The organism is Mycobacterium sp. E740 (assembly GCF_001672895.1).
In the GTDB taxonomy this organism is placed as follows: Bacteria; Actinomycetota; Actinomycetes; order Mycobacteriales; family Mycobacteriaceae; genus Mycobacterium.
In genome coordinates this window covers 1-86,104 of sequence record NZ_LZKP01000065.1, presented here as the reverse complement: position 1 = coordinate 86,104, position 86,104 = coordinate 1, and the positions used below count along the sequence as shown (strand labels likewise).

Genomic DNA, 86,104 nt, shown 5'->3' with positions numbered 1-86,104 from the left:
GCGCGTGCAGATACGGCGCCTGCTGCGCGTCGTCGATCCCCGCCGCGCGGCAGGCGGACCGGACGTCGGGGTGGTCAGCCAGCGAGTTGACCACCTCGACGATCGTCCGATTCTTCAGAAACGACAGCTTTCGCGTGCCGAAGTGGTAGAGCAGCGCACCGAACGGCTCCGGCCGCACGGCCACCTGATGGTGCAGCCGCCAGCTCAGATCCGGATCGAACGCCGCGTCCTTCGCGGGCGCCGTCGACGGCGTCACGATCAGTAGACCCCGCACATCCCGTCGATCGACACCTCTTCGACGAGGGTCTCGGTGACCAGCTCGTCGTTATCCACCTGCTGATTCGGTTCCATTTGGTTCTCCATTCGGCTACGCCTTCCAGTTCACCGGTTCTCGACAACTGTGATCGAGATCGCAATAATATGGCATCGAGTGCCTAAATGGAAAGGGGGCTCGTGATGGTGCCAGACCAGCACCGCGTGGGCCGCCGGCGCTCGACGACGTGGGACCACATCAGCAACGTGGCCATCGACCTGTTCGCCGCGCAGGGTTTCGAGGACGTCAGCGTGGAAGACATCGCCGAGGCCGCGGGCATCGCCCGTCGCACACTGTTCCGCTACTACCCCTCCAAGAACGCCTTGCCGTGGGGTGATTTCGACGCGCATCTGGCGCGCATGCGCGACCTGCTGGCCGACCTCGACCCCAGCGTGCCGATCGGTGAGGCGCTCCGCACGGCGTTGTTGGCGTTCAACACGTTCGACGCGGCGGAGACTGCGCGACATCGCCGACGCATGCGGGTGATCCTGCAGACCGCGGCACTGCAGGCGTATTCGATGACGATGTACGCCGGATGGCGAGGCGTCATCGCGGAATTCGTCGCCAAGCGCCTCGACGTCGCCGCCACCGACCTCGTGCCGCAGACCGTGGCCTGGACGATGCTGGGCGTCGCGCTCTCGGCTTACGAACACTGGCTCGCCGACGAGTCGGTCCCCTTGGCTGCCGAACTCGGCGCGGCGTTCGACACGGTCGCCGGCGGGCTGCGGGCGCTGGGCTGAGATTGGGGCGTCGGAGTTTGGGCCTCGGCGGCGACGATAAGGGTGTGAGCGCCGAACCGAACGGCACCGACGCGCCACGGGCACTGCTGGCGCTGTACGACGAGGCGCTGCCGGTCGTGTACGGATATTTCGTCCGGCGCTGCGCTGACCGTGCAACCGCCGAAGACCTGACGTCGGAGACCTTCCTGTCGGCGATGGACGCCGCGCGGAAGACCGCTCCGCCGCCGATGAGCGTGCCGTGGCTGATCGGGGTGGCGCGCCACAAGCTGGCCGACCACTACCGCCGCCGCCACGACCGGTTCAGCACTCCGGTCGCCGAACTGCCCGAGCCCGTCGACCCGGTCGACGACTGGGAGGGCGAACTCGACCGCATCGTCGCCGAGAGCGTGCTGGCCCGACTGCCCGAGCAGCATCGCACGGTCTTGGCGCTGCGCTACCTGGACGACTGCTCGGTGCCCGAGTGCGCCGAGCTGATCGGCCGAACGGTGCACGCCACCGAGGCGCTTCTGGTGCGGGCGCGCAAGGCGTTTCGCGCCCACTACCCGCAACCGGAAGGGAGGCAGTCGTGAACAACAGCCACGATCCGCTGGCCGTGTTGCACGGTGACGACCTTCCGATCGCACCCGACCCGGCGTTCGCCGCCCGACTCCGGGCACGCCTGGAGTCGGCCCTGTCACTGCCCGATCGCACCCGAGGAGTGGAAATGAGTGGCACCGATACCGCCATCGCAGAACTGATCGAACCGTCGGTCGAACCGGCGCCCGCCGTACCCCGCAGCGCCGCGCTGCCGTACCTGGCGGTCTCCGACGCACGTGCCGCGATCGCCTGGTACGTCCAGGCGTTCGGCGCGTCCGTGGTCGCAACCCCTTATGAGATGGCCGACGGCCGTATCGGTCACGCGGAGCTGGCCATCGGCGACGGGGTGCTCTACCTCGCCGACGAATATCCCGAAATCGGGTTGAAGGCGCCTGCGCCCCAGTCGGTTTCGGTGAGCCTGATGCTCGCTGTGCCCGACACCGATGCGATCCTGGATCGGGCGCGCCGACGGGGCGCCGACGTGCAGCGCGAGCCGTACGAGAACTACGGCAACCGCACCGCGACGATCATCGACCCGTTCGGGCACCGGTGGATGCTGACCGGACCCGTCACCGGCGTCGCGGTGCCGATCCAGCACGGCGACGTCGGCTATGTCTCGGTATGGACGCCCGACGCCGAGCGGGCCGCCGCGTTCTACGGCCACGTTCTCGGCTGGACCTACGACCCGGCCACCCACCAGGTCACCAACACCGACCAACGGATCGGCATCCACAGCGTCGCCGGCGTGCCGACGCTGTTCTGCGCGTACGCCGTGACCGACCTCCAGGGGGCGCGAGAGTCGATCGTCGCCGCCGGAGGCACCGTCGACACGCTCGAGGAGTTCGACTTCGGCACGCTGTGCGGGGCCACGGACCGCACGGGCGCATCGTTCGCCGTTTTCCAGCCTTCGCGGGCCATCCCCCGACCGGCCCTCAATGGGACTGGGCCAGGCGAACTTTCGTACATCACCTATGAGGTACCGGACTCTGCGGCGTTCAAGGAGTTCTACGCCAGGTTCTTGTTCTGGACGTTCGAGCCGGGCCGCATCGACGACGGGTGGGCCGTCCAGGGCGCACACCCGATGGCGGGCGTCGCCGGCGGTGCGACGAGATCAGTGACCGTGCCGATGTGGACCGTCGCCGACATCGACGCCGCGGTGGCGCGAGTCCGCGAAGCGGGCGGCACCGTCATCGACGAGCCGTCACAGCAGCCGTACGGGAAGTCGGCGCTGTGCGCCGACGACCAGGGCACCCGCTTCTACCTCGGCGAGCACTAGCCGAGGAGGTCAGCGATCGGTGCGCCCGCCGCGATCTTGGCGCGCACCTTCATCACCTTGCCCGGCATACCGCCACCGACCACACCGGCCACCACGCCGTCGCGCTCGTAGTAAGCCAGGAACTTGCGGCCGTCGTCCTCGACGACATGCACGATGTCGTCGGCCTCCGGCTCGCCGAGGCACTGGATCTTGACGTCGTACTGGTCGCTCCAGAAGTAGGGCACCGACACCGCGGTCGGCGGCTCCTGCCCGAGCAGCGCAGGTACCAGGACGCGTGCCTGGTCGGCGACGTTGCTCCAATGCTCAACGCGTACTTGATGACCCAGATCGTGACGCCATGAGGCGACGTCCCCGATCGCCCAGACGTGCGGGGCGCTGGTGCGGCCGTGAGCGTCGCACACGACCCCGTTGTCGACCTCGATACCACTGCCCTCCAGCCAGTCGGTGGCCGGGCGCGACCCGATCCCGACGACGACCAGGTCCGCGTCCAGTTCGGAGCCGTCGCTCAGCGCGACGTTCTCGACCCGGTCCGTGCCCGCCACCTCGGTGACTCCCACGCCGCAGCGCACGTCCACCCCCTCGGCGCGGTGCACCCGCGCGACGAGCCCGCCGATCTGCTCACCGAGCACCGACGCCAGCGGCGCGGGCTGAGGTTCGACGAGGCACACCTCGACGCCGAGCTTGCGCAGGCTTGCGGCCACCTCACAACCGATGAACCCGGCGCCGATGACGACCGCGCGCCGAGCCGACGCGGCTTCTTTGCGCAGGGCGACGCTCTCGTCGTAGTTGCGCAGCACGTGGATGCCGGCGAGGTCGGGAAACGACGGAATTCGCTTGGGCACCAAGCCAGTTGCGATGATGAGCTCGTCGTAACCGAGCTCGCCGCCGTCGGCCAGGGTCAGCGTCTGCGCCGCCGTGTCGACCGAGCGTGCGCCGCTGCCGAGACGCACGGTGATGTCGTTCTCGTCGTAGAACTCCGCGGGCTTGAGCGTGACGTCGTCGGTCTCGGACCGCAACACTTCCTTCGACAGCGGTGGGCGGTCGTAGGGCAGATGGTCCTCGTCGCTGACGATCGTGACCGGTCCGGTGTACTCCGACCGGCGTAGTTGTTCGGCCGTGCGGGCGGCGGCCAACCCGCCGCCGACGATCACGATGCCCCCTGAAGTGGTCATGGGCAGTTTCTTACACGATGGCCGTGGCGATTTGTCCGCCACCCCGGCGAATCAGTGCTTCATCGCGCCGCGGTCGACGGCGATCTGGCTGCCCGAGAGCGTCTTCGAGCCGTCGCCTGCCAACCATGCGACGACGTCGGCAACTTCCTCCGGCTCCATGAAACCTTGCAGGCCCTTGTTCTCCTCGTCGACCGGGTGGTACGGCATCGGCGCGAAGCTGTGCAGGTAGCTGGGATGCTTGGCGAAGATCGCCATCATCGCGTCCTTCTCGACCATCGGCGTCTCGATGGAGTACGGGTGGATGGAGTTGACCCGGATCCCGAATTCGCCCGCCTCGATCGCCAGCGCGTTGGTCAACGCGGTCAGACCGTGCTTGGACGCTGCGTAATGCGCGTTGCCCGGGGTGGCCTTCAACCCGGCCGAGGAGCTCACGATGATGATCGACCCGCCGTTGCCTGCGGCGATCATCGCGGGCACGGCCGCCCGCAGGGTGCGCCACGTCCCGTTGAGGTTGACGTCGACGACCGTTTCCCACTGTTCTTCGGGCATCTCCCAGATGCGGCCCCAACTGAGCACGCCGGCATTGGCGACGACGATGTCGAGCCTGCCGAACTGCTCCACCCCGTCGGAGACCACCTGCTGCAGCGCGGGCAGGTCGCGGATGTCGACCTCGCGGGCGAGCACCTTGCGACCCGCCGCCTCCACCGCCCGGACGGTCTCGGCCAGTTCTTCCGAGGTGCCCATCGGATAGGTGATGGTCTCCGAGACCGGCGCGCAGATGTCGATCGCGATGATGTCGGCGCCCTCTTCGGCCAGTCGGACGGCATGCGCCCGCCCCTGGCCGCGCGCGGCTCCGGTGATGAATGCCACTCGGCCGTCGAGGGGTCGGTTGGTCGCCGTCACCGCTGCTCCTTTCGGGATGCTGCGCCTCTCTTTCCGGGGCACGAGCGACCGTGTCTGTCCGGTGACACGCCGCGGCACGCGTACAGAAAGCGGTCGCTCGCGGGGAGGCGAGAAACTGCGGACAGGCTAACAGCCGAACTGGAACGTGTTCTAGTACCGTCCCGTCGGCTGGGACGGCTCAGAGCTCGGCGATGATCTGCTGGCGCTTCGCGGTGTACTCGTCTTGCGAGATCGCGCCCGTGGCACGCAGAGTCTCGAGTTCCTGCAGTCGCTGCGCGGTGGAGGGCTCCGGGGCCGCGATCACGGGAGCGGCCGGAGGCGTCGTGGTTGGCGGTGCTGCGCTCGACGGCGTCTGCTGCGCGGCGGCTCTGCGCACTACGTCTTGAATTTGCTGTCGCACAACCGGATTCGACCGGAGGTCGACCATGTTGTTGAGGCTGATGTGATTCGCCTTGAGTATCTGCAGGATTTCCATCAGCGGGATCGTCTGACCGGTGAGGTCGTAGGTGCGGTTGTCCTCCTCGATCGTGAAGGTGGCAGGCATCAGTCCACTGACCAAAGCGCTACGCTCCCAGTCGATCTGGTACTCGTTGGTCATCGGGTCCACGAGCGCCACGAGTTTGCGGTTGGTGATCATCGGAAACCTGGCGATGGAGGCGATCACGCGGTCCTGGCTGGCGAACGGTGTGATTCCCGGTCCGGAGATCTGCAGGTCGAGCTTGACCAGGGGCTGTTCGTTGATCCGGGTGCCTGTTTCGTGGATGCCGGTGACCTGAGCCAGCGCCAGCACCCCGGTCTGCTCGAGTGCGGCGGTCTTGGCGGCCGATCGAGCGCCCCCGGCAGTGATGCCCAGCGCGATCAGCACGTCGGCGGCGGTGATCAGGAGACCTGTCCAGAACATCCACTTGATCAGCGGATCAGCGCCCGCCGCGAAGTAGATCACCAGGAAGATGGGGCCGACGATCCCGCACAGCAGTACGAAGGCTTGCACCTTGATGTAACGCCACAACATCTGCCTGCCCCGCTTCTGTCGTCGACAACGTGGGTGTCAGATTATCGCCAAACGGACGCCGGTGAGCCGTATCGTCGGGCGATGGCCACGGGGGCAACTGCTCGGTCACGGTGGACGCTGGCGGCCGTCGCGATGGCGCTGTTCTGCGTGCAGATCGACTATTTCGCGATGAATCTCGCGCTTCCGCGCATCGCGGCTGACTTCGGCAGCAGCGCAACGGACTTGCAATGGGTCATCAGCATCTACATGCTCGCGCTGGGGGCGTTCATGACCCCCGCCGGCCGGATCGGTGACATCTTCGGCAGGCGCCGGGCGCTGCTGGTCGGCGTGATGGTGTTCGGGTTGGCCTCCGTGGCGTGCGCGGTGGCGCCCTCGGTGGCCCTGCTGGTCGCCTTCCGGGCGGTCCAGGGCCTCGGCGCTGCCTTGATCTTCCCGGTGTCCGTCAGCGTGCTGAGCAACGCGTATGACGGCGCGAAGGCCGCCCGAGCGATCGGATTGGCTTACGGCATAGCGGCATTGGGCAACGCCGCCGGCCCGCTGGTCGGCGGTCTGCTCACTGACACCGTCGGCTGGCGGTGGATCTTCTGGCTCAACGTGCCACTGACCCTGCTGTCGTTGGCCATCGGGGCGTTGTCGATCACCGAGTCGGTCGACACGTCGGCGCCGCGCCGCATCGACACCGCGGGGCTGGCGCTGATCTGTATCGGAATCGGATTGTTCACGTTGAGCTTCGACCGCGCCCCCAGTTGGGGCTGGCTCTCGGCGCCGACGGTGGTCGCGTTCGCCGGCGCGCTGCTCGCGCTGGCCGCCTTCGTCTTCGTGGAGAAGAAGGTTCGTTGGCCGCTGGTCGATCTGTCCCTGGTGCGCAACGCGAGATTCACGACGCTGGTGGTGGCGGGCACCGTCGCGAACATCGCCTATGCGGTCACCATTTTCTTGGCCACGGTCTACCTACAGGTGGTGCGTGGGCTTGACCCGATGAGCGCCGGCTTGGTCTTTCTCGGGCCGTCGGCGGGCGCGGCGATCGGCGGCGTGTTGTCCGGACGGCTTGCGTCGCGCCGTCCGCCGGTTCAGGTGATGGCTGCGATGACGATCGTCGCCGCGCTCAGCCTCGGCGCACTCGCCGCCTCCCGCGGGTGGACGCTATATCTGCTCACCCTGACCGCGTGCGGCCTGACGCTGGGACTGGTCTACGCGTTCACCACCGTTGCGACCCAGTCGGTGGTGCGCCCCGAGCGCGCCGGCGTGGCAGCCGGCGTCACCTTGACGACGTTGGTGTCGATGGCCGGTGTCGGTGTGGCGGTGTCGTCGACCGTGCTGGAGATGTTGCAGCGCAACGGAAGTTCGGCCGCCGGTGCGATCGACGCGATACTCGCCGTGCTGGCGGTGCCGCTTTTCGGCGCCGGAGTAGTCGTGCTGTGGATCGCGCGAAAGCCTACGGCGTCGCCGCGTTCAGAGGTGTCGTCGCACCCAGCGGCGTGATCGGAAGTGCCTCGGGGCCTTGGGTTTTCACAGGTGCCGGGCCGAGCAGCCGATAGAGCGGCTGGGTCCACCGGTAGCCACTCGCGGCGGTCGTATAGCTGGTGTGGATGACCGTCGAAACGGGGGACACCTTTTCGGCGTCGGAATTGTAATCGCAGACCGCGTCGCCGAGTTCGCAGACGCTGATCGTCCGGGCGCCGATAGCGGGCGGCAGCGGTTTCGGAGCATGCGCGAGGATCGGCCAGTCCTGCGCGACGCCCTTGCCCGCACCCGGGACACTGCTGACCGAGCCGATGTTCTGCGTAGGATCCGCGGGCAGCCGGTCGCCGTCGGCGAGCAACAATGCGGCCACCATGTTCGGGTTCATCCCCGCCGCGTGCAGATTGCGGTGCACCACCATCGCGCCCTGCGAGTAGCCGGCCAGCACCACTTTCGACTCCGGGCAGCGTTGCGTGAACGCCGAGTACTGCGAGGCGAGCGCCGCCGCTCCGGCGTCGACGCTGCCCATGAACCCCAGCCACTCCCCGACCCCGCCGTCTTCGCTCGGCACCGCGACAGCCGGGTACTCGACGGCCTCGGCGGTGATCGTGCGCCCGTCGCGCTCCACCAGCCGCTGCAGGTCGCGGTAGGACTGGTAGATGTCGTCGCCCATACCCGCATTCGCGGTCAGGTCGCCGGTGCGCTGTCCTGAACCCGCCGCGCCGAACCAGTGCACGTCGGGGCAGGCGGGAGCGGCCTGTGCCACTCCGGAGAGGCCGACGAGAGCCGAACCCGCAATCGCGGCGGCGCCGGCAACTGTAGTGAGACGACGGAACATAAGCCCCAACCCTTCTAGCCCGATCAGGGCATACGCGAAGTACATCGCCTCGATGGTCGCGGGCGTTACGGGTGCGGGTCAGTCTCACGTTCGCGAAGCCAACGAAAACGGCGCCCACCCGAAGGTGAGCGCCGCTTCGCGGTAGAACTAGATCACTTGAGGATCTTGGTGACCCGGCCGGCGCCGACGGTACGGCCGCCCTCGCGAATCGCGAAGCGCAGACCCTCGTCCATGGCGACGGGCTGGATCAGCTTCACCGAGATGTCGGTGTTGTCACCGGGCATCACCATCTCGGTGCCCTCCGGCAGCGTCACCACACCGGTCACGTCGGTGGTGCGGAAGTAGAACTGCGGACGGTAGTTGTTGAAGAACGGCGTGTGCCGGCCACCCTCGTCCTTGGACAGGATGTAGACCTGGCCCTCGAAGTCGGTGTGCGGCGTGGTGGTGCCGGGCTTCACGACGACCTGGCCGCGCTCGACGTCCTCGCGCTTGATGCCGCGCAGCAGCAGACCGACGTTGTCACCGGCCTGACCCTGGTCGAGCAGCTTGCGGAACATCTCGACACCGGTGACCGTGGTCTTGGTGGTGTCGGGGCGGATACCGACGATCTCGACTTCCTCGTTCACGTTGATCACGCCGCGCTCGACACGACCGGTGACCACGGTGCCGCGGCCGGTGATCGTGAAGACGTCCTCGACGGGCATCAGGAACGGCTTGTCGGTCTCGCGGACCGGATCCGGGATCGACTCGTCGACGGCCTCCATGAGCTCCTCGACGGACTTGACCCACTTCTCGTCGCCCTCGAGCGCCTTGAGCGCCGAAACGCGGATGACCGGGGCGTCCTCGTCGAACTCCTGGGCGGCCAGCAGTTCGCGGACCTCCATCTCGACGAGCTCGATGAGCTCCTCGTCGTCGACCGCGTCAGCCTTGTTCAGCGCGACCAGGATGTAGGGCACGCCGACCTGGCGGGCCAGCAGCACGTGCTCACGCGTCTGCGGCATCGGGCCGTCGGTCGCCGCGACCACCAGGATCGCGCCGTCCATCTGGGCGGCGCCGGTGATCATGTTCTTGATGTAGTCGGCGTGACCGGGGGCGTCGACGTGCGCGTAGTGACGCTTGTCGGTCTGGTACTCCACGTGGGAGATGTTGATCGTGATACCGCGCTGACGCTCCTCAGGCGCATTGTCGATCTGGTCGAATGCGCGCGACTCGTTCAAATCGGGGTACTTGTCGTGCAGCACCTTGGTGATTGCTGCGGTCAGCGTGGTCTTGCCGTGGTCAACGTGACCGATGGTCCCGATGTTGACGTGCGGCTTCGTCCGCTCGAACTTCGCCTTCGCCACTGTGTGGTCCTCCTGGACTGTGTTGGTGCTTGTCTAAAGCAGTGTTGATCTTTGCAGTTGTTTCTCGCCGCGAAGCAACCGGGGCTACTGACCCGTCGCCTTCGCGCCAGTCATGGCTCGACTCCGGATCAGCTCCGATCCTCGGACCTGCCGGCCCTCGACTCTCACTGACCCGTCGCCTTCGCGATGATCTCCTTCGACACGGTCGCCGGAACCTCGGCGTACGAGTCGAACACCATGGAGTAGTTTGCCCGGCCCTGGGTCTTCGACCGAAGGTCGCCGACGTAACCGAACATCTCCGACAGCGGCACCTGCGCCTTGACGACGCGGGCACCCGATCGCTCCTCCATGGCCTGGATCTGACCACGGCGGGAGTTCAGGTCGCCGATCACGTCACCCATGTAGTCCTCGGGTGTGGTCACTTCGACCGCCATGATCGGCTCGAGGATCACCGGCTGAGCAGCCTGAGCGGCCTTCTTCAGCACCTGTGAGCCTGCAACTTTGAACGCCATTTCCGACGAGTCCACCTCGTGGTAGGCACCGTCGAGCAGCGTCACCTTCAAGTTCACCAGCGGGTAGCCGGCCAGCACGCCGTACTGCATCGCGTCCTGCGCGCCGGCGTCCACCGACGGGATGTACTCGCGCGGGATGCGGCCGCCGGTGACCTTGTTCTCGAACTCGTAGGTCGCCCCGTCCTCGCCGGTGAACGGCTCGAGGTCGATGAGCACCTTCGCGAACTGCCCGGAGCCACCCGTCTGCTTCTTGTGGGTGTACTCGACCTTCTCGACCTTGCGCTTGATGGTCTCGCGGTAGGCCACCTGCGGCTTGCCGACGTTGGCCTCGACCTTGAACTCACGCTTCATCCGATCGACCAGGATGTCGAGGTGGAGCTCGCCCATGCCGCCGATGACGGTCTGGCCGGTCTCCTGGTCCAGGTGCACCTTGAACGTCGGGTCCTCTTCGGCCAGCTTCTGGATCGCCGTGCCGAGCTTCTCCTGGTCGCTCTTGGTCTTGGGCTCGATCGCCACCTCGATGACCGGATCGGGGAACGTCATCGACTCGAGCACGATCTGCTCGTTCGCGTCGCTCAACGTGTCACCGGTGGTGGTGTCCTTGAGTCCGATCACGGCGTAGATGTGCCCCGCGGACGCCCGCTCAACCGGGTTCTCCTTGTTGGCGTGCATCTGGAACAGCTTGCCCAGCCGTTCCTTCTTGCCCTTGGTGGAGTTGATGACCTGTGAACCCGACTCGACGGTGCCCGAGTACACCCGGACGTAGGTCAGCTTGCCGAAGAACGGGTGCACCGCGATCTTGAACGCCAACGCCGAGAACGGCTCGTCGGTAGAGGGCTTGCGGCTGATCGCCTCGTCCTCTTTGCCGGGCGCATGACCCTGCACCGACTCCACGTCCAGCGGCGACGGCAGGTAGTCGATGACTGCGTCGAGCATCGGCTGCACACCCTTGTTCTTGAACGCGCTGCCGCACAGCACCGGGTACAGCTCGGAGTTGACGGTCAGCTTGCGGATCGCCGCCTTGATCTCGGCGACCGTCAGCTCCTCGCCACCGAGGTACTTCTCCAGCAGCTCCTCGTCGGTCTCGGCGACCGTCTCGAGCAGCTTGGTGCGGTACTCCTCGGCCTTCTCGGCCAGCTCAGCCGGGATGTCCTCGATCTCGTACTTCTCGCCGAGCGCGGTCTCGCCCCGCCACACCTTGGCCTTCATCTCGACCAGGTCGACGATGCCGATGAAGTCGTTCTCCGCGCCGATCGGCAGCTGGATGACCAGCGGCGTCGCGCCGAGGCGCTCCTCGATGGTGCGCACGGTGAAGTAGAAGTCCGCACCCAGCTTGTCCATCTTGTTGACGAAGCAGATGCGCGGGACGTCGTACTTGTCGGCCTGCCGCCAGACCTGCTCGGACTGCGGCTCCACGCCTTCCTTGCCGTCGAAGACGGCGACCGCACCGTCGAGAACCCGAAGCGAGCGCTCCACCTCGACGGTGAAGTCGACGTGGCCCGGGGTGTCGATGATGTTGATCTGGTTGTCGTTCCAGAAGCACGTCACGGCCGCGGAGGTGATGGTGATCCCCCGCTCCTGCTCCTGCTCCATCCAGTCGGTGGTCGAAGCGCCGTCGTGCGTCTCACCGATCTTGTAGTTGACGCCCGTGTAGTACAGGATGCGCTCGGTCGTCGTGGTCTTACCGGCATCGATGTGCGCCATGATGCCGATGTTGCGGACCTTGTTCAGGTCGGTAAGCACGTCCTTCTGTGCCACAGAAGTCTTCTCTCTCGCTTGGTAGTTGCTGTGGTCATTCCGCCGGCCGCCACACTGCGCGCCGGCGGCTCATCACCAGCGGTAGTGCGCGAACGCGCGGTTAGCCTCGGCCATCTTGTGGGTGTCCTCACGCCGCTTCACGGCGGCGCCCAGGCCGTTGCTGGCGTCCAGGATCTCGTTCGCCAGGCGCTCGATCATCGTCTTCTCGCGACGCTGTTTGGAGAAGCTCACCAGCCAGCGCAGCGCCAGCGTCACCGAGCGGTCCGGCCGGACCTCGACCGGAACCTGATAGGTGGCGCCGCCGACGCGGCGGCTGCGAACCTCGAGAGCCGGCTTGACGTTGTCCATGGCGCGCTTGAGGGTGACCACCGGATCGGTGCCGGTCTTCTCGCGAGCCTGTTCGAGCGCACCATAAACAATGCGCTCGGCCAGCGATTTCTTCCCGTCCAGCAGCACCTTGTTGACCAGCTGGGTGACCAGCTGCGACCCGTACACCGGATCGTTGACCAACGGACGCTTGGGCGCGGGTCCCTTGCGCGGCATCAGCTCTTCTCCTTCTTCGCGCCGTAGCGGCTACGAGCCTGCTTGCGGTTCTTCACGCCCTGGGTGTCCAGCGAGCCACGGATGATCTTGTAGCGCACACCCGGCAGGTCCTTCACACGACCGCCACGCACCAGCACCATCGAGTGCTCCTGCAGGTTGTGCCCCTCGCCCGGGATGTAGGCGGTGACCTCGACCGCGCTGGTCAGCTTGACGCGCGCGACCTTGCGAAGCGCCGAGTTCGGCTTCTTCGGGGTGGTCGTGTACACGCGGGTGCACACTCCGCGGCGCTGCGGGCTGCCCTTGAGGGCCGCAGTCTTCACCTTGGCGATCTTGTCGCGGCGACCCTTGCGGACCAGCTGCTGGATGGTTGGCATCTACCGGCTTTCTGTGTTGCTGCTCTTAAGTTCTGGTCAAGTCTCTGTACTGCAGTTTTGCCTCGATCACGGCCCCCGCGATCGGGCGTGTCGCACGCGCGCACCCGAGATAATCCGAAGGCGTTGCCTCAATTGTCCACGGCATGGCGACATGCGAATTGGCCCGGCGTGCAGGCACGCTTCGCGAGTCCTTTGGTGACCGGACCCGCAATGCGCCTTATCTGCCAGGCACGATCGTCCACAATACCAGCACAGGGGCAGCGCTCCAAACCCGTCGGCCGCACCCTAACCGCAGGTCAGCTTGCCTTCTGCCGGAGGTTACCGGCGCTCCATGCCGGACGCCAAGCGCACCACCATGTCGCTGTACACCGCGTCGGTGTCGATTCCGTCCATCGCGCCGGTCATCTCCAGCAGCACGAAGCCGTGCATGGCCGACCAGAACTCCAGCGCCGCATAGAACGCGTTCTCACCCTCGAGTCCGTAGGACGCAAGCACCTCGATGACCGGGCCAGCCGCCGCCCGGGTCGCCTCGGTGAACTCCGGGTCGTCACCGCCCAGCGGCATGCGGGTGAACGCCGAATAGCGGCCCGGGTGGTGATGGGCGTAGCTGCGGTAGGCACTTGCCATCGCGGTCACGGCGTCGTCGCGGGTGCGGCCCTCCGCCACGTTGGTGAGCATGCCGATGATGTCGCCGACGACCCGCATCCGCACGGTCCTGCGCAGGTCTTCGAGGCTGTCGACGTGGTTGTAGAGCGACGGCCCCTTGGTGCCGAGCTGGGTGGCGAGCGCGTTGATGGTCAGCGCGTCCCAGCCTTCGCGGTCCAGGAAGGTGAGCGCGGCGTTGACGATCGAGTCACGGGAGAGACGGGGCGATCGCCGGGCCGGCGTGCCCGAGGGCTGTGCCATGCGCATCGCCCCCTGCTGTCTCGTCGGTTCCGAGTTTGATCCCCGGGAGAAAACTAACACCTCTAGTTTTCCCGAACTCAGTTGACGCGCTCCTGGCTGAGCTTGGCGAGTTGCCCGGTGATCGAGCACAGGTCGGGCAGCGTCGCGGGGTTCATCGTCTGGATCGACCAGGTGATGACGTCGCCGCCCTTGGCCACGTAGAAGCTGCACGCGTTGCCGTCGAACGCCTTGAAGCCCTTGTTCCCGTCGACCGACAGTTCGGTCAACATGCGGCCGGCCTGTTGTTCCAGCGACCGCTCGGTGTCCATGTCGCTGCCGCGGTACCACCAGGTCGAGATGCCCATGCCGGCGCCGACGGTGCCGAAGACGCTGTTCTCCTGCCAGAAGCAGCCGGCATCGCTGACGACGGCCTTGGTGTACTGCGCCGAGCCGACGGCCGCGGTGATGTCGCCGTCGGCGATTCCGTTGCAGTCGACGCTGCGGAAACCACCGCCGGCGGTCGTCGTCGGCGGCGCAAGCGGCGGCGCTTCGCCCGATGAACCGCATCCGGTCAGCACCGCTGCGAGAGCGGCCAGCACCACGATTCTGCGGTCCGTGGCGGCCAGCACGCTCACATCTCCGACTTCAGTGTGGCGGAGAGCAGCTTTTCGGCGTCGGCGCACGGGTTGGCGGTCTTCCGATCGCGCCACTGCACCCACCAGCTCAAGACCCCTTCGCCTGCCGCTGCCGTGGCCGAGCAGGCCGCGCCGGTGATGTCACGCCGGGCCAGAATGGTCTGATGACGTTCGACGACGGTCTCGGTGACCCTTGCGCCGCGCTCGGTTTCCAGTGCACGTTCGCGGTCGAGGGTGCCCGACTCGAACCAGGAGAACGTCGCGTCGATCGTCGCGTCACCACTGAACATCACGTACTGACAGACCGCACCGCTGTAGGGCCGCATGACGCTCTCGGCGCCCAGGCTCTCCCGAACGGTGTCGTCGTCGAGCAGGGCGCAGCGGTCGTCGGCGTATCCGTAGTCGCGTTCGGCGTCCGGGGCGCCGCGCTCAGCGCGCAGCGCGGTTCCGCTGACGGTCTCAGCACACCCTGCCGCCGCCATAACCGTTACGACCGCCGCGACGGCAATCGGACCGACCCGCCAACGCATCGCCGCTCACGCTACCCAGCACTACCTCGGATAGCGACTCGGGTGAACCGCTGTGGACCTCGGGTGTCGCCGCGTACGCTGCCCACATGATGTGGACTGTTGTCGCCCGGTCACTCGCGGCATCCGCGATGGTGCTACCGGTCACCCTCGCCGCTCCCGGTGCATCTGCACAACCGGTGGTCTGCAACCCCTTGGCGCGCAACTGCGCCGACAACGGAGTCGTCGGTGCCCATCGCGGGAACGACACCCACATCACGGGTATCGGCGTCGTCGAGACGATCGACTGCAACAACTCGACGCTGCTCGTGAACGGTGCCAGTAATCAGATCACCGCGCTCGGGACGTGCTGGGGAGTGACGATGCAAGGCAACGGAAACATCGTCGTCGCGGACAACGTCATCAACGACGTGACGGTCTACGGCTGGGATCAAACGGTGCTGTACAAGAACGGGGCGCCGTTGGTCACCGACCGCGGGCGCGAGCTCGGCATGACGAACCGCATCAACCGGGTGCCCGCATGAGCAGGCGCACGCAGTCCATCGTTGGCGCCGTTGCCGGTTCGTTCGCCGTCATCGCGTTTCTTGCCGGCTGCGGCTCGGAGAGCAAGGACACCAACACGCCGACCGCGACGGCGGGCTCGTCGGGCGCTCAGCTCGAGATCGGCAACACGATCAACTACGGCTCGTTCGGCACCACCGCGGAGATCGACTGCGCCGACGGCAAGTCACTCAACATCGGCGGCTCGAACAACACGCTGACCGTCAAGGGCACCTGCGCCAACGTGAACATCGGCGGCGCGGACAACAAGGTCACCTTCGACAAGGTCGACAAGGAGATCAGCGTCGTCGGCCTGAACAACACGGTGACCTATCGCGACGGCGACCCGAAGGTCAACGACACCGGCAACAACAACAAGATCACCAAGGGCTAGCACCCTGCGGCGCGCAGACCGCTAAGCGTCGGCGCCGTGCCTGCCCGCGCCGGCCGCGAAACGGGCTGCCCCGGCCAGAGATTCGGCGGCCACGCGCGACACGCTGCCGAACTCGAAGTCCATCGCCTCGGCCTCCGAACGGCCCCACTGGTTGAGCATCGAGAGCCGATCGGCGCGCATACACTGCTGCGGCAGGCGGGCCAGGTCGGCGGCGAGCTCCTCGGCCCGCTGCCGCGCTTCGCCTTTCGGCACCACGCGGTTGGCCAGGCCGATGGACAGCGCCTCGGCGGCGTCGACGGCGCGGCCCGTGAGAATCAGGTCCATCGCCCGGCTGTGCCCGATCAATCGCGGCAACCGGACTGTGCCGCCGTCGATCAGCGGCACTCCCCAGCGGCGGCAGAACACGCCCATGACCGCGTCCTCCTCGACGACGCGCATGTCGCACCACAGCGCCAGTTCCAGACCACCCGCGACCGCGTAACCACTCACCGCGGCGATCACCGGCTTGGACAACACCATCCGGCTCGGGCCCATCGGCCCGGGACCGGTGCGATGCACGGGGTTGGCGTCCGGCGTGCCGAACGCCTTGAGATCGGCTCCAGCGCAGAAGGTTCCGTTGTCTCCCCACAGCACGGCGACGGCGGCGGACTCGTCCTTGTCGAACTCGTCGAAGGCCGCGAACAGGCCCGCGGCGGCCGGACCGTTGACGGCGTTGCGCGCCTCGGGACGGTCCATGATCACGGTCGTGACGGCACCGCTCTTCTCGACGCGCACTCCGCCGGTCATGTCGCCTCCATCAGTTCGTCAGGTCGCGTGAGCGACAATCCAGTACTGTCGCGCCGCGCGGACAACTCCGCGGCGAAGTCGTTGTACGCCTGACGAAGCGCGGTTCCCGGCCAGTTGTCGGGCAGCAGTTCGTCGGGCAGCACGGGATCGCTGAGCAGGTGCCGCACGATCGCGGCCGCCGCGGCGAATCGCCCCGGAACGTCGGGGGCCGAGCCGATCTCGTCGAGCAGTGCGCGACCGGCCCGTACCCAGCCCGGCAGATCCCACAACCGGTCCGCCAACTCCGCCGGCTCGCCGTCACGGGCGTACAGCACCCGGACCCGGCTGAGCACTTCCTGCGGCAACCATGTGTCGAGATTGTCGGGGCGCAGCCACACCCCTTCGCGCAACTCGGCGAAGCGACTGTCGTGCAGGGCGTTCCGCAGTCCAGCCCTGGTACGTGCATCCGTGCCGACGCTGGTGATCACCAGCGTCATCCAGTCACCGGTCCACTCGCGCAGACGCGGGTTGATCGCGTCGTCCTGACGTCGCTGCCGCGCCAGCAGACGGTCCGAGAGCCGGTACCCGTCCTCGGAACGAACCAGGTCGCCGGCGCTGACCATTCGTGTCAACGCCACCCGGACGGTCGGTTCCCTGATATCGAAATCCGCTGTCAACCGCAATAATTCGCTGGCGGTTGCCCAAGCCGGGTGAGCGCCCAGCAGCACGCTCAACACGACCGAGCGTGCGGTCAAGCGCGACAGCGACTTCGCCATCACACCCCGGACGTCTTGCGGCCGTGGTCGCCGAAGGGCTCGTCGCGCTGGCGCACCGCCTCGCGGAAACCGTGTTCCCGCGATTGCGTGACGAACGCATGCCCCTCGGGCGTGTGCCGGGCTATGCCGTCGAACACCGTCGAGACCATCGCGCTGTTCGCGGTGCCCTGGTTGTACAGTGCCGAGTTCATCGCCAGCTTGACCATGATCAGCTGGTTGATCGGCACGCGGGCGATCCGCTCGACCAGTCGCTCGGTGCGCTCGTCGAGTTCCTCGGGCGGCGGCGCCTCCACCGCCAGCCCCCACTGCGCCGCCTGGGCACCGGTGATCGAATCACCGGTCAGCAGAAGGCGTTTAGCGCGCTGGTCACCGAGCCGATGTGCCCACATCCCCGCCGCCGGCACACCCCATACGCGGGTCGGCGGATAACCGATCTTGGCGTCGGCCGCAGCGATCACCTGATCGGCGTGCAGCGCGATGTCGGTGCCCCCGGCCACGCAGTACCCGTGGATCTTCACGACGGTCGGCTTGTCGCAGTGCATCAGGCTGGAGAAGCCGCGGACGAACCGGCTCATCATCTGGTAGTCGATCATCGGGTCCCACGGCTGATCCGGCAGATGGTTGACCGCCTGCGTCCTGCCCGAGAGCACGGTGTCCCGGTACGGGCTGCCGCCACCTGCCGACGACGAGCCCTCAGCGTAGGCAGAGAGGTCGAATCCCGCGCAAAACCCTTCTCCGCGACCGGAAACCAGGATCACGTGCACGTTCGGGTCGAGGTCGGCCCGCTCGACGAGAGCGGACAGTTCCAGCGGCGTGTCCGCGACGATCGCGTTGCCCTTGTCGGGCCGGTTGAACGTGATGCGCGCAACGCGGTCGGTGACCTCATACGTCATCGTCTTCAGGTTGTCGAAGTCGACGGGCCTGATCGCGTGCGTCATCCCTTCACCAGCGCGCGTTCGATGATCGGCGCCAGGTCGAGTCCCGTCGGCAGCGTCCCGAACGCGCCGCCCCACGTGCCGCCCATGCGGGTGGCCAGGAACGCCTCTGCGACAGCGGGATGCCCGTGCCGCACCAGCAGCGACCCCTGCAGCGCCAGCGAGATGTCCTCGGCGACCTTGCGGGCGCGGTACTGGATGGTCTCGACGTCGCCGAGTGCGGGGCGCAATGCCTCGACATGGGCATCGAGTCGCGGGTCGGCGCCTGCGGTACCAGCAAGCTCGTCGAACAGCACCTCGACGCATTCCGGTCGAGTTGCCATGGCGCGCAACGTATCCAGGGCGCTGACGTTGCCGGATCCCTCCCAGATGCCCATCAGCGGTGCTTCGCGATACAGCCGGGCCATACCGAAGTCCTCGACGTAACCGTTGCCGCCCAGGCATTCCATCGCCTCGGCCGCGTGCGGGGTGGCGCGCTTGCACACCCAGTACTTGCTGGCGGCCAGTCCGATGCGGCGAAGCAGCGTTTCGCGGGTGTCGCCGCGCACGGCGGCGTCGGTCGCCCCGGCCATGCGCATCGCGACGATCGTCGCCGCCTCCGCCTCGACCGCGAGGTCGGCCAGCACGTTGCGCATCAGCGGTTGGTCGATCAGATACTCGCCGAACGCTTTTCGGTGTTGCGCGTGATGGATCGCACGAGCCAGCCCGCTACGCATGCTCGTCGCGCTGCCCAGCGTGCAGTCCAACCGGGTCAGGTTGACCATCTCGATGATGGTCGGCACGCCCCGGCCCTCCTCGCCGACCAGCCAGGCGACGGCGCCGTCGTACTCGACCTCGGACGAGGCGTTGGCGTGGTTGCCGAGTTTGTCCTTCAGCCGCTGCAGGAACATCCGATTCCGGCTGCCGTCGGGCAGGATTCGCGGCAGCATGAAGCACGACAGGCCGCCCGGCGCCTGCGCGAGCACGAGGAAGATGTCGCACATCGGCGCGGAGGTGAACCACTTGTGCCCGCGCAGTGAGTAACTGCCGTCGCCGTTCGGGGTCGCCTGCGTGGTGCCCGCGCGCACATCGGAGCCGCCCTGCTTCTCGGTCATCGACATGCCGGCGGTGATGCCGGCCTTGGTGGTCGGCAGCTTCAGCTCGGGGTCGTATTCACGGCTGACCAACAGCGGTTCGTACACCGCCGCCAATTCCGGGTTGTGACGCAGTGCCGGGACGACGGCGTAGGTCATCGAGATCGGGCACATGTGGCCGGGCTCGGGCGTCCACACCGAGGTCTTGGCGGCGCGCACGACGTGTGCGCCGGGCCGGTCGTCGGCCCACGGGGCGGCGTGCAGGCCATGGCCGACGGCCACGGTCATCAGCGAGTGGTACGCAGGGTCGTACTCGACCTCGTCGACCCGATGCCCGTAGCGGTCGTGGATGCGCAGGATGGGCTGGTTGCGGTCGGCCAACTCGCCCCAGTGCTGCGCCTGCGCCGAACCCGAGAGCGCGCCCAGCTCCGTGACCTCGTCCAGGCCCCACTCTCCGCCCTCGCGGATCAGCGCCTCGGTGAGCACCGGCGACGTCGCCGGGTTGTAGTCCTCCAGCGGGGGGACCTGATTGGTGACGACATGCGTATCTGGCATGCCGTCACTATTACATTTCTAGCGACAATCGCACAAGAGTCGTAACACCCCGTGCGCCCTCACACCCCGCGAGCGACCGTGTTTGTACCGGACACGCCGCTTTCTGGTGACATTCCGCGGTCACTCGCGCCGCCGGCCCGAAGCGCGTCGTATCGATTGATCATGGCGATGACGACCGCGGCCAGCGCCCAGCCCAGCAGGATGTCGATGACGTAGTGCTCCGCGGTGTACACCAACGTGAAGGCCATGGTGAGCACATAGGCGACGAGCAGCGGTCGCCAGCGTGGGCGTACCCGATGCCATAGGAAAGCGGCGATCGCCGCTGTCATTCCCGCGTGCAGGGACGGGATCGCTGCCACCAAGTTCACGCTGGCTTGGCCCGCGTCGAGCAGAGCGCTGGCGGTGTGCAGGTTGAGATTGCCCCACCCCCGGCCGACGATCCGCTCGATCCAGGGGTTGGCTCCGTCCTGGCCCGATTGCATTGCGCCGAGCAGGCCCCCGTCAGGCACTCCGCGCGCCGAGCGGAACATGCAGCGCGGGTTGGCCGGGCCGCCGTCGACGTCGGCCGCGGTACACCGGGCCGCTGCCCAGGGCGGTGCGGCGGGCACCAGCGCGTAGATGACCAGGCCCGTGAAGTTCAAGACGACGAACAGACGCACGAACGCTTTCCACTCTTCGCGGTCACGCAGCCAGAGAACGCCGGCGACCACGTACGGAAGAATGAAGAACGACATGTACACGCAGCTGATGAGGACTTCCCACCACGGCGGCTGCGCTTGTTTGAGCTGCTCTTGCAGCCACACCGTCGGCACGGCCCCGAAGAACAGCCAACGATCCGCCTCGGCGGGCCACTGCCAGAGCGTCGGACGACCGATCATGTCCGCCGCGCCCCTGCTCAGGTCGTAGGCGATCAGTATCAGCGCGAACGGCAGCCAGTCGCGAATGACGTAGAGCATGCGCCGGCCCTGGCCGATGCTGGCCGCCAGCAGTCCGGTCGCTATGTAGAGCAGTACCAGTTCGCGGTTGAAGGCGAATCCCGTCGTGATCGTTCGATAGACGATGACGATCGCCCAGCTGGCGACGGCGGCACGACGCAAGAAGGTGAGTCGACGGGCACGGATCTCGGTCCTGTCGACCGTACGCGGAGTCGCAATTGACGACTCGTCGACCGCAGCCACCCGCCCGAATGTAGTTCAGGCCGATGTCACCGACAGTTCGAAGGGCGTTCAGTTAGCGGATCGTGACCCCAGACCGCTAGTCGAGGTGCTCGCGCAGAAAAGCGATGTCGTCCTTGCGGCCCTCGTCGGCGGTCTCGCAGATCACCGGGGCATCAGCGGCCTTGACCACCGCGACCAGCAGCTGCGGATCGATCTGCCCGGTGCCGAAGTTCGCGTGCCGGTCGGCACCCGAGCCGGCGGCGTCACGCGAGTCGTTGCAGTGCACCAGGTCGATGCGCCCGGTGATCCCCTTGATCCGGTCGACGGCGTCGATCAGCGCCTCGCCCGCCGCCCAGGCGTGACACGTGTCCAGGCAGAAGCCGATGCCCTTGTCCCCGATGTGGTCCCACAACCGCGCGATGACGTCGAAGTGCCGGGCCATCGCATGGTCGCCACCCGCGGTGTTCTCCAGATAGACCGGTACGTCGGTCTCGAGGTAGTCGAGCGCCTTGACCCAACGCTCGAAGCCGGCCTCCCAGTCCTTGTCGTCAGCGTGACCGCCGTGCACGATCACCGCTGTCGCGCCGACCTCGGCGGCCGCGTCGCACGTGTCCTGCAGGATCTTGCGCGACGGGATGCGCACCCGGTTGTTCGCCGACGCGACGTTGATCAGGTATGGCGCGTGCACGTACAGCGGGATGCTCGACGCCTTGAGCGTCTCGGCGTCCTCGCGCGGCTTCGGCTTCTTCCAACTCTGCGGGTTGCCGAGGAAGAACTGCACGACGTCCGCGCCGTCCGCCGCGGCGTCGGCGAGGGGGTCGTCTCCGTGAACATGCGAACCGATGAGCACGCGGCCAGTCTAGTGAGGTCACCCGACAGCTACCCGCGCGAGTATCTGCTACTGGACAGTCAACGTTCCCGCCATGTTGGCGTGGTATTTGCAGTGAAATGCGTAGGACCCGGGCTGGTCAGGAGCAACCAGCGTCGATACGCCGCCGCCCCCGGAGACCCTGACATCGAACAGATTGTCTTGATCGGCCGTCACGGAGTGGGCCTCCTCATCCTTGTTGACAAGGGTGATCCGCTCTCCCGGCCTCACCGAGGGAGGCACCGCGAAGGCGTGGTCGCTGATCACGATCTCCGGGCCCACCGGCTTTGGGGTGCTCGGGCTCTGCGTGTCGGGCGCCTTGGCTGCCGTCGACTGCCCACCCGCCGCCGACGAGTCGTCGCCACAGGCGGTCATACCCGCGGCGAGTACGGCCGAGAGAAGCAGTATCGCGATGTGTCGCATCATGTTGTCCCCGAATACGAGCATTGCACCGGCACATCACGATCACAATGTCGTCCTGACAGCGTTGCCACGCGTATATATCCGCGGCGGCGCTCTCAGGCCGACATTGCGTCGACGTACCAACGGAAAAGCCCCGGACGCGAGCGCCCGGGGCTTTTTCCGTGACTAGCGGTAGTCGCTGTAGCCGTAGTCGTCCAACGGCACCGCGGCACCCGTGGCCTGGCCGAAGTCCGGGCTGTAGTACTGATCCTCGTACGACGGGATCGTGTACGCGGCGGCCCGCGCCTCTTCGGTCGGCTGCACCTGGATGTTGCGATAGCGGTTGATACCGGTACCGGCCGGGATCAGCTTGCCGATGATCACGTTCTCCTTCAGACCCTGCAGCTTGTCGCTGCGGCAGTTGATCGCCGCATCGGTCAGCACGCGAGTGGTCTCCTGGAACGACGCCGCCGACAGCCACGAATCGGTGGCCAGCGACGCCTTCGTGATACCCATCAGCACCGGACGACCGGCCGCCGGCTCGCCGCCCTCGGCGACGACCCGACGGTTCTCGGTCTCGAACTCGCCACGCTCGGTCAGCGAACCGGGCAGGAACTCCGTCGAACCCGAGTCGATGATCGTCACGCGACGCAGCATCTGCCGGACGATGACCTCGATGTGCTTGTCGTGGATCGACACGCCCTGGGCCCGGTAGACCTCCTGGACCTCCTTGACGAGGTGGATCTGCACCTCGCGGGGGCCCTGGACACGCAACACCTCGTGCGGGTCGGCCGCACCTTCCATCAGCTGCTGGCCCACCTCGACGTGGTCACCGTCGGCGAGCAGGCGCTCGGTGCCGTCGTCGTGCTTGAAGACCTTCAGGCGCTGACGACGAGAGAGCTTGTCGTACACCACTTCTTCGCCACCGTCGTCGGGGATGATGGTGATCTTGTAGAAGCGCTCGCCCTCTTCGAGCTGCACCCGGCCGGTGACGTCGGCGATCGGCGCCTTGTTCCGCGGGATGCGGGCCTCGAACAGCTCCTGCACGCGCGGCAGACCACCGGTGATGTCCTCACCCACGCCGCCCTGGTGGAACGTGCGCATGGTCAGCTGCGTGCCGGGCTCCCCGATGGACTGCGCGGCCACGATGCCGACGGCCTCGCCGATGTCGACGAGCTTGCCCGTCGCCATCGAGCGGCCGTAACACATCGCACACACGCCGGTGCCTGTGGCGCAGGTCAGCACGGAGCGGACCTTCACCTCGGTGATGCCGGCGGCCAGCAGCGCCTCGATCGCCGGGTCGCCCAGGTCGTGGCCGCGTTCGACGATCACGTTGCCCTTGGCGTCGACGGCGTCGGTGGCCAGCGTGCGCGCGTAGGCCGACGTCTCGATGTGCTGATCGCGCACCAACGCGTCACCCTGCGGCTCGGCGAGCGTGACGGTGATGCCGCGCTCGGTCTCGCAGTCGGTCTCGCGGACGATCACGTCCTGCGACACGTCGACCAGACGACGGGTCAGGTAGCCCGAGTCGGCGGTACGAAGTGCGGTGTCCGCCAGACCCTTTCGCGCGCCGTGGGTGTTGATGAAGTACTCCAGCACCGTCAGGCCCTCGCGGAACGAGGACTTGATCGGACGCGGGATGAACTCACCCTTCGGGTTGGTCACCAGACCCTTCATGCCGGCCAGCGTTCTGGTCTGCGTGAAGTTACCGGTCGCACCCGAGTCGACGATCGTGATGATCGGGTTGTCCTTCGGGTAGTGCGCCCGCAGGGCCTCACCGACCTCTTCAGTGGCGTCCTGCCAGATCTTGACCAGGGCGTCATTGCGCTCGTCGTGGTTGAGCGCGCCGCGCTGGTACTTCTTCTCGATCTGGTCCGCTTCCTTTTCGTAGCGGTCCAGGATCTCCTGCTTCTGCGGTGGCACCAACACGTCGGCCATCGACACGGTGACACCCGAACGCGTAGCCCAGTAGAAGCCGGCGTCCTTGAGCTTGTCGACGGTCTGCGCGACCACGATCATCGGGAAGCGCTCGGCCAGGTCGTTGACGATCCGCGCCTGGACCTTCTTGTGCATCTGCTCGTTGACGAACGGATACCCGTGCGGCAGTAGCTCGTTGAAGAGCACCCGGCCCAGCGTGGTCTCCGCGGTCCAGGCGTCGCCCTGCTGCCAGCCGTGCGGGAACAGTTCGGCCTCGACGTCGGCCGGCGGACGCAGCTGCGTCAGCCGCACGCGGATCTTCGCCCGCACCGACAGCGCGCCACGGTCCAGCGCCATGATCGCCTCGGCAGGCGAGCTGTACACACCGGTCTCCGGCTGATCCTTTGCGGCAGGTGTGTATTCGCCGGTGTCGCCGTCGATCATCGTCGTCAGGTAGTACAGGCCGGTCACCATGTCCAGACGCGGCATGGCCAGCGGACGGCCCGACGCCGGCGACAGGATGTTGTTCGACGACAGCATCAGGATGCGGGCCTCGGCCTGCGCCTCCGCCGACAGCGGCAGGTGCACGGCCATCTGGTCACCGTCGAAGTCGGCGTTGAACGCCTCACAGACCAACGGGTGCAGCTGAATCGCCTTGCCCTCCACCAGCTGCGGCTCGAAGGCCTGAATACCCAGGCGGTGCAGCGTCGGTGCGCGGTTCAGCAGCACCGGGTGCTCGGCGATGACCTCTTCGAGGACATCCCACACCTGCGGACGCTGCCTCTCGACCATGCGCTTGGCGCTCTTGATGTTCTGCGCGTGGTTGAGATCCACCAGGCGCTTCATAACGAACGGCTTGAACAGCTCCAGCGCCATCAGCTTCGGCAGACCGCACTGGTGCAGCTTGAGCTGCGGGCCGACCACGATCACCGAACGGCCGGAGTAGTCGACACGCTTGCCGAGCAGGTTCTGCCGGAAGCGGCCCTGCTTGCCCTTCAGCAAGTCGCTCAACGACTTCAGCGGACGGTTGCCCGGCCCGGTGACCGGACGGCCACGGCGGCCGTTGTCGAACAGCGCGTCCACCGACTCCTGCAGCATCCGCTTCTCGTTGTTGACGATGATCTCGGGCGCGCCGAGATCGATCAGCCTCTTGAGCCGGTTGTTGCGGTTGATCACGCGGCGGTACAGGTCGTTGAGGTCCGACGTGGCGAATCGGCCACCGTCGAGCTGCACCATCGGGCGCAGCTCCGGCGGGATCACCGGGACAGCGTCGAGCACCATGCCCATCGGCGAGTTCGACGACTGCTGGAACGCCGCGACCACCTTGAGCCGCTTCAGGGCGCGAAGCTTCTTCTGCCCCTTGCCGTTCCGGATGACCTCACGCAGTTCTTCGGCCTCGGCCTCGATGTCGAAGTTCTCGATGAGCTTCTTGATCGCCTCGGCGCCCATGGCACCGGTGAAGTACTCGCCGTAGCGGTCCTGCAGTTCGCGGTAGAGCACCTCGTCGACGATGAGCTGCTTGGGCGCCAGCTTGGTGAACGTCGTCCAGATCTCCTCGAGCCGGTCCAGCTCGCGCTGGGCCCGGTCGCGGAGCTGGCGCATCTCGCGCTCGCCACCGTCACGCACCTTGCGGCGCACGTCGCTCTTGGCGCCTTCGGCCTCGAGCTCGGCCAGGTCGGCCTCGAGCTTCTGGCTGCGCTCGGCCAGATCGAGATCGCGCTGATCCTCGACGGCCTTGCGCTCGACGGCCATCTCGGCCTCCAGCGTCGAAAGCTCGTTGTGGCGCATCTCGTCGTCGACGGCGGTGATGACGTAGGCGGCGAAGTAGATGATCTTCTCGAGATCCTTCGGCGCCAGGTCGAGCAGATAGCCGAGCCGCGAAGGCACACCCTTGAAGTACCAGATGTGCGTGACGGGCGCGGCGAGCTCGATGTGGCCCATCCGCTCGCGACGCACCTTGGCGCGGGTCACCTCGACGCCGCAGCGCTCACAGATGATGCCCTTGAAGCGGACGCGCTTGTACTTGCCGCAGTAGCACTCCCAGTCGCGAGTCGGTCCGAAGATCTTCTCGCAGAACAGGCCGTCCTTCTCCGGCTTCAGCGTGCGGTAGTTGATGGTCTCCGGCTTCTTGACCTCGCCGTAGGACCACTGACGGATGTCGTCGGCGGTGGCGAGACCGATGCGGAGCTCATCGAAGAAGTTGACGTCTAACACGTAACTCCCTTTCCCCTTTCGGGATTAGAAATCAATAACTACTTAAGCCAGATCCTCGACAGAGGCGGATTCGTTGCGCGACAAGTTGATTCCCAGATTCGCCGCGGCGCGTTCCAGGTCCTCGTCGTCGCCGTCGCGCATCTCGATCGCAGCGCCGTCGCTGGACAGCACCTCGACGTTGAGGCACAGCGACTGCAGTTCCTTGAGCAACACCTTGAACGACTCGGGGATGCCCGGCTCGGGGATGTTCTCGCCCTTGACGATCGCCTCGTAGACCTTGACCCGGCCGACGGTGTCGTCGGACTTGATGGTCAGCAGCTCCTGCAGCGTGTATGCCGCGCCGTAGGCCTGCATGGCCCAACATTCCATCTCGCCGAACCGCTGGCCACCGAACTGCGCCTTACCGCCCAGCGGCTGCTGGGTGATCATCGAGTACGGGCCGGTGGAGCGCGCGTGGATCTTGTCGTCCACCAGGTGGTGCAGCTTGAGGATGTACATGTAGCCGACCGTCACCGGGTACGGGAACGGTTCGCCACTGCGACCGTCGAACAGCATCGCCTTGCCGTCCTCGTCGACGAGCGTCTCGCCGTCGCGGTTCGGCAACGTCGACCCGAGCAGACCCTGCAGCTCGGCCTCGCGCGCACCGTCGAACACCGGCGTGGAGACGATGCTGCCCGGCTCGGCCTCCAGCAGCTCCTGGGGCAACGCACCCGCCCAGTCCGGCGAGCCGTTGATCTTCCAGCCGCTCTTGGCCACCCACCCGAGGTGGGTCTCCAGGATCTGGCCGATGTTCATCCGTCGCGGCACACCGTGGGTGTTCAGGATGATGTCCACCGGGGTGCCGTCGGGCAGGAACGGCATGTCTTCGACGGGCAGGATCTTGCCGATGACGCCCTTGTTGCCGTGGCGTCCGGCCAGCTTGTCGCCGTCGGAGATCTTGCGCTTCTGCGCGACGTAGACGCGGACCAACTCGTTGACGCCGGCGGGCAACTCGTCGTCGTCCTCACGGGAGAACACGCGGATGCCGATCACCTTGCCGGACTCACCGTGCGGCACCTTCAGCGACGTGTCGCGGACCTCGCGCGCCTTCTCACCGAAGATCGCGCGGAGCAGCCGCTCCTCCGGGGTCAGCTCGGTCTCGCCCTTCGGGGTGACCTTGCCGACCAGGATGTCGCCGTCGCGGACCTCGGCGCCGATGCGGACGATGCCGCGCTCGTCGAGGTCGGCCAGCACCTCATCGGAGACGTTCGGGATGTCCCGGGTGATCTCCTCGGCGCCCAACTTGGTGTCGCGGGCGTCGATCTCGTGCTCCTCGATGTGGATCGAGGTGAGCACATCCTCTTCGACGAGGCGGTTGGACAGGATGATCGCGTCCTCGTAGTTGTGCCCCTCCCACGGCATGACCGCCACGAGCAGGTTCTTGCCCAGCGCCATCTCGCCGTTCTCGGTGCACGGGCCGTCGGCGATGACCTGGCCCGCCTCGACACGCTGGCCGGCGTCCACGATCGGACGCTGGTTGGCGCAGGTGCCGTGGTTGGAGCGGGCGAACTTGCGCATCCGGTAGGTCTGCCGGGTGCCGTCGTCGGCCATCACGGTGACGTAGTCGGCCGAGACCTCCTCGATCACGCCGGACTTGTCGGCGACGACGACGTCGCCGGCATCGATCGCGGCGCGCAGCTCCATGCCGGTGCCGACCAGCGGGGCCTCGCTGCGCACCAGCGGAACCGCCTGGCGCTGCATGTTGGCACCCATCAGGGCGCGGTTCGCGTCGTCGTGCTCGAGGAACGGGATCATGGCCGTCGCGACCGACACCATCTGGCGCGGTGAGACGTCCATGTAGTCGACCTCTTTGGACGACACGTACTCGACCTCGCCGCCCTTGCGGCGAACCAGCACGCGGTCCTCGGCGAAGTGACCCTCGGCGTCGAGCGGCGAGTTGGCCTGCGCCACGACGTGGCGGTCCTCCTCGTCGGCGGTCAGGTACTCGATGTCATCCGTGACGACACCGTCGACCACCTTCCGGTACGGCGTCTCGATGAAGCCGAACGGGTTCACCCGCGCGTACACCGACAGCGAGCCGATCAAACCGATGTTCGGGCCTTCTGGCGTCTCGATCGGGCACATGCGGCCGTAGTGGCTGGAGTGCACGTCGCGGACCTCGAGGCCGGCGCGTTCACGGGACAGACCGCCGGGGCCCAGAGCCGACAGGCGGCGCTTGTGCGTCAGGCCCGACAGCGGGTTGTTCTGGTCCATGAACTGCGACAGCTGGCTGGTGCCGAAGAACTCCTTGATCGCCGCCACGACGGGGCGGATGTTGATCAGGGTCTGCGGCGTGATCGCCTCGACGTCCTGGGTCGTCATGCGCTCGCGCACGACGCGCTCCATCCGCGAGAGGCCGACCCGGATCTGGTTCTGGATCAGCTCACCGACGGTGCGCAGACGACGGTTGCCGAAGTGGTCGATGTCGTCCACCTCGACCGGGACTTCCACTCCGCCAGGAACAGTCATGGTCTTCTGGCCGTCGTGCAGGCGCACCAGGTACTCGATGGTGGCGACGACATCCTCTTCGGTCAGCGTGGTCGTGGCAGACCCAGCGGACGGCTTCGCTCCGTCCTTGAGGTTGAGGCCGAGCTTCTTGTTGACCTTGTAGCGGCCGACGCGGGCCAGGTCGTAACGCTTCTCCTTGAAGAACAGGTTCTCCAGCAGGGTCTGCGCGGACTCCTTGGTCGGCGGCTCGCCCGGACGCAGCTTGCGGTAGATGTCGAGCAGCGCCTCGTCGGTGCCCGCGGTGTTGTCCTTCTCGAGCGTCGACATCATGATCTCGGAGAAGCCGAAGCGCTCGGTGATCTGCTCGTTGCTCCACCCCAGCGCCTTGAGCAGCACGGTGACCGGCTGACGGCGCTTGCGGTCGATGCGCACGCCGACGGTGTCGCGCTTGTCGACGTCGAACTCCAGCCACGCACCGCGGCCGGGGATCACCTTGACGCTGTGCAGCGTCTTCTCGGTGGATTTGTCGATGCTCTCGTCGAAGTAGACGCCCGGCGACCGGACCAGCTGGCTCACCACGACCCGCTCGGTGCCGTTGATGATGAACGTGCCCTTCTCGGTCATCATCGGGAAGTCGCCCATGAACACCGTCTGGCTCTTGATCTCGCCGGTGTTGTTGTTGATGAACTCGGCCGTGACGAACAGCGGGGCCGCGTACGTCATGTCCTTGTCTTTGCACTCGTCGACCGGGGCCTTGACCTCGTCGAAGCGCGGATCGGAGAAGGACAGCGACATCGAGCCCGAGAAGTCCTCGATCGGGCTCAGCTCGGCGAGCACCTCTTCGAGGCCGCCGACCGGCGTCTCCTCGCCGCGCTCACGGGCCTTCTCACGCCATCCCTCGGAGCCGATCAGCCATTCGAAGGACTCGGTTTGAACATCGAGAAGCCCGGGAACCTCGAGGGGCTCACGGAGCTTTGCAAAAGAGATTCGGTTTGGTGCTCCGGGGACGGAGTTCTGCTTCTCTGCTACTGCTTCTGCTGTCTTGCTTGGGCGGGACCCTGCCAAGATGCATCCTTCCAGCACCTCATGCGACCAGCCGGCCGGTGAACCACCGGTCCGTTCGCCGCGATATCTGCGTCGGTTCGGCTGGCCACTCAGGACCACAAACTTCCCGGACGCACGGCACGCGACTAGATCACTGAGCGGGGCTCAGGCTAGGACATCGGTGTCAGGTGCGGGTTTAGGTGGGCAGGATGCAGCCAGCGCAACGTCCAACAGTACCGCAGGACGGCGTATTCCTCAACATCCGCAAAACATCCACAACCCAGTCGCATGTATGGCACGCACCGGGGCGCTGGCTGGCGTCTCGATCCTTCTCATCCGTCCATACATTGCTGATCAACAGATTGGCCTCTTGGCGCCCTTCCGTCAAGAGATAACACGGTGTTGTTGTGGAGTTTTGCGGTCAATCCCAGCCGCGAGCCGGTCGGGCGGCTCGCTCAGGCGGCGATGCTGTCGCTACAGGCGCCGACGTGCGAGGTGCCGACGGATTCGGCGACACACACCGGGTCGAGCGTGAAGAAGCCGTCTGCCAGCGACATGAACGGGCGCAGGAAGTTCAGCCAGAACGGTTTGGTCAGCGTGTTCGGCAGCGCCACCACCGACGCCTCCCCGGCCGGGGTGCCGAAACTGAACTCCTCGCCGGGCTGCAGGTAGATTCCGGTTGCCCGGTCGCCGGCGAACATGTCGTTGACCCAGCCGACCATCAGCAGCTGCGCTGCAGCAGCGTTCTCCGGCCTCGAGAACCCCGCGACGAGCTCCTGCGCGAACTGGATGAGCGGATTGCCGCCCCGCATGGAGTCGACGTGCGAGCCGTTGACCAGCGTCACGCCGACGAACTGGTCCGGCCGCGCCGCGACCATCGCCTGCTGGCCGGCACCGAAGTTGTTCCACATGTAGACCGGCGCGGCGAGCTGGTAGATCGGGATGTCGAGGGGGACCTTCTTCAGCGACGCGGTCATTCGGGCCGGATCCCCCAGGGCGACGCCGTCGAGCAGCACGACCCCGGCGAGCCTGTCGATCCTCTCGTCGTCAGCCATGTAGCCCGCCATGCCCGAGACCGCGCCACCGCCGAGGGAATGGCCCATCAGCACGACGCGATACGGGATCGGACCGGCGTAGCCGGCTGCTCGCGCGCTGTCGGCCAACGCCGTGTTGTCATCGTCGAACAGCCCTGCCATCGCCTCGTGCATCGGCGCCCCGCCCAGCCAGCAGGCGTCGGCGGCCAGGAAGTTCGAGGTGATCGACGGCGCCACCACGATGCTGTTGGTGCGCTCGGCGAGCGCTGCCGCGGTATGGCTGTACCACGGGCCGCTGGCCAGAAAGCCGTGCTGCAGATAGATCAGCCGGTCCGGCGGAGGCTTGCCCTCCTCGGTCTTCGGGACGTACCAGTCCACGGGCACGTCGACCCCTTCCCCGTCGCCGCACGCGCAGTCGATTCGCAGGCTCGAGGAGCGCACGGTCACCGTGCTGTTCGCGGGAAGGATCGGCGGGCCGCCCAGCAGTCGGGTCGCGACGGCGTAGAGGTCGAAGATGATCGTGCCGATCACCCGGATGATGCCGGGGATCTGCGGCGCGGTCGCGGTGGCCGTCGCCGCCAGCGGTGTCGAGACGAAGGCCACCGCCTGGACTTCGGGTTCTTCGGTGTCGACGACTTTGTTCAGGGTGATCGTCGCGTGCTCTTGTGCGACGGGGTCGACGACGGCGGTCGGCGGATCGACCTCGAGAGAGGAACTCCTCTCGGACTCGGCCCGGGTTGCCGTGTCGACGTCCGCTGCGGTGGTGAGGTGCTGGGTTGCCACAGCGCTCGTCTGCCTGGCCGAGCGCTCGCGGTACGAGCGGGTGTGCTTGACGACGTCCTCGCCCGCGGAAGTGCCCTCGGTGACGTCACCCTTGGCGGCTTCCTCGTCGGCGGAGTCTACGATCTCGGTGACCTCCGGGTCGATCTCAGTCACCTCCGGGTCGGTCTCGGTGACGGCCGGGTCGATCTCGGTGAGCTCGTCCTTCGTCGTCCCGGTGGGCTCGTCCTTCGTTGCCCCGGTCCGCCTGCCGTCCCCGGCGCCTTCCTCGGCGTCTTTCTTCCCTCGTTTCTTGGCATCGGTGTCGTCGGGGTCGGACTTTTCGCGACTCGTGTCGGTGCGACCCGTTCCGGTCACACCGCTACCCGTCACGCCGCTCACGCGCGTGCCGGGCGAATCCTTCGTCGTGTCAGTGGAATTCGACGACTCGGACGTCTTTGAACCACCGGAGTCCGTCGACGCGCCGTCGTCGGCGATCGACACGCCCGCACCCGCCAGCAGTGCCGTGCACATACCGGCGGTGACCACGCCGGCGCTCAACCACACCAGAAACCGGTCGACCATCACCCCTCCGTTCGACGATCGCGTCAAAACGTAACGTGCGCGGTCGTCGGGAGAAGGTGTTTCGGTCCGCGAGACCGAAGTTATGCCCGGACTTCGCGCACGACTTCGGTTTCGGCGGCCGCAACGCGCTGCACGCGCACCGGTACGCCGGTCAACCGGGCCATCCCGGCCAGTGTCTCGATGTCGGACGGATCGCTGGACATCAGCCGGTTCACGTTGGCGCCCCCGGCCTCGTTGGCCACCCGCCAGCCGGCGGCCCCGCCGTGCCCCCAGCCGTGCGGCACCGCAACGACGCCGGCGACGATGTCTTTGGTGACGACCACCGGCAGCTCGATCTCGCCGGAAGGCGACGCGATCCGCACGGTGTCGCCGTCGACGATGTTCGCGGCCGCCGCATCGTCGACGTGCATCCGCGCCTTCTGGGTGCGCTCGCCACGCATCAGCAGCGGCGAGTTGTGCAGCCACGAGTTCTCCGACCTCGCCTCGCGCATGCCGATCAGCCGCATCGGATAACCGTCGGGAGCGCTGCGCCGCGACAGCTTGTCCACCTCGTCGGCTATCTCCGGGTGGCGCAACCGCACCCGGCCGCCGCGGTACACCACGACGTCGCGCAACACACCGCCCCGCAGATTGTCCGCCAGCACGGCGCCGTGCGGATGCCCCGCGGTCAGCTTGGCGAAGCTCAGGCCGCGGCGCAGGCCGAACCGGTCGCCACCATCCGCCAGCCGGATCACCACATCGGCCAGGTGTCGCGGACGCAGTCGAACACCGAACGCCGCCAACACTTTTCGCACCAGAGCCAATACGGTCAGTCCGGGCGTCGACCGCCACATCCGTGCGGTGAGGTCGTCGATGATCTCCCATTCCGCGCGAGCCTGGCCCACCGGCGCGATCACGGCCTCGGTCGCCTGCCGGAACGGCGTCGGCTGCAAGGTCTGGAACGGCAGCGGGAAGTCGTCGCGCTCGTACATCGACGTCGCGGGCAGCACGTAGTCGCAGTGCGCCAGCGTCTCGTTGACGTAGAGGTCGATGCCGACCATCAAGTCCAGCGACTCCAACGCTGCCTCGAGTTCATTGCCGTTGGGCACCGACAGCACCGGATTCCCCGCGCCGACGAACAGCGCCCTGACCTGACCGCGGCCCGGCGTGGTGATCTCCTTGGCCATCACGCCCGCGGGTTCGGAACCGAGCACGGAGGGGAACCCGCCGATGCGCGATCGCCTGCGGGAGTAGACGGTGCGCAGCAGTGCTCCGCCCGCCTTGTTCAGCCACCGCTCCCCGGGCACGCCGAGCCGGCCGAACATACTGCCGCCCGGCACGTCGAGGTTTCCGGCCGCCAGGTTGACCGCGTCGAGCAGATACGTTGTCAGCGTTCCGTTCTCGCCGATGCTGGTACCGACGCGGCCGTACACCGCGGCCCGTTCGGTGCGGACGAGATCGCGAGCCAGCGAGCGCACGGTTGCGGGGTCGATCCCGGTGCGCGACTCCGTCGCCTCCGGGCTGAACCGCTCGGCCAGCCGCTCGAGCCAGGCGCCGCCGGACGCCTGGGACGCGAGCCGGTCCTGATCGACGAGGTTCTCGCCGAACATCACGTGCAGCAGCGACAGCAGCAGGTAGGCGTCGCCGTCGGGAACGATGCCGAGCCACTCGAACTGCGCGGCCGTCTCGGTTCGACGGGGGTCGATCACCAGCACGCGACCGCCGCGCTTGACCACGTCGTGCATCCAGTCCCTGATCCGGGGCACCGTCAGCACGCTGCCGTGCGAGATCACCGGGTTGGCACCGATCACGACGAGCAGATCGGCGCGCGGCACGTCGGGTATCGGCAGCGCGAGCGGCGAACCGTAGAGCAACTGGCTCGCCACGAAGCGGTTGTTCACGTCCTGCGAGCCCGCGGTGAACACGTGCAGACCGAGCCCGAAGCCGGCCATCAGCGTCGTGAGGCTCAGCGTGTAGGAGTAGCTGAACGCGCCCGGATTGCCGAAGTACCAGCCGATCGCGCTCGACCCGTGTGCGCGGTGGACGGCGGTCAGGCGGGCGGCGATGTCTGCCATCGCCTCGTCCCAGCCGACGGGTTCGAACCCGCCGCCTTCGCTGCGCCGCAGCGGCGTGGTGACGCGGTCGGGGTCGTTGACCACCTCGCTGAACGCGACGCCCTTCTGGCATGCGAACCCGGCGGAGACCGGATGGTCCTTGTCAGGGCGCAGTGCGGTGAGGCGGCCGTCCTCCACGGTCGCGATCATGCCGCACAACGGCTCGCAGATCCGGCAGAAGGTCGGCTTGTGCTCGCGCGTCATCGTCCTCCTGCCCGTCAGGCGGGAGCGGACCCCACTTCGCGCGAGCGCAGCGGCTTACTGCTGGGCGCGCGGAATGGCGCCGGTCGGCGCCTCGTCGTCGGCCGAGCGGTGCCGCGAAGTCGGCTCGTCGGCGAACTCGTGCGGCTTGTACTGACCCGTGCCTTCGAGGTCGTCGCGGATGGCTTCCTGCGCCTTGGGCGGCAGGGTGTGCATGATCTCGCGCACCCGGGCCTGGCGACGGTGGACAGCCTGGCGCTCCGGCATGCCGGGGGTCGCCTGGATCTGGGGCGGCACACCTTCGATCTCCTCGACACCACCGTCGTGGTGGCCGGCGTCGATCATGGCCTGCTCTTCGGCCATCGTCGACTCGTCCTTCTCCTCGGACATGCCGATCGGGCCGATACGCCGGCCGTTGAGGAACTGACGCACGACGGGCTCGTCGCTGGTCAGCAGCACCTCACGCGGACCGAACATCACCAGGTGCTTGCGGAACAGCATGCCCATGTTGTCGGGCACCGTGCGGGCGATGTTGATGTTGTGGGTCACGATCAGGATCGTGCAGTCGATCTGCGCGTTGATGTCGATCAGCAGCTGGCTCAGGTACGCGGTACGAACCGGGTCCAGACCCGAGTCGGGCTCGTCGCAGAGGATGATCTGCGGGTCGAGCACCAGCGAACGGGCCAGGCCGGCGCGCTTGCGCATACCGCCGGAGATCTCGCCGGGGAACTTGTTCTCGTCGCCGGCCAGACCGACCAGCTCGAGCTTCTCCATGACGATCTGGCGGATCTCGCTTTCCTTCTTCTTGGTGTGCTCGCGCAACGGGAAAGCGGTGTTGTCGTACAGGCTCATCGAGCCGAACAGTGCGCCGTCCTGGAACATGACGCCGAACAGCGTGCGGATCTCGTAGAGCTCCTTGGCGGTGCACTGAATGACGTCGGTGCCGTCGACGATGATCTTGCCGCGCTCCGGGCGCAGCAGCCCGATCAACGACTTCAAGAACACGGACTTACCCGTACCGGACGGTCCGAGCAGCACGCTCACCTCACCCGGCGGCAGGTCGAACGTGACGTCCTCCCAGATTCGCTGGGATCCGAAGGACTTGGTCAGTCCCTCAACTTGGATTCCAATGCCCACGCGAGATCCTTCCGCCCAATCATCGTCACGCCACACGCTGCGCGCTTGTGGCTTGAGTCACTGTAGCCTACGCACGCTGGCCACGGGACTCGTCTGCGGTCAGATTGTGACCCATCGGCGAAACGACTGTGGGGCCGACCCATTTGCTGGATCGACCCCACAGTTGTGGTACGTGCCGGCGCCGCCGGCGTACGCCGGTGCTACTTGACGGTGACCGACGCGCCCGCGGCCTCGAGCTTGGCCTTGGCGTCGTCGGCGGCCGCCTTGTCGACCTTCTCGAGCAGCGGCTTGGGAGCGCTGTCGACCAGGTCCTTGGCCTCCTTGAGGCCCAGCCCGGAGACGATCTCGCGGACGACCTTGATGACGCCGATCTTCTTGTCGCCGGCACCCTCGAGGATGACGTCGAACTCCGACTGCTCCTCGGCGGCCTCGGCGGGGGCGCCACCGGCGGCGGGGCCGGCAGCCGCGACGGCGACCGGAGCGGCGGCGGTGACCTCGAAGGTCTCCTCGAACTTCTTGACGAACTCGGAGAGCTCCAGCAGCGTCAGTTCCTTGAACGCGTCGAGCAGCTCTTCGGTGGACAGCTTGGCCATGGTTGGTCCTTTCTGGTTCTTACTTCTGCTTTGCTTTGCGATTTGTGGAGTCTTGGCGGCGGTCAGCGCCGGTGCGGCTCCACAAATCGCTGGGGTGGTGGGTGGTTACGCAGCCTCTTCCTCAGCGGCCTTCTTCTCTTGTAGCGCGGCGGCCAGCCGGGCGACCTGCGACGCCGGAGCGTTGAACAAGCCGGCAGCCTTGGACAGGTTCGCCTTCATCGCGCCGGCCATCTTGGCCAGCAGCACCTCGCGCGACTCCAGGTCGGCGATGCGCTCGACCTCGGACACGCTCAGCGGGCGGCCGTCCATGTAGCCGCCCTTGATGACGAGGGCCTTGTTGTCCTTGGCGAACTTCTTGATCGCCTTGGCGGCGTCGACGGCCTCGCCCTTGACGAACGCGATCGCGGTGGGACCGACGAACAACTCGTCGAGCCCCTCGATGCCCGCCTCGGCCGCGGCACGCTTGACCAGCGTGTTCTTGGCGACCGTGTAGGTGGCGGAGTCACCGAGCGAGCGGCGCAGGTCTTTGAGGTTGGCCACCGTCAGCCCGCGGTACTCGGTGACGAGCGTCGCCGAAGCCTCCTTGAACTGCTCGGCGATGTCGGCGACCGCGGTGGCCTTGTCAGCCTTGGCCATGCATGCCTCCTCGTGGATGGGGACCATCGGTCGGGTGCAGGCGGAAGGCCGGAAAACGACGAACGCCCCGACGCAGACAGGTCGGGGCGCAGACAGCTGTAGAAAGCTCTAGCCTCGTCCTCCTGCGTGGGCCGCCGGGGTTATCCCGGACCTTCAACCGATTGCTCGGTGACCGACGGTCTTCGGTGGAACGCCGTCAAGAGTAGCCTGCCGCCCACTCATCAGCCAAAACGCCGCGTTTTACTGCCGCGAGCGACCGTGTTTGTGCGCCGACACGCCGTCAACGGCGTGCATTTTGCGGTCACTCGCAGCTTGCGAGTGCCCACTCACTGCATCAGTGCCGCGGCGCCGACGAGGCCGGCTTCCCCGCCCAACTGCGCGGGCGTCACCTGCAGGTCGTGCAGAAAACTGAGCCCGGCGAAGGAGGCGAGCGCCTCGCGGAGGGGGTCGAACAGCAACGCCCCCGACTTGGCGACGCCGCCGCCGATGACGACGCGGTCCAGATCGCAGACCGCTCCGACGGACGCGATCATCGCGGCCACGGCCGCCGCACCCCGGCGGAAGGCCTGCAGCGCGATCGCGTCACCGGCGACCGCGGCGTCAGCCAGCTCCTTGGCGTCGGCGTCCGCGGGAGCGTCCCAGCCGTGCTCGCGCGCCCATCGCGCCATATGCGGGCCTGCGGCGACGGTCTCGACGCAACCACGGCCGCCGCAGCTGCACGGTTCGCCGGCCGGGTCGACGACGACGTGGCCGACGTGCCCGGCGTTGCCGGTCCGACCGTCGTAGGGCGCTCCGTCGAGCACCAGACCACCGCCGATACCTGTCGACACCACCATGCCGAGCAGGAACTCGGCACCCTGGCCCGCACCGCGCCACCGCTCACCCAGCGCCATGCACAATCCGTCGCCCGCCAACCTGACGGGGACACCGACGGCCTCGGCCACCCGCTCGACGATCGGAAAGCGTTGCCAGGCTTCGATGTTGATCGGGCTGACGGTTCCCGCCGCCAGATCGATCGGTCCAGCCGAGGAGATTCCGCCACCCCGAACGCGGCCGCCCGCAGCGGCCACCGCCTCGGTGATCAGCGAATCCGTCACTGCCCAAATCGATTCGGCGTCACGATGCGGCGTCGGCAGCTTGGCGTGGTACAGGAGCGTCCCGGCTTCGTCGACGAGTCCTGCCGCGATCTTCGTTCCGCCGATGTCGAGCGCGAGCGTGGGATCGGACATCAGTGCCGGTGGGTGTTGTCGGGCTGACGGGGATCGCCGGGATGCTCGTATCCCGGGGCGAGGTGAACGGCTGTCGCACACTCGGCGTCGAGCCAGAGACGGAACCCGCGACGGCGGGCCGCGGCGACGAGATGCACCCGTACATCCGCTGTGTCCCTGAACCGCAACGGGTTTCGTGACTGGTACGACGCAACGTCCTGCTCTGTCACGCCGATCCCCGCGGTGACGGCCGCGAACACCGCACGGGCCAACGGGTCGGCCAGCACCGATGCCGCCACGCTGCCGAGCTCCGTCCGCACGGTCGTGTCGGGCAGCAGATCGGCCTCGGTCGGTGCACCGTCGGCGGTCAATCCGCGCTCGGCAGCCTCGCCCGTTACGACCCGCTCGGCCACCAGAAGTTGTGTGAGCCAACGCCGCAGCTGTCGCCCCTCGCTGGTGCCCGGCCGCGGAAGTGCGGCGGCAATCCGGGACCCGCGCAGCGACGCCTCCCGCGCGTCGACCTCGTCGACGGTCACCGCCACTCCATTCACCTTCGCTGCGACACCGGCGTCGCTCATCGCACCGTCACCTTCACCGCGGGCGAATACACGAGATGACCGGCCGCGGCCAGTCGTACCAACGCCCAAAACTCCCCGGGCCGTGCCCATTCCGGCGGCGTGACGTCGAAAACGAGCTCTGCTGTGGTACGCGCGGGCAGCTCGACACCGGATGCCGCCGGCCCCATCCACTCCCATGTCCCCCAGGGGCTGATCAGGTGGGCCTCGACGGCGATATCGGCGTACGCGTCGGTCCCGACGGTGACGGCGAGCCGTGCCGATTCGCCGGCGACGACCTCCACCGGCTCCGGACCCGCGACCAGTCGCAGCAAGGTGTCGTCGGGTGAGGCGTCGACCGCGATGACGCACACGTCCTCGACCACCTGGCGCCACGACGGCGGGATTGCGATGTGAGCGCCTGTCAAGGCGAGTTCCGCACGCACCGGGTACAAGCCGGGCGACACGCCGCCCGGCGCGGTCACGGTGACGTTGGTGTCCAGGTACTCACCCGGGGGAAGCATGAAGGGCAGCACCGCCGGTTCGGCCGTCCAGCCGTCGGGACACAGCATCCGCACGCGCCCGTGCAGCACCTCGTCGCTGCAGTCGCTGGCGGCGGTGAGGCGAAGCTGCACCGACGATTCCGTGGCGACGACATGCGCAGGATGCAGATGGGCGACCGCGGGCAGACCTCCGAGCGCTGCCGGGCCTCGGTTGTGCAGCCAGTACCGCGCGTAGAGCGGCTGCGCCTCCTCCGCGTCGGGTGCCAGCAGCGCGTGGTCGGCGTGCAGCACCTGCGGCATGTCGAATCGTGCCAGCACCGTGGCGATCTCGAACCCGTGCAGAGACAGGCCGTCCGGCGTCACCTCCTGGACGCGCGGGCGCTCGAGGAGGTCTACCCGAACCGGCGCCGTCACTCGATGCAGCCCGGAGGTGATCGTGACATCGGCTCCGGCGCCGGTGGTTTCGACCAGGCGCATCGCGACGCCGTCGGACGGCTGGACCGGCCGCGCACTGCCGCCGGCCAACGGGTTGCCCGCGGCCTTCAAGGCGGCGAGTTGCACCGAACCGGCCGGCTCGATCTCCAGCAGCGAGCCCATCGACGGCAAGCCGCCTGCGGCTCCGGACTTCTCCGTCACCGCGAGAAGCGGATGCGAGAACTCTGCGCTGCGAACGGGAACGCCTGCCTGCCGCCAGTCGCCCGCACCGGAGACCACCGCGTAGTCGAACGTGTGCGTCCAGTGCTGCAACTGGAAGTTCGACCCGTCCGGCGCGGTTCGTCGCGGCGGGTCGATCCAGGTGCCCGACGGCCATCCTGTACATGCCCGGAGCAACGAAAGATGAAGTGTCCCATCGGAGTCCACCGCAAATCCCGGCAGCCCGCGGTTGAGCACCGCCACCGTGCGGTCCTCGAAGCTCGCCAAGCCCGCGGGCGGATCCTGCTCGACGACGATCTCCCAGTCGGCCAGCCCGTCGACCACGCCCGTCACCGCGTCCGGCAGCGCCGAGCCGGCCACGATGAGCACCGGCAGCGCCCGCACGTCACGTAGATCCGCGCTCGGCACCCAGGCCTCGGCCAGTGGCACGGTCGCCGGCACCCACACTCGGGCCACCCCGTTCGTGCGCAGCTGCCGGTTCAGCTCGTCACTGTACGACGCTTCCGCCGAGGCCAAAACCGCTGCGGTGAAGCTGTTCTCGTCGGGGCCGCCGAGCGCGATCCGGGTGTCCGGCAGGTTCGAGTCCACTGCGAGGTCGCCATAGCGCGGCTTGCCGGCACTGGTGCACGTCGCGGTCACCCCCGCGCGCACAAGCGCCACCATCAAGGGCCGCGCCACCGCCGTCGCGGCCTCGTCAGGCGTCACCACCTCGGCGACGGAAACCGCTCGCACACCGTCGCCGATGCGCACCCGCGCCGCCGACGACAGCCCGAACCATCCGTATGCCGGGTTGTCCAGCGTCCAGGGATGTTTCGCGGCGTCCACCGCCGCGTCTTGTCCGCGTTGGTGCAGCAGCCCGAACCCCCGACCGACGACCGCGTCGCCGACCTCGCTGACCGGCATGGCGCCTGGGACCGGACAGGCCCAGCGCAGCCGCAGTAACCGGTCGGCGCCGGTGAACCCGTCGATCACGGTCTGGCAGTCGACGCGCGCGACCCCGCGCCACAGCGTGATGATCTGCTCGTAACGAAACAGATCGCCGATGCGGCCGTGAATTTCCAGCCGCTCGCCCAGCGGTCCGCGACAGGCCCGCACCGTCGCCGCGGATGCCGACGAACAGACGACCGGCCCCTTGGGCAGCAGGTGCCAGGGTCCCTCCCCCGCCTCCGGGTGAGCCGGATACTCCTCGTACAGGGCCAACTCGTTGCCGAGCTTGCCCTCGGCGATCAGCGATCGGCCCGAACCGGTCTCGATCAACGACTCGACCGCCCCGCCGCGTGCAGGGTCGACCCGAAGCCGGTAATGTTCGTTACCGATCTCGTTGCCGCTCAGCGCTTCCCAGGCCGGTATCGCATCGTGGTCCTCGAACCGGTAGGACCGCCAGCCCAGCGAGGGCACGTCACGCGCCAGCCAGCTGACCGACCGCCCGTCCTGCACAGCGGGCACCTCCTCGCCGGAGCAGTCGAGCACCCGCACCGGCGACGTGCCCTCCGGCAACCGCGCGGTCACGACATCGGTTCGCTTGTGCGTCAACGTATTCCACACCACAACCGACCCATCGACCGCGCCCGACAGCAGGGTCAGCGCGTTGTCGCGCGCTGTCCTTCCCAGTTCCCAGGCGTCGCGCCAGCCGGTCAGCAGATCGAGGTACACCTGATCGGATTCCGAGCCGGTGATCGCGTCGTGGTGCGCGCCGTAGGCCAGCTGGACCCACGCCTTGGCCAGCGCCGCCTGAGGATACGTCGCGCCGCCGAGAAGCCCGGCGAACACCGCGAACTTCTCACCGTCGAGCACCGCATCCTCGGCTGCCCGGTTGGCCTGCTTGGTGTCGATGTAGGAGACGTCCTTACCGGTGTAGATCGGGTTCATGTCGCGCGTCTGCGGCGACGCCTCGACACCACGCTCGGCCAGCTCGGCACGCACCGCGGCGAAGAACTCCTTGGGCAGCGCGCACACGAACCGCGGCCACGTGTAGCGCGAGTTCCACGACCGGTGGATCGCGGTGACCCACTTGTTCGGTGGCGTGTAGTCGGTGCCGACCGGCAACAGCACGTTGCGGGTCAGCGCCACCTTCTTCAGCGCGCTGAACTGTTGGTACGTCTCGGCTTCGGCCTGCTCGAGCGTCGGGGCGGAATCCATCCACCAGCCCGCCGAGTAGTGCGCGGGCATGTAGTGCGTCAACAGGCCCCGGCCGGACGGGGAGATCCAGTCGAACTCGCTGCGGAACTGCATCCGCTCCGGATCGCCGCCGCCGGCCATCGGCCCCCACTGATGGTGCGGCCCGCGCGCCCAGGAGGTCGACGTCAGTCCCGCGTCGGCGGCCATGCCGGGAAACTGGGGATCGTGCCCGAACGCGTCGAGCTGCCAGGCCGTCGCCGGGTCGGCGCCGAGCACAGAGCGTTGAAAACCGATGCCGTGCACGAAGTTCCGGATCGTCGTCTCAGTACTGGTCAGGTTGGTGTTCGGCTCGTTGTAGGTGCCGCCCATGATCTCGATACGACCGTCGGCGATGAAGCGGCGCAGGTCGTCACGCTCTTCGGGGTGGGTGTCCCAGAACGGCTTGAGGTAGTCGACCTCGGCCAGCACGAACTTGTATTCGGGCTCGCGACGGGCCATTTCGAGGTGCGCGCTCACCAGGTCGAAGCCGTTGGTCTGCCTGCATCGTCCCGGCGGATCCTCACTCCACACGCTGGTGTAGGCGGCCTGCGTGTTCCACCACACCGGGTCGTAGTGGAAGTGGCTGATCATGTACATGGTCCAGCCCGGTTCCGCGACGGTGAAGACGAACGGCCTGATGCCGTCACCGGTGACGACGCGGGCCGGACGCTGCTGCCCGACCACGGCATCGCTCACCGTGACCGCCACCTCGACGCTGCCATCCCCGGCGGCTGCCCGCGCGTGACCGGTCAGGCCGTCACCGTCGACGCGCACCTCGCCGGCACCGTCGGCGTAGCCGACGCGGACGATCTGCAGCGGCGCATTCGCCGGCCCGACGAACAGATCCGTCGACTCCGCCGAAATGACCCGCACACCCAAACCCTACGAGGGGGCCACGCCTCAGTCCCGCGAAACGTCCACGACCAGGGCTCGGTGGTCGGAGATCGGTAGCTTCGGCGCACAGCATCGCCGCACTCTCAGCCCGGGGTCGTCGGTGACGATGTGGTCGAGCTGACGGTCGGGCTCCTCGGCGGGGAAGGTGAGCGCCGAGGCCAGCGGCCGCAGCCGGGTCCACCGCCGGACCGTGGCCGGCGCCGTGTTGAGGTCGCCCATCAGCACCCGCGGCGAGGGAAAGCCACTCATGTCGCGCAGGACCCGTCGCAGTTGCGCGCGATTCCACCCGGGCACGAACGACAGATGCGTGTTTGCGACGGTCAACGAACCCAGCGGGGTGTCGAACTGCCCGACCATCGCCGCGCGCGGCTCCTCGTTGACGATCTGGATGCGGCGGGCGCCGGGCAGGTACATCGGGAACGGCATCGGAATTCGCGGCAGCCGCAACACCTGCCATGACTCCGCCGGAAACCGGGACAGCAGCGCGATGCCGTAGGCGGCGGTGCCGGGTTGCTCGTCTCCGGTGGCGGCCATCCACGTCGCACCGGGCGTACCGGAGATCGCGGCGACGAACCGGTGGCTCACCGCGCCCATCGCTTCGGCAGCGACCGCGGTCAGGTCGGCCATGCCCGAACGCGGCTGGTCCAGGTCGACTTCTTGCAGCGCGAGGATGTCGGCGTCGAGTTCGCGAACGGATTGCACCAGTCCGTCGCGGTGGACCAGGCCGTCGTGCACGCTGCGTCCGTGCAAGATGTTGAAGGTGGCCATCCGCATCCGCATGGGTACTAGCTACCCACAATGGCTGCCAGCCCATCAGTCGCCCCTGGAGAGTAGTGCCACAGCGAAACGATGATCTGCGCGACGCGCTCAAGCGCGCGGCGTCGGCGCTGCGCGCACAGGGCCCGGATTTCGCGTTGGCCGGCAGCTACGCGCTGTGGGTGTTCGGTGGCCCGGAACCGGTGCACGACGTGGATTTCGTGGTCGCCGAGCCCGACACCGAGAAGGCCGCGGCGACGTTGGAGGAAGCCGGTTTCCGGGTCGAGCGCACGCCCGAGGACTGGCTGTTCAAAGCGTGCGTCGAGCAGGACTTCGTCATCGACGTGCTGCACCGGCTCAACGGGGTGCCCGTCGACAAGGAGCGAATCCTTTCGGCCGAGGAGTACGACGTGCTCGCGGTGCGGATGCGGGTGCTGCCGCCCACCGAGGTGCTGCGCGAGAAGCTGAACTCGCTGAACGAGCACTACTGCGACTTCGCCGACCTGCTGCCCGCCGTGCGGGCGGTGCGCGAACAACTGGACTGGCAACAGCTGCGCTCGGACACCGCGGACAACCCCTTCGCAGCGGCGTTCCTGGTGCTGGCCGAACGCCTGGAGCTCACCGGTTGAGAATCGCCCGCTGCAGTCTCGCGCTCACCGCCTCCACCGCGCGCACCACTTCCGGCGGCTCGAGGACCTCGAAGTCGTAGCCGACGGTCGCGAAGTACAACACCATCCGCTCGGGATCGTCGGCGCCGGCGGTCACGACGCACGCGTTTGGGCCGTCGTGCTCGATCGTCACCGATGTCGGTGAGAAATGCTGAGCCAGAACATCTTCCGGAGCCTGAAAGCGAACCCGGGCAACGTAGCGGTACGGCGATGCGCTGATCGAGCGCCGCACATACGTCGCGGCGTCCGGTGCTTGCCGGGGGGCGAACGTGCTGCCCTGCGCGAGGACGTCGGCCATCCGGTCCAGCCGCAGACTGCGCCAGTCTTGCCTGTCGCGGTCGTAGGCCAGCAGATACCAGCGCCGCCCGGTGGTGACCAGCTGATACGGCTCGAGCCGCCGCTGGGTCGCATTGCCGCGGATGTCGACGTAGCCCGCGGTCACGTGCTCGTGGTCCCGGCAGGCGCGGGCCAACGTCATCAACACGTCGGGCTCGACCGGGGCATCGGAGGTCGGCGTCAGTGTGACCGTGGCATCGTGCACCGCAGCGACCTGTGATCTCAGCCGGGCGGGCATCACCTGGTCGAGCTTGCTGAGCGCGCGCAGCGCCGACTCGCCGACGCCGGCCACCGTTCCGCCTGCCGCCAGCCGCAAGCACACCGCCATCGCGACCGCTTCCTCGGGATCGAGCAGCAGCGGCGGCAGCGCCGCCCCGGCGCCGAGTTGGTAGCCGCCGCCGTGGCCCTTGCTGGCATGGACGGGATAGCCCAGGTCGCGCAGGCGTTCGACGTCGCGGCGCACGCTGCGGGTGGTCACCTCGAGCCGCTCAGCCAGCTCCTCCCCGGTCCACACCCGCCGCGACTGCAGCAGCCCGAGCAGCTGCAACACCCGGCCCGTCGTCTCGGCCATGCCCCTGAATCTCCCACAGTTATAGGACCGAAACTGTCCTATAGCGCTGTCAGGCTAACGGCATGGCCATCATCGACCACTTGGCGGAGCAACTCGAGTTCCACTGGAACCACAGCCTGCGTCCGCGTCTCGAGGGGCTCAGCGACGACGAGTACTTCTGGCAACCGGTGCCGAACTGCTGGACCGTGCACCGCGACGGCTCGATCGACTTCACCTACCCGGAGCCCGAACCGGCGCCGTTCACGACCATCGCCTGGCGCCTCGCCCACGTCATCGTCGGCGTGTTGGCGATGCGCAACCACAGCCACTTCGGCGCCCCTGCAGCCGATTACCAAACGTGGCCCTACGCGGTGGACGCCGCCACTGCGCTGAGGCAACTCGACGAGCAGTACGCCGCGTGGATCGGCGGGGTCCGCGGACTGTCGGAAGCTGACCTCGCGCGGCCGTGCGGAGCCGCCGAAGGACCCTACGCCGACCATCCGATGATCGCGCTGGTCCTGCACATCAACCGCGAACTGATCCACCACGGCGCCGAAATCGCCTGCATCCGAGACCTTTACGTGCACACCCCCGATGAGAAGAGGAATTAGCAATGCCCGGAATGCCGCCTCCAGCCGCCGACGAACGCCAGAGCCTGCTGGAGTTCCTTGCGTTTCAGCAGAACGCGTTCTTCGCGGTGGCGTACGGGTTGACCGACGAACAGGCGCGGTCCACGCCGTCGGTCAGCGCGCTGTCGGTCGGCGGGCTGATCAAACATGCCACCGGCGTGCAGGCCGGTTGGGTGCAGCGGGCGGCCTGCGCGCCCGACTTTCCACCGAAAGACGACCGCCCGATGGAAGAGCTCATCGCCGAGTACGGCGACCAGTACGTGATGCGCGAGGACGAGACACTCGACGCACTACTCGACGCGCTCAAGCGGCAGAATGCCGAGACTCTTCGAGTGCTGGGCGAATCTGACCTCGACACACCGGTTCCCGTGCCGCACGATGTGCCGTGGTTTCCGCACGACATCGACCACTGGAATGTGCGCTGGGTGGTTCTGCACCTCATCGAGGAGCTGAGCCGCCATGCCGGTCACGCCGACATCATCCGCGAATCCATCGATAACGCAACGATGTACGAGCTGATGGCCGCCAATGAGGAGTGGCCGGAGACCGACTGGATCAAGCGCTGGCGGCCCTGAGTCCCCCGTCCGCCGAGTGCACGGCTGGTGTACACGAAATCGGAAAATGCGTACACCGACCGTGCACTCGGCGCGCCGCCGAGTGCCCTACCGCAACCACTGCCGCACGGCGTGGTCGACGACCGCATCGAGATCCGTGCCGAGCCGGCCGCCCAGCCACTGCTGGGCCAATTCGGCCATCGCGCCGGTGTACATCGCCGCGCCCACCTGAGCGGCGACCGGGTCGGTGTCGGGATGCAGCCGCCACCCTTCGGTCAGCACGCCCTCGCGCAGCAGGTCCTGCGTCGCCGCGCGCCGTGCCGCCAGCACGGGATTGGATCGGGCGTCGGTGAACAACACCCGCCCACGGCGCGGATCCTCGGAACTGAACCCCAGCACCGCCGCGATGCCCGCCCGCGTCCGCGCCCGCAGCGAATCACCGGCTGCACCCATCGCACCGGAGACCGCTTCCGCCAGCCCGGAGCTGACCCGGTCGTAGACCGCGCCCAGCAGCTCGTCGGTCCCGGCGAAGCTCTCGTAGAAGTAGCGGGTGTTCAGGCCGCACTCCCGGCACACCGAGCGCACCGACACCGCGGCCTCACCGCCGTCGCCGAACAGCCGGTACGCCGCATCGATCAGCTGCAGACGGCGCTCGGCGCGGCGGTCCGTCAGCGGCACGCCCGCCCATCGGGTGGGACTCGACATCACCACAGCGTATGCCCGCTCGGCGCGGATCTGGTCACATCCGTGTCCAAGCGGGTATTCTGGCGACAACCGTGACCAGAGTTCGCGAAAAGGAGCCGGGCGTGATCCTGCTGCCGCATCAGTTCATCGGCGAGTTCGTCAACCAGCGCTTCGACCGCGACGTGCGGCGCAACTACTTCCGCGGCATGGAGTTCGCGGCGCCCGTCGGTGACCCGGGCTGGTTCGGCCCCGGTAGCGCGGTCTGGCACGTGCACTCGCACATGCAGGCGCTGATCTTCGGTCTGCAGTGTGCGGCGTTCATGGAGCGGCTCGACCCGTCGATCTACTGGATGGGCATGCACCACTCGCGGCTGGTCAAGCGCGACGAACACGGCGTCGGTCGACCCGAGATCGATCCCCGCGGCGCGGTGGTCCGCCTCGGCCACTCGATCGCGTTCTTCATCGGTACGGCCTACGGGTCCACCGACACCGCCGAGCGGCTGGCGCAGACGGTGCGGTCGATGCATCACACGATCAAGGGCACCCGTCCCGACGGCGCCCGTTACGACGCCGACGACCCGGACTGGCTGCGCTGGAACTACGCAACCGTGGTCTGGGGCCTGGCCACCGCGCACGAGCTGTATCACCCGAACCCGTTGCGCGGCAAGAAGATCGACCGGTACTACCGCGAGTTCGTACGCGTCGGCCAGGCGTTGGGCGGCACCGACCTGCCGCAGACCAAGGCCGAGGTCGCCGAGTGCCTCGAGTCCTACCTGCCGCGACTGGCCGTCACGCACGGCACGGCGGTGGCGACGGGACCCGGCCTGCCGTTGGCGCAGAGCGCGATCAACTGGGCGATCCGCGACACCATGCCGCGCTGGGCCAAGCAGCTGATCCAGCACAAGGACCCCAACATCGTCGAGCGCACCACGCGGCGCGCGACGGTGTGGACGGTCATCAACGGGTTGCACCTGGCGCAGGGGCCGATCCCGGAGTTCCAGCAGGCGCAGGCCAGGGTTGCGTCGGGCACCGATGTGCCGCACACGCTGCCGGCGTACCGGCCGGGCGACGACCCGGTGCGCACCCGCGAAGAGGTGGAGCGCACCTTCGCCGAAGCCTGAGCGACCGCAAACTGCACAGGGCACGCGGCGTGTCGGCATACAAACACGGTCACTCGCGCAAAAACCCGCCGCGCTGTGAGCCCGTCCACAGGTTTTCGCGGCCTGCGGCCTATTTTGAGACACTGCAGCTATGAGTCCCACGCCGAAAACCAAGCACCGCGAGGTGGCCAAGCTGGACCGGGTGCCACTCCCGATCGAGGCTGCTCGCGTCGGGGCGACGGGTTGGCAGATCACCCGCACCGGCGCCCGGGTCGCATCCAACATCGCCGGTCGCGGCTCGCTGCAGCAGAAGATCATCAGGCAGATCCCGCAGACCTTCGCCGACCTGGGCCCCACCTACGTCAAGTTCGGGCAGATCATCGCGTCCAGCCCGGGCGCGTTCGGCGAGCCACTGTCCAAGGAGTTCCGCAGCCTGCTCGACCGCGTGCCGCCCGCTGACCCCAGAGAAGTCCACAAGCTGTTCGTCGAGGACCTCGGCGACGAGCCGCAGAACCTGTTCAAGAGCTTCGACGAGAAGCCGTTCGCGTCCGCGTCGATCGCGCAGGTGCATTACGCGACCCTGCACAGCGGCGAAGAGGTCGTCGTCAAGATCCAGCGGCCCGGCATCCGCAGGCGCGTGGCTGCCGACCTGCAGATTCTCAAGCGCGGCGCGCGCCTGGTCGAGTTCGCCAAGCTGGGCCAGCGGCTGAGCGCTCAGGACGTCGTCGCCGACTTCGCCGACAACCTGGCCGAGGAGCTGGACTTCCGGCTCGAGGCCCAGTCGATGGACGCCTGGGTGTCGCACATGCACGCCTCGCCGCTGGGCAAGAACATCCGGGTGCCGCAGGTCTACTGGGACCTCACCAGCGAACGGGTGCTGACCATGGAGCGCATCCAGGGCACCCGCATCGACGACGTGAAGGCCATCCGGCAGCAGGGCTTCGACGGCACCGAGCTCGTCAAGGCGCTGCTGTTCAGCGTGTTCGAGGGCGGCCTGCGCCACGGCCTGTTCCACGGCGACCTGCATGCCGGCAACCTCTACGTCGACGACGACGGCAAGATTGTGTTCTTCGACTTCGGGATCATGGGGCGCATCGACCCCCGCACCCGGTGGTTGCTGCGCGAACTCGTGTACGCGCTGCTGGTCAAGAAGGACCACGCCGCGGCGGGCAAGATCGTCGTGCTGATGGGCGCCGTCGGCACCATGAAACCCGAGGCGCAGGCGGCCAAGGACCTCGAGAAGTTCGCGACGCCGTTGACCATGTCGACGCTGGGCGACTTGAGCTACGCCGAGATCGGCAAGCAGCTGTCGACGCTGGCCGAGGCGTACGACGTCAAGCTGCCGCGCGAACTGGTGCTGATCGGCAAGCAGTTCCTCTACGTGGAGCGCTACATGAAGCTGCTCGCACCGAAGTGGCAGATGATGTCCGACCCACAGCTGACCGGCTACTTCGCCAACTTCATGGTCGAGGTCAGCAGGGAGCACGACGACGAGCTCGACAGCGAGGTGCAGACTTAAGTGCAGACCAGGACCGGCACCGCCGCATCCGGGGAACTCGAGATCCACTACGAGGACATGGGTGACCCGAACGACCCGGCGGTGTTGCTCATCATGGGTCTCGGCGCCCAACTTCTGTTGTGGCGCAAGGACTTCTGCGAGAAGCTCGTGAACCAGGGCTTGCGCGTCATCCGGTTCGACAACCGCGACGTCGGCCTGTCGTCGAAGCTCAGCGGGGTACACGCCGGCGCGCCGCTGCTGCCGCGCATGCTTCGCTCACTGGTCGGGCTGCGCAGCCCGGCGGGGTACACGCTCGAAGACATGGCCGACGACGCCGCCGCGCTGCTCGACCACCTGAACATCGAGCGGGCCCACATCGTCGGCGCGTCGATGGGCGGCATGATCGCGCAGGTGTTCGCCGCCCGGCACCAGCCACGCACCCAGACGCTGGCGATCATCTTCTCGAGCAACAACCAAGCGCTGCTGCCGCCGCCGGGCCCGCAGCAGCTGCTCGCGATCCTCCAGCGGCCCAAGGACTCCAGCCGCGAAGCCGCGATCGAGAACGCCGTCAGGGTCAGCAAGATCATCGGCAGTCCCGGCTATCCCGCTTCCGAGGAGCGGCTGCGGGCCGACGCGATCGAGGGTTACGACCGCTCCTACTATCCCGCCGGCATCGGGCGTCAGTTCGCCGCGATCCTGGGCAGCGGCAGCCTGCGCCCCTACGACCGCCAGATCAGCGCGCCGACCGTGGTGCTGCACGGCAAGGCAGACAAACTCATGCGGCCGTCCGGCGGGCGGGCGATCGCCAAGGCGATTCCCAACGCCAGGCTGGTCCTGTTCGACGGAATGGGCCATGAGCTGCCCGAACCGCTTTGGGACGACATCATCGGCGAGCTCAAGACGAACTTCGCCGCGACCGTCTAGTACGGCGGCCCGGGCCTGCGCGGACGCGCTCACGATTGGTTTGCTGGGCCGTCGGGGCGTAGATTCGCCTCCGAGTGCTTCAGGGCTTGATAGCTGTCACAGGCGACTGCGAGCTTCTGATCGCCCAGAAAGGCACCGACATGGCTAAAACGCGCAACCTGACGCCGCATTTCGCGGACGTCCAGGCGCACTACGACCTCTCCGACGACTTCTTCGCACTGTGGCTCGACCCGTCACGTACCTACAGCTGCGCGTATTTCGAGCGCGACGACATGACGCTCGAGCAGGCTCAGCAGGCCAAGGTCGACCTGGCGCTGGGCAAATTGGGGCTCGAGCCGGGGATGACGCTGCTCGACGTCGGTTGCGGCTGGGGCTCGACGATGCTTCGGGCGATCGAGAAGTACGACGTCAACGTCATCGGCTTGACCCTGAGCAACAACCAGCATGCCCGCGTCCAGCAGCTCTTCGACGCCTCGGACAGCCCGCGGTCCAAGCAGGTGCTGCTGCAGGGGTGGGAGCAGTTCGACCAGCCCGTCGACCGGATCGTGTCGATCGGCGCGTTCGAGCACTTCGGCAGGGACCGCTGGGACGATTTCTTCTCGATGGCCCACCGAGTCCTTCCCGAAGACGGGGTGATGCTGCTGCACACGATCACCGCGCTCACCCTGCCTCAGATGGCCGAACGCGGTATGCCGCTTACCTTTTCGGTGGCGCGATTCGTCAAGTTCATTCTCACCGAGATCTTCCCGGGCGGTTATCTGCCGACCATCGAGATGGTCGGTGAACACGCTGAGCAGGCCGGCTTCGAGCTGACCCGGCGGCAGAGCCTGCAGCCGCACTACGCGCGCACCCTCGACTGCTGGGCCGCGGCCCTCGAAGCCCACCGGGACGAGGCGATCGCCGTGCAGTCCGAAGAGGTCTACGACCGCTACATGCACTATCTGACGGGCTGCGCCCATGGCTTCCGGGTCGGCTACATCGACGTCAACCAGTTCACCCTGGCCAAATAGGCGCATTAAGCGGCCTGCCGAATTAGGGTTCGACTCCCGCTGACCGCTAGTCTGTACCACCAGATCATCACGTGACGATGCGTCAGTTGAGCACGTCATTGGGAGTAATCGGGAAAGGCCAAGCAGAGCAACTATGTCTGACAACTCAACCGGCAGCAGGTCCAAAGTCGCCGACCTTTCGGCTCCGAAGGACATGCGGCCTCACTTCGAGGACATCCAGGCGCACTACGACCTGTCGGATGACTTCTTCGGCGTGTTCCAGGACCCGACGCGCAAGTACAGCTGCGCGTACTTCACCGGGCCCAACGCGACGCTGTCGGAAGCGCAGATCGCCAACGTCGACCAGCACCTCGACAAGCTGGACCTCAAGCCGGGTATGACGCTGCTCGAGGTCGGCTGCGGCTGGGGCCTGACCTTGCAGCGGGCGATGGAGAAGTACGACGTCAACGTGATCGGTTTGACGCTGTCGAAGAACCAGCAGGCGTACTGCAACCAGCTTTTGGGCAAGCTCGACAGCGAGCGCACCTTCGACGTCCGCCTGGAGGGCTGGGAGCAGTTCCACTCCCCCGTCGACCGCATCGTCTCGATCGAGGCGTTCGAGCACTTCGGCTTCGAGCGTTACGACGACTTCTTCAAGACGTGCTTCGACATCCTGCCCGAAGACGGCCGGATGACGATTCAGAGCAGCGTCGGCTACCACCCGTACGACCTCGCCGAGCGCGGCAAGAAGCTGACCTTCGAGATGGCCCGCTTCATCAAGTTCATGATCACCGAGATCTTCCCGGGTGGCCGGCTCCCGACGACGCAGATGATGATCGAGCACGGCGAGAAGGCCGGGTTCGTTGTGCCGGAGGCCATCTCGCTGCGCAACCACTACATCAAGACGCTCGGCATCTGGGCCGATCGCCTCGAGCGCAACAAGGATGCCGCGATCGCCGCCGCCGGCGAGGAGAACTACGACCGTTACATGAAGTACCTCAAGGGCTGCCAGTGGTACTTCATCGACGAGGGCATCGACGTCAGCCTGGTCACTTACCTGAAGTCGGGCGCGGCGGCATAACCGCCAAGATCATAGGGAAACACCCGATTCCTTTAGCCTGACGAACCGCTACCGTCTTGCGCATGAGCGGAAGCGGCGGAGCCGCGTGCTATCTGGCGGAGTGGTACCTGCCCGAGCTCAGCGAGCAGTGCGTCGACGAGCTGGTCGCGCGCCTGGACGCGGCCGCCGCCGTCGCCACTGGCGAAGGCACGCCCGTCCAATTGCTGATCACGGTTTCGGTGCCCAGCGACGAGGTGGTCTACGGCGTCTTCGACGCCGGCTCACAGGAGATCGTGTCGCGCACCTGCCTGGCCGCCGGCGTACCGCACCAGCGTCTCTCCGCGAAGGTCGGCACCCGGATCCGTTCGGGCCATCTCTGACGTTGCCACGAGATCACGACCGAGGCTGATTTCACGCCGCTGAGCACATCTCTCAGCAGCACAATCATGTGGGGGTAACCCCTGCGCGGTGTCGACGCAGCAAGGTACTCTCGATTTGCTGTTTCTTAGGGGTGGGGTCATTGGTTTCCGGCGTAGTCGAGCGTCCGGCCGAGTTCCGGAGCGTGACGGAGTTTCTGCGGTCCGCCGTCGACGCACCCGCCGGTCTGGTCATCGAGGGCGAAGCCGGGGTCGGCAAGACGACCTTGTGGCTCGCCGGCATCTCGGCCGCCCGCGAGCGCGGGTTCGAGGTGTTGACCGCACGCGCGGGGCAGGCGGAGACGACGCTGGCGTATGCGGCCGTCGCCGACATCCTGGGTGGCGTCGCCTCCGAGGCTTTCGCCGACCTGCCGCAGGTGCAGCGCCTCGCCGTCGACCGGGTGCTGCTGCGCGCCGACGACGACGGCCCACCGACCGATCAGGGTGCCGTCGCAGCGGCGTTCACCGCGCTGATCGAGCGGCTCTGCGCGGACCGGCCGCTGCTCGTGGCCATCGACGACGTGCAGTGGCTCGACCCCTCCAGCCACGCGGTGGTCGCCTTCGCCGCCCGGCGGCTCAGCGGGCGGGTCGGCATGCTGCTCACCGAACGCACCGAACACGAAGGCGCCGGCGCCGCGACCTGGCTGCAGCTCGGCGGCGCTTCGGAGGTGGGCCGCGTGCACGTCGGCCCCCTGAGCCTCGGCGGCCTGCACGCGCTGATCTCGACGCGTCTGGGCCGGTCCTTTCCCCGTCCGACGATGGTTCGCATCGCCGAGATCTCGGGTGGCAACCCGTTCTACGCCCTCGAACTGGCTCGCGCGATCGATGCGGGCGGCTCCCAGTCGGCGCTGCCTGCGACGCTGGCGGAGTTGATGCGCCGGCGGATCGGCCGGCTGGAACGCGAGACCCGGCTGCTGTTGTTGGCCGCCGCGTGCGAGGCCGCGCCGACCGTCGACCTGCTGGCGCGCGTCGCGAACAGCGCCGTGGACCGCACCGTCGAACTGCTCGCCCAAGCTCAAGCCAAGGGCATCCTGACGATCGACGGCGACAACGTGTCCTTCGCCCACCCGCTGTTGGCGCGCAGCGTCTACACCGATGCGAGGCCGGCCGAGCGCAGGGCCATGCACCGGTCGCTGGCCGAGGCGGTGGTTCTCCCGGAGTCGCGAGCCAGGCACATGGCGCTGGCGGCCTCCAGCGCCGACCCGACGACGCTGACCGCGCTCGACCTCGCCGCCGATGCGGCCCGTGACCGCGGTGCGCCCGCCGCTGCCGCAGAACTGCTCGAGCTGGCGATCGGCCTGGGCGGCGATTCGCCGCAACGGCGGATCCGCGCCGCCGACCACTGTCTGCATGCGGGCGACCTGCAGCGCGCGCGCACTCTGCTGGACGGTCTGATCGAGCGGGTCCCACGCGGGACCCACCGGGCGAAGGCGCTGAACCTGTTGGGCAGCATGCGGATTCACGACAACAGCTTCACCGACGCCATCGGTCTGCTCGAGCAGGCGCTCGACAACGACGAGGGTGACCGGGAGATCCGGGTCCGCACCCTTCTGCTGCTGTCATACGCGCGGCTGAACGCCGGTGAGTTCGGGGCGGCCCTGCAGAGCGCCGAGCGGGCCGCGGCCTACGCCGACGATGTCGGGATCCCCGACCTGACGAGCCAGGTGCTGGCCGTCCGGGCGACCATCGCGTGTATGTGCGGTCGCGGCGTCGACCTGGCCAGCATGCGAAGGGCGATGGCTCTGCACGATCCGAACAGCGAGGCGCCGATCGCTTTTCGCGCCACTGCGAACAACGCGTTGCTGTTGGCGTGGGTCGGGCAGTTGGACGAGGCCAGTGAGCAACTGGCCGCCGAGCGGCGGCGCTGTGTAGAACGCGGTGCGGAGACCGACCTGATCTTCGTCGCGGTGTTCTGCGCGCTGATCGAGATCTGGCGCGGCGGCTACGACGACGCGACCCGCGTCGCCGAGGAGACCGTCGAGCGGGCCCAGCAGCTCGGCGGCGACCACATGCGCATCGTCGCGATGACCATCCAGTCCGCGGTGGCGGCCTACGCCGGCCGGGAGGACGAAACGCGCAGTGCGGCCGGGGAAGCGATCGATCTCGCGCAACGGTGCGGGTCGCCGCGCCTGGCGGATTGGGCGTCGATCAGCCTGGGGTTCCTCGAGGTGTCGCTCGCCAGGTATGACGCGGCCCTGGAGGTCTTGCGTCCTCTGGTCGACCGGTTCCCGTTCATCCCGGGCACCGAGATCATCACCGTGGGTTACGTTCCGGACGCGGTAGAGGCGATGATCGCGCTCGGCCACGCGGCCGAAACCGAGTCGATGATCGAGGCACTGGAGACCAACGGCCGCATGGTCGATCGGCCGTGGATGCTGGCGACAGGCGCGCGGTGCCGCAGCCTCTGGCTGGCCGCGCGTGGCGATATCGATGCCGCCGCAGCGACGGCCGAGCAGGCGTTGAGTCATCACGAGCGGCTGCCGATGCCCTTCGAGCGCGCGCGGACCCTGCTGCTGCTCGGGCAACTTCAGCGCCGACAGCGGCAGAAGGAGACGTCGCGCACCACGCTGAGCGAGGCCCTGCACGCATTCGAGGCGCTGGGCACGCCGCTGTGGGCGCAGCGCGCGCGCTCGGAACTCGGCCGTGCGAGCGCAGCGGGCAACGGGCACTTGGGCTTGACGCCGTCGGAGCACCGGGTGGCCGAACTCGCCGCGTCGGGCATGACCACCAAGGACGTGGCGGCTGCGCTTTTCATCAGCCCGAAGACCGTGGAGACCAACTTGTCGCGGGTCTACCGAAAGCTCGGGATCAAGTCGCGGGCCGAACTCGGGCGCGCGTTCGGCGACGATCGCTGACGAAAGCTACTGCACCACAGCCTGTTCACGACGGATGTAGCGCCCGAGCGACTCGACCGCGTCGACGGGCTGGAAGCCGGCCGACTGGATCTTCGTCAGGTCGAGAACGCTGCGCAGCGGCCGGGGCGCAACGGGTTCGGCGGCCTCGGCGAAGTACTGCGCGGTGCTCACCTCGGTGATCCGATCGGGATCGTGGCCGGCCAGTTCGAAGGCCCGTCGCGCCACTTCGGCCCACGACATCGCCGGGCCGGCGCCGGTCACGTTGTACGTACCGTATGGCGCGCGGGTCTCGAGCAGGTGGCGGATCGCGCCGGCGAGGTCGGCGGTGAAGGTGAGCCGGCCCCGCTGGTCGTTCACGACAGCGGGGTTCACGCCGCGCTCCGCGAGAGAAATCATGGTGCGCACGAAGTTTCGGCCCTCTCCGATCACCCACGACGTGCGGACGATGTAGTGCCGGTCGACGACGCTGACGATCTCGTCGCCGGCGGCTTTCGTCTGCCCGTACACCCCGAGCGGTGACACCGGGTCGTCTTCGCGGTAGGGCGTCGTCGCGGTGCCGTCGAACACGTAGTCACTGGAGATGTGCACCAGCGTGATGCCGTGGGCCGCAGCGACTTTCGCGAGCAAAGCGACGCCGGCGACGTTGGTGTCCCACGCCGCGGCGCGCCCGTCAGGGGTTTCGGCAAGATCGACGGCCGTGTATGCGGCGGTGTTGATGATCGTGTCGTAGTCGGGCCAGTGCCGTGCGGTCGTGATGCCGGCGCTCAGGTCGATGTCGGATCGTTCGGCGAAGTCGACGCCGAGCGTGCCGGCGTACTCGCGGCGCAGTGCGCGGCCGAGTTGTCCGCCGGCGCCGAGCACCAGGATCTTGCGTGGCGCAACGGGTGTGAGCTCGGCGAGCCGCGGATGGTTGCGGTCTTTGTCCGACACCGCGGCGCGCTCCAGCGGGATCGGCCAGTCGATGGCGACGGTTTCGTCGGCGAGGTTCAGCGACGTGTACTGGGCGTCGGACGAGTAATGGTCGTTCACCAGGTAGATGTAGGCGGTGTTCGGCTCGAGGGTCTGAAATGCGTTACCGACTCCGCGCGGGACGAAAACCGCCTTCGACGGGTCGATCTCGGCTGTGAAGGTGGCGCCGAAGGTGGGGCCGTCGCGCAGGTCGACCCAGGCTCCGAAGATCCGCCCGGTCGCCACGGAGACGAACTTGTCCCATGGTTCGGCGTGTATCCCGCGCGTGGTTCCTACGGCCTCGTTCAGCGACACGTTGTTCTGCACGGGCTTGAAATCGGGCAGCCCGAGCGTGATCATCTTCTCGCGTTGCCAGTTCTCCTTGAACCATCCGCGGTTGTCCCCGTGCACCGGGAGGTCCCACACCAGTAGCCCGGTAATGGGAGTCGTGTTGACGCCCAGCGGTTTTCCGAACTCGGTCACTTCACTGCCCCATGCGCGCGTAGAAACTCTCGGTGGCCTCCTTGGCGGGCGCCCACCAGTCCTCGTGCTCGCGGTACCACTGGATCGTCGCGGCCAGCCCCTGCTCGAAGTCCTGGTAGTGCGGCTGCCAGCCGAGTTCGTCGCGCAGCTTGGTGGAGTCGATGGCGTACCTCAAGTCGTGACCCGCTCGATCGGTGACGTGGTCGTAGGCGTCCGCCGGCCGGCCCATCAGCGTCAGGATCAGTTCGACGACGGTCTTGTTGTCCTTCTCGCCGTCGGCGCCGATCAGGTACGTCTCGCCGATGCGACCGGCCTCGAGCACCCGCAGCACCGCCGATGAGTGGTCGTCGGCGTGGATCCAGTCGCGCACGTTGCGGCCTTCGCCGTAGAGCTTGGGCCGGTTTCCCCTCAGCACGTTGGTGATCTGACGCGGAATGAACTTCTCGACGTGCTGATACGGGCCGTAGTTGTTCGAGCAGTTCGAGATCGTCACCGCGACGCCGAACGACCGAAACCACGCCCGCACCAACAGATCACTGCCGGCTTTGGTCGACGAGTACGGGGACGACGGGTTGTAGGGCGTCTGCTCGGTGAACCTGCGCGGATCGTCGAGGGCCAGGTCGCCGTAGACCTCGTCGGTGGAGATGTGGTGAAAGCGCGTGCCGTGTCGGCGCGCCGCCTCGAGCAAGGTGAAGGTGCCTGTCAGGTTGGTGTGCAGGAACGGCTCGGGGTCGTCGAGCGAGTTGTCATTGTGCGTTTCAGCCGCGTAGTGAACCACCGCGTCGACCGACGCGAACAGCTCGTCGACCAGCGCGGCGTCGGCGATGTCGCCGTGCACGAACGTCATTCGATCCTCGGGCAGTCCGGCAAGTGACGCCAGGTTTCCGGCGTAGGTCAGCTTGTCCAGCACGGTGACGTGGTGGTCGGTGTGGTCGACCACGTACCGCACGAAATTGGAGCCGATGAACCCGGCTCCCCCGGTGACGAGCAGCCGCGACATCAGCGCCCCCTGTGCAACAGCTCGAGGAGATACGTCCCGTATCCCGACTTCACCAAAGGCTCGGCGCGTGCCCGAAGTTCGTCGTCGTCGAGATAGCCCTGCCGCCAGGCGATCTCCTCGGGTACGCCGATCTTCAGGCCGGTCCGCCGCTCCATCGTGCGCACGTATTCGGCGGCGTCGGTCATCTGGTCGAACGTACCGGTGTCCAACCATGCGGTGCCTCGCGGCAACACCTGCACCTGTAGCCGGCCCTGCTCGAGGTAGTGACGGTTGACATCGGTGATCTCGTATTCGCCGCGCGCACTCTTCTTCAGGCCCTTGGCGATTCCGATCACCTCGTTGTCGTAGAAGTACAGGCCCGGAACGACGTAGTTGCTCTTCGGCCGCTGAGGCTTCTCCTCCAGCGAGATCGCCACGCCGTTGTCGTCGAACTCGATCACCCCGTAGGCCGAGGGTTCGGCGACCCAGTAGGCGAAGATCGCGCCACCGTCGATCGTGGCGAAGCGCTTGAGTTGACTGCCCAGCCCAGGGCCGTACAGCAGGTTGTCGCCGAGTACCAATGCCACGCTGTCGTTTCCGATGAACGTCTCGCCGATCGTGAACGCCTGGGCGAGCCCGTCGGGCGACGGTTGACTGGCATAGCTGATCGACACGCCGAAGCGCGACCCGTCGCCGAGCAGCCGCTCGAAGCCCTCCGCGTCGTGCGGCGTCGTGACCACGAGGATGTCGCGCACTCCGGCCAGCATCAGCGTCGACAGCGGGTAGTAGACCATCGGCTTGTCGTAGACGGGGACCAGTTGCTTGGACACACCCAGCGTTATCGGGTGCAGCCGCGACCCGGTACCGCCGGCCAGGATGATTCCCCTCACCGGCCAATCGTGACACACCGCAGGCCTGCGTCCGGACCGCCGTGGTCCGGCCAGCTGCCTGTCAGGCCGCTGGCTTCTCCGCGCCCGCTGTGCTCTGCGAGCCGCTTTCGGGGGTGCCCGCGGCTTCCGGGGCCGCCGCGGGAGTCGATTGACCGGCGTGCTCGCCACCACTGGTCGTCGCACCCTCGCCGGTCTTGTTCGGCGAGAAGTTCAGCGACACGCTGCCGCCGTTGGCGTTGATCGTGTTGGGTTGCGTTTCCTTGTTGGTCTCGGTGTTGTTGCCGAGCACTGGGCTGACGCCCGCGTGACCTTCGCCTTCCTTGACCTCCTTGGTGCCCTCGCCCGCGTTGGCTTGGGTTCCGGTGGCCTGAGTGCCGGTGGCTTGCGTGCCGGTGACCTGCGTGCCGGTGGCTTGGGTGCCGGTGGTTTGCGTGCCGGTGGTTTGGGTGCCGACGACCTCAGTGCCCGTGGCTTGGGTGCCGGCGGCTTCGGTGTCGGTGGCTTCGGTGCCGCTGGCTTGCGTGCCGTTGACCGTCTCCACATTGCCCGTCGTGGTTCCCTGCTGCTGCCCGGCTTCGACCGCGCCCTTGGCGCCGAGCGCCTCGTTGCCGACGGTCAGCGTCACCTGACCGTCCTTCTCCGTGGTCGAAGCGAGCGTCTTCCCGTCGTTCTCACCGGCCTGCTGCTGCTCGCCTTCCCCGTTGCCCTGCACCAGCTGCAGCCGAGCCCCCGACGACTCGTCGGCCTTCTCGACCGCCTTCGCCAGCAGGTTGAGGCCGTTCTGCTCGCCCGTCAGCGGCGAGACCGTTGTCCTCGGCGTGGTCGGGGACAACGGGATCTCGGTCGCCAGGCCGAAGTTGGCGAGGAAGTTGTTGATGCCCTGGAAGATCGCCGGGATCAGCTTCAGAGCAAGCGTGAACGGGTTGAAGAGCGGCAACAACCCGATCTCGGTCGGCTGGCCGAACGGAATGTTGCGGTTGTAGCCGGTCTCTTCGATGAGCACGCGAAGGGCCGGCTCGATGAGGTCCGCGATCGGCTTGCCGATGATCGGGATGCTGTGCAGCGGCCGAACGAGCGGCAACACCTTCGGCGTGATCGTGTAGTAGGTGGTGTCGCCGTACTTCTGGATGTCCACGATGTCGGGGTAGTTCTCGGGATGCTGGACGATGTCGCGCCACGTGTCGACGTCGTATCCGGCGGGAAGTTCGCCCGGATCGCTGTTCTCGTTGATGGCCAGGTAGGTGCCGTGGTCGTAGTAGAAACCCATCAGCGAGTTGACCACCGCGAGCGGGTTGAGCAGGTACTGCGGGAAGTCGGCGATGCCCTCCCACCGAATCGCCCAGTCCTCGGTGGGGACGCCGACGTCGCCGACGCTGGTCGGCGTGGGCTGGCCGGTCGTCACGTCCAGGATCGGGATATGGCCCAGCGCGCCGAACCGCGACAGGATTCCGCCGTTCGGGCGGTTCGGGTTGCCGATGTAGACGAACGACACCTGGTCCAGCAAATCCGCCCACTCGCCACTCGCGAACTTCATCTTCTCGATGGTGACGACGCGCGCGCCTTGCGAATACCCGGCGATCACGATGTCGCCGTCGTAGCCGAGGTCCTGCAGGGCCTGCAGTGCGGCGTCGAGGTTCTGCACGCCGTCGTCGACCGATTTGTCGAACTTCTCGCAACGGCCGGGGTCGCACCAGCCGGGCAACGGGATCGGCCAGAACGATGCGAAGTAGTCGATGCCGTGCAGCCCTCCGCCCAGCGGGTTCTGCGGATCGTAGGTCCCGCAGTTCTGGTCGTTGGTGCAGGGAGTGTCCTGCATGTAGTAGTCGCGGAAGTTCTGCATGTAGTCGCCGACGATGTTCGCGTTCGGCGTTCCCGTGCCGGGCACGATCAATGCCGTGGCGGCCAGGCTGACCGCGGCCATCACCGCGGTTACAGCGCCGAGGACGGCGGTGCTCAGCAGCCCCAGCAAAGAAAGAACGAGGACCCGAACCCATTTACGCATGGGTCAACTTTCACACAGATGGGACCGCTCACACGGCGGAAACAGCGAACTTTGCCGACAAAAATATCGTCGGTGGACCGCTACTCCGACACCCGCTCAGCAGGCTGCGCGCAGGCGCCTCCCGCAAACCCGCGCGAAGCCGGTTGCGGTCAGTCCTGGGTGAAGTTGCGCGTCACCGACGGGTCGACCGGGATACCCGGGCCCGTGGTCGTCGAGACGACGATCTTCTTGAGGTAGCGGCCCTTCGACGACGACGGCTTGGCCCGCAGGATCTCGTCGATCGCGGCGCCGTAGTTCTCCGCCAGTGCCTTCTCGTCGAACGACGCCTTGCCGATCACGAAGTGCACATTGGCCTGCTTGTCGACGCGGAAGTTGATCTTGCCGCCCTTGATGTCGGACACGGCCTTGGCGACGTCCGGCGTCACGGTGCCGGTCTTCGGGTTCGGCATCAGGCCGCGGGGGCCCAGGATGCGCGCGATCCGGCCGACCTTGGCCATCTGGTCGGGCGTCGCGATCGCGGCGTCGAAGTCCAGCCAGCCGCCCTGGATCCGCTCGATCAGGTCGTCGCTGCCGACAGCGTCGGCACCCGCGGCCTCGGCGGCTTCGGCTTTGTCACCGACCGCGAACACCACGACGCGGGCGGTCTTGCCGGTGCCGTTCGGCAGGTTCACGGTGCCGCGCACCATCTGATCGGCCTTGCGGGGGTCGACGCCCAGGCGGATCGCCACCTCGACGGTCGCGTCCTGCTTCTTGGAGCCGGTCTCCTTGGCCAGCTTCGCCGCCTCCAGCGGCGTGTACAGCCGGGTGCGGTCCACCTTCTCGGCGGCTTCGCGGTATGCCTTGCTGGTCTTGCTCATTGGTGTCTCCTGATTGCTGAGTTGTGGTCATGCGGGCCGATGCCAGCCCTGCCACGGGTTTCCTTGTTGCGCCGAAATAGCATTCCGGGTTGCAAATCGTCGCGGTTGACGACCTGGAATGCTATTTCGCCGAAATCATTACTCGACGGTGATCCCCATCGACCGGGCGGTGCCGGCGATGATCTTGGCGGCCTGATCGATGTCGTTGGCGTTCAGGTCCTCTTTCTTGGTCTCGGCGATCTCACGCACCTGATCCCAGGACACCTTCGCGACCTTGGTCTTGTGCGGCTCGCCGGAGCCCTTCTGCACACCGGCGGCCTTCAGCAGCAGCTTGGCCGCGGGCGGTGTCTTGAGGTTGAAGGTGAAGCTGCGGTCCTCGTAGACGGTGATCTCCACGGGGATGACGTTGCCGCGCTGGTTCTCGGTCGCGGCGTTGTACGCCTTGCAGAACTCCATGATGTTGACGCCGTGCTGGCCGAGCGCCGGACCCACCGGCGGGGCGGGGTTGGCCTGCCCGGCCTGGATCTGCAGCTTGATCAGCCCGACGACCTTCTTCTTCGGGGGCATGGCTGTGCTTTCTCTTTCTCTCGTTACAAGGCCTTGCGGCCGAGTTAAATCTTGGCGACCTGGTTGAAGGTCAGTTCGACAGGTGTCTCGCGGCCGAAGATGGACACCAGCACCTTGAGCTTCTGCTGTTCGGCGTTGACCTCGCTGATCGACGCCGGCAACGTCGCGAACGGGCCGTCCATGACGGTGACCGACTCGCCGACCTCGAAGTCGACCTCGATCGGCGCCCGTTCGATCCCACCGGTCTCGGCCGACCCCGCGGCGGCCGCGGCGGTGCTCTTGCCGGGCTTCTTGGCCGCGGCGGGCGGCAGCAGGAACTTCACCACGTCGTCGAGGCTCAGCGGGGACGGCCGCGACGTCGCGCCCACGAAGCCCGTCACGCCGGGCGTGTTGCGCACCGCGCCCCACGACTCGTCGTTGAGTTCCATGCGCACCAGGATGTAGCCCGGCAGCACCTTGCGGTTGACCTGCTTGCGCTGGCCGTTCTTGATCTCGGTGACCTCTTCGGTCGGCACCTCGACCTGGAAGATGTAATCGCCGACGTCGAGGTTCTGCACGCGGGTCTCGAGGTTGGCCTTCACCTTGTTCTCGTAACCGGCGTAGGAGTGGATGACATACCAGTCGCCGGGCTTGAGCCGCAGCTCCTTCTTCAGCGCGACCGCCGGATCCTCGTCCTCTGGCTCGACGGCTTCGACCGCCGCGTCCTCGGTGGCGGGTTCGGTGGCCTCGTCGGTCGTGCCAGCGTCGATCAGATCGACGCTCTCCGCCGAAGGCGTTTCGCCCTCGAAGCTAGTCACTAGTCAGTCCTTCCGAATTCTCGTTCGTCGCGCATGTGCTCGTCAGCCGAAGATCAGCGCCACGAGCTTGGCCAGGCCCAGGTCGACGAAACCGATCAACGCCGCCATGAAGACCAAGAACACCAGCACCACCGCGGTGTAGCTGATCATCTGCTTGCGGTTCGGCCAGATGACCTTGCGCAGTTCGGCGACGACCTGCTGCAGGTAGTTCCAGACGAACAGGAACGGGTTGCGGGCGCCTTTTCCGGGTCCGTCGCCGCGCTTCTTGGCGGTCTTCTTCGCGGCGCCCGACCCGTTCTTGGTGGGCGAGGCCTTGGTGCCCGTCGACAGGTCGACCGCTTCGCCGGCGTCCTCGCCGACCGCTGCTCGCCGCGACCGCTTGCCCGTGGGCCGGGTCGGCCGGGTCACGACCGCGCCGCGGCCGTTGTCGGTATCGGTCTCGCCTGCGGAGCCGGCACCGTCGCGCTCGTCGCTCACCGCATGCTCCCCTTGTCTGGTCATCTTGTCTTCTGTGGGATCACTTCCAGTGTCCACACTTGTCGAGTATTCAGTTGAGCAGGGGCGACAGGACTTGAACCTGCAACCTGCGGTTTTGGAGACCGCTGCTCTGCCAGTTGAGCTACGCCCCTTCAGGGTGGCACTGTCTGTTCCCGAAGGCACCGCCACCCGTTCCGGGGCTCACACAATTCGCGCGCTCCCCGATCGGTCGATCGAAACCCGACGGAAGCGCGCTGGACTGGGAAAACCCCGAGGTCCGAGTGTAGCGCGCCACCCGTTCAGTTACTAATCCGCCGGCCCGTCGTCCTCGGTGCCGTTTTCGGTGCCGTTCTCGGTGCCGTCGTGTACGACGGGCTTGCGCGTCACCTGCCCGGTCTTCGGGTCCCAGCCGGCCGAGATCGAGTTGTCGCCCTCGTGTCCCATCAGAGTGGTGAAGGCCTCCATCACCACTTCACCGGTCGGGTCGGTGAGCACGTTGCGCGTGGTCACGATGTCGGCGCCGAAACGCTCGTCGACCGTCTCGATGTGCATCACGCCGGTCAGCACGTCGCCCTCCACGATCGGGCGGTGGAACTTGAACTTCTGGTCGACCTGCACGATCTGCATGGTCTCGAAGCCGATGTCATTGTGCTGGAAGAAGTGCCGCTGGATCATCACCGCGAAGATCGACATGAAGGTCGGCGGCGCGACGAGCCCGACGTGCCCGGCGGCCTCGGCGGCATCGACGTTGAGACTCTGCGGGTCCTTGGCCTGCACGGAGTTCGCGTACTGGCGGATCTGCTCGCGGCCCACGACGAAGGGCTCGGGATACTTCCAGACCACACCGCGGATGTCGATTTTGAGGGCCATGACTACGCCAGCTTCGCGATCGCCACGGCGCGGCCGAAGATCTTCTTCCCCCCGGTGGTGGCCGACAGCGCGATGGTCACCGTCTTCGACTCGGGCTCAACGGATTTCACGCGCCCGCTGAAGACGAGCTCAGCGCCGACGCCGTCGTTGGGCACCGGCACCACAGCAGTGAACCGCACGTTGTACTCGGTGACCGCCGCCGGGTCGCCGACCCACTCGGTGACGTAGCCGCCGCCCAGGCCCATGGTGAGCATGCCGTGCGCGATCGCGGTGTCCAGGCCGACCTGCTTGGCGATCTCGTCGTCCCAGTGGATCGGGTTCAAGTCGCCGGACACACCGGCGTAGTTGACCAGATCCCCGCGAGTCAGCGGGATCACCTTCTCGGGAAGCACATCGCCCTTCTTCACCGAAGCGAACTCACGCAGTGGCATCTGAAAAACCCTCTTCTCCGTCACCCGTCCGACCCGCCAGGGTCGTGTACGTCTCCTGTAGGACGTCACCGGCTTCGTCGGTGACGATGTTCTTGAGCACGACGATGTCGGTGCCGTGGGCCTGGCGCACGGAGTCCACATACACGTCGCAGTACAGCTTGTCGCCGGCGAAGATCGGCCGGACGTACTTGAGCACCTGGTCGACCTGCACGATCTTCATGTCCTTGAGGCCGATGCCGGCGTGCGCGAAGAACGACGTCTGCGCCGTGTAGCCGAAGACGCTGGTGAAGGTCAACGGCGCGGGCAGCGCCTTGTGGCCGAGTTCGGCGGCCGCGTCCTCGTCGAAGAACGCGCGGTCGTCGTTCTTGACCGCGACCGCGAACTCGCGGATCTTCTCGCGGCCCACGACGTAATGGTCGGGGTAGCGATAGTGCATCCCGACGATTCGCTCGGACAACGACACAGTTGGTGAACCTACCTAGTCAACCGCGGGTGGCCGCCCAAGGACTGGCGCCTAGCGCGATTCCTTGTGGGGCTGGTGCTTGCCGCAGTTCGGGCAGAACTTCTTGATCTCGAGCCGGTCGGGGTCGTTGCGGCGGTTCTTCTTGGTGATGTAGTTGCGGTGCTTGCACACCTCACACGCCAAAGTGATCTTCGGCCGTACGTCGGTACTGGAGGCCACGTCTGTCGTCCTTCTTCTGCTTCTGCGCTTCGTTGTTGCCTGTAGCGGTGGGGGGACTCGATCCCCCGACCTCACGATTATGAGTCGTGCGCTCTAACCAGCTGAGCTACACCGCCCCGATGGGCACGGGCCGGCATGCCGTTTGAAAACCGCCCGTCCACCGAGCCCCCTAACGGAATCGAACCGTTGACCTTTTCCTTACCATGGAAACGCTCTGCCGACTGAGCTAAGGGGGCCTGCCTTCGACGCTCGCGCACCGCGGCGCAAGCCTTAAAGAGGGTACAGTCTCGCCGATTGCCGCGCCAAACCGCTGATCACCAGAACGGCCAGCCCGACTACAGCCGCCGAGTGATAGGACCGAAAAACAGTGACCGAACCCGGCGCGACCCGCGTGGCGGTGTACCTCGACTTCGACAACATCGTGATCTCGCGTTACGACCAGATCCACGGGCGCAACTCGTTCCAGCGCGACAAGGCGGCCGGCTTCCACAAACAGCCGGGGCGGCTGACCCAGGCGACCGTCGACGTCGGCGCGATCATCGACTTCGCGTCGTCGTTCGGCACGCTGGTGCTGACGAAGGCCTACGCCGACTGGTCTGCAGACGTCAACGCCGACTATCGCGACCAGCTCGTCGGCCGCGCCGTCGACCTGGTGCAGCTGTTCCCCGCCGCCGCGTACAACAAGAACGGCGCCGACATTCGGCTCGCGGTCGACGCGGTGGAGGACATGTTCCGGCTGCCTGACCTCACCCACGTCGTGATCGTCGCCGGCGACTCCGACTACATCCCGCTCGCGCAGCGGTGCAAGCGTCTCGGCCGCTACGTCGTCGGCATCGGCATCACCGGCTCGATCAGCCGGTCGCTCACCGCGGCATGCGACGACTACGTCTCCTACGACGCGTTGCCCGGCGTCCCGGCGGTGACGACGCAGGCACCCAAGCGGCGCCGCACCAAGGCAGAGGCTGACGCCGAGCAAGAGGAGGAGACGCCCGACCCGCAGGCCGCCGGGACCGCGCTGCTGGAGCGGGCCCTGCGCATCGCCCACGGCAAGGACGATTCGGACTGGCTGCACAACTCCGCGGTCAAGGCTCAGATGAAGCGGATGGACCCGTCGTTCTCGGAGAAGTCACTGGGGTTCCGCTCGTTCAGCGACTTTCTGCGCTCGCACACTGACCTGGTCGAGCTCGACGAGAGCAGCACCATCCGGATGGTGCGGTTGCGAGGCCAGGACTGAGCCGCCGATACGCTGAGGGCCATGGCTTCGGATCGGCTTTACTTCCGCCAGTTGCTGTCGGGTCGCGACTTCGCCGCCGGCGACATGATCGCGGCGCAGATGCGCAACTTCGCCTACCTCATCGGTGACCGGGAGACCGGTGACACCGTCGTCGTCGACCCCGCCTACGCAGCAAGCGATCTCGTCGACACGCTCGAGGCGGACGGCATGCGCCTGTCCGGGGTGCTGGTCACCCATCACCATCCCGACCACGTCGGCGGCACGATGATGGGCTTCACGCTCAAGGGCCTCGCCGAACTGCTCGAGCGCACCAGCGTGCCGGTGCACGTCAACAAGCTCGAGGCAGACTGGGTTTCGAAGGTCACCGGTATCGCGCGCAGCGAACTCACCGAGCACCAGCACGGCGACGTGGTCAAGGTCGGCGACATCGACATCGAACTGCTGCACACGCCGGGCCACACGCCGGGCAGCCAGTGTTTCCTGCTCGACGGGCGACTCGTCGCCGGCGACACCCTGTTCCTGGAGGGCTGTGGGCGTACCGACTTCCCGGGCGGCGACGTCGACGACATGTTCCGCAGCCTGCAGGCGCTCGCACGGTTGTCCGGCGACCCGACGGTATTTCCCGGCCACTGGTATTCGGCCGAGCCCAGCGCGTCGCTGTCGGAGGTGCGCCAGACCAACTACGTCTACCGGGCGAGCAACCTCGACCAGTGGCGCATGCTGATGGGCGGTTAGGGCTTTCGCGTGCCGGACACGCTCTACGCCGACGTCTCGCAGTGGCAGCCCGGCGTCGACGACCGCTATCCCCACTCGGTGCTGGCCATCCGCTCCAACGACGGGACGTATCGAGATCGCCACTGGCACAACAACTATGGCTGGTGTCGCCGCAGCGCCGACGACGGGCGGCTGACGTTCTTCATCGTGTACTTCGTGTGGCGGCCCGACTGGCGGCGCGCGGTGCAGACGTTCCGCGAGCAGGTCGGCACACCGCACCCGAAGATGGCGGTCATGCTCGACGTCGAGTCGTGGGGCGGCCAGATCCGCGGCGATCAGTCGGCGGGCATCAACGCCGCCTACGCCGAGGTGGGTGAGTTCGTCGGCGGCACGGCCAAGGTCATCGGTTACGGCAACGTCGGTGACCTGGACACGCTGTGGCCGGACAAGCCGCCCGGCGTCCGCCTCGTGGTCGCCGCGTACGCGCACAACCCGCCGTACCCGGGCAAAGTGGCCCATCAGTACACCGACGGAAGCGGCCACGGCGCGGGCCTGCCGGAGGGTGCGCCGCCGTTCGGTCGGTGCGACATGAACTCCGCCGACGGGTTGACACCGGCCGCCTTCGCCGGAGCGTGCGGCATCGCGGACCTCTGTGCGTGCTCGCGGACGGACTTCGTAGCATCGACACGATCAGCGCCGAGCCAAAGGAGAAGCGATGACCAGCCTCGTCGGCTATGAACTACAGGACTCCGTCGCGACCATCCGATTGGACGACGGCAAGGTCAACGTGCTCGGCCCGGCCATGCAGACCGCGATCAACGAGGCGCTCGACCGGGCCGAGAAGGACTCCGTCAAAGCGGTCGTGCTCGCGGGCAACGAGCGGGTGTTCAGCGGTGGGTTCGACCTGTCGGTGTTCCAGTCCGGCGATGCGCGGGCCGCGCACGGGATGCTCGCCGGCGGGTTCGAACTGTCGGTGCGCTGCCTGACGTTCCCGGCGCCGGTGGTCATCGCGGCGACGGGTCCGGCGATCGCGATGGGCTCGTTCCTGCTGCTGTCCGGTGACCACCGCGTGGGCCAGCCGAAGAGCCGCTGCCAGGCCATCGAGGTGGCGATCGGCATGACGATCCCGATCGCCGCGCTGGAGATCATGCGCTTCCGGTTGACCCCGGCGGCTTTCCAGCGGGGCGCCGCGCTGGCGTCGACGTTCTCCGGCGACGACGCTGTCACCGGCGGGTGGCTCGACGAGATCGTCGAGGCCGATCGGGTGCTCGCGCGGGCGCAGGAGGTGGCGACCGAGGCCGCGACGACGTTGCACACCGGCGCACACGTGGGGACCAAGATGAAGGCTCGCGAGTCCGCGCTGCAGGCGATTCGCGCCGGCATCGACGGACTCGCAGAGGAGTTCGGCCTCGGCTGAGGATTTGGGGCAGTTGCCCCATGTGGGTGGCGCGGCCGTCGACAGACGATGACGGCCATGACCACCACACCACAGGCCTGCGCGGCCGCCACCAAGACCATGCCCCTTCCCGACGGCGATGACGAGCGCGTCGTCGGCTTCGGCGTCATGGGCCTGCCCTTCGCCAACGGCCACTACCTCGCCTACCGCGACTTCCCCGAGACGTCGTTCTCACCGGCGTATCGGTCGGTGTGGCATCGCACGCCCGAGGGCGTGTGGACGTTCTACGCCACCACGCCGGGACCGCAGAGCTGCTCGCGGTACTTCAGCTCGGCGACGGCGGTCGACCCCGTCGTCTGCGCTGTCGACGCACACTGGCCGACACCGTGGTCGCTGGCGATTTCCATTGCGGGAGTGCTGGATTGGCGCGTCGACATCGAAGCCACCGTGACCACCCGGCTGATGAGCGCCATCGCGTCGCGGGTACCTGTCGCCGTGACACGCAACCGCGAAACGCTGCGCGCGATGAGCCGCCTCGTCGGCCCGGCGCTGGGCATCGGCAAGGTGCGCCTGACCGGCCATCTGCCCAACGGCCAGGAGTTCCGTATCGCGCCGCGGCGGGTCTGGGCGGTCGCCGACTCGTCTGCCGTCGTGGACGGCATCGACCTCGGCCCGGTGGGACCGCACCCGGTGCAAGGCAAGCTGGCCGACTTCCAACTGCCTCAGCGTGGCATCTGTGTGGTCGCCCAGGGCCGGTTCGAGGCGTTCGACACCGCGCGACACCTCGACGCGGATCGCCTGGACCTTTCCCGCACAACCCACTGATCCCGCTGGGCCTGAACGTGCAGAATCAGGCTGTGGCCGGACGTCAGACCACGCACGAGTTCCCGACCCGGGCAGAGGTGCTCGCGGCGCTGTCGGTGGCCGTCGACCTCGGTCTCGGCCAGCCCGTCGAGCACATGCTGCGGGCCGCGCTGATCGCGATGCGGCTGGCCGACCGGCTCGATCTTTCTGAGCGACAGCGTGATTGCATCTACTACGCGACGCTGATCATGTGGATCGGCTGCCATGCCGACTCGCACGAGTACGCCCGGTGGTTCGGCGACGACATCGCGGTCCGGCGGAGCTCCTACCTCATCGACTGGTCCGGGTTGCCGTACCAACGGTTCCTGCTGACGAACCTCGGCCGCGGCGAGTCGTTGCTGACCCGATTGAAGACCGCTGCGACGCTGTATGCCAATGCGCGAGGGCACATCTCGCAGCTGATCCACTCCCATTGCACGTCGGCGGGTCTGCTGGCCCAGCGGATCGGCCTCGACGAGGACGTGCAGCACGCGCTGCGCTTCACGTTCGAGCGGTTCGACGGCGGCGGGTTGCCGACCGGCGCCTCGGGCGAGGCGATCCCGGTCGAGATGCGGGTGGCTCAAGTCGCCGACATGGTCGAGGTGCACCAACGCGAGTACGGCGTCGAGGGCGCGGTGGCGATGGCGCGCAGCAGGCGTGGCGGCCAGTTCGACCCCGCGATCGTCGACGCGTTCGTCGCCGACCCGGCGGGGGTGCTGGCGGTGCCGTCGACCGGTGACGTGTGGGCGACCGCGCTACAGCATGCGCCGGACCGTGCCGCTCGGCTCGACGGTCAGTCGCTCGATGCGCTGTTGGTCGCGCTGGGTGAGTTCGTCGACCTCAAATGCCCGTTCACACTGGGGCATTCGCGAGCGGTAGCGGAATTGGCCGGGACGGCCGCCGAAGCGCTCGGGCTCGACGAGGTGGCGGTCGCGACGACCCGGCGGTCCGGTTATGTGCACGATCTCGGCCGCATCGGGGTGTCGAACCAGATCTGGTCGAAATCCGCCGCGTTGAGCATGGCCGAATACGAACGGATGCGCCTGCACCCCTACCTGACCGAACGCATCCTGTCGCAGGTGCCCGCGCTGCGCGACATCGCCGCGGTCGCGGCGAACCATCACGAATCCCTCGACGGCTCAGGCTATCCCCGCGGACTCGCGGCACGACAGCTCGCCATGCCCGACCGGGTGCTGGCCTGCGCGGTGAGTTACCAGAGCGCACTGGAGCCGCGGCCGTACCGGGAAGCACTCGGTCCCGCGGGTGCGGCCCGCCGGCTGCGAGAACGAGTGTCCAAGGGACAGTTGGACGCCGCCGCCGCCGACGCGGTGCTGCAGGCGTCGGGTCAACCGTCGGGCAGGCGGCACGCGAGACCGGGCGGGCTCACGGCCCGCGAGGTCCAGGTGCTGCGTCTGGTCGCGCAGGGCACCAGCAACAAGGACATCGCCGCCAGGCTCGTGCTCAGCGAGAAGACAGTGCGCAATCACGTCGAGCACGTGTACACCAAGATCGGCGTCTCGAACCGGATCGGCGCGAGCATGTACGCGTTGGAGCATGGGCTCGGCTGACCCGCCGAGCGTCCGTCGCTGACATGATGTCGGGGTGACCGATGTGCGTGGCCGGGTGTGGCGCGGCGGCAAGGCGCAGGACGACTTCGTGTTCTCGTCGATCTCGGACTATCTCGCCGAGGACGACACGCTGGTCTGGTGTGACATCTGCAGCCCCGACCACGCGACCCTCAGTGAACTGGCGCAGGAACTCGGGCTCAACACCTGGGCGGTCGAGGACGCGATCGCCGAGTCCGAACGCACCAAGGCGGTCGTCTACCGCACGCATACGTTCTTCACCGTGTACGCGGTCTGTGAGGGATCGGACGGCGGCGCCGCGCCGTTGTCGAGCCACCGCATCTCGGGGTTCGTCCTTCCGCAAGGGCTGATCACCGTGCGGTTGTCCCCCGACTTCGACATCGACACCGTCTCACAGCGCTTCGACGAGCTCGGCGGCCAGGAGCACGGCGTCGGCGCGCTGGTGCACGGCCTGCTGGACGTGGTCGTCGACGGCCACTTCGAGGCGGTGCAGAAACTCGACGACGAGATCGAGACGCTCGAGGACGAGCTGTTCGAGGACCGGCCGCAGCGCGGCAACTTGCAGCGCAAGACCTACCGGCTGCGCAAGGATCTGGTGCAGCTGCGACGGGTCGTGCTGCCGATGCGCGAAGTGGTCAACTCGATCCAGCACCGCAGGCTCGACGCCAAGACCGCCCCCGAACTGGACCCGCTCTACGCCGACCTCTACGACCACGTGCTGCGGGTGTCGGAGTGGACGGAGTCGTTGCGCGACATGATCACAACGGTGTTCGAGACCAACCTGTCGCTGCAGGACGCCCGGCTCAACACGGTGATGAAGAAGCTCACCGGCTGGGCGGCGATCATCGCGGTGCCGACGGCGATCACCGGCTTCTACGGCCAGAACGTCTTGTACCCCGGCATCGAGACCGTGACCGGGTTCATCATCAGCACCGCGCTGATCGCGGTGCTGGTGGTCGTGCTGTATCTGACGTTCAAGCGCCGAGACTGGTTGTGAGTCAAGCGATTCGCAACAGTTTGTCGGCGCGGCGGTGGTCGTCGTCGGCGTTCAGTGTCAGCACTCCGACGACGTCACCGCCGGACTCATACCAGACCGTGAACCCGGTGCGGTGGTCGACGAAGCGAGCGTCGTCGTAGCCGACGCCCCAACCGCGGTACTTGAGCACCGACGTGCCGATGGTGCAGGAGAACCCGGGCACGGTGTCCCAGGCGGCGTCGAGGCCCGCGGCGCTCATCCCGGCGACGTAGCCCTGGTGCGCGGCGTCGCGCCAGTGCTCGGCGGGGATGGGCCGGTCCGCGGTGACGTTGTGCGCCAACGCGACGTCGCCTGCGGCGTAGATGTTGCGGGCCGAAGTCCGCATGTGTTCGTCGACGACGATGCGCCCGTCGCGGGTCCGCAGACCCGCCGCCGCGGCGAGGTGGATGTCGGGTCGCACACCCGTCGCACAGATCACGAGATCGGCGTCGACGGACTCACCGCTGCCGAGCACCACCCGGGAGTCCTCGATCGCCGCCACCTCAGTCTCACCCGCGAACCGGACACCGTTGTCCGACAACAGCTTTGCCACGCGCTCACCGGCTTCCAGCCCGAACCGGCGCTGCAGCGGAACGTGTTCGGCCGCGACCACCATGGTGGCAACCCCGCGCGCGGCCAGGCAACTCGCGGCCTCACAGCCGATCAGCCCGGCGCCGATGACCACGGCGCAGTCGGCGTAGCGGGCAGCCATCTTCAACGCCACCGCGTCGGCGAAAGACCGCAGCGTCAGCGCGGACTCGATGCCGGGAATCGCGGGCCGCACCGCGGCCGAGCCGGCGGCCACCACCAGATGCCAGTACGGGTAGCGCTGACCGCCCGCCGTCACGACCTGCTGACGGTCGGGGTCGATGGACTCGACGGTGATGCCGCGGATCAGGTCGACGTCGTTGCGCTCGAACCAGCGCTCACTGTGCAGCGCGAGTTTGGTGTCGCGGCCGCAGAGGAAGTCCTTGCTCAGCGGCGGCTTGGCGTACGGCAACGCGGGGTCGGTGGTCAGTATGCGCACCGGGATGTCGCGATGCTTGCTGCGAAACGTCTCGGCGGCGCTCACCCCGGCAGGACCGCTGCCGACGACGATGAAACCTGCGGGCACCACTCTTCCTGAGTACCAACATCGAGCAGCAAATAACCACAGATGTCAGCGATCGGTCACACTCGCCGATCCGCGGGCGGGTCAAACGACTGTGTGGCACCATTCGCGCATGAACCCCGAGGATGACCCGGAGGCCAGGATCAGGCAGCTGGAGCAACCACTGGCCGACTACGGGGCGGTCGAACTGGGCGCCAACGACCCCGCCGGTGGCACGCAGCAGACGGCGGCCCTGCCTCCGCCCGTCTACGGTCCGCCGTACCAGCAGCAGTCGCCGTACAGCGCGCCGCCGTTCGGCGTCAGCTTCCCGCCGGGGCCGACCAAGAAGGGCGCACCGTTCGGGCTGATCTTCGGACTGATCGGAGCGGTCGCGGCCCTCGTCGTCGCCGGTGTCGGCGTGATCGTGTGGTCGTCGATGTCGTCGACGCCGGACCGGATCACCACCCGACCGGGGTTTCCCGACGTCAACGGCGACAGCCCTCGCCAGGGCGGCGTCACGATCGGGCCGTCGCGCAACGCGCCCACCGCGCTGCCGACGCAGGACCGACCGCCGAAGGTCGCCGAGGCCCCCGCGGGCGGTCAGTACAGCGTGTCCGGGGTGGAGAAGACCGAGACCGTCGAGTGCAACGGCAGCAACATCAGCGTCAGCGGCGTCAACAACACGGTGACCCTGCTCGGCCACTGCCTGAGTGTGACGGTCTCCGGCGTCGACAACCGGGTGACCATCGACAGCACCGACACGATCGGCGCGTCAGGCTTCGACAACGAGGTGGTCTACCACTCCGGTGATCCGCGGATCGACGCCACGTCGCGCAACACCGTGACCCAGGGCTAACTGCTCCACTGCAGGATGCGTGCGGCCAGCTCGGGCCCACAGTCCTCCTGCACGAAGTGGCTGCCGTTGATTCGGGCGTGCGGCTGACCGGCCGCGCCCGGCACATGCTCGATCAGCGGGCGGTCGGCGCGGCCGAGTATCGGGTCCTTGGCGCCGAAGACGCACAGGAACGGTTTCTTCCAGCGGCCCAACGTTTCCCAGGCGGCGCGGTTGGCGGGTAGTGCCGGATCGTCCTCCGCGGTCGGCACCAGAGCAGGAAACGCGCGCGCGCCCGCCTGAAAACGCTTGTGCGGGAACGGCGCATCGTATCCACTGCGGATTCGCGCGGGCACGTCGGTGACGGTGCCGAACGCGACGATGCGGCCGGCCGGGAACACCGGCGTGTAGCGGGCGAAGGCACGCCAGACGCGGAACGGCACGTTCGCCGACGTCTGCCCGGCAGGCAGGAAACCGTTGGCGACCACGATGCGCCCGACGCGATCGCCCTGTTCGGCGGCGATGCGCAACCCGATCAGCGAGCCCCAGTCCTGCACGAAGATCGTCGTGTCACGCAGGTCGAGCGCCTCGAACCACGACGTCACCCACTCGACGTGCCGTAGGTAGGTGTAGTCCTCGATGCGCCCCGGTTTGTCGGAGCGTCCGAAACCGATCAGGTCCGGCGCGAGCACCCGGCAGCCGCCGGCCGCCAGCGGCCCGATCATGGTGCGGTACAAGTAACTCCACGTCGGCTCGCCGTGCAGCAGCACGACGGGCGGGCCGTCGCTCGGACCCTCGTCGATGTAGTGCATCCGCAGCGACGGGGTGTCACTTGCGGTGACTTCCGCGTAGTGCGGTTCGAACGGGTAGCCCGCGAGGTTCGCGAAGCGCTCGTCGGGAGTACGCAGAACGTCCATGGTGTGCTCCTGTCCGCCGGATGAAGCGTAGAACGACGCGGCCGGTCGCTTCCCCCGATCGGCGGACACGGGATTCATCCGGTCCGCCCGCCGGTCGGCCGACATACACCGTCGCCGCGGTGCAGCACTGTTGAGCCATCACCGGAACACCCCGGTATTCGAACTTCACGAGGAGAAACACGATGAGCACCAACACGAACCGCCGCTTCACCCGCTTGCTGGCCCTGCCGTTCGTCGCGGCCGGAATCATGGCCGGGGCCCTCGGTCTCGCAGGCACCGCGGAGGCCGGCACGTACACGCCGGACAACACGCCGCGGCCGGGGATCGTCGCGACGCCGCACACGGTCGCACACCCGCCCCAGATCATCTATCGCCACGGCATCCTGCACCTGCAGCAGGTCGAGTCGGACTGGCACCCCTGACCACGAACGATTTCCTCCACAGAGGCCCTCCCGGGCGGCGTATCCCGGGAGGGCCTCGCCTCGTCTGCAGGGGCTATTCAGGTCCTCTGGCCACCGGCCGCGAAGGATCCGAACTCCACTCCGACCACGAACCCGGAAACAACGCGGCGTCCACCCCCGCCGCGGCGAGCGCCGCGACCGTCACCGCCGCGGTGACACCCGACCCGCAGTAGACCGCGACGTCGCCGTCCCCGAGAGCGCCGACCCGCTCGGCCAGATCGGCGTGCAGAGTGCCGTCCTCGGCCAGCAGGCCGGTGCTCGGCACGTTGACCGCGCCGGGGATGTGCCCGGCGACGGGGTCGACCGGTTCGACGTCACCGCGGAAGCGTTCGGCCGCCCGGGCGTCGAGCAGCAGCAACTCCGAGCCGAGCAGCGCGTCAGCGGTGACCGTCAGGCGAGCACCGGCGTACAGGTCATCGTGGGCCACCGTGACATCCCCGCGTTCGGGTGCGATGGCGCCGGACTCCAGTTCGCCTCCTGCGGCCGTCCACGCCTCGAGCCCGCCGTCGAGGATGCGAACGTCGTCGATGCCCGCCGCGGTCAGCACCCACCACGCGCGCGCAGAGCCGGCGCGGTTCCAGTCGTCGTAGACGACGACGGGCACGCCGGCCCGCACACCCCACCGGCGCGCAGCCTCTTGCACCGTCGCTCCGGACGGCAGCGGATGACGCCCTCGACCCTCGACGCTGTGGTCGCTCAGCTCGTCCTCGAGCGACACATACACCGCCCCGGGCAGGTGCCCGCGTTCGTACGACGCGCGGCCGTCCGGCTCGCCGAGCTGCCAGCGCACATCCAACAGCGTCACCGGCTCACCGGCGCCCAGCCGGCGGCCCAACTCCTCAGCGGTGATCACCACCGCGTCACGTGCAGCCATGGCTCAGACGGTAGCGGCGACGGGCGGGCCGACCTCCTCTGCCAAGGTCTCGACGACGCGGGACAACTCGTCGACCAGCCAGCTGTCGCTGCGGCGCCGGTAGATCTCCAGCAGCGAACGGTAGTACCACAAATGCTGGTGTGGATCGTCGGTGTTGAAGCGCTGCCAGACCTTCGGCCCGTACCGGCGCAGGTCACGCAGGATCGCCCTGGCGTTGTCCAGCTTGTCGGCCATCGACACGAGAAGCGTGCTGTCCGAAGCTTTCTCCAAATGCGTCAGGTAGGCCTGTTTGCGTTCGCGCCACGGCGGTTTCGGCGTCACCACGGTGTCGCTGCACTCCTCGACGATGGTGGCGACGTCCGGGCCGAAGCGCTCCTCGATCTGCGCCAGCGTCGCGTCGCCGCCCTGATCTTCGGCGGCGTCGTGCAGCAGTGCCGCGATCACCTCGGTCTCGGTGCCGTCGGACTCGATCACCAACCCGGCCACCGACAGCAGGTGGCCGACATACGGCACCTGGCTGGCCTTGCGGGTCTGCGTGCGGTGCAGTTCGGCGGCGAATCCGAGCGCCTCCTGAAACTTCGATCCGAGCCGGGGCGACATCGTCGTTTCGCTCATGTGCCCCAGAGTCCCACGCCGTACCCGCACGCAAACCTCTGACGGTGTCGGACCCACCTCCTATGGTGGGCTGCGATGGCGCTCCACATCCATCGGGCTGAACGCACCGACCTGCTCGCCGACGGTCTCGGCGCTCTGCTCAGCGACCCGCTGCCCGACCCGTTCGCCGAGGAACTGGTCATCGTGCCCGCCAAAGGCGTCGAGCGCTGGCTGAGCCAGCGGCTGAGCCACGTCCTCGGTCGCGGCTCCGGCGGCGACGGGGTCTGCGCCGGCATCGCGTTCCGCAACCCGCGCTCGCTGATCGCGGAAATCACCGCCGGCTCAGGCCGGATTGTCGGCACCGCCGACGGTGACGATCCGTGGGCACCCGACGCGATGGTCTGGCCGCTGATCGAGGCGATCGACGCTCACTGCTCCGAGAACTGGTGCCGACCGTTGGCCGCCCACCTCGGCCACTTCGAAGCCGGCGAAGAGAAGGAGCTGCGGCAGGGCCGCCGGTACGCCGTCGCCCGCAGGCTGGCCGGATTGTTCGCCTCCTACGCCCGCCAGCGTCCGCAACTGCTGATCGACTGGGAGAACGGCGTCGCCGGAGACATCGGATCCGATCTGGCTTGGCAGCCCCCGCTGTGGCGGGCGCTCGTCGAGCGTATCGACGCCGATTCACCGCACGTCCGGCACGCGAAAACAGTTGTGCGGCTTCAGGAGTCGCCCACTGACCTGCCGCAGCGGCTCTCGCTGTTCGGCCACACCCGGCTGCCTGCCACCGAGATCGAACTGCTCGACGCGTTGGCCACCCATCACGACCTGCACCTGTGGCTGCCCCATCCCAGCGACGTGCTGTGGACCGCACTGGCCGGCGACCGCGGGCCCATCTCCCGCGGCTCCGATGACTCCCACCGGCAGGTCCATCACCCGCTGCTGGCGACGCTCGGCCGTGACCTGCGGGAGCTGCAACGGGGCCTGCCCGCCGACCACGAGACCGACGAATATCTCGGTGGCAGAACGTATCCGGAGACCCTGCTCGGGTGGGTGCAGTCCGACATCGCGGCCAACGCGGTGCGGCCCGCGGGCCGAACCTTCGCCGCCGGGGACCGCTCGGTGCAGGTGCACAGCTGCCACGGCCCCGCCCGGCAGGTCGACGTGCTGCGCGAAGTCCTGCTCGGCCTGCTCGCCGACGACGAGACACTCGAACCGCGCGACATCCTCGTCATGTGCCCCGACATCGAGACCTACGCACCGCTGATCGTCGCCGGGTTCGGGCTCGGCGAGGTGGTGCACGGCGCCCATCCGGCGCACCGGCTCCGCGTCAAACTCGCCGACCGGGCCTTGACGCAGACCAACCCGCTGCTCGGGGTGACCGCACAGCTACTCGCGCTCGCCGGCGGTCGCGCCACCGCCAGCGAGGTGCTCAACCTTGCCGAGGCTGCGCCGGTGCGGGCCCGGTTCGGGTTCACCGACGACGATCTCGACGCGATCGCCGTCTGGATCCGCGAAGCCAACATCCGCTGGGGCTTCGACCGGGCGCACCGCCATCCGTACGGCGTCGACTTCCTGCAGAACACCTGGCGATTCGGCATCGACCGGGTGTTGGCGGGCGTGGCGATGTCGGACGACTCGCGCGCCTGGCTGGGCACCACGCTGCCGCTGGACGACGTCGGCAGCAACCGCATCGAACTGGCGGGGCGTCTCGCCGAGTACGTCGAGCGGCTGCGCACCACGGTCGAATCACTCTCGGGCGCAAAGCCGCTCGGCGACTGGCTGACCGCTCTCTCCCGTGGAGTCGAGCAGCTGACCGCCGTCGACGACGCCGACCTGTGGCAGTCGAGCCAGGTCGAACGCGAGTTCAACGACATCCTCACCAGAGCCGGCCGGCACGCCGGGACGATCATGCGTCTGCCCGACATCCGAGCGCTGCTGGACCGGCATCTGGCCGGCCGGCCGACCCGCGCGAACTTCCGCACCGGCACGCTGACGGTCTGCACGATGGTGCCGATGCGGTCGGTGCCGCACCGCGTCGTGTGCCTGGTCGGCCTCGACGACGGTGTGTTCCCCCGGCTCGGAGTCGTCGACGGCGACGACGTGCTGGCCCGGGACCCGATGACCGGCGAACGCGACATCCGCTCCGAGGACCGGCAGTTGCTGCTGGACGCCATCGGTGCGGCCACCGAGAAGCTGGTGATCACCTACACCGGCGCCAACGAGTACTCCGGTCAGCGCAAGCCGCCCGCGGTGCCGCTGGTCGAGCTGCTGGACACCCTCGACGTGACCACCCCGGACAAGGTCCGCGACCGCGTGCTGGTCGAACATCCGTTGCAGCCGTTCGACGTTCGCAACGTTCGGCCCGGCGATCTCGGCATGCCAGCCGGCGAACCGTTCACGTTCGATCCCACCGCGCTGACCGCCGCCCAGGTGGCGACGGGCCTGCGCGCCGAGCGCCCGCCGCTGTTCGGCGATCCGCTGCCGACGGTGCCGGCCGCCGATGTCGCGCTCGACGATCTGATCGCGTTCTTCAAAGACCCCGTCAAGGGCTTCTTCCGTGCGCTCGACTACACGCTGCCGTGGGACGTCGACGCCGTCGAGGATGCGATGCCGGTCGAGATCGACGCCCTGCAGGAGTGGAAGGTCGGCGACCGGATGCTCGACGACATGCTGCGCGGCATGGAACCGGAGGCCGCGCAGCACGCGGAGTGGCGCCGTGGCTCGCTGCCGCCGGGAAAGCTCGGTTGGCGCAAGGCGAAAGAGATCTGCGCGCAGGCTGACGCGCTGGCCACCGCGGCCAAGCGCCACCGTGGTCGAGAGCCGGCCGCCTACGACGTCGACATCGATGTGGGGGCCGGCCGCCGCGTCACCGGCACCGTGCCGCGAGTCTACGGTGACCGGTTGGTGTCGGTGAGGTACTCGAAGCTCGATGGACGCCATCTGCTCGAATCTTGGATTCGGTTGGTGGCGTTGAGCTCTCAGCGTCCCGGCGGGGACTGGGCCGCGGTGTGCATCGGACGGCCGAGGCGCCCCGGGCGCCCGAAGGAACGCCTGCTGGGCGCCCCCGAGGGGGCCGCCGATGTGCTGCGCGACCTCGTGGCGATCTACGACGCCGGTCGCCGCGAGCCGATCCCGTTGCCGCTCAGGACTTCCTACGCATGGGCCGAGACGGAGTACACCCGCGGGGACCCCAGGCGCGAGGCGGGCTGGAAGTGGAACACCGGAAAATTCGCCGGCGAGAACGAAGAGCGAGCCCACGTCAGGGTGTGGGGGCTGAACTTCCCGCTTGACGGCCTGATCGCGGCCGGCCTTCCGGACTATGCGACACGGCTGTGGCTGCCGCTGCTGCAAGCCGAGAGGGATCCCGACTGATGGACATGGCGCCGTTCGACCTCCTCGGTCCGCTGCCGGCGGAGCGGAGCACCACCGTGCTGGAGGCCAGCGCGGGCACGGGAAAGACGTTCGCGCTGGCGGGGCTGGTGACCCGCTATGTCGCCGAAGGCGTTGCGACGCTTGACCAGATGCTGCTGATCACGTTCGGCCGGATGGCCAGCCAGGAGCTGCGGGAACGGGTGCGCTGTCAGATCCTCGAGGCGCTGCTGGCGTTCGACGACCCGTCCGCCGCGGCGGCCAACGACCTGATCGAGCACCTCCTGAAAGGGTCGGCCGAGGAGTTGGCCGAGCGACGGCTGCGGCTGCGTGATGCGCTGGCCGGCTTCGACGCGGCGACGATCGCCACCACTCACCAGTTCTGTCAGCTGGTGTTGCGGTCGCTGGGCGTCGCCGGTGACACCGAATCCGGCGTGCAGCTGGTCGAGAGCCTCGACGACGTCGTCGGCGAGATCGTCGACGACCTCTACCTCGCGCACTTCGGGCAGCAGTCCGACGATCCGCTGCTGACCCGGGAGCAGGCACTTGATCTCGCGCGCAGCGTGGTCGTCAACGCGCACACCCAGCTGCGCCCGCTGGACCCCGCCCCCGGTCTCGAACCTGCCGTGCGGGTCGGGTTCACCCTAGCCGTGAGCGAGGAGCTGGAGAAGCGGAAGCGCACGTCGGGCATCCTGCACTACGACGATCTGCTGTCCCGGCTCGCGAATGCCTTGGAAGACAACGAATCACCGGCACGCGCACGGATGCGGCAACGGTGGTCGATCGTGATGGTCGACGAGTTCCAGGACACCGACCCGGTCCAGTGGCAGGTGATCGACCGCGCCTTCAGCGGGCACTGCACGGTCATCCTGATCGGCGACCCGAAGCAGGCGATCTACGCGTTCCGCGGCGGCGACATCGTCGCCTACCTGCATGCCGCAGAGACCGCCGGTGACCGGAAGACGTTGGGCACCAACTGGCGAAGCGACGGCCCGCTCGTCGACAGCTTGCAGGCGGTGCTGAAGGACGCCCAACTCGGCGACCCCCGAATCGTCGCGCGCGAGGTCGCTGCTCGGCACACCGAGCACCGCCTCAAGGGGGCACCGCACAACGCACCGTTCCGGCTGCGCGTGGTGTCGCGGGATGCGTTCGGCACCCGCCCCGACCGGGTCATCAAGATGGACAAGCTGCGCCGGCACATCGGCGAGGACCTCGCCGCCGACATCGCGGCACTGCTGGCGAGTGGGGCGACGTTCTGCGACGAGCCGCTCCGGCACGGCGACGTCGCGGTGATCGTGGAGAACCACACCGACGGCCGGGCCTGCTTCGACGCGTTGGCGGCCGCGGGCATCCCCGCCGTGTACACCGGCGACTCGGATGTGTTCCGCTCCCCGGCGGGCGACGACTGGTTGTGCCTGCTGGAGGCGTTCGACCAGCCGCACCGCTCGGGCCTGGTGCGCGCAGCGGCGACCACGATGTTCTTCGGTAAGACGGCGGAGGACCTCGCGACCGGGGGCGACGCGCTCACCGACGCCGTCGCGAACACGTTGCGGGAGTGGGCCGACCATGCCCGCGAGCGCGGTGTCGCGGCGGTGTTCGAGGCGGCGCAGCTGGCGGGGATGGGCCGCCGCGTGTTGTCGTGGACCGACGGCGACCGGCACATGACCGACCTGGCGCACCTGACCCAGGTGCTGCACGAGACCGCGCACCGCGAACACTTCAACCTGCCCGCGCTGCGCGACTGGCTGCGCACTCAGCGGGACACGCCCCGCGGTGCCGTCGAGCGCAACCGGCGGCTCGACAGCGATGCCGCTGCGGTGCAGATCATGACGGTGTGGGTCAGCAAGGGCCTGCAGTTCCCGGTGGTCTACCTGCCGTTCGCGTTCAATCGGCATATCTTCACCGAGGACGCCGTGCTGTACCACGAGGGCGAGACCCGGTGCCTGCACATCGGCGGCGAGCTCAGCCCCGACTGGACCGACGTGCAGGCGCGCGGCCGCCGCGAGGCCGCGGGCGACGACGTCCGGCTGACCTACGTCGCGCTGACCCGGGCACAGTCGCAGGTCGTGGCGTGGTGGGCGCCGTCGCACGACGAGCCGAACGGCGGCCTGTCGCGTCTGTTGCGCGGCCGCTCACCGGGTGACCCGGTGGTGCCGGACCAATGCGATCCGCCGAAGATCGACGACGCCGACGCGATGACGGCCCTGCGCGCCTGGGAGCAGGCCGGGGGGCCGGTGCTCGAGGAGTCCGTCATCGTCGCGCCCAGCCACGTCGAATTGCCCGGTGCGCCAGCCGGTCTCAAGGTCCGCCACTTCCACCGCCGCATCGACACGACCTGGCGGCGGACGTCCTATTCCGGGCTGCTGCGCGCCGCCGAGTCGGCGGGAGTGTCGAGCGAACCGGAGGTCATCGAACTCGACGACGAAGTCGGTGAGATCGCTGTGCAGGCGGCGACGGCTGTCGGCGCGGACGTGGTGTCGCCGATGGCGGAGCTGCCGACGGGCGCCAAGTTCGGCTCGCTCGTGCACGCGGTGTTGGAGACCGCCGATCCGTTCGCCACCGATCTGGCCGCTGAACTGGCGGCACAGATCCGCGAACACTCGGTGTGGTGGCCGGTCGAGGTGGCACCGGAAGATCTCGCCGCGGCGCTGGTGCCGTTGCACGACACCCCGTTGGGCCCGCTGGCGCCCGGCATGACCCTACGGCAGATCGGCTTGCGAGATCGGCTGCGGGAGTTGGACTTCGAGTTCCCGCTGGCCGGTGGCGATGTGCGCGGCCAGGCGCCGGCGATCACGTTGGCCGACGTCGGCCGCCTGCTGGCTCAGCATCTGCCGGCCGACGATCCGCTCGCTGCGTACGCGGCGCGGCTCACCGACGACGCGCTCGGCCCGCAGTCGCTGAAGGGTTATCTGACCGGCTCGCTGGACGCGGTGCTCCGGGTCGACGATCGCTACCTCGTCGTCGACTACAAGACGAACTGGCTCGGCGGTGCGCCGGGCGAACTGACGGCTGCGGACTACGGCCGGGCCCAGCTGGTCGAGGCGATGCTGCACTCCGACTATCCGCTGCAGGCGCTACTGTACTGCGTTGTGCTGCATCGCTTCCTGCGGTGGCGGCTGCCGCAGTACTCGCCGGAGCAGCACCTCGGTGGCGTGCTGTACCTGTTCGTGCGCGGGATGTGCGGTGCGCAGACCCCGGTCGTCGACGGCCATCCGGCAGGGGTGTTCAGCTGGCATCCGCCCGCCGCGCTGATCGTCGCGATGTCGGATCTGCTCGATGCGGGAGCGGTGGCGGCATGAGCGTGGTGGCGGCGGCCGCGTCCGGGTTGCTCGGGGCCTTCAACGACGCCGGCATGTTCGAGGCGTCCGACATCCAGGTCGCTCGCCGCCTGACGGCGTTGGCCGAAGAGTCCGACGAGTCGGTCGCGCTGGCGCTCGCGCTCGCGGTGCGCGCACTGCGTGGCGGTTCGGTGTGCGTCGACTTGGCGTCGGTGGCCGGGCAACTGGAGATGCCAAACTTGCCGTGGCCGCCACCGGAGCAGTGGCTGGCAGCGGTGCGCAACAGCCAGCTGGTGACTGACACGCCAGTGCTGCGGTTGCTGGGCGACCTGCTGTATCTCGACCGGTACTGGCTCGAGGAGCAGCAGGTGCGCGACGACGTGCTGGCGTTGCTCTCGAAGCCGCTGCCGAGCGAGGTGCCGAGCCTTGACCGGCTGTTTCCCGCGGGCTGGGAGGAGCAGCGCGCATCTGCGGAAGTGGCGCTGTCGCAATCGCTTACGGTCTTGACCGGCGGTCCCGGGACGGGCAAGACCACGACGGTGGCGCGACTGTTGGCGCTGCTGGCGGAGCAGGCCGCGCTGACCGGACGGCCGCGACTGCGCATCGCGCTGGCCGCGCCGACGGGCAAGGCCGCGGCCCGGCTGCTGGAGGCGGTGCAGCTGGAAGTCGACAAGCTCGACGCGGCCGACCGCGAAAGGCTGCCGGAGCTGTCGGCATCCACCCTGCACCGGCTGTTGCGGCCTCGGCCGGACAACTCGTCACGGTTCCGGCATCACCGGGAGAACCGGTTGCCGCACGACGTGATCGTCGTCGACGAGACGTCGATGGTGTCGCTCACGTTGATGGCGCGGCTGCTCGAAGCGGTGCGCCCCGACAGCAGGCTGCTGTTGGTGGGCGACCCGGACCAGTTGGCGTCGGTGGAGGCCGGGGCGGTGTTGGCCGACCTGGTCGACGGGCTGGGACAGCGGTCGGATGTGCGGATCGCGGCGCTGAAGACATCGCATCGGTTCGGCGAGTCGATCGGTGCGTTGGCGACGGCGATCCGTGACGGCGATGCCGACCGGGTCATCGCGCTGCTGGCGGGGGGTGGCGAGCACATCGAATGGGTCAGCGCGGCGGACCCGACCGAGCAGCTCAGGAAAGTGCTTCTGCCCCATGCGTTGCGGTTGCGCGAGGCCGCGGTCCTCGGCGATGCGAAGGCGGCACTGGCGACGTTGGACGAACATCGGCTGTTGTGCGCGCACCGGCGCGGACCGTACGGCGTGCGGTTCTGGAACCGTCAGGTCGAACGGTGGTTGACCGACGCGACCGGTGAGCCGCCGTGGACCGAGTGGTACGCGGGCAGGCCGGTGCTCGTGACGGCGAACGACTACGGACTGGGTCTCTACAACGGCGATGCCGGGGTGACGGTCGCGCGCCCGGACGGATTGCGCGTGGCGGTCGCGGCGCTCGAGTTCGGCGTCGGCCGGTTGACCGACGTGGAGACGATGCATGCGATGACGATCCACAAGTCCCAAGGCAGCCAGGCCGACGAGGTCACGGTGCTGATGCCGTCGTCGGACTCGCGGTTGTTGACGCGGGAGCTGTTCTACACCGCGGTGACTCGCGCGAAGCAACGCGTGCGTGTGGTGGGCTCGGAGGAGTCGCTGCGGGGTGCGATCGACCGGCGGGCCGTGCGGGCGTCCGGCCTTGCGCAACGCCTGCTGACCGACTGACCGCGTCGAGCTCCCCCCTTCCGACCCGCCCGTGTTCCACAACCGGTACCGAAATTGCCCACGTACCGAGCGACAACAGCACCCGAACCTCCGCCACGCCTCACGTTGTCGCTCGGTACGCGGGCAAACGGAGATACGTTCCTTTCCGCCCGATCGCGCCCGCGCTTCTCCTGACCTGAAC

77 protein-coding genes and 3 tRNA genes are annotated in these 86,104 nt (G+C 67.7%); 28 read left to right on the top strand and 52 right to left on the bottom strand.

What is annotated here, in order from left to right; genetic code table 11:
• Both mftB and mftA read right to left on the bottom strand, forming a co-directional pair.
• The coding region (gene mftB / locus A5663_RS06230) for a mycofactocin biosynthesis chaperone MftB (RefSeq protein WP_197503306.1) at window positions 1-274 on the bottom strand (274 nt) is incomplete at its 3' end.
• A complete protein-coding gene (mftA, locus tag A5663_RS06225) occupies window positions 259-351 on the bottom strand; it encodes a mycofactocin precursor MftA (RefSeq protein ID WP_068145385.1) in 93 nt (30 codons plus the stop codon). The genes mftA and mftB, both read right to left, overlap by 16 nt.
• 105 nt (window positions 352-456) lie before the next feature.
• Here mftA and mftR point away from each other — a divergent pair, with 105 nt between their 5' ends.
• The 3 genes from mftR to A5663_RS06210 are packed head-to-tail and all read left to right on the top strand — an operon-like array spanning window position 457 to window position 2,905.
• Entirely contained in the window at window positions 457-1,053 is a 597-nt protein-coding gene (gene mftR, locus A5663_RS06220) for a mycofactocin system transcriptional regulator (RefSeq protein ID WP_068145328.1), read from the top strand.
• Between the two features lie 44 nt (window positions 1,054-1,097).
• Entirely contained in the window at window positions 1,098-1,622 is a 525-nt protein-coding gene (locus tag A5663_RS06215) for an RNA polymerase sigma factor (protein WP_068145383.1), read from the top strand.
• Complete coding sequence (locus A5663_RS06210) at window positions 1,619-2,905, top strand: VOC family protein (RefSeq protein WP_068145326.1); 1,287 nt, start codon at window positions 1,619-1,621, stop codon at window positions 2,903-2,905. The genes A5663_RS06215 and A5663_RS06210 overlap by 4 nt, the downstream gene beginning before the upstream one ends.
• On the opposite strand, the gene A5663_RS06205 is transcribed toward A5663_RS06210, so the two are convergent.
• From A5663_RS06205 to A5663_RS06195, 3 genes are all read right to left on the bottom strand, one after another.
• Window positions 2,902-4,077 carry an NAD(P)/FAD-dependent oxidoreductase gene (locus A5663_RS06205; RefSeq protein ID WP_068145322.1) on the bottom strand — a complete coding sequence of 392 codons (1,176 nt, stop codon included), beginning with the start codon at window positions 4,075-4,077 and terminating at the stop codon, window positions 2,902-2,904. The two genes, A5663_RS06210 and A5663_RS06205, sit on opposite strands and share 4 nt — an antisense overlap.
• Before the next feature lie 51 nt (window positions 4,078-4,128).
• Complete coding sequence (locus A5663_RS06200; RefSeq protein WP_068145318.1) at window positions 4,129-4,980, bottom strand: mycofactocin-coupled SDR family oxidoreductase; 852 nt, start codon at window positions 4,978-4,980, stop codon at window positions 4,129-4,131.
• 178 nt (window positions 4,981-5,158) lie between these two features.
• Window positions 5,159-5,992, bottom strand: coding sequence for an SHOCT domain-containing protein (locus A5663_RS06195; protein ID WP_068145315.1), 834 nt, complete (start codon window positions 5,990-5,992; stop codon window positions 5,159-5,161).
• An 81-nt stretch (window positions 5,993-6,073) separates the two neighbouring features.
• Between A5663_RS06195 and A5663_RS06190 the strand changes: the two genes are divergently transcribed.
• Entirely contained in the window at window positions 6,074-7,474 is a 1,401-nt protein-coding gene (locus A5663_RS06190) for an MFS transporter (RefSeq protein ID WP_068145312.1), read from the top strand.
• Here A5663_RS06190 and A5663_RS06185 read toward each other — a convergent pair.
• The 8 genes from A5663_RS06185 to A5663_RS06150 form a co-directional block, all read right to left on the bottom strand.
• Window positions 7,428-8,291, bottom strand: coding sequence for a cutinase family protein (locus A5663_RS06185; protein WP_068145380.1), 864 nt, complete (start codon window positions 8,289-8,291; stop codon window positions 7,428-7,430). The genes A5663_RS06190 and A5663_RS06185 overlap by 47 nt on opposite strands.
• 152 nt (window positions 8,292-8,443) lie before the next feature.
• Complete coding sequence (gene tuf / locus A5663_RS06180; protein ID WP_068145308.1) at window positions 8,444-9,634, bottom strand: elongation factor Tu; 1,191 nt, start codon at window positions 9,632-9,634, stop codon at window positions 8,444-8,446.
• A 164-nt stretch (window positions 9,635-9,798) separates the two neighbouring features.
• Window positions 9,799-11,904 carry an elongation factor G gene (gene fusA, locus A5663_RS06175; RefSeq protein WP_082973944.1) on the bottom strand — a complete coding sequence of 702 codons (2,106 nt, stop codon included), beginning with the start codon at window positions 11,902-11,904 and terminating at the stop codon, window positions 9,799-9,801.
• Window positions 11,905-11,976: 72 nt separating this feature from the next.
• On the bottom strand, window positions 11,977-12,447 hold the full coding sequence (rpsG, locus tag A5663_RS06170; protein WP_068145307.1) for a 30S ribosomal protein S7: 471 nt from the start codon (window positions 12,445-12,447) through the stop codon (window positions 11,977-11,979).
• Window positions 12,447-12,821: a 30S ribosomal protein S12 gene (gene rpsL / locus A5663_RS06165; RefSeq protein WP_014209181.1), complete on the bottom strand. Its 375-nt coding sequence runs from the start codon at window positions 12,819-12,821 to the stop codon at window positions 12,447-12,449. Before rpsL ends, rpsG begins: the two co-directional genes overlap by 1 nt.
• Before the next feature lie 318 nt (window positions 12,822-13,139).
• Window positions 13,140-13,727, bottom strand: a complete 588-nt coding sequence (locus A5663_RS06160) for a TetR/AcrR family transcriptional regulator (RefSeq protein WP_068145373.1) — start codon at window positions 13,725-13,727, stop codon at window positions 13,140-13,142.
• A 77-nt stretch (window positions 13,728-13,804) separates the two neighbouring features.
• A complete protein-coding gene (locus A5663_RS06155) occupies window positions 13,805-14,335 on the bottom strand; it encodes a DUF3558 domain-containing protein (RefSeq protein WP_369816595.1) in 531 nt (176 codons plus the stop codon).
• A 2-nt stretch (window positions 14,336-14,337) separates the two neighbouring features.
• Window positions 14,338-14,871: a DUF3558 domain-containing protein gene (locus A5663_RS06150; protein WP_068145304.1), complete on the bottom strand. Its 534-nt coding sequence runs from the start codon at window positions 14,869-14,871 to the stop codon at window positions 14,338-14,340.
• 86 nt (window positions 14,872-14,957) lie between these two features.
• Here A5663_RS06150 and A5663_RS06145 point away from each other — a divergent pair, with 86 nt between their 5' ends.
• Together A5663_RS06145 and A5663_RS06140 are read left to right on the top strand one after the other, a co-directional pair.
• The gene (locus A5663_RS06145; RefSeq protein WP_068145301.1) at window positions 14,958-15,392 is read left to right on the top strand and encodes a DUF3060 domain-containing protein; all 435 of its coding nucleotides are present in this window, start codon (window positions 14,958-14,960) and stop codon (window positions 15,390-15,392) included.
• Complete coding sequence (locus A5663_RS06140; RefSeq protein ID WP_068145299.1) at window positions 15,389-15,802, top strand: DUF3060 domain-containing protein; 414 nt, start codon at window positions 15,389-15,391, stop codon at window positions 15,800-15,802. The genes A5663_RS06145 and A5663_RS06140 overlap by 4 nt, the downstream gene beginning before the upstream one ends.
• Window positions 15,803-15,823: 21 nt before the next feature.
• On the opposite strand, the gene A5663_RS06135 is transcribed toward A5663_RS06140, so the two are convergent.
• The 18 genes from A5663_RS06135 to A5663_RS06050 all read right to left on the bottom strand — a co-directional run bounded on the left by A5663_RS06135 (window position 15,824) and on the right by A5663_RS06050 (window position 43,777).
• On the bottom strand, window positions 15,824-16,588 hold the full coding sequence (locus A5663_RS06135) for a crotonase/enoyl-CoA hydratase family protein (protein WP_197503305.1): 765 nt from the start codon (window positions 16,586-16,588) through the stop codon (window positions 15,824-15,826).
• Window positions 16,585-17,343 carry a PaaX family transcriptional regulator C-terminal domain-containing protein gene (locus A5663_RS06130; RefSeq protein WP_068145296.1) on the bottom strand — a complete coding sequence of 253 codons (759 nt, stop codon included), beginning with the start codon at window positions 17,341-17,343 and terminating at the stop codon, window positions 16,585-16,587. The genes A5663_RS06135 and A5663_RS06130 overlap by 4 nt, the downstream gene beginning before the upstream one ends.
• A complete protein-coding gene (locus A5663_RS06125; RefSeq protein ID WP_068145291.1) occupies window positions 17,343-18,281 on the bottom strand; it encodes a crotonase/enoyl-CoA hydratase family protein in 939 nt (312 codons plus the stop codon). Before A5663_RS06125 ends, A5663_RS06130 begins: the two co-directional genes overlap by 1 nt.
• Window positions 18,278-19,906, bottom strand: coding sequence for an acyl-CoA dehydrogenase family protein (locus A5663_RS06120; RefSeq protein ID WP_068145288.1), 1,629 nt, complete (start codon window positions 19,904-19,906; stop codon window positions 18,278-18,280). Before A5663_RS06120 ends, A5663_RS06125 begins: the two co-directional genes overlap by 4 nt.
• 59 nt (window positions 19,907-19,965) lie before the next feature.
• Window positions 19,966-21,084 (bottom strand): phosphatase PAP2 family protein, encoded by a 1,119-nt coding sequence (locus A5663_RS06115; protein ID WP_068145285.1) that lies wholly within the window; start codon window positions 21,082-21,084, stop codon window positions 19,966-19,968.
• Window positions 21,085-21,160: 76 nt separating this feature from the next.
• The gene (locus A5663_RS06110) at window positions 21,161-21,913 is read right to left on the bottom strand and encodes a deoxyribonuclease IV (protein WP_068145282.1); all 753 of its coding nucleotides are present in this window, start codon (window positions 21,911-21,913) and stop codon (window positions 21,161-21,163) included.
• Between the two features lie 48 nt (window positions 21,914-21,961).
• Entirely contained in the window at window positions 21,962-22,378 is a 417-nt protein-coding gene (locus A5663_RS06105; RefSeq protein WP_231976702.1) for a cupredoxin domain-containing protein, read from the bottom strand.
• Between the two features lie 141 nt (window positions 22,379-22,519).
• Window positions 22,520-26,464 carry a DNA-directed RNA polymerase subunit beta' gene (locus A5663_RS06100; protein WP_068145280.1) on the bottom strand — a complete coding sequence of 1,315 codons (3,945 nt, stop codon included), beginning with the start codon at window positions 26,462-26,464 and terminating at the stop codon, window positions 22,520-22,522.
• Between the two features lie 42 nt (window positions 26,465-26,506).
• Complete coding sequence (locus A5663_RS06095) at window positions 26,507-30,016, bottom strand: DNA-directed RNA polymerase subunit beta (protein WP_068145363.1); 3,510 nt, start codon at window positions 30,014-30,016, stop codon at window positions 26,507-26,509.
• A gap of 434 nt (window positions 30,017-30,450) precedes the next feature.
• Entirely contained in the window at window positions 30,451-32,373 is a 1,923-nt protein-coding gene (locus tag A5663_RS06090; RefSeq protein WP_068145275.1) for a hypothetical protein, read from the bottom strand.
• An 80-nt stretch (window positions 32,374-32,453) separates the two neighbouring features.
• Window positions 32,454-34,670, bottom strand: coding sequence for a molybdopterin-dependent oxidoreductase (locus A5663_RS06085; protein WP_068145272.1), 2,217 nt, complete (start codon window positions 34,668-34,670; stop codon window positions 32,454-32,456).
• A gap of 54 nt (window positions 34,671-34,724) precedes the next feature.
• A complete protein-coding gene (locus A5663_RS06080) occupies window positions 34,725-35,804 on the bottom strand; it encodes an ABC transporter ATP-binding protein (protein WP_068145269.1) in 1,080 nt (359 codons plus the stop codon).
• A gap of 200 nt (window positions 35,805-36,004) precedes the next feature.
• On the bottom strand, window positions 36,005-36,397 hold the full coding sequence (gene rplL, locus A5663_RS06075; protein ID WP_068145266.1) for a 50S ribosomal protein L7/L12: 393 nt from the start codon (window positions 36,395-36,397) through the stop codon (window positions 36,005-36,007).
• A 105-nt stretch (window positions 36,398-36,502) separates the two neighbouring features.
• Window positions 36,503-37,033, bottom strand: coding sequence for a 50S ribosomal protein L10 (rplJ, locus tag A5663_RS06070; protein ID WP_068145361.1), 531 nt, complete (start codon window positions 37,031-37,033; stop codon window positions 36,503-36,505).
• Between the two features lie 326 nt (window positions 37,034-37,359).
• Window positions 37,360-38,262 (bottom strand): ROK family protein, encoded by a 903-nt coding sequence (locus A5663_RS06065; protein WP_068145264.1) that lies wholly within the window; start codon window positions 38,260-38,262, stop codon window positions 37,360-37,362.
• On the bottom strand, window positions 38,262-38,819 hold the full coding sequence (locus tag A5663_RS06060; RefSeq protein WP_068145261.1) for a malonyl CoA-ACP transacylase: 558 nt from the start codon (window positions 38,817-38,819) through the stop codon (window positions 38,262-38,264). Before A5663_RS06060 ends, A5663_RS06065 begins: the two co-directional genes overlap by 1 nt.
• Window positions 38,816-42,982, bottom strand: coding sequence for an NEW3 domain-containing protein (locus A5663_RS06055; protein ID WP_068145258.1), 4,167 nt, complete (start codon window positions 42,980-42,982; stop codon window positions 38,816-38,818). Before A5663_RS06055 ends, A5663_RS06060 begins: the two co-directional genes overlap by 4 nt.
• Window positions 42,983-43,009: 27 nt before the next feature.
• Window positions 43,010-43,777: an endonuclease/exonuclease/phosphatase family protein gene (locus tag A5663_RS06050; RefSeq protein ID WP_068145359.1), complete on the bottom strand. Its 768-nt coding sequence runs from the start codon at window positions 43,775-43,777 to the stop codon at window positions 43,010-43,012.
• 59 nt (window positions 43,778-43,836) lie between these two features.
• On the opposite strand from A5663_RS06050, the gene A5663_RS06045 reads away from it, so the two are divergent.
• Window positions 43,837-44,388, top strand: coding sequence for a nucleotidyltransferase (locus tag A5663_RS06045; RefSeq protein WP_068145256.1), 552 nt, complete (start codon window positions 43,837-43,839; stop codon window positions 44,386-44,388).
• Here A5663_RS06045 and A5663_RS06040 read toward each other — a convergent pair.
• The gene (locus A5663_RS06040) at window positions 44,378-45,334 is read right to left on the bottom strand and encodes a YafY family protein (protein ID WP_068145253.1); all 957 of its coding nucleotides are present in this window, start codon (window positions 45,332-45,334) and stop codon (window positions 44,378-44,380) included. The genes A5663_RS06045 and A5663_RS06040 overlap by 11 nt on opposite strands.
• Before the next feature lie 62 nt (window positions 45,335-45,396).
• Between A5663_RS06040 and A5663_RS06035 the strand changes: the two genes are divergently transcribed.
• Both A5663_RS06035 and A5663_RS06030 read left to right on the top strand, forming a co-directional pair.
• A complete protein-coding gene (locus tag A5663_RS06035; RefSeq protein WP_068145250.1) occupies window positions 45,397-45,924 on the top strand; it encodes a DinB family protein in 528 nt (175 codons plus the stop codon).
• Between the two features lie 2 nt (window positions 45,925-45,926).
• Complete coding sequence (locus tag A5663_RS06030) at window positions 45,927-46,517, top strand: DinB family protein (RefSeq protein WP_068145248.1); 591 nt, start codon at window positions 45,927-45,929, stop codon at window positions 46,515-46,517.
• Window positions 46,518-46,604: 87 nt separating this feature from the next.
• Here the strand turns inward: A5663_RS06030 and A5663_RS06025 are convergent, their stop codons facing one another.
• On the bottom strand, window positions 46,605-47,201 hold the full coding sequence (locus A5663_RS06025; protein ID WP_068145356.1) for a TetR/AcrR family transcriptional regulator: 597 nt from the start codon (window positions 47,199-47,201) through the stop codon (window positions 46,605-46,607).
• A gap of 104 nt (window positions 47,202-47,305) precedes the next feature.
• Here A5663_RS06025 and A5663_RS06020 point away from each other — a divergent pair, with 104 nt between their 5' ends.
• The 7 genes from A5663_RS06020 (at window position 47,306) to A5663_RS05990 (ending at window position 56,022) form a co-directional block, all read left to right on the top strand.
• Window positions 47,306-48,301 carry an oxygenase MpaB family protein gene (locus A5663_RS06020; protein WP_068145354.1) on the top strand — a complete coding sequence of 332 codons (996 nt, stop codon included), beginning with the start codon at window positions 47,306-47,308 and terminating at the stop codon, window positions 48,299-48,301.
• A gap of 130 nt (window positions 48,302-48,431) precedes the next feature.
• On the top strand, window positions 48,432-49,799 hold the full coding sequence (locus A5663_RS06015; RefSeq protein WP_068145245.1) for an AarF/ABC1/UbiB kinase family protein: 1,368 nt from the start codon (window positions 48,432-48,434) through the stop codon (window positions 49,797-49,799).
• Entirely contained in the window at window positions 49,800-50,702 is a 903-nt protein-coding gene (locus A5663_RS06010) for an alpha/beta fold hydrolase (RefSeq protein ID WP_068145242.1), read from the top strand. It abuts the gene before it with no gap.
• A gap of 140 nt (window positions 50,703-50,842) precedes the next feature.
• Window positions 50,843-51,712 (top strand): cyclopropane mycolic acid synthase family methyltransferase, encoded by an 870-nt coding sequence (locus A5663_RS06005; protein WP_068145351.1) that lies wholly within the window; start codon window positions 50,843-50,845, stop codon window positions 51,710-51,712.
• A gap of 133 nt (window positions 51,713-51,845) precedes the next feature.
• Complete coding sequence (locus A5663_RS06000) at window positions 51,846-52,772, top strand: cyclopropane mycolic acid synthase family methyltransferase (protein ID WP_068145238.1); 927 nt, start codon at window positions 51,846-51,848, stop codon at window positions 52,770-52,772.
• A gap of 62 nt (window positions 52,773-52,834) precedes the next feature.
• The gene (locus A5663_RS05995) at window positions 52,835-53,131 is read left to right on the top strand and encodes a hypothetical protein (RefSeq protein ID WP_068145233.1); all 297 of its coding nucleotides are present in this window, start codon (window positions 52,835-52,837) and stop codon (window positions 53,129-53,131) included.
• 140 nt (window positions 53,132-53,271) lie between these two features.
• A complete protein-coding gene (locus tag A5663_RS05990) occupies window positions 53,272-56,022 on the top strand; it encodes a LuxR family transcriptional regulator (RefSeq protein WP_068145346.1) in 2,751 nt (916 codons plus the stop codon).
• A gap of 6 nt (window positions 56,023-56,028) precedes the next feature.
• On the opposite strand, the gene A5663_RS05985 is transcribed toward A5663_RS05990, so the two are convergent.
• The 15 genes from A5663_RS05985 to A5663_RS05915 form a co-directional block, all read right to left on the bottom strand.
• A complete protein-coding gene (locus A5663_RS05985) occupies window positions 56,029-57,453 on the bottom strand; it encodes a bifunctional dTDP-4-dehydrorhamnose 3,5-epimerase family protein/NAD(P)-dependent oxidoreductase (RefSeq protein WP_068145230.1) in 1,425 nt (474 codons plus the stop codon).
• Window position 57,454: 1 nt separating this feature from the next.
• Entirely contained in the window at window positions 57,455-58,453 is a 999-nt protein-coding gene (rfbB, locus tag A5663_RS05980) for a dTDP-glucose 4,6-dehydratase (protein WP_068145227.1), read from the bottom strand.
• Window positions 58,453-59,322 carry a glucose-1-phosphate thymidylyltransferase RfbA gene (gene rfbA / locus A5663_RS05975; protein WP_068145224.1) on the bottom strand — a complete coding sequence of 290 codons (870 nt, stop codon included), beginning with the start codon at window positions 59,320-59,322 and terminating at the stop codon, window positions 58,453-58,455. The genes rfbB and rfbA overlap by 1 nt, the downstream gene beginning before the upstream one ends.
• A 61-nt stretch (window positions 59,323-59,383) precedes the next feature.
• Complete coding sequence (locus tag A5663_RS05970) at window positions 59,384-61,324, bottom strand: PE-PPE domain-containing protein (RefSeq protein WP_068145221.1); 1,941 nt, start codon at window positions 61,322-61,324, stop codon at window positions 59,384-59,386.
• Between the two features lie 149 nt (window positions 61,325-61,473).
• Complete coding sequence (gene rplA / locus A5663_RS05965) at window positions 61,474-62,181, bottom strand: 50S ribosomal protein L1 (RefSeq protein ID WP_068145218.1); 708 nt, start codon at window positions 62,179-62,181, stop codon at window positions 61,474-61,476.
• Window positions 62,182-62,319: 138 nt separating this feature from the next.
• The gene (rplK, locus tag A5663_RS05960) at window positions 62,320-62,748 is read right to left on the bottom strand and encodes a 50S ribosomal protein L11 (protein WP_068145215.1); all 429 of its coding nucleotides are present in this window, start codon (window positions 62,746-62,748) and stop codon (window positions 62,320-62,322) included.
• Between the two features lie 44 nt (window positions 62,749-62,792).
• On the bottom strand, window positions 62,793-63,545 hold the full coding sequence (nusG, locus tag A5663_RS05955) for a transcription termination/antitermination protein NusG (protein WP_068145210.1): 753 nt from the start codon (window positions 63,543-63,545) through the stop codon (window positions 62,793-62,795).
• A 42-nt stretch (window positions 63,546-63,587) separates the two neighbouring features.
• Entirely contained in the window at window positions 63,588-64,046 is a 459-nt protein-coding gene (secE, locus tag A5663_RS05950; protein ID WP_156744371.1) for a preprotein translocase subunit SecE, read from the bottom strand.
• 55 nt (window positions 64,047-64,101) lie between these two features.
• Window positions 64,102-64,174: transfer RNA gene (locus A5663_RS05945), tRNA-Trp, on the bottom strand.
• A 154-nt stretch (window positions 64,175-64,328) separates the two neighbouring features.
• Complete coding sequence (gene hadC, locus A5663_RS05940) at window positions 64,329-64,892, bottom strand: (3R)-hydroxyacyl-ACP dehydratase subunit HadC (protein WP_068145205.1); 564 nt, start codon at window positions 64,890-64,892, stop codon at window positions 64,329-64,331.
• Window positions 64,893-64,894: 2 nt separating this feature from the next.
• A complete protein-coding gene (gene hadB, locus A5663_RS05935) occupies window positions 64,895-65,323 on the bottom strand; it encodes a (3R)-hydroxyacyl-ACP dehydratase subunit HadB (RefSeq protein WP_068145202.1) in 429 nt (142 codons plus the stop codon).
• A complete protein-coding gene (gene hadA, locus A5663_RS05930; protein ID WP_068145198.1) occupies window positions 65,310-65,786 on the bottom strand; it encodes a (3R)-hydroxyacyl-ACP dehydratase subunit HadA in 477 nt (158 codons plus the stop codon). The genes hadB and hadA overlap by 14 nt, the downstream gene beginning before the upstream one ends.
• Before the next feature lie 51 nt (window positions 65,787-65,837).
• Window positions 65,838-66,005 carry a 50S ribosomal protein L33 gene (gene rpmG, locus A5663_RS05925; protein WP_059101288.1) on the bottom strand — a complete coding sequence of 56 codons (168 nt, stop codon included), beginning with the start codon at window positions 66,003-66,005 and terminating at the stop codon, window positions 65,838-65,840.
• A gap of 42 nt (window positions 66,006-66,047) precedes the next feature.
• A tRNA-Met gene (locus A5663_RS05920) sits at window positions 66,048-66,121 on the bottom strand.
• 47 nt (window positions 66,122-66,168) lie between these two features.
• Window positions 66,169-66,241, bottom strand: a tRNA-Thr gene (locus A5663_RS05915).
• Window positions 66,242-66,372: 131 nt separating this feature from the next.
• Between A5663_RS05915 and A5663_RS05910 the strand changes: the two genes are divergently transcribed.
• The 7 genes from A5663_RS05910 to A5663_RS05880 are packed head-to-tail and all read left to right on the top strand — an operon-like array spanning window position 66,373 to window position 72,775.
• Entirely contained in the window at window positions 66,373-67,239 is an 867-nt protein-coding gene (locus A5663_RS05910; RefSeq protein ID WP_068145196.1) for an NYN domain-containing protein, read from the top strand.
• A 21-nt stretch (window positions 67,240-67,260) separates the two neighbouring features.
• A complete protein-coding gene (locus A5663_RS05905) occupies window positions 67,261-67,974 on the top strand; it encodes an MBL fold metallo-hydrolase (protein ID WP_068145191.1) in 714 nt (237 codons plus the stop codon).
• A 9-nt stretch (window positions 67,975-67,983) separates the two neighbouring features.
• Window positions 67,984-68,691, top strand: a complete 708-nt coding sequence (locus tag A5663_RS05900; RefSeq protein ID WP_231976700.1) for a hypothetical protein — start codon at window positions 67,984-67,986, stop codon at window positions 68,689-68,691.
• The gene (locus tag A5663_RS05895) at window positions 68,669-69,370 is read left to right on the top strand and encodes a crotonase/enoyl-CoA hydratase family protein (protein WP_068145188.1); all 702 of its coding nucleotides are present in this window, start codon (window positions 68,669-68,671) and stop codon (window positions 69,368-69,370) included. Before A5663_RS05900 ends, A5663_RS05895 begins: the two co-directional genes overlap by 23 nt.
• Window positions 69,371-69,427: 57 nt before the next feature.
• Window positions 69,428-70,174 carry a hypothetical protein gene (locus tag A5663_RS05890; protein ID WP_068145343.1) on the top strand — a complete coding sequence of 249 codons (747 nt, stop codon included), beginning with the start codon at window positions 69,428-69,430 and terminating at the stop codon, window positions 70,172-70,174.
• A gap of 32 nt (window positions 70,175-70,206) precedes the next feature.
• The gene (locus A5663_RS05885; protein WP_068145339.1) at window positions 70,207-71,760 is read left to right on the top strand and encodes an HD domain-containing phosphohydrolase; all 1,554 of its coding nucleotides are present in this window, start codon (window positions 70,207-70,209) and stop codon (window positions 71,758-71,760) included.
• Between the two features lie 34 nt (window positions 71,761-71,794).
• Window positions 71,795-72,775, top strand: a complete 981-nt coding sequence (locus A5663_RS05880) for a magnesium transporter CorA family protein (protein ID WP_068145186.1) — start codon at window positions 71,795-71,797, stop codon at window positions 72,773-72,775.
• 1 nt (window position 72,776) lies between these two features.
• Here A5663_RS05880 and A5663_RS05875 read toward each other — a convergent pair whose 3' ends face one another.
• Window positions 72,777-73,910 carry an NAD(P)/FAD-dependent oxidoreductase gene (locus A5663_RS05875; protein WP_068145183.1) on the bottom strand — a complete coding sequence of 378 codons (1,134 nt, stop codon included), beginning with the start codon at window positions 73,908-73,910 and terminating at the stop codon, window positions 72,777-72,779.
• Window positions 73,911-74,016: 106 nt separating this feature from the next.
• On the opposite strand from A5663_RS05875, the gene A5663_RS05870 reads away from it, so the two are divergent.
• The gene (locus A5663_RS05870; protein ID WP_082973946.1) at window positions 74,017-74,739 is read left to right on the top strand and encodes a DUF3060 domain-containing protein; all 723 of its coding nucleotides are present in this window, start codon (window positions 74,017-74,019) and stop codon (window positions 74,737-74,739) included.
• Here A5663_RS05870 and A5663_RS05865 read toward each other — a convergent pair.
• Entirely contained in the window at window positions 74,736-75,632 is an 897-nt protein-coding gene (locus A5663_RS05865; protein ID WP_068145336.1) for a haloalkane dehalogenase, read from the bottom strand. The two genes, A5663_RS05870 and A5663_RS05865, sit on opposite strands and share 4 nt — an antisense overlap.
• A 182-nt stretch (window positions 75,633-75,814) precedes the next feature.
• Between A5663_RS05865 and A5663_RS05860 the strand changes: the two genes are divergently transcribed.
• Entirely contained in the window at window positions 75,815-76,054 is a 240-nt protein-coding gene (locus tag A5663_RS05860) for a hypothetical protein (RefSeq protein WP_068145178.1), read from the top strand.
• A 73-nt stretch (window positions 76,055-76,127) separates the two neighbouring features.
• Here the strand turns inward: A5663_RS05860 and A5663_RS05855 are convergent, their stop codons facing one another.
• Window positions 76,128-76,967, bottom strand: a complete 840-nt coding sequence (locus A5663_RS05855; RefSeq protein ID WP_068145175.1) for a sulfurtransferase — start codon at window positions 76,965-76,967, stop codon at window positions 76,128-76,130.
• 3 nt (window positions 76,968-76,970) lie between these two features.
• Window positions 76,971-77,582, bottom strand: a complete 612-nt coding sequence (locus A5663_RS05850; RefSeq protein WP_068145173.1) for an HD domain-containing protein — start codon at window positions 77,580-77,582, stop codon at window positions 76,971-76,973.
• Window positions 77,583-77,657: 75 nt separating this feature from the next.
• Between A5663_RS05850 and recC the strand changes: the two genes are divergently transcribed.
• The 3 genes from recC to recD are packed head-to-tail and all read left to right on the top strand — an operon-like array spanning window position 77,658 to window position 85,923.
• Complete coding sequence (gene recC, locus A5663_RS05845) at window positions 77,658-80,933, top strand: exodeoxyribonuclease V subunit gamma (protein WP_068145170.1); 3,276 nt, start codon at window positions 77,658-77,660, stop codon at window positions 80,931-80,933.
• 5 nt (window positions 80,934-80,938) lie between these two features.
• The gene (gene recB, locus A5663_RS05840) at window positions 80,939-84,229 is read left to right on the top strand and encodes an exodeoxyribonuclease V subunit beta (protein ID WP_068145333.1); all 3,291 of its coding nucleotides are present in this window, start codon (window positions 80,939-80,941) and stop codon (window positions 84,227-84,229) included.
• Entirely contained in the window at window positions 84,226-85,923 is a 1,698-nt protein-coding gene (gene recD / locus A5663_RS05835; RefSeq protein ID WP_068145167.1) for an exodeoxyribonuclease V subunit alpha, read from the top strand. The genes recB and recD overlap by 4 nt, the downstream gene beginning before the upstream one ends.
• Window positions 85,924-86,104: the final 181 nt, after the last annotated feature.

Coding starts and splice junctions, on each gene's coding strand:
- A5663_RS06145 (WP_068145301.1), top strand. CDS start 14,958: ATGATGTGGACTGTTGTCGCCCGGTCACTCGCGGCATCCGCGATGGTG.
- A5663_RS06040 (WP_068145253.1), bottom strand. CDS start 45,334: ATGGCCGAGACGACGGGCCGGGTGTTGCAGCTGCTCGGGCTGCTGCAG.
- rplL (WP_068145266.1), bottom strand. CDS start 36,397: ATGGCCAAGCTGTCCACCGAAGAGCTGCTCGACGCGTTCAAGGAACTG.
- recD (WP_068145167.1), top strand. CDS start 84,226: ATGAGCGTGGTGGCGGCGGCCGCGTCCGGGTTGCTCGGGGCCTTCAAC.
- A5663_RS05970 (WP_068145221.1), bottom strand. CDS start 61,324: ATGCGTAAATGGGTTCGGGTCCTCGTTCTTTCTTTGCTGGGGCTGCTG.
- A5663_RS06065 (WP_068145264.1), bottom strand. CDS start 38,262: ATGTCCGATCCCACGCTCGCGCTCGACATCGGCGGAACGAAGATCGCG.
- A5663_RS06085 (WP_068145272.1), bottom strand. CDS start 34,670: ATGACGCGCGAGCACAAGCCGACCTTCTGCCGGATCTGCGAGCCGTTG.
- A5663_RS06130 (WP_068145296.1), bottom strand. CDS start 17,343: ATGGCGAAGTCGCTGTCGCGCTTGACCGCACGCTCGGTCGTGTTGAGC.
- recC (WP_068145170.1), top strand. CDS start 77,658: ATGGCGCTCCACATCCATCGGGCTGAACGCACCGACCTGCTCGCCGAC.
- rpsL (WP_014209181.1), bottom strand. CDS start 12,821: ATGCCAACCATCCAGCAGCTGGTCCGCAAGGGTCGCCGCGACAAGATC.
- recB (WP_068145333.1), top strand. CDS start 80,939: ATGGCGCCGTTCGACCTCCTCGGTCCGCTGCCGGCGGAGCGGAGCACC.
- rplK (WP_068145215.1), bottom strand. CDS start 62,748: ATGCCCCCGAAGAAGAAGGTCGTCGGGCTGATCAAGCTGCAGATCCAG.
- secE (WP_156744371.1), bottom strand. CDS start 64,046: ATGACCAGACAAGGGGAGCATGCGGTGAGCGACGAGCGCGACGGTGCC.
- rplJ (WP_068145361.1), bottom strand. CDS start 37,033: ATGGCCAAGGCTGACAAGGCCACCGCGGTCGCCGACATCGCCGAGCAG.
- A5663_RS05995 (WP_068145233.1), top strand. CDS start 52,835: ATGAGCGGAAGCGGCGGAGCCGCGTGCTATCTGGCGGAGTGGTACCTG.
- hadC (WP_068145205.1), bottom strand. CDS start 64,892: ATGGCCCTCAAAATCGACATCCGCGGTGTGGTCTGGAAGTATCCCGAG.
- A5663_RS05895 (WP_068145188.1), top strand. CDS start 68,669: ATGACCAGCCTCGTCGGCTATGAACTACAGGACTCCGTCGCGACCATC.
- A5663_RS06025 (WP_068145356.1), bottom strand. CDS start 47,201: ATGTCGAGTCCCACCCGATGGGCGGGCGTGCCGCTGACGGACCGCCGC.
- A5663_RS05865 (WP_068145336.1), bottom strand. CDS start 75,632: ATGGACGTTCTGCGTACTCCCGACGAGCGCTTCGCGAACCTCGCGGGC.
- A5663_RS05870 (WP_082973946.1), top strand. CDS start 74,017: ATGAACCCCGAGGATGACCCGGAGGCCAGGATCAGGCAGCTGGAGCAA.
- A5663_RS05905 (WP_068145191.1), top strand. CDS start 67,261: ATGGCTTCGGATCGGCTTTACTTCCGCCAGTTGCTGTCGGGTCGCGAC.
- hadB (WP_068145202.1), bottom strand. CDS start 65,323: ATGCCACTGCGTGAGTTCGCTTCGGTGAAGAAGGGCGATGTGCTTCCC.
- A5663_RS06205 (WP_068145322.1), bottom strand. CDS start 4,077: ATGACCACTTCAGGGGGCATCGTGATCGTCGGCGGCGGGTTGGCCGCC.
- A5663_RS06150 (WP_068145304.1), bottom strand. CDS start 14,871: ATGCGTTGGCGGGTCGGTCCGATTGCCGTCGCGGCGGTCGTAACGGTT.
- A5663_RS06120 (WP_068145288.1), bottom strand. CDS start 19,906: ATGCCAGATACGCATGTCGTCACCAATCAGGTCCCCCCGCTGGAGGAC.
- A5663_RS06030 (WP_068145248.1), top strand. CDS start 45,927: ATGCCCGGAATGCCGCCTCCAGCCGCCGACGAACGCCAGAGCCTGCTG.
- A5663_RS06160 (WP_068145373.1), bottom strand. CDS start 13,727: ATGGCACAGCCCTCGGGCACGCCGGCCCGGCGATCGCCCCGTCTCTCC.
- A5663_RS05850 (WP_068145173.1), bottom strand. CDS start 77,582: ATGAGCGAAACGACGATGTCGCCCCGGCTCGGATCGAAGTTTCAGGAG.
- A5663_RS06005 (WP_068145351.1), top strand. CDS start 50,843: ATGGCTAAAACGCGCAACCTGACGCCGCATTTCGCGGACGTCCAGGCG.
- A5663_RS06090 (WP_068145275.1), bottom strand. CDS start 32,373: ATGGTCGACCGGTTTCTGGTGTGGTTGAGCGCCGGCGTGGTCACCGCC.
- A5663_RS06195 (WP_068145315.1), bottom strand. CDS start 5,992: ATGTTGTGGCGTTACATCAAGGTGCAAGCCTTCGTACTGCTGTGCGGG.
- A5663_RS06190 (WP_068145312.1), top strand. CDS start 6,074: ATGGCCACGGGGGCAACTGCTCGGTCACGGTGGACGCTGGCGGCCGTC.
- rpsG (WP_068145307.1), bottom strand. CDS start 12,447: ATGCCGCGCAAGGGACCCGCGCCCAAGCGTCCGTTGGTCAACGATCCG.
- A5663_RS05860 (WP_068145178.1), top strand. CDS start 75,815: ATGAGCACCAACACGAACCGCCGCTTCACCCGCTTGCTGGCCCTGCCG.
- rfbB (WP_068145227.1), bottom strand. CDS start 58,453: ATGTCGCGGCTGCTCGTCACCGGGGGAGCCGGGTTCATCGGCTCCAAT.
- A5663_RS06140 (WP_068145299.1), top strand. CDS start 15,389: ATGAGCAGGCGCACGCAGTCCATCGTTGGCGCCGTTGCCGGTTCGTTC.
- A5663_RS06185 (WP_068145380.1), bottom strand. CDS start 8,291: ATGTTCCGTCGTCTCACTACAGTTGCCGGCGCCGCCGCGATTGCGGGT.
- A5663_RS06035 (WP_068145250.1), top strand. CDS start 45,397: ATGGCCATCATCGACCACTTGGCGGAGCAACTCGAGTTCCACTGGAAC.
- A5663_RS06135 (WP_197503305.1), bottom strand. CDS start 16,588: ATGACCGGCGGAGTGCGCGTCGAGAAGAGCGGTGCCGTCACGACCGTG.
- A5663_RS06000 (WP_068145238.1), top strand. CDS start 51,846: ATGTCTGACAACTCAACCGGCAGCAGGTCCAAAGTCGCCGACCTTTCG.
- A5663_RS06060 (WP_068145261.1), bottom strand. CDS start 38,819: ATGAGCGACGCCGGTGTCGCAGCGAAGGTGAATGGAGTGGCGGTGACC.
- A5663_RS06125 (WP_068145291.1), bottom strand. CDS start 18,281: ATGACGCACGCGATCAGGCCCGTCGACTTCGACAACCTGAAGACGATG.
- mftA (WP_068145385.1), bottom strand. CDS start 351: ATGGAACCGAATCAGCAGGTGGATAACGACGAGCTGGTCACCGAGACC.
- A5663_RS05890 (WP_068145343.1), top strand. CDS start 69,428: ATGACCACCACACCACAGGCCTGCGCGGCCGCCACCAAGACCATGCCC.
- mftR (WP_068145328.1), top strand. CDS start 457: ATGGTGCCAGACCAGCACCGCGTGGGCCGCCGGCGCTCGACGACGTGG.
- rplA (WP_068145218.1), bottom strand. CDS start 62,181: ATGAGCAAGACCAGCAAGGCATACCGCGAAGCCGCCGAGAAGGTGGAC.
- A5663_RS05855 (WP_068145175.1), bottom strand. CDS start 76,967: ATGGCTGCACGTGACGCGGTGGTGATCACCGCTGAGGAGTTGGGCCGC.
- A5663_RS06015 (WP_068145245.1), top strand. CDS start 48,432: ATGAGTCCCACGCCGAAAACCAAGCACCGCGAGGTGGCCAAGCTGGAC.
- A5663_RS06105 (WP_231976702.1), bottom strand. CDS start 22,378: ATGCTCGTATTCGGGGACAACATGATGCGACACATCGCGATACTGCTT.
- A5663_RS06050 (WP_068145359.1), bottom strand. CDS start 43,777: ATGCGGATGGCCACCTTCAACATCTTGCACGGACGCAGCGTGCACGAC.